General features: G+C 59.5%; 108 protein-coding genes, 2 tRNA genes and 1 pseudogene (1 of these 111 cut by a window edge). 65 read left to right on the top strand and 46 right to left on the bottom strand.

All coding sequences use genetic code 11. The features are described 5' to 3' along the window. From BN1135_RS00615 to BN1135_RS00585, 7 genes are all read left to right on the top strand, one after another. On the top strand, positions 1 to 842 hold the end of the coding sequence (locus tag BN1135_RS00615; protein WP_042018050.1) for a heavy metal translocating P-type ATPase. Its footprint begins 1,588 nt before the window's first position; the window shows 842 of its 2,430 coding nt (coding positions 1,589-2,430); its start codon lies off the left edge, out of view; it ends in the stop codon at positions 840 to 842. Next, positions 843 to 1,232 carry a Cu(I)-responsive transcriptional regulator gene (gene cueR, locus BN1135_RS00610; RefSeq protein WP_042018049.1) on the top strand — a complete coding sequence of 130 codons (390 nt, stop codon included), beginning with the start codon at positions 843 to 845 and terminating at the stop codon, positions 1,230 to 1,232. A gap of 125 nt (positions 1,233 to 1,357) precedes the next feature. Beyond that, positions 1,358 to 2,512 (top strand): GGDEF domain-containing protein, encoded by a 1,155-nt coding sequence (locus BN1135_RS00605; protein ID WP_042018048.1) that lies wholly within the window; start codon positions 1,358 to 1,360, stop codon positions 2,510 to 2,512. 30 nt (positions 2,513 to 2,542) lie between these two features. Continuing rightward, a complete protein-coding gene (locus tag BN1135_RS00600; RefSeq protein ID WP_033135400.1) occupies positions 2,543 to 2,806 on the top strand; it encodes a YihD family protein in 264 nt (87 codons plus the stop codon). Positions 2,807 to 2,961: 155 nt separating this feature from the next. Next, entirely contained in the window at positions 2,962 to 4,413 is a 1,452-nt protein-coding gene (gene ccoG, locus BN1135_RS00595; RefSeq protein ID WP_042018047.1) for a cytochrome c oxidase accessory protein CcoG, read from the top strand. 93 nt (positions 4,414 to 4,506) lie between these two features. Then, positions 4,507 to 5,496 (top strand): serine/threonine protein kinase, encoded by a 990-nt coding sequence (locus BN1135_RS00590; RefSeq protein ID WP_042018046.1) that lies wholly within the window; start codon positions 4,507 to 4,509, stop codon positions 5,494 to 5,496. A gap of 137 nt (positions 5,497 to 5,633) precedes the next feature. After that, entirely contained in the window at positions 5,634 to 6,239 is a 606-nt protein-coding gene (locus tag BN1135_RS00585; RefSeq protein WP_042018045.1) for a thiol:disulfide interchange protein DsbA/DsbL, read from the top strand. A gap of 71 nt (positions 6,240 to 6,310) precedes the next feature. On the opposite strand, the gene pncB is transcribed toward BN1135_RS00585, so the two are convergent. Further along, positions 6,311 to 7,489: a nicotinate phosphoribosyltransferase gene (gene pncB, locus BN1135_RS00580; protein ID WP_042018044.1), complete on the bottom strand. Its 1,179-nt coding sequence runs from the start codon at positions 7,487 to 7,489 to the stop codon at positions 6,311 to 6,313. Between the two features lie 101 nt (positions 7,490 to 7,590). Then, a complete protein-coding gene (locus BN1135_RS00575; protein ID WP_042018043.1) occupies positions 7,591 to 8,226 on the bottom strand; it encodes a nicotinamidase in 636 nt (211 codons plus the stop codon). A 74-nt stretch (positions 8,227 to 8,300) separates the two neighbouring features. Here BN1135_RS00575 and BN1135_RS00570 point away from each other — a divergent pair, with 74 nt between their 5' ends. Next, the gene (locus BN1135_RS00570; RefSeq protein WP_042018042.1) at positions 8,301 to 8,951 is read left to right on the top strand and encodes an NUDIX hydrolase; all 651 of its coding nucleotides are present in this window, start codon (positions 8,301 to 8,303) and stop codon (positions 8,949 to 8,951) included. Further along, positions 8,948 to 9,460 carry a 2-thiouracil desulfurase family protein gene (locus tag BN1135_RS21280; RefSeq protein WP_071287641.1) on the top strand — a complete coding sequence of 171 codons (513 nt, stop codon included), beginning with the start codon at positions 8,948 to 8,950 and terminating at the stop codon, positions 9,458 to 9,460. Before BN1135_RS00570 ends, BN1135_RS21280 begins: the two co-directional genes overlap by 4 nt. Here the strand turns inward: BN1135_RS21280 and BN1135_RS00565 are convergent. From BN1135_RS00565 to BN1135_RS00555, 3 genes are all read right to left on the bottom strand, one after another. Then, entirely contained in the window at positions 9,376 to 10,350 is a 975-nt protein-coding gene (locus tag BN1135_RS00565; RefSeq protein WP_042018040.1) for an acyltransferase, read from the bottom strand. The genes BN1135_RS21280 and BN1135_RS00565 overlap by 85 nt on opposite strands. A 6-nt stretch (positions 10,351 to 10,356) precedes the next feature. Continuing rightward, complete coding sequence (locus BN1135_RS00560) at positions 10,357 to 11,256, bottom strand: acyltransferase (protein WP_042018039.1); 900 nt, start codon at positions 11,254 to 11,256, stop codon at positions 10,357 to 10,359. A 136-nt stretch (positions 11,257 to 11,392) separates the two neighbouring features. Beyond that, a complete protein-coding gene (locus BN1135_RS00555) occupies positions 11,393 to 12,907 on the bottom strand; it encodes a YifB family Mg chelatase-like AAA ATPase (protein ID WP_042018038.1) in 1,515 nt (504 codons plus the stop codon). A 384-nt stretch (positions 12,908 to 13,291) separates the two neighbouring features. Between BN1135_RS00555 and ilvG the strand changes: the two genes are divergently transcribed. From ilvG to ilvA, 5 genes are all read left to right on the top strand, one after another. Continuing rightward, positions 13,292 to 14,938, top strand: a complete 1,647-nt coding sequence (gene ilvG, locus BN1135_RS00550) for an acetolactate synthase 2 catalytic subunit (RefSeq protein WP_042018037.1) — start codon at positions 13,292 to 13,294, stop codon at positions 14,936 to 14,938. Next, on the top strand, positions 14,935 to 15,213 hold the full coding sequence (gene ilvM / locus BN1135_RS00545; protein ID WP_005342011.1) for an acetolactate synthase 2 small subunit: 279 nt from the start codon (positions 14,935 to 14,937) through the stop codon (positions 15,211 to 15,213). Before ilvG ends, ilvM begins: the two co-directional genes overlap by 4 nt. A 12-nt stretch (positions 15,214 to 15,225) precedes the next feature. After that, on the top strand, positions 15,226 to 16,170 hold the full coding sequence (locus tag BN1135_RS00540; protein ID WP_042018036.1) for a branched-chain amino acid transaminase: 945 nt from the start codon (positions 15,226 to 15,228) through the stop codon (positions 16,168 to 16,170). Positions 16,171 to 16,314: 144 nt separating this feature from the next. Then, on the top strand, positions 16,315 to 18,156 hold the full coding sequence (gene ilvD / locus BN1135_RS00535) for a dihydroxy-acid dehydratase (protein WP_042018034.1): 1,842 nt from the start codon (positions 16,315 to 16,317) through the stop codon (positions 18,154 to 18,156). 3 nt (positions 18,157 to 18,159) lie between these two features. After that, the gene (gene ilvA / locus BN1135_RS00530; protein WP_042018033.1) at positions 18,160 to 19,680 is read left to right on the top strand and encodes a threonine ammonia-lyase, biosynthetic; all 1,521 of its coding nucleotides are present in this window, start codon (positions 18,160 to 18,162) and stop codon (positions 19,678 to 19,680) included. Between the two features lie 44 nt (positions 19,681 to 19,724). On the opposite strand, the gene BN1135_RS00525 is transcribed toward ilvA, so the two are convergent. Continuing rightward, a complete protein-coding gene (locus tag BN1135_RS00525) occupies positions 19,725 to 20,177 on the bottom strand; it encodes an HPP family protein (protein WP_042018085.1) in 453 nt (150 codons plus the stop codon). A gap of 76 nt (positions 20,178 to 20,253) precedes the next feature. Between BN1135_RS00525 and BN1135_RS00520 the strand changes: the two genes are divergently transcribed. Continuing rightward, positions 20,254 to 20,820 (top strand): TetR/AcrR family transcriptional regulator, encoded by a 567-nt coding sequence (locus BN1135_RS00520; protein WP_042018032.1) that lies wholly within the window; start codon positions 20,254 to 20,256, stop codon positions 20,818 to 20,820. Positions 20,821 to 20,944: 124 nt separating this feature from the next. Continuing rightward, complete coding sequence (gene ompA, locus BN1135_RS00515; RefSeq protein WP_042018031.1) at positions 20,945 to 22,039, top strand: porin OmpA; 1,095 nt, start codon at positions 20,945 to 20,947, stop codon at positions 22,037 to 22,039. Positions 22,040 to 22,117: 78 nt separating this feature from the next. On the opposite strand, the gene BN1135_RS00510 is transcribed toward ompA, so the two are convergent. The 6 genes from BN1135_RS00510 to BN1135_RS00490 all read right to left on the bottom strand — a co-directional run bounded on the left by BN1135_RS00510 (position 22,118) and on the right by BN1135_RS00490 (position 28,638). Beyond that, positions 22,118 to 23,227, bottom strand: a complete 1,110-nt coding sequence (locus BN1135_RS00510; RefSeq protein ID WP_172954038.1) for a YeeE/YedE thiosulfate transporter family protein — start codon at positions 23,225 to 23,227, stop codon at positions 22,118 to 22,120. A 122-nt stretch (positions 23,228 to 23,349) separates the two neighbouring features. After that, positions 23,350 to 24,969, bottom strand: coding sequence for a methyl-accepting chemotaxis protein (locus tag BN1135_RS00505; protein ID WP_042018030.1), 1,620 nt, complete (start codon positions 24,967 to 24,969; stop codon positions 23,350 to 23,352). Positions 24,970 to 25,156: 187 nt separating this feature from the next. Next, a complete protein-coding gene (gene rarD / locus BN1135_RS00500) occupies positions 25,157 to 26,053 on the bottom strand; it encodes an EamA family transporter RarD (protein ID WP_042018029.1) in 897 nt (298 codons plus the stop codon). A 125-nt stretch (positions 26,054 to 26,178) separates the two neighbouring features. Continuing rightward, positions 26,179 to 26,349 carry a hypothetical protein gene (locus tag BN1135_RS21920; RefSeq protein WP_162850131.1) on the bottom strand — a complete coding sequence of 57 codons (171 nt, stop codon included), beginning with the start codon at positions 26,347 to 26,349 and terminating at the stop codon, positions 26,179 to 26,181. Between the two features lie 125 nt (positions 26,350 to 26,474). Then, complete coding sequence (locus BN1135_RS00495; RefSeq protein WP_042018028.1) at positions 26,475 to 27,971, bottom strand: aldehyde dehydrogenase; 1,497 nt, start codon at positions 27,969 to 27,971, stop codon at positions 26,475 to 26,477. Between the two features lie 124 nt (positions 27,972 to 28,095). Continuing rightward, the gene (locus BN1135_RS00490) at positions 28,096 to 28,638 is read right to left on the bottom strand and encodes a cupin domain-containing protein (RefSeq protein ID WP_042018027.1); all 543 of its coding nucleotides are present in this window, start codon (positions 28,636 to 28,638) and stop codon (positions 28,096 to 28,098) included. 186 nt (positions 28,639 to 28,824) lie between these two features. On the opposite strand from BN1135_RS00490, the gene BN1135_RS00485 reads away from it, so the two are divergent. The 6 genes from BN1135_RS00485 to BN1135_RS00460 all read left to right on the top strand — a co-directional run bounded on the left by BN1135_RS00485 (position 28,825) and on the right by BN1135_RS00460 (position 35,424). Further along, positions 28,825 to 30,156, top strand: coding sequence for an omega-aminotransferase AptA (locus tag BN1135_RS00485; protein ID WP_042018026.1), 1,332 nt, complete (start codon positions 28,825 to 28,827; stop codon positions 30,154 to 30,156). Positions 30,157 to 30,237: 81 nt separating this feature from the next. After that, the gene (locus BN1135_RS00480) at positions 30,238 to 31,734 is read left to right on the top strand and encodes a CoA-acylating methylmalonate-semialdehyde dehydrogenase (protein WP_042018024.1); all 1,497 of its coding nucleotides are present in this window, start codon (positions 30,238 to 30,240) and stop codon (positions 31,732 to 31,734) included. A 79-nt stretch (positions 31,735 to 31,813) separates the two neighbouring features. Further along, complete coding sequence (locus tag BN1135_RS00475) at positions 31,814 to 32,542, top strand: glutamine amidotransferase-related protein (protein ID WP_042018022.1); 729 nt, start codon at positions 31,814 to 31,816, stop codon at positions 32,540 to 32,542. A 181-nt stretch (positions 32,543 to 32,723) separates the two neighbouring features. Continuing rightward, positions 32,724 to 33,695 (top strand): LysR substrate-binding domain-containing protein, encoded by a 972-nt coding sequence (locus BN1135_RS00470; protein ID WP_042018083.1) that lies wholly within the window; start codon positions 32,724 to 32,726, stop codon positions 33,693 to 33,695. Between the two features lie 105 nt (positions 33,696 to 33,800). Further along, positions 33,801 to 34,640 (top strand): PfkB family carbohydrate kinase, encoded by an 840-nt coding sequence (locus tag BN1135_RS00465; RefSeq protein WP_042018021.1) that lies wholly within the window; start codon positions 33,801 to 33,803, stop codon positions 34,638 to 34,640. A gap of 331 nt (positions 34,641 to 34,971) precedes the next feature. Then, positions 34,972 to 35,424, top strand: a complete 453-nt coding sequence (locus BN1135_RS00460) for an Rrf2 family transcriptional regulator (protein ID WP_042018020.1) — start codon at positions 34,972 to 34,974, stop codon at positions 35,422 to 35,424. Positions 35,425 to 35,497: 73 nt separating this feature from the next. Here BN1135_RS00460 and BN1135_RS00455 read toward each other — a convergent pair whose 3' ends face one another. Further along, positions 35,498 to 36,019: a ferredoxin-type protein NapF gene (locus tag BN1135_RS00455; protein WP_042018019.1), complete on the bottom strand. Its 522-nt coding sequence runs from the start codon at positions 36,017 to 36,019 to the stop codon at positions 35,498 to 35,500. Positions 36,020 to 36,159: 140 nt separating this feature from the next. On the opposite strand from BN1135_RS00455, the gene BN1135_RS00450 reads away from it, so the two are divergent. After that, entirely contained in the window at positions 36,160 to 36,375 is a 216-nt protein-coding gene (locus BN1135_RS00450; protein ID WP_005339659.1) for a hypothetical protein, read from the top strand. Then, positions 36,372 to 37,712 (top strand): DNA recombination protein RmuC, encoded by a 1,341-nt coding sequence (gene rmuC, locus BN1135_RS00445; protein ID WP_042018018.1) that lies wholly within the window; start codon positions 36,372 to 36,374, stop codon positions 37,710 to 37,712. The genes BN1135_RS00450 and rmuC overlap by 4 nt, the downstream gene beginning before the upstream one ends. A 147-nt stretch (positions 37,713 to 37,859) precedes the next feature. Here rmuC and add read toward each other — a convergent pair whose 3' ends face one another. From add to glnA, 5 genes are all read right to left on the bottom strand, one after another. Continuing rightward, a complete protein-coding gene (add, locus tag BN1135_RS00440) occupies positions 37,860 to 38,861 on the bottom strand; it encodes an adenosine deaminase (protein ID WP_042018017.1) in 1,002 nt (333 codons plus the stop codon). A 141-nt stretch (positions 38,862 to 39,002) separates the two neighbouring features. After that, a complete protein-coding gene (glnG, locus tag BN1135_RS00435; RefSeq protein ID WP_042018015.1) occupies positions 39,003 to 40,421 on the bottom strand; it encodes a nitrogen regulation protein NR(I) in 1,419 nt (472 codons plus the stop codon). Positions 40,422 to 40,430: 9 nt separating this feature from the next. Then, positions 40,431 to 41,486: a nitrogen regulation protein NR(II) gene (glnL, locus tag BN1135_RS00430; RefSeq protein WP_042018014.1), complete on the bottom strand. Its 1,056-nt coding sequence runs from the start codon at positions 41,484 to 41,486 to the stop codon at positions 40,431 to 40,433. An 86-nt stretch (positions 41,487 to 41,572) separates the two neighbouring features. Further along, complete coding sequence (locus BN1135_RS00425) at positions 41,573 to 42,148, bottom strand: DUF4124 domain-containing protein (protein ID WP_042018013.1); 576 nt, start codon at positions 42,146 to 42,148, stop codon at positions 41,573 to 41,575. Positions 42,149 to 42,263: 115 nt separating this feature from the next. Next, entirely contained in the window at positions 42,264 to 43,673 is a 1,410-nt protein-coding gene (gene glnA, locus BN1135_RS00420; RefSeq protein ID WP_042018012.1) for a glutamate--ammonia ligase, read from the bottom strand. Between the two features lie 351 nt (positions 43,674 to 44,024). Between glnA and typA the strand changes: the two genes are divergently transcribed. Continuing rightward, positions 44,025 to 45,836, top strand: coding sequence for a translational GTPase TypA (typA, locus tag BN1135_RS00415; protein ID WP_042018010.1), 1,812 nt, complete (start codon positions 44,025 to 44,027; stop codon positions 45,834 to 45,836). 231 nt (positions 45,837 to 46,067) lie between these two features. Here typA and BN1135_RS00410 read toward each other — a convergent pair whose 3' ends face one another. The 5 genes from BN1135_RS00410 to def all read right to left on the bottom strand — a co-directional run bounded on the left by BN1135_RS00410 (position 46,068) and on the right by def (position 51,877). Next, positions 46,068 to 47,510, bottom strand: a complete 1,443-nt coding sequence (locus BN1135_RS00410) for a TrkH family potassium uptake protein (RefSeq protein WP_042018009.1) — start codon at positions 47,508 to 47,510, stop codon at positions 46,068 to 46,070. Positions 47,511 to 47,600: 90 nt separating this feature from the next. Then, a complete protein-coding gene (trkA, locus tag BN1135_RS00405; RefSeq protein WP_042018008.1) occupies positions 47,601 to 48,977 on the bottom strand; it encodes a Trk system potassium transporter TrkA in 1,377 nt (458 codons plus the stop codon). Positions 48,978 to 49,064: 87 nt separating this feature from the next. Further along, positions 49,065 to 50,357: a 16S rRNA (cytosine(967)-C(5))-methyltransferase RsmB gene (rsmB, locus tag BN1135_RS00400; protein WP_042018007.1), complete on the bottom strand. Its 1,293-nt coding sequence runs from the start codon at positions 50,355 to 50,357 to the stop codon at positions 49,065 to 49,067. Positions 50,358 to 50,407: 50 nt separating this feature from the next. Then, a complete protein-coding gene (gene fmt / locus BN1135_RS00395) occupies positions 50,408 to 51,352 on the bottom strand; it encodes a methionyl-tRNA formyltransferase (protein ID WP_042018006.1) in 945 nt (314 codons plus the stop codon). Positions 51,353 to 51,364: 12 nt separating this feature from the next. Continuing rightward, the gene (def, locus tag BN1135_RS00390; protein ID WP_042018004.1) at positions 51,365 to 51,877 is read right to left on the bottom strand and encodes a peptide deformylase; all 513 of its coding nucleotides are present in this window, start codon (positions 51,875 to 51,877) and stop codon (positions 51,365 to 51,367) included. Positions 51,878 to 51,986: 109 nt separating this feature from the next. Between def and BN1135_RS00385 the strand changes: the two genes are divergently transcribed. The 9 genes from BN1135_RS00385 to BN1135_RS00345 all read left to right on the top strand — a co-directional run bounded on the left by BN1135_RS00385 (position 51,987) and on the right by BN1135_RS00345 (position 58,748). After that, the gene (locus tag BN1135_RS00385) at positions 51,987 to 53,078 is read left to right on the top strand and encodes a LysM peptidoglycan-binding domain-containing protein (protein WP_042018003.1); all 1,092 of its coding nucleotides are present in this window, start codon (positions 51,987 to 51,989) and stop codon (positions 53,076 to 53,078) included. Between the two features lies 1 nt (position 53,079). Further along, positions 53,080 to 54,195, top strand: coding sequence for a DNA-processing protein DprA (gene dprA / locus BN1135_RS00380; protein WP_042018001.1), 1,116 nt, complete (start codon positions 53,080 to 53,082; stop codon positions 54,193 to 54,195). Next, the gene (locus BN1135_RS00375) at positions 54,188 to 54,661 is read left to right on the top strand and encodes a DUF494 family protein (RefSeq protein WP_042018000.1); all 474 of its coding nucleotides are present in this window, start codon (positions 54,188 to 54,190) and stop codon (positions 54,659 to 54,661) included. The genes dprA and BN1135_RS00375 overlap by 8 nt, the downstream gene beginning before the upstream one ends. Positions 54,662 to 54,716: 55 nt before the next feature. After that, positions 54,717 to 55,274, top strand: coding sequence for a DNA topoisomerase family protein (locus BN1135_RS00370; RefSeq protein WP_042017999.1), 558 nt, complete (start codon positions 54,717 to 54,719; stop codon positions 55,272 to 55,274). 73 nt (positions 55,275 to 55,347) lie between these two features. Further along, positions 55,348 to 55,854: a 5-(carboxyamino)imidazole ribonucleotide mutase gene (purE, locus tag BN1135_RS00365; protein ID WP_042017996.1), complete on the top strand. Its 507-nt coding sequence runs from the start codon at positions 55,348 to 55,350 to the stop codon at positions 55,852 to 55,854. A gap of 140 nt (positions 55,855 to 55,994) precedes the next feature. After that, positions 55,995 to 56,555, top strand: coding sequence for an L-threonylcarbamoyladenylate synthase type 1 TsaC (locus tag BN1135_RS00360; RefSeq protein ID WP_042017995.1), 561 nt, complete (start codon positions 55,995 to 55,997; stop codon positions 56,553 to 56,555). Between the two features lie 102 nt (positions 56,556 to 56,657). Continuing rightward, complete coding sequence (gene hemF / locus BN1135_RS00355; protein ID WP_042017994.1) at positions 56,658 to 57,566, top strand: oxygen-dependent coproporphyrinogen oxidase; 909 nt, start codon at positions 56,658 to 56,660, stop codon at positions 57,564 to 57,566. A 103-nt stretch (positions 57,567 to 57,669) separates the two neighbouring features. Next, positions 57,670 to 58,491, top strand: coding sequence for a shikimate dehydrogenase (gene aroE / locus BN1135_RS00350; RefSeq protein WP_042017993.1), 822 nt, complete (start codon positions 57,670 to 57,672; stop codon positions 58,489 to 58,491). Then, positions 58,488 to 58,748: a DUF1488 family protein gene (locus tag BN1135_RS00345; RefSeq protein ID WP_042017991.1), complete on the top strand. Its 261-nt coding sequence runs from the start codon at positions 58,488 to 58,490 to the stop codon at positions 58,746 to 58,748. The genes aroE and BN1135_RS00345 overlap by 4 nt, the downstream gene beginning before the upstream one ends. Positions 58,749 to 59,522: 774 nt before the next feature. On the opposite strand, the gene yihA is transcribed toward BN1135_RS00345, so the two are convergent. After that, positions 59,523 to 60,179: a ribosome biogenesis GTP-binding protein YihA/YsxC gene (gene yihA, locus BN1135_RS00335; protein WP_042017989.1), complete on the bottom strand. Its 657-nt coding sequence runs from the start codon at positions 60,177 to 60,179 to the stop codon at positions 59,523 to 59,525. A gap of 142 nt (positions 60,180 to 60,321) precedes the next feature. On the opposite strand from yihA, the gene BN1135_RS00330 reads away from it, so the two are divergent. From BN1135_RS00330 to hemN, 4 genes are all read left to right on the top strand, one after another. After that, positions 60,322 to 60,939, top strand: coding sequence for a c-type cytochrome (locus BN1135_RS00330; RefSeq protein WP_042017988.1), 618 nt, complete (start codon positions 60,322 to 60,324; stop codon positions 60,937 to 60,939). 836 nt (positions 60,940 to 61,775) lie between these two features. Beyond that, entirely contained in the window at positions 61,776 to 62,360 is a 585-nt protein-coding gene (gene yihI, locus BN1135_RS00325) for a Der GTPase-activating protein YihI (protein WP_042017986.1), read from the top strand. Between the two features lie 11 nt (positions 62,361 to 62,371). Continuing rightward, entirely contained in the window at positions 62,372 to 62,812 is a 441-nt protein-coding gene (locus BN1135_RS00320; protein WP_042018081.1) for a DUF2489 domain-containing protein, read from the top strand. Positions 62,813 to 62,843: 31 nt separating this feature from the next. After that, on the top strand, positions 62,844 to 64,217 hold the full coding sequence (gene hemN, locus BN1135_RS00315) for an oxygen-independent coproporphyrinogen III oxidase (protein WP_042017985.1): 1,374 nt from the start codon (positions 62,844 to 62,846) through the stop codon (positions 64,215 to 64,217). Positions 64,218 to 64,940: 723 nt separating this feature from the next. Here the strand turns inward: hemN and BN1135_RS00310 are convergent. From BN1135_RS00310 to BN1135_RS21915, 3 genes are all read right to left on the bottom strand, one after another. Further along, the gene (locus tag BN1135_RS00310) at positions 64,941 to 65,309 is read right to left on the bottom strand and encodes a hypothetical protein (RefSeq protein WP_042017982.1); all 369 of its coding nucleotides are present in this window, start codon (positions 65,307 to 65,309) and stop codon (positions 64,941 to 64,943) included. 1 nt (position 65,310) lies between these two features. Continuing rightward, entirely contained in the window at positions 65,311 to 65,958 is a 648-nt protein-coding gene (locus BN1135_RS00305) for an AAA family ATPase (RefSeq protein WP_042012296.1), read from the bottom strand. Positions 65,959 to 66,055: 97 nt separating this feature from the next. Beyond that, positions 66,056 to 66,232, bottom strand: a complete 177-nt coding sequence (locus tag BN1135_RS21915) for a hypothetical protein (RefSeq protein WP_175479118.1) — start codon at positions 66,230 to 66,232, stop codon at positions 66,056 to 66,058. A 748-nt stretch (positions 66,233 to 66,980) separates the two neighbouring features. Here BN1135_RS21915 and arcA point away from each other — a divergent pair. The 4 genes from arcA to BN1135_RS00285 all read left to right on the top strand — a co-directional run bounded on the left by arcA (position 66,981) and on the right by BN1135_RS00285 (position 71,803). Further along, positions 66,981 to 68,201 (top strand): arginine deiminase, encoded by a 1,221-nt coding sequence (gene arcA / locus BN1135_RS00300; protein WP_042017980.1) that lies wholly within the window; start codon positions 66,981 to 66,983, stop codon positions 68,199 to 68,201. Between the two features lie 62 nt (positions 68,202 to 68,263). After that, the gene (gene arcC / locus BN1135_RS00295; RefSeq protein WP_042017979.1) at positions 68,264 to 69,190 is read left to right on the top strand and encodes a carbamate kinase; all 927 of its coding nucleotides are present in this window, start codon (positions 68,264 to 68,266) and stop codon (positions 69,188 to 69,190) included. Between the two features lie 78 nt (positions 69,191 to 69,268). Beyond that, positions 69,269 to 70,273: an ornithine carbamoyltransferase gene (gene argF, locus BN1135_RS00290; RefSeq protein ID WP_042017978.1), complete on the top strand. Its 1,005-nt coding sequence runs from the start codon at positions 69,269 to 69,271 to the stop codon at positions 70,271 to 70,273. 123 nt (positions 70,274 to 70,396) lie between these two features. After that, a complete protein-coding gene (locus BN1135_RS00285; protein WP_042017976.1) occupies positions 70,397 to 71,803 on the top strand; it encodes a YfcC family protein in 1,407 nt (468 codons plus the stop codon). Positions 71,804 to 72,117: 314 nt separating this feature from the next. Here BN1135_RS00285 and clpB read toward each other — a convergent pair whose 3' ends face one another. The 3 genes from clpB to rluD all read right to left on the bottom strand — a co-directional run bounded on the left by clpB (position 72,118) and on the right by rluD (position 76,712). After that, positions 72,118 to 74,691 carry an ATP-dependent chaperone ClpB gene (gene clpB, locus BN1135_RS00280; RefSeq protein ID WP_042017973.1) on the bottom strand — a complete coding sequence of 858 codons (2,574 nt, stop codon included), beginning with the start codon at positions 74,689 to 74,691 and terminating at the stop codon, positions 72,118 to 72,120. A gap of 170 nt (positions 74,692 to 74,861) precedes the next feature. Continuing rightward, positions 74,862 to 75,599, bottom strand: a complete 738-nt coding sequence (gene pgeF, locus BN1135_RS00275; protein WP_042017971.1) for a peptidoglycan editing factor PgeF — start codon at positions 75,597 to 75,599, stop codon at positions 74,862 to 74,864. A gap of 132 nt (positions 75,600 to 75,731) precedes the next feature. Then, positions 75,732 to 76,712, bottom strand: a complete 981-nt coding sequence (rluD, locus tag BN1135_RS00270) for a 23S rRNA pseudouridine(1911/1915/1917) synthase RluD (RefSeq protein WP_042017969.1) — start codon at positions 76,710 to 76,712, stop codon at positions 75,732 to 75,734. A 117-nt stretch (positions 76,713 to 76,829) separates the two neighbouring features. On the opposite strand from rluD, the gene BN1135_RS00265 reads away from it, so the two are divergent. Continuing rightward, complete coding sequence (locus BN1135_RS00265) at positions 76,830 to 77,585, top strand: outer membrane protein assembly factor BamD (protein WP_042017967.1); 756 nt, start codon at positions 76,830 to 76,832, stop codon at positions 77,583 to 77,585. Between the two features lie 137 nt (positions 77,586 to 77,722). On the opposite strand, the gene BN1135_RS00260 is transcribed toward BN1135_RS00265, so the two are convergent. From BN1135_RS00260 to BN1135_RS00240, 5 genes are all read right to left on the bottom strand, one after another. Beyond that, positions 77,723 to 79,051 (bottom strand): CoA-disulfide reductase, encoded by a 1,329-nt coding sequence (locus BN1135_RS00260; protein WP_042017966.1) that lies wholly within the window; start codon positions 79,049 to 79,051, stop codon positions 77,723 to 77,725. A 98-nt stretch (positions 79,052 to 79,149) separates the two neighbouring features. Further along, on the bottom strand, positions 79,150 to 80,550 hold the full coding sequence (locus BN1135_RS00255) for an L-cystine transporter (protein ID WP_042017965.1): 1,401 nt from the start codon (positions 80,548 to 80,550) through the stop codon (positions 79,150 to 79,152). Between the two features lie 137 nt (positions 80,551 to 80,687). Next, a complete protein-coding gene (locus BN1135_RS00250; protein WP_042018079.1) occupies positions 80,688 to 81,989 on the bottom strand; it encodes an L-cysteine desulfidase family protein in 1,302 nt (433 codons plus the stop codon). A 21-nt stretch (positions 81,990 to 82,010) separates the two neighbouring features. After that, positions 82,011 to 82,679 carry a helix-turn-helix transcriptional regulator gene (locus tag BN1135_RS00245; protein WP_042017963.1) on the bottom strand — a complete coding sequence of 223 codons (669 nt, stop codon included), beginning with the start codon at positions 82,677 to 82,679 and terminating at the stop codon, positions 82,011 to 82,013. Positions 82,680 to 82,827: 148 nt separating this feature from the next. Continuing rightward, on the bottom strand, positions 82,828 to 83,616 hold the full coding sequence (locus BN1135_RS00240) for a substrate-binding periplasmic protein (protein ID WP_082186697.1): 789 nt from the start codon (positions 83,614 to 83,616) through the stop codon (positions 82,828 to 82,830). 70 nt (positions 83,617 to 83,686) lie between these two features. Between BN1135_RS00240 and BN1135_RS22645 the strand changes: the two are divergent. After that, a pseudogene (locus tag BN1135_RS22645) lies at positions 83,687 to 83,779 on the top strand (MBL fold metallo-hydrolase); the annotation flags it as partial. A 222-nt stretch (positions 83,780 to 84,001) separates the two neighbouring features. On the opposite strand, the gene asnA reads toward BN1135_RS22645, so the two are convergent. Then, positions 84,002 to 84,994 carry an aspartate--ammonia ligase gene (asnA, locus tag BN1135_RS00235; RefSeq protein WP_042017961.1) on the bottom strand — a complete coding sequence of 331 codons (993 nt, stop codon included), beginning with the start codon at positions 84,992 to 84,994 and terminating at the stop codon, positions 84,002 to 84,004. A gap of 154 nt (positions 84,995 to 85,148) precedes the next feature. On the opposite strand from asnA, the gene asnC reads away from it, so the two are divergent. Next, positions 85,149 to 85,610, top strand: a complete 462-nt coding sequence (asnC, locus tag BN1135_RS00230) for a transcriptional regulator AsnC (protein ID WP_033135290.1) — start codon at positions 85,149 to 85,151, stop codon at positions 85,608 to 85,610. Positions 85,611 to 85,711: 101 nt separating this feature from the next. Here the strand turns inward: asnC and BN1135_RS00225 are convergent, their stop codons facing one another. Further along, complete coding sequence (locus BN1135_RS00225; protein ID WP_042017960.1) at positions 85,712 to 86,476, bottom strand: substrate-binding periplasmic protein; 765 nt, start codon at positions 86,474 to 86,476, stop codon at positions 85,712 to 85,714. Positions 86,477 to 86,563: 87 nt separating this feature from the next. On the opposite strand from BN1135_RS00225, the gene BN1135_RS00220 reads away from it, so the two are divergent. After that, a complete protein-coding gene (locus tag BN1135_RS00220; protein ID WP_042017958.1) occupies positions 86,564 to 87,100 on the top strand; it encodes a DUF2301 domain-containing membrane protein in 537 nt (178 codons plus the stop codon). Here BN1135_RS00220 and BN1135_RS00215 read toward each other — a convergent pair. Beyond that, positions 87,097 to 87,501: a CBS domain-containing protein gene (locus BN1135_RS00215; protein ID WP_042017957.1), complete on the bottom strand. Its 405-nt coding sequence runs from the start codon at positions 87,499 to 87,501 to the stop codon at positions 87,097 to 87,099. The genes BN1135_RS00220 and BN1135_RS00215 overlap by 4 nt on opposite strands. Before the next feature lie 162 nt (positions 87,502 to 87,663). Here BN1135_RS00215 and BN1135_RS00210 point away from each other — a divergent pair, with 162 nt between their 5' ends. Next, positions 87,664 to 88,368 (top strand): SDR family oxidoreductase, encoded by a 705-nt coding sequence (locus BN1135_RS00210; protein WP_042017956.1) that lies wholly within the window; start codon positions 87,664 to 87,666, stop codon positions 88,366 to 88,368. Here the strand turns inward: BN1135_RS00210 and BN1135_RS00205 are convergent. Further along, positions 88,294 to 88,869, bottom strand: a complete 576-nt coding sequence (locus tag BN1135_RS00205; protein ID WP_042017955.1) for a 2-amino-4-hydroxy-6-hydroxymethyldihydropteridine diphosphokinase — start codon at positions 88,867 to 88,869, stop codon at positions 88,294 to 88,296. The two genes, BN1135_RS00210 and BN1135_RS00205, sit on opposite strands and share 75 nt — an antisense overlap. A gap of 124 nt (positions 88,870 to 88,993) precedes the next feature. On the opposite strand from BN1135_RS00205, the gene cydH reads away from it, so the two are divergent. The 4 genes from cydH to BN1135_RS00190 all read left to right on the top strand — a co-directional run bounded on the left by cydH (position 88,994) and on the right by BN1135_RS00190 (position 92,391). Next, entirely contained in the window at positions 88,994 to 89,086 is a 93-nt protein-coding gene (cydH, locus tag BN1135_RS21910) for a cytochrome bd-I oxidase subunit CydH (protein ID WP_005341891.1), read from the top strand. Positions 89,087 to 89,189: 103 nt separating this feature from the next. Further along, positions 89,190 to 90,590 (top strand): sensor histidine kinase, encoded by a 1,401-nt coding sequence (locus tag BN1135_RS00200; RefSeq protein WP_042018077.1) that lies wholly within the window; start codon positions 89,190 to 89,192, stop codon positions 90,588 to 90,590. After that, the gene (locus tag BN1135_RS00195; protein ID WP_396027163.1) at positions 90,587 to 91,114 is read left to right on the top strand and encodes a hypothetical protein; all 528 of its coding nucleotides are present in this window, start codon (positions 90,587 to 90,589) and stop codon (positions 91,112 to 91,114) included. The genes BN1135_RS00200 and BN1135_RS00195 overlap by 4 nt, the downstream gene beginning before the upstream one ends. Further along, positions 91,111 to 92,391 carry a sigma 54-interacting transcriptional regulator gene (locus tag BN1135_RS00190; RefSeq protein WP_042017953.1) on the top strand — a complete coding sequence of 427 codons (1,281 nt, stop codon included), beginning with the start codon at positions 91,111 to 91,113 and terminating at the stop codon, positions 92,389 to 92,391. The genes BN1135_RS00195 and BN1135_RS00190 overlap by 4 nt, the downstream gene beginning before the upstream one ends. Before the next feature lies 1 nt (position 92,392). Here the strand turns inward: BN1135_RS00190 and BN1135_RS00185 are convergent, their stop codons facing one another. Next, entirely contained in the window at positions 92,393 to 92,875 is a 483-nt protein-coding gene (locus BN1135_RS00185) for a DUF1097 domain-containing protein (RefSeq protein WP_042017952.1), read from the bottom strand. A 368-nt stretch (positions 92,876 to 93,243) separates the two neighbouring features. On the opposite strand from BN1135_RS00185, the gene msrP reads away from it, so the two are divergent. Both msrP and msrQ read left to right on the top strand, forming a co-directional pair. Continuing rightward, on the top strand, positions 93,244 to 94,245 hold the full coding sequence (gene msrP / locus BN1135_RS00180; RefSeq protein WP_042017951.1) for a protein-methionine-sulfoxide reductase catalytic subunit MsrP: 1,002 nt from the start codon (positions 93,244 to 93,246) through the stop codon (positions 94,243 to 94,245). Continuing rightward, a complete protein-coding gene (gene msrQ / locus BN1135_RS00175; protein ID WP_042017950.1) occupies positions 94,236 to 94,862 on the top strand; it encodes a protein-methionine-sulfoxide reductase heme-binding subunit MsrQ in 627 nt (208 codons plus the stop codon). Before msrP ends, msrQ begins: the two co-directional genes overlap by 10 nt. On the opposite strand, the gene BN1135_RS00170 is transcribed toward msrQ, so the two are convergent. After that, entirely contained in the window at positions 94,859 to 95,107 is a 249-nt protein-coding gene (locus BN1135_RS00170; RefSeq protein WP_042017949.1) for a PepSY domain-containing protein, read from the bottom strand. The two genes, msrQ and BN1135_RS00170, sit on opposite strands and share 4 nt — an antisense overlap. Before the next feature lie 63 nt (positions 95,108 to 95,170). Here BN1135_RS00170 and BN1135_RS00165 point away from each other — a divergent pair, with 63 nt between their 5' ends. Genes BN1135_RS00165 through BN1135_RS00150 form a run of 4 tightly spaced genes read left to right on the top strand, consistent with a single transcriptional unit; the run spans position 95,171 to position 98,036 of the window. Continuing rightward, positions 95,171 to 95,509 (top strand): PepSY domain-containing protein, encoded by a 339-nt coding sequence (locus tag BN1135_RS00165; RefSeq protein ID WP_042017948.1) that lies wholly within the window; start codon positions 95,171 to 95,173, stop codon positions 95,507 to 95,509. A gap of 21 nt (positions 95,510 to 95,530) precedes the next feature. Further along, positions 95,531 to 96,187: an AHA_4052 family stress response regulator transcription factor gene (locus tag BN1135_RS00160; RefSeq protein WP_042017947.1), complete on the top strand. Its 657-nt coding sequence runs from the start codon at positions 95,531 to 95,533 to the stop codon at positions 96,185 to 96,187. Continuing rightward, a complete protein-coding gene (locus BN1135_RS00155) occupies positions 96,184 to 97,533 on the top strand; it encodes a sensor histidine kinase (protein WP_042017945.1) in 1,350 nt (449 codons plus the stop codon). Before BN1135_RS00160 ends, BN1135_RS00155 begins: the two co-directional genes overlap by 4 nt. A 41-nt stretch (positions 97,534 to 97,574) precedes the next feature. Further along, positions 97,575 to 98,036 (top strand): hypothetical protein, encoded by a 462-nt coding sequence (locus BN1135_RS00150; RefSeq protein WP_033135304.1) that lies wholly within the window; start codon positions 97,575 to 97,577, stop codon positions 98,034 to 98,036. Between the two features lie 90 nt (positions 98,037 to 98,126). On the opposite strand, the gene torA is transcribed toward BN1135_RS00150, so the two are convergent. Together torA and BN1135_RS00140 are read right to left on the bottom strand one after the other, a co-directional pair. Next, on the bottom strand, positions 98,127 to 100,607 hold the full coding sequence (gene torA / locus BN1135_RS00145; RefSeq protein WP_042017944.1) for a trimethylamine-N-oxide reductase TorA: 2,481 nt from the start codon (positions 100,605 to 100,607) through the stop codon (positions 98,127 to 98,129). Positions 100,608 to 100,630: 23 nt separating this feature from the next. After that, positions 100,631 to 101,761 carry a NapC/NirT family cytochrome c gene (locus BN1135_RS00140; RefSeq protein ID WP_042017943.1) on the bottom strand — a complete coding sequence of 377 codons (1,131 nt, stop codon included), beginning with the start codon at positions 101,759 to 101,761 and terminating at the stop codon, positions 100,631 to 100,633. Between the two features lie 276 nt (positions 101,762 to 102,037). On the opposite strand from BN1135_RS00140, the gene BN1135_RS00135 reads away from it, so the two are divergent. The 3 genes from BN1135_RS00135 (at position 102,038) to BN1135_RS00125 (ending at position 106,599) form a co-directional block, all read left to right on the top strand. Continuing rightward, on the top strand, positions 102,038 to 104,002 hold the full coding sequence (locus tag BN1135_RS00135; protein WP_042017942.1) for an ATP-binding protein: 1,965 nt from the start codon (positions 102,038 to 102,040) through the stop codon (positions 104,000 to 104,002). 55 nt (positions 104,003 to 104,057) lie between these two features. Beyond that, entirely contained in the window at positions 104,058 to 104,555 is a 498-nt protein-coding gene (locus BN1135_RS00130) for a response regulator (protein WP_042017938.1), read from the top strand. Positions 104,556 to 104,622: 67 nt separating this feature from the next. Beyond that, positions 104,623 to 106,599 carry a DNA topoisomerase III gene (locus tag BN1135_RS00125; protein ID WP_042017937.1) on the top strand — a complete coding sequence of 659 codons (1,977 nt, stop codon included), beginning with the start codon at positions 104,623 to 104,625 and terminating at the stop codon, positions 106,597 to 106,599. 133 nt (positions 106,600 to 106,732) lie between these two features. On the opposite strand, the gene BN1135_RS00120 is transcribed toward BN1135_RS00125, so the two are convergent. After that, positions 106,733 to 108,088: a TrkH family potassium uptake protein gene (locus tag BN1135_RS00120; RefSeq protein WP_042017936.1), complete on the bottom strand. Its 1,356-nt coding sequence runs from the start codon at positions 108,086 to 108,088 to the stop codon at positions 106,733 to 106,735. Next, positions 108,085 to 108,738: a potassium channel family protein gene (locus BN1135_RS00115; protein ID WP_042017933.1), complete on the bottom strand. Its 654-nt coding sequence runs from the start codon at positions 108,736 to 108,738 to the stop codon at positions 108,085 to 108,087. The genes BN1135_RS00120 and BN1135_RS00115 overlap by 4 nt, the downstream gene beginning before the upstream one ends. A gap of 127 nt (positions 108,739 to 108,865) precedes the next feature. On the opposite strand from BN1135_RS00115, the gene murB reads away from it, so the two are divergent. Both murB and birA read left to right on the top strand, forming a co-directional pair. Next, the gene (murB, locus tag BN1135_RS00110) at positions 108,866 to 109,903 is read left to right on the top strand and encodes a UDP-N-acetylmuramate dehydrogenase (RefSeq protein ID WP_042017932.1); all 1,038 of its coding nucleotides are present in this window, start codon (positions 108,866 to 108,868) and stop codon (positions 109,901 to 109,903) included. Next, on the top strand, positions 109,900 to 110,865 hold the full coding sequence (birA, locus tag BN1135_RS00105; protein ID WP_042017930.1) for a bifunctional biotin--[acetyl-CoA-carboxylase] ligase/biotin operon repressor BirA: 966 nt from the start codon (positions 109,900 to 109,902) through the stop codon (positions 110,863 to 110,865). Before murB ends, birA begins: the two co-directional genes overlap by 4 nt. A gap of 83 nt (positions 110,866 to 110,948) precedes the next feature. Here birA and coaA read toward each other — a convergent pair whose 3' ends face one another. Further along, a complete protein-coding gene (gene coaA / locus BN1135_RS00100) occupies positions 110,949 to 111,887 on the bottom strand; it encodes a type I pantothenate kinase (RefSeq protein ID WP_042017929.1) in 939 nt (312 codons plus the stop codon). 263 nt (positions 111,888 to 112,150) lie between these two features. On the opposite strand from coaA, the gene BN1135_RS00095 reads away from it, so the two are divergent. The 3 genes from BN1135_RS00095 to BN1135_RS00085 form a co-directional block, all read left to right on the top strand. Continuing rightward, positions 112,151 to 112,235, top strand: a tRNA-Tyr gene (locus BN1135_RS00095). A 38-nt stretch (positions 112,236 to 112,273) separates the two neighbouring features. Further along, a tRNA-Gly gene (locus tag BN1135_RS00090) sits at positions 112,274 to 112,348 on the top strand. A 172-nt stretch (positions 112,349 to 112,520) separates the two neighbouring features. Further along, a partial coding sequence (locus BN1135_RS00085) for a GTP-binding protein (protein WP_042017927.1) occupies positions 112,521 to 112,792 on the top strand: 272 nt, incomplete at its 3' end.

Below are 112,792 nucleotides of genomic sequence, written 5' to 3'. Positions count from 1 at the left end.
CGAGCGAACACCCGCTGGCGCTGGCGATGCGCGAGGCGGTCGGCAAAGAGGCGGCACTGCCTCAGCCGGAGGCGGTCGAGGTGCGGGTTGGCGCCGGTATTGTCGGTCAGGTGGCGGGCCACAGAGTCGCCATCGGTAATGGAGTCCTGCTGGCCCAGCTCGGCATTGATCAGCCGCAACAGGACGCACAACCTGCCGATGGGGCAACCCGGGTCTGGGTCGCCATCGACGGCGTGATGGCAGGCATCGCCGCGCTGGCCGATACCTTGCGCCCCGAGAGTGCGGAAGCCATCGCCACCCTGCGCCAGCGCGGCATCGCCAGCTGGCTGGTGAGTGGCGATGCGCCAGCGCCGGTGGCTTACATCGCTGCCCAGCTGGGGTTGGACGGGGCGTTTGACTCCGTGCTGCCGGTCGGCAAGGTGGAAAAGGTCGAGGCGCTGCGGGCGCAAACCCGCGGGCTGGTGGCCATGGTGGGGGACGGGGTGAACGACGCCCCGGCGCTGGCGGCGGCGGATGTCGGCATCGCCATGGGCTCTGGCTCCGATGTAGCGATGGAGACCGCCTCCATCACGCTGATGCGATCTGACCCGCGGCTGGTGGCCGATGCGATCGACATCTCGGCGGCCACCTGGCGCACCATCCAGCAGAATCTGTTCTGGGCCTTCGTATTCAACATCATCGGCATTCCGCTGGCGGCACTGGGCTATCTCAGCCCCGAGCTGGCGGGGGCGGCCATGGCCCTGAGCAGCATCACGGTTTTAAGCAATTCCCTGTTATTGAAACGCTGGCAGCCCAGAGCGGTGCACGGGCCAGCATCCAACCCGATCAGTAAGGAGGCATAAATGAACATCAGCAAGGTTGCCAAGGCCACGGGGCTGACCGCCAAGACCATCCGTTACTACGAGAGTATCGGCCTCATCAAGGCGCCAGTGCGCAGCGACAACGGCTATCGCAGCTATACCGAGGGCTCGCTGCGGGAGCTGCGCTTCGTCAAGCGGGCGCGGGAGACCGGCTTTAATCTGGAGGAGTGTCAGGAGCTACTGGCACTCTATCGCAACGAGCATCGCACCAGCGCTCAGGTGAAGAAGCTGGCACAGGAGAAGATCGTCGATCTGCGGGCCCGAATCAGCGGTCTGCAGGCAATGCTCAGCTCGCTGGAAGGGTTGGTCTGTTGCTGCCATGGGGACGACAATCCGGAATGCCCCATTCTCGACGAGCTGGAGAAGGGCTGAACAAAGACTTGCTAGCCAGCTGAGGGACCCCCCCTTTGATGAGTGACTTCTTAATAAACGGCGCTTTATTGTTGCCTGTCAGGGGCTGATGGTAGACTGCTCGGCTCTTGTACGGGAGTACTCAGTTGACCCAGAGTGTGACACGCCAGGTTAAGCAGGCCATCATGGCCCAGCTCTATACCCACGCATCCTTCAGTCTCCCCTGCTTGGGGGTGTTGGCATTGGGTTGGAGTCTGCTGTTTCATGACTATCTGCCCGCCAGTGAAGCACTTGGCTGGTTAGCAGGGACTTGCCTGTGGCTGCTTGGCCGGGGCTGGCACTTGCGCTGGCGGCAATCCCGCCTGCACCAGACGCCGCTACCGGTGCTGGAGCGCGAGCTCTTTATCGGCGTCACCATCACCTCCATCATCTGGGCCCTCGGGGTACTGCTCTACATGGACAAGCTGCCCGATACCTACCGGGCCGCGATGTTAATGCTCTCCAGCCTCCTTCTTACCGGCAGTGCCATCATGCTGTTTGGTAGCCGTCGTACCCTCTATGGCGCCACCCTGCCGCTGGGGGTAGCCATGCTGTTCGAGTTGGGCAATGGCAACGAGCAGGAGCGGATCGTCTCCTGCATGCTGGCGGGTTATCTGTTCGTTTTTTTGCCAACCCTGTTGCGGAGGATGCGGCGGGATCAGATCGCCTCGCTCCATCACCGTTTTTCCAACGCCGAGCTGGCGGCCGAATTGAAGGTGGTCTCCGAGCATCTGCGCCTTACCTCTCGTCTCGATGGCTTGACCGGCATCGCCAATCGCGCCCACCTCGATGACTGTCTGGAGCTGACCTGGCGTCGCTGCCATCGGGCCAAGGTGCCTTTGTCACTGGTGCTGCTGGATGTGGATTACTTCAAGCAGTTCAATGACCATTATGGCCATCAAGCGGGCGATGACTGTCTGCAGCAGGTGGCCGCCTTGCTGGCCGAGGTGGAGCGGCGGGAGGACGATCTGGCGGCCCGTTACGGTGGTGAGGAGTTCGCTCTGTTGCTGCCCTGTACCGGCATGCAGGGGGCGTTGCAGGTGGCGGATCATGTGCGGCAGGCGCTCAAGGAGCTTGATATTCCTCATCAGAAGTCGCTGGTCTCCGGTCGGGTCACATGTAGTTTTGGTGTTGCCACACTGATACCGGATAACAGCATGAAAATCGCCGATTTGATCCAGAAAGCGGATGCGGCCCTCTATCAGGCCAAGCATAATGGGCGGGATCGAATCGAAGTAGCCTTGATGGGTAAGGTTGCCTGAGTTTAACGTGACAGATTAAAGAGGTTGTCTATGCAATGTCATCGTATCGAAGAGCTGCTGGAGTTGTTGCAGCCTGCCTGGATCAAGGAACAGGATCTCAGCCTGGTGCAGTTTGTAGCCAAACTGGCCAACGAAGCGGGATTTGAAGGTCCTCTGTCCGAGCTGACCGACGACATGCTGATCTATCACCTCAAGATGCGGGAATCCGACAAGCAGGCGATGATCCCCGGTCTGGCCAAGGATCATGTGCCCGATTTCAAAGAGGCACTGCTGAAGGCTCGCGGAATCAAGTGAATCTTTAGTGGAAGCGCATCACCTTGGGGTGATGCGCTTTTTTGTTGCTGAAAATTGCGATCAAACGCCAATGTTAGATACATCTAACCCACACAATTAGCATGCTGTTTAAGATATAATCCGCTCCATAACAAATAAGGGAGCGATGTCTTGCAATGGCCGACCACGAAAAAATCGATATCAAGGACGTTACCGACAAGGGCGTAACCGGGACCTACAATCCCAACACGTTCAAAGCCAGCGACGACAGATTCAACCCTGGCAACCGTATCTATGTGCGGGCCCAGACCGGAACATGGCAGCGGGTGCGCAAGGCCATGGGCTGGTTTTTCGTTGCCTTCTTTGTGCTGCTGCCCTGGCTGCGTTATGACGGCCGCCAGGCGGTGCTGTTCGATCTTGGCCATCAGCAGTTCCATATCTTTGGCGCCACCATCTGGCCGCAGGATCTGACCCTGCTCGCCTGGCTCTTCATGATTGCAGCCTTCGCCCTCTTCTTTGTGACCACCTTCCTCGGCCGGGTCTGGTGCGGCTATCTCTGCCCGCAGACGGTGTGGACCTTCATGTTCATCTGGTTTGAAGAGAAGCTGGAAGGGCCCGCCAACAAGCGGCGCAAGCTGGATGCCGGACCCTGGTCGGCAGAGAAGCTGGCCCGCAAGGGGGTCAAGCATCTGGCCTGGCTGGTCATCTCGCTGGTAACCGGTCTGACCTTCGTCGCCTATTTCCAGGATGTCACTGAACTGGTGCCGGACTTCTTCACCCTGCAGGCCAGCGGATGGGTGCTGTTCTGGGTGCTCTTCTTTACCATCATCACCTACGGCAACGCAGGCTGGATGCGCGCCATCATGTGCATCCATATGTGCCCCTACGCCCGTTTCCAGTCCGCCATGTTCGACAAAGACACCTTCATCGTCGGGTATGACACCAAGCGTGGCGAGACCCGCGGTGCCCGCTCCCGCAAGGCTGACCACAAGGCGCTGGGGCTGGGTGACTGTATCGACTGCGACCTCTGCGTGCAGGTCTGCCCGACCGGCATCGATATCCGCGATGGCCTGCAGTACGAGTGCATCAACTGCGGCGCTTGCGTCGATGCCTGCGACCAGACCATGGAGCGGATGGGCTACCCGAAAGGGCTCATCAGCTACACCACAGAGCACAAGCTGGCCCACGACTCCACCCATGTGGCACGGCCCAAGTTGATTGGCTACGGGCTGGTGATGGCGGTGATGCTGGGGGTGTTTGTCTACAACGCCATGTCCATCATGCCGATGGGGCTCGATATCCTGCGGGATCGCAACCAGCTATTCCGTGAGAACAGCGAGGGGCTGATCGAGAACACTTATACCCTCAAGATCCTCAACAAGACCCTGCAACCCCAGACCTACCAGCTGGATGTGGAGGGCTTGCCCGAGTATCAGTGGTTCGGCCCACGCCAAGTGACTCTGAAGGCGGGCGAGATCTACACCCTGCCGGTCAGTCTGGCGGTTGACCCCTACAACCTGAAACGACCGACTCTGGACATCAAGTTTGTGCTGAAACGGGAAGGGGCGGCGCCTGATGACAGCAAGGGCAACCTGCGTCAGGGCAGCAAGTTTATCAGCCGGTTGTAACTACAGCTTGCGGATAGAGATTAGATGAGGAGGCCAACGGCGGTATTCGTTGGCTATCTCGGATAGAATGGGGCGCAACGGCGCCCCTTTCTTATGGTGGATGACATGCGTTTCAACTATTCCGATCTCACACCCGACCTCATCATGGACGCGCTCGATCTCAGCGGTCTGCGGCTCGACTCCGGCCTAATCGAACTCAACAGCTACGAAAACCGGGTCTACCAGTTTCAGGATGAGGAGCGTCGCCGCTATGTGGTGAAGTTCTACCGTCCTGGTCGCTGGAGCCGGGCCCAGATCCTCGAAGAGCATGAGTATGCTGCCCGGCTCTGTGATGCGGAGATCCCGGTGGCCGCCCCGATCGCCTTCGCGGGCGAAACCCTGCTGGAGCATCAGGGCTATCCGTTCGCCATCTGGCAGAGCGTCGGTGGTCGCCAGTTTGAGGTGGATAACCTCGATCAGCTGGAGTGGGTGGGGCGCTATCTTGGCCGCATCCATCAGATTGGTGCCAGCAAGCCGTTTCATCACCGTGTTCGGCTTGACGTCGAGAGCATGCTGCACGAACCGCGTCAGCTGCTGGCGTCTGGCGAGTGGCTGCCGAGTGGGCTGGCCAAGCAATTTTTCGGGGTGCTCGATGAGCTGATCAAACACGTTTGCGATGCCATGACCCTGGATGTGGCGCAGATCTCGCTGCATGGTGACTGCCACCCGGGCAACATTCTGTGGCGCGACGGCCCCATGTTTGTCGATCTCGATGACTGCCGTACCGGCCCGGCCATTCAGGATCTCTGGATGATGCTGAGCGGCGAGCGCCACGAGCAGCAGATCCAGCTCGATACCCTGCTGGCAGGCTACGAGGAGTTCATGGAGTTTGATTCGCGGGAATTGGCGCTGATTGAGCCGCTGCGGGCGATGCGGATCGTCCACTACATGGCATGGCTGGCGCGACGCTGGGAAGACCCTGCTTTCCCCCGTCACTTCCCCTGGTTCAATACCGATCACTACTGGCGCCAGCAGATTGCGACCCTGCATGATCAGCTGGCGGCACTGAAGGCGCCACCTTTGAGCCTGATGCCAAACTGGTGAAATTGAAGGGATCTTGCGTGGCAAGCGTGACTCGATCTCTGGCCCTGACCATTGACGTCAGCATGGCGAAACAATAGGCTTGGCACTGCTTCGGTTCGCCGGGCGTGCCTCACAGTGATCCCTTAACAGGAAACATCATGAAAAAAGTTTTATTTTTCCTCGCAGCCATGCTGATGGTCCCCATGGTTCACGCCGCCCCCGAATTCAAGGAAGGCGTTAACTACGATGTGGTCAAGCAGACTGCCTCTGCGAAGCCTGAAGTGATGGAGTTTTTCTCTTACTTCTGCCCGCATTGCGCGACGTTTGAACCCATCGTTGAGCAACTGCAGGCTGGTTTGCCAAAAGATGTGCCCCTCAAGAAGAACCCGGTGAACTTCATGGGTGGCGAGATGGGGCCAGAGATGCAGCGTGCCTACGCGGTTGCCACTTTGCTCAATGCAGAGAGCAAGGTCACTCCCGCCATCTTTAGCAAGATGCAACAGCGCCAGTATCCGACCAGCCGTGACGATGTGAAGAAAATCTTTGTCGACAACGGTGTTCCGGCCGAGGAGTTTGACGGTGCCGTCGACAGCTTCGCGGTTTCCGGCATGGTCTCCCAGTTCGATCGCAACATGCAGAGCTACAACATTCGTGGTGTGCCTGCGTTTCTGGTGAACGGCAAGTACATGGTGAAGATTGAATCCATCACCTCTCAAGAGCAGTTCAACAAACTGGTGCAGTTCCTGCTGACCAAGAAAGACTGATATCTCCCTTGAGTCGATAAAAAAGCCCGCCGGTGCGAACCGGCGGGCTTTTTGTTTTCTGGCAGTCTGAATCAAACCCCGACGTGGAACGCCTGCTTGAGGTTACGGATAAACTCCGCATCCCGGCACAGGGTCTTGCCCGGGCTGTCGGAGATCTTGGCGACCGGGCCGCCGTTGCACTCCATCAGCTTGAAGACGATGTTCATCGGGCTGACACCGGGCAGATCGCAGGTGAGCTTGGTGCCGATACCGAAACTGGTATTGATGCGGCCGCGGAAGTGACGCAGCAGCTGTACTGCTTTGTCGAGATTGAGGCCATCGGAGAAGACCAGGGTCTTGTCGGTGGGGTCGATACCGAGGCGCTGGTAGTGGCTAATGGCCTTCTCACCCCACACCACGGGATCGCCAGAGTCATGGCGCAGCCCCTGATAGCGGCTGGCCAGCTCGAAATCGAAATCACGCAGGAAGGCATCCATGGTGATGCAGTCGGTCAGGGCGATGCCAAGATGGTCGGTGAACTCATCCAGCCAGCTGGTGAGGGCGGCACGCTGGCTGTGCTCCAGCGGGAAACCGAGCTGCTGGTGCGCCTGGAACCACTCGTGGGCCTGAGTGCCCACGGCGGATAACTGGTACTTCTGGGCCAGCAGGTAGTTGCTGGTGCCGCGAAACGCTGGCAGCCGCTCCTTGAGCCGGCCTACCACCGCATCTTGCACCCCATGGGAGAAGCGGCGGCGGGTGCCAAAATCGATGAGGTTGAACTCGCTCATCTCTTCCGGACTCAGTTCCCGCTCCAGCTTGTCGAGCTTCTGGTCGAGTCGATCCAGCGCATGGCTGACACCAAACTGGGGGTAGCGGAAGCGGTTACGCATCTCGCTGATGATAGCGAGCACCGGGATCTCCCACAGGATCACATCCTGCCAGGCCCCTTCGACTCGCACATTGATGCGGCCATCCTGCTCGAACACCTTGAGCAGGGAGGCATCGAGCGGCTTGCGGCGCAGGTGGTCGAGGTAGTCCGGGGTGAAGAAGGGGCGTTCGGCCAGAAAATCGAGCTCGGGTTTGGTCAGTCGCAGGGAGCCAGCGAGGCGCAGTTGCTCCTCGATCTGCCCCATCATAGGCAGCAGGTCCTCTTCATTGCGGCTGTGGAATTCGGCCACCACCTCGGCATCCGGATAGCGATGGAACACCGCCTGCTGCATATGCAGCTTGTAGGCATCGGTGTCGAGCAGGCTGGTGAGGATTGGGGGCATATCAGGCTCCTCGCAGACTGGTGAGCACGATGGAGCTCCCCTGCCGCATATGTAACGTGCAGGCATCGGTGTCGAGCAGGCTGGTTAGTATGGGTGGCATATCAGGCGTCCAGCAGGCGTTGTACATCGATCAGGGTCTGAGCCAGTTCGGCGCCAGCCTCGATCATCTGGGTGTGGGCGCTGGCGACCGTCGCGGGAGCGATGCCACGGCAGGCATCGAGATGGACGATCACCCTGAAACCGGCGCGGCGCAGTTGCAGCACGCTGGTTTTGACACAGTAGTCGGTGGCGAGGCCGCCGACCAGTACGGTGTCGACCTTGCGGGCTTGCAGGAATTCGATGAGTCCGGTGCTGCGCCGTTCGGCCAGGTCGTGGAAGCAGGTGCCGTAGGGATGCAGATCCGGCTCGACCCCCTTCCAGACGAAGAAGTCATAGTCGATGGGGGCGGGCAGGCCGTCGAGCAGTTCGAAGCCCTTGCTGCCCGGCACGCAGTGCACCGGCCAGGTGAGGTCGGCGTTGGGCAGATCCAGCGGCAGCAGCATGCCAGAGGGGTCACTGACGGCCCAGTCGGCATTGGCAGGGTGAGCGTCTTTGCTGCCGATCCGCAGCGTGGCGAGGGTGGCCTGAGCGTTGAGCGCGGCCACAATATCATCACCGCCCGCGACGGGCAGTTCGTTCGGGCAGAGAGGGGTAAAGCCCTTCTGCGCATCAATATCCAGGCTGGCGACGGTTCCCATGATTGGCTCCTGCACATACTATTCGTGTGATATTATCTACCAAACATTAATGGAAGGCGAGCAGGGCGATCGGCATGCTGAGAATGAGTCTGGATATGGTGGTGCTGCGGTTGCATGACGAGCGGCTCGAGCTGCTGCTCGAGACCCGTGATCGCCCCCCCTTTGCCCACAGTTGGCAGCTACCCGGCTTGCGCATCGACGAGGCACTGGATCGGGATCTGGATGCCGCCCAGCGCCGCCTGCTGGTGGAGTGGGGGCTTGGTCACTGCTACAGCGAGCAGGTCTGCACCCTCGGCAATCTGGAGCGGGATCCCCGCGGCTGGTCCACGACCTTGGTCTATCTCTGTCTGGTGGATCCGGAAGTGGCAGCGATCCACGGTTGCTGGCATCCGCTCTCCAACCTGCCGGGGCTGAGCCTCGCCTTCGACCATGTCCAGCTCATCGCCAAGGGGCTGGAGCGGCTGCGGATCAAGAGCCGCTACAGCACCTTGCCGCTGCAACTGCTGGGGCCCGAGTTCACCCTCTCCGAGGTGCAGCGCGCCTTCGAAATCATCCTGCAAACCCCCATGAACACGGCGGCGTTTCGCAAGCGGATCCATCGTGCCGACATTCTGGTGGATACCGGTCGCAAGCGTACCGGCAAACAGCGTCCCGCCATCCTCTACCGGCTGGAGAGTCCTTGCTGCGTGATGTTCGATCAGGTGATGCACGGGGTGGAAGCGTGAGTATCAATCCCGTTCGGGTGCTGGTGAGTGCCTGTTTGCTCGGTCAGCCAGTGCGTTACGATGGCCAGAGCAAGGGGATTGTCAGCGACTGGCTGAGTGAACTGGGTGCCGAAGGGCGGGCGCTGGCGTTTTGTCCCGAAGTCGCTGGCGGTTTGCCGACCCCGCGCCCTCCTGCCGAGCGGCAGGGCGAGCGCGTAGTGACGGCGAGCGGGCTGGATGTGACTGAAGAGTTTGATCGCGGCGCCGAGCTGGCCCTCGCGCTCTGTCAGGCGCAGGGCATTCGCTTCGCACTGCTGAAAGAGGGGAGCCCCTCATGTGGCAGCGGCCGTATCTATAACGGCCGCTTTGAAGGGGTCTCTGTGACGGGCGAGGGCAAGACCACCGCCCTGCTGCGCCGCCACGGGATTGCGGTTTTTTCCGAAGATCAGTTGGCCGAGTTGGCTTCGGCGCTCTCTTTGGATGCCTCTTTGCTGGATATCTCTTCGGCAGCAATCGGCAGCGGCGCCTGACCGCGCTGCCACCCCTCCAGCACCTCGTCCTTCTCCTGCCAGCGCTGGTTTAGCCACTCCTGAAAACCCCGCTTGAACTGCTTGTCATTGAAGTAGTCGCCAACCAGCGCCTCATCCACCGGCAGCTCCTCAATTCGCACCTGAATGCGCTTTACCCGTCCCATCAGGAAGTCCTTGAACGGGGTCTCGGCGTTGTCCGGATAGCGGATGGTGACGTTGATCAGGCTGTCAAACTGCTCCCCCATGGCCGCCAGGGTGAAGGCCAGCCCCGCCGCCTTGGGCGGCATCAGATGGCGGTAGCGGGAGCGGGAAGCGTCCCGTTTCTGCTCGGTGAAGCGGGTCCCTTCCACGAAGTTGATGACGGTGGTGGGAATGTGGCGAAACTTCTCGCAGGCATTGCGGGTGGTCTCGATATCCTTGCCGCGCAGGTGCGGGTTGCGCAGCAAGAATTCCCGTGAATAGCGGCGCATAAAGGGCATGTCGAGCCCCCAGCAGGCGAGCCCCAGCAGCGGAATGTAGATCAGCTCGTGCTTCATAAAGAACTTGGGCACCGGCAGTCGATCCCGGAACAGATGACCCAGTACAACGATATCGGTCCAGCTCATGTGGTTGCTGATGATCAGATACCAGCCATCCTTGCGCAGTCGGGTGTTGTCCTCCACCTGCCAGTCGATGCGCATCGTGAGACGGATCACCAGAGCGTTGCAGGCCAGCCACAGGCGCATGAAGCGGTTGTTGAGTCGACTGCAGGCACGGCCAAACGCCGGAACAGGCAGCAGCAGCTTGGCCAGCGACACCAGCAGGATCAGGCTGGCGCACAAGGCGGTGAAAAGGATGGTCAGGCCCGCGCTGATGATCAGCACCAGCGGGCCGGGAAGCAGGGATAGCATGGATGTTTACTGCGCCTTGGTTGCCAGCAGTTGGCTCAGGGTCTGGTCCTTCTCGTGCCAGATCCCGTTCAACCACTGTTGAAACTCTTGTTGGAACTCGGGGTCATTGAAGTAATCCCCCACCAGCTTGCGGTCGATCGGCAAATAGCGGACCTGAACCTTGATTTGGCCGACCCGGCCGCACATGAAGTCCCAGTAGCTGGGAATGCCGTCCGGATAGGCGATGGTGACATCCACCAGTTGCTGCAACTGGTCACCCATGGCCGCCAGTGTGAAGGCAATGCCCCCCGCTTTCGGGAGCAGCAAGTGGCGATAGGGCGAGCCCTGCTTCTGATGCTTGCTGCCGGTGAAACGGGTGCCTTCGACAAAGTTCATCACACTCACCGGAATGTGGCGGAATTTGGCACAGGCCTGGCGCGTTGTTTCTATGTCTTTTCCCTTCAGATGTGGCTTTTTTTCCAGAAATTTACGGGAATATCGTCGCATGAAGGGGAAGTCGAGCGCCCACCATGCCAGCCCGAGAAAAGGTACCCAAATCAGCTCTTTCTTGAGGAAAAACTTCAGGAAGGGGATTTTTTGGTTAAAAACCCGCTGCAATACCAGTATGTCGACCCAGGATTGATGGTTGGCAATCACCATATACCACTCATTCCGGTGCCCTTTGTCCACTCCGACCACCTCGAAAGGGGTCTGGATGATGATTTTCTGGATCAGATTGTTGAAACCGATCCAGCAGCTGGCACAGCCATCCAGCAGGGTGTTGCAGAGGGTTCGCCACCCCTTGAACGGTAGCGGCAGCTTGAGCAAACCCAGCAAGAAGATGGGGACAAACCAGAAGAGGGTATTGAAAAAATAGAGCAGGGTGGAGAGGCTGCCGCGCAGTCGCTCTGTCAGCTTGTTGGGCATGAGTAAGGGTCCGTCTTGCTGTCGATAAAGGGCCATCAAGTGGTCAGATCTGTGGCCATAATATCAGCCGACGGCGCGCTAGACCATGCAGAGGGCGTTTGGCAGCAGGAAACCCTCGTTTCGCCATCTTGCAGATTCAGCCGTTACGTAGCCGCGACAGCAGCCGATCCATGGCGCGATAACCGAGCGCCTCGATAAGATGCTCCTTGCCGATGGCCGGTTGCCCCGCCAGATCGGCGATGGTGCGCGACACCCGCAAAATGCGGTGCCAGGCTCGGATGCTGAGCCCCAGCTTCTGGATCGCATTTTCCAAAAATTCGGCATCTTGCGGTGATAGTCGGCAAATATCCTCTATCTCGCGACTATCCAGCAGATTGTTGAGTTTGCCATTGCGGCCGAGCATGCGCTCCCGCGCCGCCAGCACCCGATCGCGGATCTGCTGGCTCGACTCCCCCCGCTCCGCCTTGCCGGTCAGGCTCCCCTTGGGCAGCAGCGGTACCTCTACTGTGAGGTCGAAGCGATCGAGAAAGGGGCCGGAGAGTTTGCCGAGGTAGCGCAGGATCTGATCCGGGCTGGAGCGGGTCTGGCCATCGCCATAGTGACCGCAGGGGCTGGGGTTCATGGCGCCGATCAGCTGGAAGCGGGCGGGAAAATCCACCTGACGGGCGGCCCGACTGATGGTGATGTGGCCGGTCTCCAGCGGCTCGCGCAGGGAGTCGAGTACCTTGCGCTCGAATTCGGGCAGCTCGTCGAGAAACAGCACGCCGTTATGGGCCAACGAAATTTCGCCGGGGCGCGGGTGGCTGCCACCGCCAACCAGCGCTACAGCCGAGGCGCTGTGGTGGGGTGTGCGATAGGGTCTGTGATGCCAGCGTCCGGCCCGCGGGGTCAGGCCACCGATGGAGTGGATGGCTGCGGTCTGCTGCGCTTCCTGTTCACTCAAGGGCGGCAGAATGCCGGGCAGACGGCTGGCCAGCATGCTCTTGCCGGTGCCGGGCGGGCCGATGAACAGCAGGTTGTGGCTGCCAGCGGCGGCGATCTCCAGCGCCCGCTTGGCCTGTGACTGGCCGATCACATCCTGCAGATCTGGCACATCGGGCAGGCTCTCCGCGCTTTGTGGGTCCGGCAGCGGCAGCTCGTACTGGCCTGCCAGCCAGGCGGTGACGGCCAGCAACTGGTGGGCGGTGCGCACCTCGGCATCCTGAATAAGCGAGGCCTCGGGGCCGTTCTCCCGCGGCACCAGCAGGGTGCGTCCCGCATCGCGGCAGGCCAATACGGCGGGCAGCACCCCGAGCACAGGACGGATCTCGCCGGTCAGGGCCAACTCCCCTAAAAATTCGTGATCGAGCAGGTATTTTGCCGGTATCTGCTTGGAAGCGGCGAGAATTCCGATGGCGATGGCCAGATCGAAACGGCCGCCCTCCTTGGGCAGATCGGCGGGCGCCAGATTGACTGTGATGTGTTTGCTCGGGAATTCGAAATTGCCGTTGAGCAGGGCGCTGCGCACCCGATCCCGCGACTCTTTCACCGAGGTTTCCGGCAGGCCGACCATGTTGAAGGCGGGCAGTCCGTTGGAGAGATGAACTTCCACTGTAACTTGCGGGGCCGCGATCCCGAGGCTGGCACGGCTATAAACCACAGCTAATGACATAAATCCCGTCCTTGAGTTGATATATGTTCTGACTAACTGCTTATTGTTGGTTTTTTATTCCAGAGTTCCGGCTGAGGAATAGCCAAAATCAGTGGGTTGTCACAGAAAAAAGGCTTGCCCAATAAAAATCACCGTGCTAGTTCTAATAGCCATTCGCGGTGCAAACCGCCCCAATTTCACAGGATTTCCGGTTGTAACTATGAACATGGCCTCCCGTTTCGTCAGCATTATTGTGGTCCTAGTGGTGATTATTATCTCACCGCTCGGGGCTCGTTTAGCTGCACGGAACAAGGGATAGACCCACCACCGGACAGAACGAAACAAGCGACCCCCGAGCCTCACAGCTCGGGGGTTTTTTTTCGACCAAAGGACAGGATTCTCCACATGAACGGCGCGCAGTTTTTGGTACAGGCTCTCAAGAAACAGGGTGTGACCCAGGTGTTTGGTTACCCGGGCGGGGCCATCATGCCGGTCTACGATGCCCTGTATGACGGCGGTCTGGCCCATCAGCTCTGCCGCCACGAGCAGGGCGCTGCCATGGCGGCGGTGGGTTATGCCCGCGCCTCCGGTCAGGTGGGGGTCTGTATTGCCACCTCCGGCCCCGGCGCCACCAATCTGGTGACCGGTCTGGCGGAGGCGCTGCTCGACTCGGTGCCGCTGGTGGCCATCAGCGGTCAGGTGCCCTGTTCCGCCATCGGCACCGATGCGTTTCAGGAGGTCGACGTGCTCGGCATGTCCCTCTCCTGCACCAAGCACTCCTTCATGGTGACCGATGCCGCCGATCTGGGGCGGGTGCTAGCAGAAGCCTTCGCCATCGCTACCGAAGGGCGCCCCGGACCTGTGCTGATCGATTTTCCCAAGGATGTGCAACTTGCTGCAGTGCCGCCCCAGAGCCCGCTGTTTGCGGTGGAAGAGCCGGAGGCGCTCAACCCCTCGGAGTTGACCGCAGCCCGCACCCTGCTGGCCGCCGCCGAGCGCCCGGTGCTCTACGTCGGCGGCGGGGTGGGCATGGCTAACGCCGAGCAGCAGCTGCGCGACTTTGCCGCCGTCACCGGCATGCCTGCGGTTACCACCCTCAAGGGGATTGGCGCGCTCGACCCCGACAGCCCCGTTTATCTCGGCATGCTCGGCATGCACGGCACCAAGGCGGCCAACTATGCGGTGCAGCAGTGCGACTTGCTGCTGGTAGTGGGCGCCCGTTTCGATGATCGGGTGACCGGCAAGCTGGAGGAGTTTGCCCCCGAGGCCAAGGTCATCCATCTTGATGTGGACGCTGCCGAGTTCGGCAAGCGCCGCGCTGCCGAGGTGGGTATCACCACGGATCTCAAGCGGGTGTTGCCCGCCCTTGCCATGTCCCTCTCCATCGACCCCTGGCGTGATCACTGCTCCGCCATGGCCCGCGAATATGCGTTTCGCTACGACCACCCGGGGCAGGCCATTTACGCCCCGGCCCTGCTCAAGCAGCTTTCTGCCCAGCTGCCGGAGAGCAGCGTGGTCGCCTGCGACGTGGGTCAGCACCAGATGTGGGTTGCTCAGCACATGCGTTTTACCAGCCCGCGCAACCACCTCTCCAGCGCCGGTCTCGGCACCATGGGCTTCGGTCTGCCCGCTGCCATCGGCGCCAAGATGTCGCGCCCGGAGGATGAAGTGGTGCTGGTGAGCGGTGATGGCTCTTTCATGATGAATGTGCAGGAGCTCGGCACCATCCGCCGCGCCCAGCTCAAGGTGAAGATGGTGCTGCTGGATAACCAGCGTCTCGGCATGGTGCGCCAGTGGCAGGAGCTGTTCTTCGACGGCCGCTACAGCGAGACCATCCTCTCCGACAACCCCGATTTCGTCGCCCTGGCTGCCGCTTTCGGCATTCCGGGCGAGACCATCACATGCAAGGAGCAGATAGCCGGTGCCCTCGACCGCCTGCTGAAGAGCGAGAGCGCCTATCTGCTGCATGTGGCTATTTCAGAGGAAGAAAACGTCTGGCCCCTGGTTCCGCCGGGAGTCGCCAACCACAAGATGATGGAGCAACGCCCATGAACCCGCACACCCTTGCCCAGCCCGCATTTGCACAACACACCCTGCATATCCACGCCCAGCCCAGACCCGAAGTGATGGAGCGGGTGCTGCGGGTGGTGCGTCACCGCGGTTTCAATCTCTGCGCCCTTAATATGGAGCAGGATTGCCAACAGCTGCGGATCACGGTTACTGTCGAGTCGGTGCGTCCCATCCAGCAGTTGTGGAGCCAGCTGGTGAAGCTGGTGGACGTCTCCCGGGTCGATGCACTGGAACAGCAACCCCGGATCAGAGCTTAAGGAGCCAAGCCAATGTCACAGCCTTCCCAATCCACCACTCACCCCCAATACATCTGGTTCAACGGCAAACTGGTGCCCTGGCAGGATGCTCAGGTGCACGTGATGAGCCACGCCCTGCACTACGGCTCCTCGGTGTTTGAGGGTGTGCGCGCCTACGACACCCCCAAGGGTACCTGCATCTTCCGTCTGCAGGAGCACACCCGCCGCCTGTTCGATTCTGCCAAGATCTACTGGATGGACGTCCCCTACAGCGAGGCTGAAGTGAATGAAGCCTGCCGCACCGTGGTGCGCGAGAACGGCCTGAAGAGCGGCTACCTGCGCCCGCTGGCCTTTGTCGGCAACGTGGGGCTGGGGCTGCATCCGCCGCTGGATGCCAAGGCTGACCTGATGGTGGCCGCGCTGCCGTGGGGCGCCTATCTGGGGGAAGAGGGGCTGAAAAACGGGGTGGATGTGTGCGTCACCTCCTGGAACCGGCTCGCGCCCAACACCATTCCCACCGGTGCCAAGGCGGGTGGCAACTATTTGTCATCCCAGCTGATCAGCCGCGAAGCCAAACGCAACGGCTATGCCGAAGGGCTGGCACTGGATGTGAACGGCTACCTGAGCGAAGGGGCGGGGGAGAACCTGTTCCTGGTGAAGAACGGTGTGCTGTTCACCCCGCCTGCCACCGCCGCCATCCTGCCGGGCATCACCCGTGACACCATCATGACGCTGGCGCGTGACTTGGGTTACGAGGTGCGCGAGCAGGCGCTGCCCCGTGAGGCGCTCTATGTGGCAGACGAAATCTTCATGACTGGCACCGCCGCCGAGGTGACGCCGGTGCGCTCCGTTGATCGGATGAAGGTGGGCGCTGGCAGCCGTGGCCCGGTGACCGAGCAGTTGCAGAACGCCTTCTTCGGCCTGTTTAACGGCCAGACCGAGGACAAGTGGGGCTGGCTGACGCCCGTCAACGACTGATGAGAGAGGGGAGGCGCCATGCCTCCTCGAGTCGCTTCCGGTGAGGGCTGCCCAGTAGAGCCTTCACCAGGATAGATTCCGATCCACTTTTATCATCATCGAATAATGCAGCGAGCCCACATGGGCAATCAGGGAGTAGAGACAATGCCGAAGTTGAGATCCGCCACCACCACCCACGGACGTAACATGGCCGGGGCCCGCGCCCTGTGGCGTGCCACCGGAATGACCGATCAGGATTTCGGCAAACCCATTATCGCCGTGGTCAACTCCTTCACCCAGTTCGTGCCGGGTCACGTCCACCTCAAGGATCTGGGCCAGCTGGTGGCGCGGGAGATCGAAGCCGCGGGCGGCGTTGCCAAGGAGTTCAACACCATCGCCGTGGATGACGGTATCGCCATGGGCCACGGCGGCATGCTTTATTCCCTGCCATCGCGGGAGCTGATCGCCGACTCGGTGGAGTACATGGTCAACGCCCACTGCGCCGACGCCATGGTCTGCATCTCCAACTGCGACAAGATCACCCCGGGGATGCTGATGGCGGCCCTGCGCATCAACATCCCGGTCATTTTCGTCTCCGGCGGCCCGATGGAAGCGGGCAAGACCAAGCTGTCGGATCAGATCATCAAGCTAGATCTGGTGGATGCCATGATCCAGGGCGCCGACCCCAAGGTCTCCGATGCCCAGAGCGATCAGATCGAGCGCAGCGCCTGCCCCACCTGCGGCTCCTGCTCCGGCATGTTTACCGCCAACTCCATGAACTGTCTGACCGAGGCGCTCGGTCTCTCCCAGCCAGGCAACGGCTCCATGCTGGCGACCCACAGCGACCGCGAGCAGCTGTTCAAGCTGGCGGGTCAGCGCATCGTGACGCTGGCCAAGCGCTGGTATGAGCAGGATGACGAGACCGCCCTGCCGCGCAATATCGCCACCAAGGCGGCGTTCGAGAACGCCATGGCGCTCGACATAGCCATGGGCGGCTCCACCAATACCGTGCTGCACCTGCTGGCGGCGGCGCAGGAGGCCGGGGTCGACTTCACCATGGCCGATATCGACCGCATGTCCCGCAAGGTGCCACAGCTCTGCAAGGTGGCGCCCTCCACCCAGAAGTACCATATGGAAGATGTGCACCGCGCCGGCGGCGTGGTAGCGATTCTGGGTCAGCTGGAAAAAGCGGGTCTGGTGCATGGCGATACCCGTACCGTGCTGGGTTGCTCCCTCGTCGAACAGCTCAATGAATATGATGTCAGCCGCCAGCCGAGTCAGGAGGTAGTGGACTTCTACCGCGCCGGGCCAGCCGGTATTCGCACCACCAAGGCCTTCAGTCAGGATTGCCGCTGGCCGGAGCTGGATCTGGACCGCGCCGAGGGCTGCATCCGCTCGCTGGAGCACGCTTACAGCCTGGAAGGGGGCCTTGCGGTACTTTCCGGCAATCTGGCGCTTGATGGTGCCATCGTCAAGACCGCCGGGGTGGATGACGAGAACCTCACCTTCCGCGGCCCGGCCCGAGTGTTCGAGAGTCAGGACACCGCGGTCGCTGGCATTCTGGACGGCACCGTCAAGGCCGGTGAAGTGGTGGTGATCCGCTACGAAGGGCCGAAAGGGGGCCCAGGTATGCAGGAGATGCTCTACCCCACTACCTATCTGAAATCTATGGGATTGGGCAAGCAGTGCGCCTTGATCACCGATGGCCGCTTCTCCGGTGGTACCTCGGGTCTCTCCATCGGCCACGTCTCGCCGGAGGCTGCCTCCGGCGGCACCATAGGTCTGGTGGAGGATGGCGACATCATCAACATCAACATCCCGGCCCGCAGCATGGTGCTGGAGGTGGCTGACAGCGTGCTGGCTGCCCGCCGTGTTGCCGTGGAAGCCCGTGGCTGGAAGCCGCTCGATCGTCAGCGTCAGGTCTCCTTTGCCCTGCGCGCTTACGCCATGCTCGCCACCAGCGCTGACAAGGGCGCTGTGCGTGACCGCAGCAAGTTGGAGGAGTAAACCATGGTCTCTGCGGCTGATTATCTGCGCAAGGTGTTGCTCTCCCCCGTCTATGAGGCGGCGCGGGTGACACCATTGCAGACCCTTAAAAAATTGTCCGAGCGGCTCGGCAACCATGTCAGTTTGAAGCGGGAGGATCTGCAACCGGTCCACTCCTTCAAGCTGCGCGGTGCCTATCACAAGATCGCCACCCTGACCCAGGAGCAGAAGGATCACGGCGTCATCGCCGCCTCTGCGGGTAACCACGCGCAAGGGGTCGCCCTGTCTGCCGCCAAGCTCGGTATCAAGGCGATCATTGTGATGCCCAAGACCACGCCGGACATCAAGATCGACGCGGTGCGCCGTCAGGGCGGTAACGTCATGCTGTTTGGCAACAGCTTCGACGAGGCCTATGCCGAGAGCCGCCGCCTTGCCGAGCTGGAGGGTTACACCCTGATCCCGCCGTTTGATGACGTCGAGGTGATCGCTGGGCAGGGCACCATCGGCAAGGAGCTGCTGGATCAGGACATCCACCTCACCCATGTCTTCGTGCCGGTAGGTGGCGGCGGTCTGGCCGCCGGGGTGGCGGTCTACATCAAGCAGCTGCTGCCGGATGTGAAGGTGATCGGGGTGGAGGCGGAGGGGTCTGCCTGTCTCAAGGCTGCCATGGCGGCGGGCGAGCCGGTCAATCTGGAGCGGGTCTCGCTGTTTGCCGACGGGGTGGCGGTCAGGCGCATCGGCGAGGAGACCTTCCGCCTGTGCAACCAGTATCTGGACGAGGTGGTGACCGTCTCCAACGATCAGATCTGCGCCGCGCTGAAAGATATCTTCGACGACTGCCGCGCCATCGCCGAGCCGTCGGGAGCGCTGTCGCTGGCCGGCCTCAAGGCCTACAGCGAGCGGGCGCAGGTGAAGGGCGGGCGGATGGCGGCCATTCTGTCGGGTGCCAACGTCAACTTCCACAGCCTGCGTTATGTGTCGGAGCGCTGCGAGATTGGCGAGAAGCGCGAAGGCATGCTGGCGGTGACCATTCCCGAGCGCAAAGGGGCCTTCCTCGACTTCTGCCGTCAGCTCGGCCCGCGCATGGTGACCGAGTTCAACTACCGCTACGCCGATGCGGTGCAGGCCTCGCTGTTCGTTTCGGTGCGCCTCACCGGCGGTGACGAGGAGCTCGGCCAGATCATCGATCAGCTCGGCGGTAACGGCTATCCGGTGGTCAATATGACCGAGAGCGAGCTGGCCAAGAACCACGTGCGCTACATGATTGGCGGCCGCCCGGCCCGGCCTTTGGGCGAGCGTCTCTACAGCTTCAAGTTTCCGGAGCAGCCGGGTGCCCTGATGCGCTTTCTCGAGACCCTCGGCTGTCGCTGGAACATCAGTCTGTTCCACTACCGCAACCATGGCGCCGACTACGGCCGGGTGCTCTGTGCCTTCGAGCTGCCGGACGAGGACGTTGTCGCCTTCCACGACTACCTGCGGGAGATTGGCTACCGTTGGAAAGAGGTGAGTGACGACCCCGCCTACCGGCTGTTTCTGGCCAGTTGATGGCGCGATGAAGAGAGAGGGAGGCGTTGGCCTCCCTCTGTTTTTCAGGCTGTTGCTAGCCACCTTCGTCTGAGCCATTGAAATCCGTAGGCCAGCGCCATCAGCAGCAGAGTACCGGGCAGTACCGTCTGCCACAGGAACGCCTGCTCTTGTCCTGTCATCAGGATCAGCAAGGGATTGGCGCCTGCCGGAGGGTGGATGACATTCAGTCCCTGCATCAGGGCGATGGCCAGCCCGGTTGCCAGGGCCATCTGCACTTCAGCGGGGAGGGGAAGCAAGCCGATGAGCAGCCCGATGCTGGCCGTCAGTAGGTGACCACCCAGCACGTTTTTGGGACGCGCCAGCGGACTATCGGGCAGGGAAAACAGTAACACGCAGCTGGCTCCGAAAGGTGCCATTATCAGCGCCACCTGCCAGCTCAGATTGAGCCATTCCAATATGCCGATGGTGAGTGCAGCGCCCACGCCTGCCCATAATGGGCCATACCATTTCGTCATCATGTTTTCCTCTTGGTTTGCCAGCACTGATTAGGCACATTAGGTAGACAGATCGGTGTACTTCAAGAGGCAAATGATGAGCGAGAAGCGTCAACAACTGGTGGCGACGGCCTACCGTCTGTTCAACCGTCATGGCTTCCATGCCACCGGCATAGATCGCATCTGGGCCGAGGCGGGCAGTACCAAGCGCACCCTCTATCGCCACTTCCCGACCAAGGACGCCTTGATTGAGGCGGTGCTGCTCGCGCGTGACCGGGAGTTCTTCGCCCTGCTTGACCAGCGGCTGGCCGGCGTGACCGGACGCGAGGCTCGCCTGCAGGGGCTGTTCGATGGGTTCGCAGAGTGGTTTGGCCGCACTGATTTCTATGGCTGCAACTTCATCAACGCCTGCGCCGAGTTTGCCGAGCCGCGCCATCCGGTGCGCAAGCTGGTGATGGCGCACAAGCAGGCGTTGCTGAGCTGGGTGATGAACCAGCTCGAATGCTCTCTGGTTCAGGCGACCGCGCTTTGCTTGCTGCTGGAGGGGGCGATTGTGATGGCTCACAGCTATCAGCAGCCGCTGGCTCTGGAGCAGGCCAGAACGCTGGCAAAGAGCATTTTGGCCGACGATGGCGCGATAATGCTGGCCGCTTCACACTCCTGAGCTGCTGGTCATTTGAGGCTGCGTTCGGATGGGATACTCTGGAATGCGGGAAGCTGCCTGACGGCTTCACACAGGGAGAGTGCGCACTCAGGCGCCCATAACGACTTATTGCAGAGGCGAAAATATGAATAAATCCATGCTTGCCGTATTGGTCAGTGGTTTGCTGGCGGCCGGAGCCGTGCAGGCTGCCGCGCAGGACAACACCTGGTATGTCGGTGGCAAGGCCGGTTGGTCCAATTACTATGGCGTTGACCACAACCAGTATGCCGAGTCGATTGCCCAGACGTTGGGTAATACCAGCGAGAACACGGATGATCTGGGTCTGGGCCTGTTCGCCGGTTACCAGCTCAACCCCAACCTGGGTTTCGAGCTGGGTTATGACTGGCTTGGCAAATACGACACCACTTCGGGCACTGGCACCAATACTCTCAATACCGAAGCCAAGAGCCAGATGATTCAGGCCACCATGAAGATCAGCTTCCCGGCAACGAGCGTGCTGGATCTCTATGGCCGACTGGGCGGCGCCTATGCCTGGACGGATAGCGAGATCAGCTTCGCCAATAGCAGCGAGACTGGCAAAAAGCACGGCGCCGCATTTGTTGGTGCACTGGGTGCCGAATACGCCATCGATCGTGACTGGGCCGCCCGTCTGGAGTACCAGTACACCACGCCGCTCGGCGATGCGTCTCTCGATCGCTCCGGTATCGAGCTGGATAACGGTCTGATTTCGTTCGGGATGCTCTATCGCTTCGGCCAGCAAGGTGGCGAGGTTGCCGCACCTGCGCCGGCACCAGCAGTTGAACCAGCTCCGGTAGCGGTGGTTGAGCCCAAGACCTTCAGTCTGAGCTCCGATGTGCTGTTCGAGTTCAACAAGGCGACCCTGAAGCCTTCGGCCAATCAGGCGCTCGACGCCCTGTTCAGCCAGATTGTGGCGGCCAATCCGAAGGATGGCGTCGCGACTGTCATCGGTTATACCGACCGCATCGGCTCCGACAACTACAACCTGGCCCTCTCCGAAAAACGGGCCCAGAGCGTGGCCAGCTATCTGGTCTCCAAAGGCTTGTATGCCGACAAGGTGCGGGTCGAGGGTCGTGGCAAGGCCAATCCGGTCACTGGTAGCAACTGCGCCAGCCGATCCAAGCAGGAGCTGATCGCCTGTCTGGCACCAGATCGTCGGGTGGAGATCAATCTGGAAGGGGTCTCCCAGCCACTCCAATAAGCCGAGCGACGGGATCGATGAACGAAAAACGGGAGGCCAGGCCTCCCGTTTTCTATGATGTGCTGGCGATGTCGCGTGTCACAGCCCGAACAGCGGGCGCAGGCGAATGCCGATCAGGCTGCCTGCCAGTGCCATCAACATCCAGACCCAGCCGTGCAGGCTGCCAGACGCTGTGCCATCAAAGAAGCCGCCGAGGTTGCAGGCGGCGTACATGGCCCCCATCCCCATCAGCAGGCCGCCAATGATGGATGCCAGACTGTTGCCGAGCCGCATCGGGGCGAAGTTGCCGCCACCGCTCAGGCAGCGCGCCAGCATGGCCCCCAGAATGCCGAGCCAGAACATGCCGACCATGGGGTTGATAAAGAGCGGCTGGGCCAGTTTCGGGTTCCCCTCGAACAGGCCAAACAGGGAGGCGCCGCGCAGCGCCATGTCATAGACGGCGCCGGTGATGGTCCAGGCCGAGCCGTGCAGGGCGACCACTGCCGAGTTGAGCAGGGCGATGATGATGCCGCCGGTCAGCACGGTGAAGCGGCCATCGCGCCAGAACAGATTGCCACCGCTGAAGAGAGGCTTGAGCTCGCCGGTGCGCTTGAGTTCGCTGTTGCGAAACAGCATGAACAGCACGGCGACCAGCGCCAGGTTGAGCAGCATGCCGCTCCAGATATTGCCGGTCAGGTCTTTGGCCAATACCACATGACTGGAGAAGGTGGCGGTCAGTTCAGGCCGGAACTGGTTGCTGATGAGGGTGCCGATGCCGTAGCAGATCAGCACCAGCCAGAAGCGGGGTTGCCCCTCGCCACAGCAGTAGAGAGTACCGGTGGCGCAGACGCCTGCCAGCTGCATGCCGATGCCGAACAGGAAGGCTCCGACGATGAAAGGAATGCCGATAGCCATCACGTTGCCCACCATGGCATCGCCAAACAGGGCGTGACTAAAGGAGAGGAAACAGGTGAACAGCAGAATTTCGATGGCGATGGTGAGCAGGTGAACCCGCACATAGTAACTGTTGCGCTTGGTCAGCATTTCGCGCCAACCGAAGACGATGCCGAAGCGGCTGAAGGAGAGGGTGAAGCCGAAGCCGAATCCGATCAGGGCCATCAGAGCCCATTTCATACCAAAGGTGTTGCCAAGCCAGAGTAACGCTCCCCCCGCGAGTGCCACGATGGGGAGCGACCATTTTCGATTCATGTCAGTTGATCCTTGTAGTTGGTTTTTTAGAGGGGCGGATCCTATTCCCTCATGGAGTCCAATGCTACCCATTTTGCCAACGCAGAGGAAAATGGGGCGCTGACTCCCGTCAGCGCCGGGGATCAATGGTGGGTGGTGTCGAGATGGAAGTGGCGAGTCTGCTTGGTCAGGATACGGGCGTGCTGGGCGACCATGGTCGCCTCTTCGGCGGCGTGACTGGCACTCTGGTTGACCTCGGCCGCCAGCCGGGACATCTCGCTGACCTGATGATTAATCCCCTGAATGAGACGGGTCTCATCGCTCATCAGCTGATCGACCTGGGCAATGCGCTGGTTGATCGCCTCGCAGCTCTGTCCGATCCGGGCGACGCTCTGGCGCGCCGTCATCGCGTGGGTGACCGCCTGTTCGACCCGAGCCAGCTCGGCATCCATCTCGCTGGCGGCGCGCAGGCTGACATCCTGGATCTTGCCGATGATGGTGTTGATCTCGGTGGTGGCGCTGCCGGTGCGGGTCGCCAGCGAGCGCACCTCATCGGCAACCACGGCAAAACCACGCCCTTGTTCGCCAGCCCGCGCCGCTTCGATGGCGGCATTGAGCGCCAGTAGATTGGTCTGTTCCGCAATGCCGTGGATAGCGCCAGCCAGCCCGGCAATTTGCTGCGAGAGCCCGGTCAGATCCGAAATGGTGCGAGATACCCGTTTCACCCCCGCCGCTTGTTCCTCGATCACCTGTTCAACGGTGTGAATAGCGTGCGTGGCTTCTTGTGCGCGGGTGGCGGACTGGAGGGTCTGCTCCCCCACTTGATGCAGTTGGCTACCTGCCTGCTCGATGGCGTGGGTGAGCTGTTCGATGGCCTGCTCGATATGTTGGGCCGCCCCAACCTGTGCCTCACTGTCATCTGCGTGGCGCTGTGCCATGGCTGTCAGGTTGGTGGCGCGATCATCCAGCGTGCTGGCGCTGCGCTGCAGCGACGCCACCAGAGTGGCCAGCTGGTCGCGCATTGCCCCGATCTGGCGGATCAGTTCACCGATGGCATCAAGACCCGGCTCCGGCATGGGGCTGTTCAGCTCCCCTTTGGCGATTGCGGCGGTGGCTTTGCCGGCGGCCAGCAGTCGCTGTTGGGTCGGCCGTCCCAGCCAGAAGATGAGCCCGGCACCCAGCAGTGCGGCGCACAGCAACAGGCCGTAACAGAGTTGGGTGGTGCTGGCGAGATGGGCCATCTGCTCGGCGGCATACTGGTTGCCGCTGATGACGGTGGCATCCACTCCCAGCCGGTGGGCGTTATAGAGGGTGTGCAGGCGCGCGGCAATCGCTCCCGCCTGCGTCAGATCCCCCGCCTTGATGGCGGGGACAAACTGGGCGTTGAGCAGTTGCCAGAACAGCTCCCCCTGCACTTTTTGCTCCCCCAACAGCAGCTCCCTGAGGGGCTCGTTCAGTTTGCTATCTTGCCAGAAGCGGTTGCGGCTCTCGAACTCTTGCTGCAGCCGGGTGAGGGTTTGCAGCAACGCCTCCCGCTCCTCCGGTTTGGCATGGAGCAGGGTGTAGACCTGCAATTGGGATTCGATGAGGTAGAGGGGCGGCGGCAGAATATCGGCCACCACGTCCTTCCCCTGTCCCATCTGGTCGGCTGCGCTCCGGACCGAGTAAAGCCCGAAAAAGCTGATGGAGATCAGCGTGATAATGACCATGATCCCCAGAACCTGGCCAAAAAGCAGGGATCTGTCGTGAATGTGCTTGAGCATGTTGCCTCCATTCGGCTCCGTTCATGGATAGCATAGCTCTCTGTGAGGAGGATATGACTCGGATGTGGCCTTTGGATCGTCAGGTAGCCGGCTGTCGGCGCTGGTGCGCGGGAGGTAGTTGTCAGTAGGGGGCGGGTGGTGCAAAAAAGAACCCCGGCTGATGAGCCGGGGCAGAGGGTAGGTGGCGTTATGCCTGTTTTGGCACAGCTCTGCCTCGACGCAGGCCATCAAGGCTAAACAGTACCAGCGCGCTCCAGATGCAGGCGAAGGTGAGCTGCTTGTCTATCGCCAACTCTTCCCCGTAGAGGGTGACCGCGAGAATGAACATCAAACTGGGGCCTATGTACTGAAAGAAGCCCAAGGTGGAGAGTTTGAGCCGGGTTGCCGCAGCGGTAAAGCAGAGCAGAGGGGCCGTGGTGACGGCGCCAGCGGCGATCAGCAGCAGGTTGAGGTGCCAATCATTTTCTGTGAGATGGCTGGTGGGACTGTCGGCGAAACCCCACAGATAGATGGCCGCTGGCGGCAGCATGATCATGGTTTCGATCAGCAGACCGGTGAGGGCATCGAGGGCCAGTTTTTTGCGCACCAGACCATAGATGGCGAAGCTCGACGCCAGCACCAGCGCAATCCAGGGCAGGGAACCAAAGGCGATGAGCTGGATCGCAACCCCGGCAAAGGCCAGTGCGACCGCCCACCACTGCAGGCGGCGCAGCTTTTCGCTCAGAAACACCATCCCCAGCAGCACGTTGAACAGCGGGTTGATGTAGTAGCCGAGGCTGGCATCCAGCATGTGGCCGTTGTTGATGGCCCAGATAAACAGCAGCCAGTTGCCACCGACGGTGACCGAGGTAAACGCCAGTGTCAGCAACACTTTTGGCTGGCGCAGCACTGCCTGCACCTTGTGCCACTGGCGACCGAGCAGGGTCAGCACCATCAGCAAGGCGCAGGACCAGATCATCCGGTGGGTCAGGATCTCAGCGGCCGGGACGGCAGAGAGGGTCTTGAAATAGATGGGGGCTATGCCCCAAAGGGTATAGGCGCACATGGCGTAGATGACGCCCTGACGCTGGATCTGTTGCGGCATGGGGATGACCTTTACTGAAGCGTTGGATGCGGGAAAACATCGCAAAAAATCAGTGTAGCGATCCTTTTGCGGGGAAAGAAGCGAATAAACGAAGTTTGAGGGGAAGGGAGCTCGTGGCTGGCCGGTCAGCCTTTACCGCGGCGGATCTTGTCGACATCCATCAACAGCCACAGCATCAGGGCGATGGCGGAGATCCAGGGGCCCCAGGTCACGTAGGCCTCGCCGTGCCCCAGCACGAAGAACAGCAGGGGCAAACCGATCACCAGAAAAACGACGCTTCCCAGAAAAAATAGCATTTTTGTCTTTATATTTAACATGTTGGCTATTTGTCATTATAAGGATTGAGCTCTGTGATGGAAGGCCAAAAATGCAAAAGGGGGATATTTCCCCCTTTTTGATCCGATAGTGTTGTTTGGTGGGGTTATTCCAGCTGAATCCAGGTGCTTTTCAGCTCGGTGTACTTCTCCAGTGCATGGAGCGACTTGTCGCGGCCATTGCCGGACTGTTTGAATCCACCGAACGGCATGGTCATGTCGCCGCCATCCCAGTTGTTGACGAACACGGTGCCGGCGCGCAGGGCGCGGGAGCCTTTCACCGCCTTGTTGAGATCCGCCGTCCAGATTGCCGCCGCCAGCCCGTAGTCGCTGTCGTTGCCCAGTGCAATGGCCTCTTCGAGGGTATCGAAACCGGTCACTGCCAGCACAGGGCCGAAGATCTCCTCACGGAAGATGCGCATCTGCGGGGTCACGTCGTCGAAGATGGTGGGCTCGATGTAGAAGCCGCCGCTCGCGCTGTTGGTGCGGTTGCCGCCGAGAATCAGTTTGGCTCCTTCCTGCTGGCCAATCTCGATATAGCGCAGCACCTGCTCCATCTGGATGTGGTCCACCATGGCGCCGATGCGGGTGGCAGGATCGAGCGGGTCGGCCGCAATCCACTCCTTGGCATGGGCCAGCAGCCGCTCCATAAATTGCGGTTTGATGCTGTTTTGCACCAGCAGGCGAGAGGCGGCGGTACACACCTCGCCCTGGTTGTAGAAGATGGCGCCAGCGGCGCTCTTGGCCGCGGCGTCCAGATCTGGTGCATCCGCCAGTATGATGTTGGGGCTCTTGCCGCCGCACTCCATAAAGGCGCGCTTGAGGTTGGATTTGCCGGAGCACTGCACCAGATGTTTGCCAATCTTGGTGGAGCCGGTGAAGGTGATGCAGTCCACATCCATGTGCATGGCCAGCGCCTCACCCACGGTATGGCCAAAGCCCGGCAGCACGTTGAACACCCCGTCCGGAATGCCCGCCTCCTTGGCCAGACCTGCGATGCGCAGGGCGGTCAGCGGGGATTTTTCGGAAGGCTTGAGGATCACCGAGTTGCCGGTGGCGAGCGCCGGCCCCAGCTTCCAGCAGGCCATCACCAGCGGGAAGTTCCACGGCACTATGGCGGCGACCACCCCGAGCGCTTCGCGGGTCACCAGCGCCAGGGCCGACTCCTCCACCGGGGCTACCTGATCGTAGATCTTGTCGATCGCTTCGGCATTCCAGGCGATGCAGTTGGCGGCGGCGGGGGCGTCATAGCCCATGGCATCGCCGATGGGTTTGCCCATATCCAGCGATTCCAGCAGTGCCAGCTCCACCTTGTTGAGGCGCATCAGCTCGGCGAAGCGCTGCATGATCAGTTTGCGCTGTTTCGGCGGCAGGCCGCTCCAGCGCTTGTCGTTGAAGGCATCACGGGCGGCCTGCACCGCCAGTTCGGCATCGGCGACATCGCAGGCAGCCACCTTGGTCAGCAGCTTGCCGTTGGCCGGGTTGATGCAATCGAAGGTGGCGCCATTGACGGCATCCCGATAGCTGCCGTTGATAAAGGCTTGCGAGGGCAGGGTCAGATGGGCGGCCTTGTGTTGCCACTGGGCCAGGGTCAGGTCACTCATGTTCACTCCTTGAACCGGCAAAAGTCAGTTTCCGCGTATCAATATGCTAAACATCCTGCCGCTTGTAAATCCATCTTGTAACAATTCATTAAACATTGGCTCCCTGCCGACGCACGTCTGGATGTCAGAAACTGGCGGGTGTGTTGGCCGAAATCAGCATGCACTCCTGCTCGCCACTATTGCGAAAACGGTGGGGGGTGCGGCTGTCGAAGTAGTAGCCGTCTCCTGCGCCCAGCAGGTAGATCTGCTCGCCCACTGTCACTTCAACTTCGCCCTTGATGACGATGCCGCACTCTTCACCCTCGTGGCTCAGCATGTCGTCGCCGGTGTCGGCGCCCGGTGGCAGCACCTCCTGCAACATGCCGATGGCGCGGTTGGCACGGCTATGCCCGACCAGCCGGTAGCTGATGGGGTGGGTGCCGAGATCCGGCATATCGGCGGCGCGGAAGACCACTTCTGTGCTCATTTCGGTCTCTTCGGTGAAGAAGCTGGCCAGCGACATGGGGATGCCTTCCAGCACCTTGCGCAGGGAGGAGACAGAGGGGCTCACCTGATTTTTCTCGATCTGGGAGATAAATCCGTTGGTCACACCGGAGCGCTTGGCCAGCTCGCGCTGGGATAGGGCTGCCGTGGTGCGAACCGCCTTGAGGCGGTGACCGATATCCATCTATAGACACTCCTTGACTGTTTACTATTATTAAAATTGTGTTAAATATCTTATACCACCCTGTTGATGCGTCTAGCTAGGGGTGGCACCAGACAGGGCGATAATGGGCCCTTTTTTATGGATTCAGGTGTTTAATTTAATAGGCATTGGCCGACAGTTGCTAAACACCTTAAGGATGAGGTGACCATGAAACCGATCAGCGACATCAATACGCCCTCCGACATGTCCGCCTTCTGGATGCCGTTCACCGCCAACCAGCAGTTCAAGGCGGCGCCGCGCATCCTGAAGTCGGCAGAGGGGATGTATTATCACTCAGAGGATGGCCGCAAGATACTGGATGGCACAGCCGGACTCTGGTGTTGCAACGCGGGCCATGGTCGGCGCGAGATTGCCGAGGCGGTCTCCCAGCAGATTTCCCACCTCGATTTCGCTCCCACATTCCAGATGGGCCACCCCCTGCCGTTTGAACTGGCCAACCGGCTGGTGGAGATTGCCCCCAAGGGGTTTGGCCACGTTTTCTATACCAACTCCGGCTCCGAATCGGTCGATACCGCGCTGAAAATCGCGCTGGCTTGGCAGCGGGCTCGCGGTCAGGGCACTCGCACCCGGCTGATTGGTCGCGAGCGTGGCTATCACGGGGTCGGCTTTGGTGGCATCTCGGTGGGGGGGATTCCCGGCAACCGCAAGTGGTTCGGCTCCCTGCTGACCGGGGTGGATCATCTGCCGCATACCCTCAACATCGCCAAAAACGCCTTCACCAAAGGGCTGCCCGAGGAGGATGTGGCGCTGGCCGACGAGCTGGAGAAGATCGTCTTCCTGCACGATGCCAGCAATATCGCGGCGGTGATCGTCGAGCCCATCGCTGGCAGTACCGGCGTGTTGATGCCGCCCAAAGGCTACCTCAAGCGGTTGCGGGAGATCTGTACCAAACACGGCATCCTGCTGATTTTTGACGAGGTGATCACCGGTTTCGGTCGCCTCGGTTCCCCCTTCGCCGCCCAGGAGTTCGATGTCATCCCCGACATGATCACCTGCGCCAAGGGGCTCACCAACGGCGCCATTCCCATGGGAGCGGTGCTGGTGCAGAAGCACATTTATGACGACATGATGGCGGCGGGCAAGGGGGCCATCGAGCTGTTCCACGGCTACACCTACTCCGGCCATCCGGTGGCTGCGGCCGCCGGGCTGGCGACCCTCGAGATCTATCGCAACGAGAACTTGCTCTGCCGCGCCGCCGATCTGGCGGGCTACTGGGAGGAGGCGGCCCATTCGCTGAAGGGCTGCAAGCATGTGAAGGATGTGCGCAACTACGGGCTGGTGGCGGGCATCGAGCTGGAATCCATGCCGGATGCGCCGGGCAAGCGCGCTTATGAAGTGTTTGTGCGCTGCTTCGAGAAGGGGGCGCTTGTCCGCGTCACCGGCGACATCATCGCCCTGTCGCCGCCCCTCATCATCGAGCGCAGCCAGATCGACGATCTCTTCACCCTGCTGCAGGATGTCCTGCAGGCACAACCCTAATCCATTTGATGGCCCCGCACGGGCGGGGCCTTGCGTTGTCTTGCTCAGCGCAATTACCACATCAGTTATCACGGAGGATACATGACATACAGGGTCAGCAACTTCATCAACGGCCAGTTGCAGGAGAGTCGCAGCGAGCGCCAGGGTGCCATCTTCAATCCCGCCTGCGGCAAGCAGCAGGGGATCGTCGGGCTGTCGAGCGCCGCCGAGTGTCAGGAGGCGATTGCCATCGCCGAGCGCGCCTTTGCCGAGTGGTCGCAAACCCCGCCGCTGGTGCGGGCTCGGGTCTTTTTCCGCTTCAAGGAGTTGATGGAGCAGCACAGGGATGAGCTGGCCCAACTCATCAGTCGCGAGCATGGCAAGGTCTTTTCCGACGCGCAGGGTGAGCTGACCCGCGGGCTGGAGGTGGTGGAGTTTGCCTGCGGCATTCCCCATCTGCTCAAGGGGGAACACTCCCTCAACGTCGGTCGCGGGGTAGACAGCTACTCCATGATGCAGCCGGTGGGGGTCTGCGCAGGGATCACCCCGTTCAACTTCCCGGCCATGGTGCCGCTCTGGATGTTCCCGGTCGCCATCGCTTGTGGCAACACCTTCATTCTGAAGCCCTCCGAGAAGGATCCCTCCCTCTCCCTGCGGATGGCCGAGCTGCTCAAGGAGGCCGGTCTGCCTGACGGCGTGCTCAACGTGGTCAACGGTGACAAGGAGGTGGTGGATGTGCTGCTGACCGATCCGCGGGTCGGTGCCGTGTCGTTTGTTGGCTCCACCCCCATCGCCCAGTACATCTATGCCACCGCCTCGGCCCACGGCAAACGGGTACAGGCGTTGGGTGGCGCCAAGAACCACATGGTGGTGATGCCGGATGCGGATCTCGATCAGGCGGTTTCCGCCCTGATGGGGGCCGCTTATGGGGCGGCGGGCGAGCGCTGCATGGCCATTTCTGTAGCGGTGGTAGTCGGTGACGAGACCGCCGATGCGCTGGTGGCCAAGCTGACGCCGCTGGTGGAACAGCTGCGGGTTGGCCCGGGGCTGGGCCAGAGCCCGGAGAGCGAAATGGGGCCGCTCATCAGCAAGGAGCATCTGGCCAAGGTGCGCGGTTACGTGGATCAGGGGGTGGCCGAAGGGGCTATGCTGCGGGTCGATGGTCGTACGCTGAACCACGAGGAGGGGTACTTTATCGGTGGTTGCCTGTTTGACGAGGTGACGCCAGAGATGCGGATCTACCGCGAGGAGATTTTCGGCCCGGTGCTCTCCATCGTGCGGGCGCCGGACTATGAGACGGCACTTCGCCTCATCAACGAACATGAGTACGGCAACGGCACCGCCATCTTTACCTGTGATGGCGACACCGCGCGGGACTTCACGGCGCGGGTGCAGGTCGGTATGGTAGGGGTGAACGTTCCCATTCCGGTGCCGATGGCGTTTCACAGCTTTGGCGGCTGGAAGCGCTCCATCTTCGGGCCGCTCAATATGCACGGGCCGGACGGGGTTCGCTTCTATACCCGGATGAAGACGGTGACGGCGCGCTGGCCCCAGAGCCTGCGCAGTGGTGCCGAGTTCTCCATGCCGACCATGAAGTGATGCGCTGGCGCGTACTCATGGCCCTCTTGCCCCCGCTGGTCGTTGATTGGCGGGGGCGAACTCTGTAAAGGAACAACAGATGCGATTGGGAATTCTCGATTGTGACCGGCTCGATCCCGATCTGGCGGATCGTTTTGGCCCCGTTTACTCCGAGATGTTTATCAGGGGCTTCGCGGCCCTGGCCCCCGAACTGGAATTTCGGGTCTGGTCGGCTCTCGATGGTGAGCTGCCGGAGGATCTGCACGAGTGTGATGCCTGGCTCATCACAGGTTCGCGCCACGATGCCTATAGCGACATCCCCTGGATTCAGGCGCTGCGGGCGTGGATCCGCCAGGCGCACGATGCCGACGTCAAGCTGGCCGGTGTTTGCTTCGGTCATCAGGTGATCGCCCAGGCGCTGGGTGGCGAGGTGGTGAAGTCCACCAAGGGGTGGGGGCTGGGGGTGTCGGTGCATCCCATGCTGGCGGATGAACCCTGGATGGCGCCGTCGCGGGATCAGATCCGCATTCTGGCCAGCCATCAGGATCAGGTTGCCCTGCTGCCGCCGGGGGCGACCCGGCTGGCGGGCAACGATTTTTGCCCCAACTTCATGTTTTTGCAGGGGGATCACATCGTCGCTATTCAGGGGCATCCGGAATTCTCGGTGGAGTACAACCGGGCGCTGATCGAGCGGCGCCGTGGCCTGTTGCCCGACGAGCGCTACCAGAGCAGCCTCTCTTCGCTGGAGGGGGAGGTGGATTCCGCCACCATGATGCAGTGGCTGCTGCAGTTTCTGGGGATTTTGTCGCTGCAGGCTGGCGCGGCCTGAACCCGGTTTGTGGTTTGTCAGTCCCCTCTTCGGGTGCTAGATTCTGTAGCAAAATGAAGGACCAAGCGCTGCGATGTCGGGATCGGGTGATACACTGGCCGCCCTTTGTGGCGGCCAGTTTGTCTGGCTTGATCGCCGCACCAGTCTGAGCCAACCCCGCCTGAGCACAGAGAGTGAAGCCGTGAAACTACAGCAGTTAAAGTATTTGATCGCGATCCGGGATCACAACCTCAATGTATCAGTGGCATCTGATGCGCTCTATACCAGTCAGCCCGGGGTTAGCAAACAGATTGGCCTGCTGGAGAGTGAGCTGGGGGTGCGGATCTTCGAGCGCCGTGGCAAGCACCTGCACCGCATTACGCCGGTGGGGGAAGAGATCATCAAGTGTGCCGAGGCGATGCTCAATATCGAGAGCAAGATCAAGGCGATCTCCCGCGAGTATCTGGACCCGACCGTGGGTACCCTCAATATTCACACCACCCACACCATCGCCCGCTACCTGTTGCCCAAATCGGTCACCTACTTCACCAAGAAGTACCCCAAGATCTCGTTCCACCTCCATCCGGTGATGTCGGCGAGCAAGGAGCAGATCAGCAAGGGTTACTCCGATTTCTCCATCGTTGCCCACGAGATTGGCTGTGACAAGGAGCTGATAGCGCTGCCTGCCTACCTCTGGACCCTCTCGCTGGTGGTGCCGCAGGATCACCCGCTGGCCAAGGTGAAGAAGCCGACGCTGGAGCAGCTCTGCCACTACCCGATCCTCAGCTACGAGAGCGGGGCCACTGGCCGTCAGGTGCAGGACGAGGTGTTCCATGCCGCCGGTCTCGCCCCGAGTTACTACATGACGGTGATGGATGCTGGGGTGATCAAGCGTTACGTGGAGCTGGGCTTTGGCATCGGCATCATTTCATCCCTGGTAGCCAATGACACCGATGCCCCGGGGTTGGTCTCCATCAATCTGGAGCACCTGTTCAAGCCCTGTCCGGCGCAGATCTGTTTCAGCAAGAGCATACTGCTGCAGAACTACATGTATGACTTCATCAGCTCCTTCTCGCCTCACCTCACCAAGGAGGTGATTCAGAGCGTGATGCAGCAGCCGACTCAGGCGCGCATCGACGAGCTGCTGGCCGGGGTGGAGCTGCCCATCTATTGATCCCGATCGGATTCCCGATCGCTGCCGGTTGTCTCTTCTGTCAGGCTGGGCTCTACTCGGGGTTCAGCCTTCTTTTCTGGGCTATCTCCATCGTCCGAGGTCTCTATGTCCCGCATTCTGCTGCTTGCCAATCTCAACTGTGATCATGTGCTCTCCCTCTCCGAACCGCTGGTGGCGGGGGCCCGGCTGCAATATGTGGATCAGGGTCGCAGGCTGGGGGGCGGCGCCGCCAACACCGGCATCGGGCTGGTGTGGGCCGGCCACGAGGTGACTATTGCCTCTCGCATCGGACTGGATGAGGCTGGTGACTGGCTGCTGGAGCAGGCGGCCGGTTACGGGCTGGATTGCAGCCATGTGGAGCGTTTTGGCGGCGAGACCGGCGAACTGCTCATTCTGGTGGACTCCACCGGCGAGCGCACCATACTGCGCCGTCCTCGGCGTCCCGATTTGCCCGGCGAGCTGCCGCTGGAGGGGGTGGATTGCCTCTATGTGAACTATCCCGGCACCGCCATCATCAGCTACATGCGCCAGATGCTCGGCAAGAGCTTCGTGGTGGCCCAGTATCCCAAAGGGGGGCAGGCACGCCGCCCTTGCCATGTGCTGGTGGCCTCCCGCTCCGATCTCGGGGAGGTGAGCGACCCCTGGCAACATGCCCGCCAGCTGGCGGGGGAGCAGCTCGAATGGCTGGTGCTGACCGAGGGCAAGGCGGGGGCCGTGGCCATCCACGGTGACGAGCAGATCCGGGTCGCCGCCCGGCCGGTTTCGGTGGTCGATACCACGGGGGCGGGGGATGCCTTCGCCGGTGGCTTGATTCACGGGTTGGCGCGGGGCATGGCGATCAAGGATGCGCTGCAGTGCGCGGTGGATTGGGGGGCATTCGCCGTCGCCTCCGAGAGCTCCATCCCCTCGGTCGCCCTCAAAAACTGGCTGAAACAGCCCCACTGAACCACCTCTCTGGCGGTCGATTCAGGATCGGAACGCGGGCCATATGGCTACTCGTAGAGGGGGCTTGGTGAGGGGGACTGTTCGGGAGATTTACCCGCAATAAAGCGGGCAAACGCCGGGGTAACCCGGCAAGTTTGCGATCAATCAAAGAAAGTGTCGATTTATGTGCATCTTCATCGACACCCGCTGGTGCTGCTCTTAACCTGTCACTCCGCAACTCAGATTAAGAGACAGGTCCCCCTGGTGAACAGGGACAAACCGGTTGTCTCCTGCCTCTTAGCTCAATGTTGTCGTCCTGATTCCTGGCTTGTAGTAAGAGGCAAGTGAGACCATGCAACTGACACGATTTACCGACTACGCCCTGCGTACCCTGACCTTTCTGGCGATTCAGCCAGGGGATCGCCTGTCGACAATTACCGAAGTGGCCGACACCTTTGCGATCTCGCGCAACCATGTGGTCAAAATTGTGCACCAGCTTGGCATCAAGGGGTATATCGAGACGGTACGTGGCAAGCACGGTGGAATCCGCTTGGGTCGCTCTGCGGTCTCCATCAATCTGCGGGATGTGGTGATGGACATGGAGCACGTGCTCTGCCCGGTCGACTGTAAGCGCGAGAACTGCCGTCTCTCCGGTGGCTGTCGTATTCAGGGCATTCTGCGCCGCGCCATGAATGCTTTCCTCGAAGTGCTGGGTGAATACACCTTGGCCGATGCGGTGCGTGATCCTAATCGTCTCTGCCACCTGCTGGGTATCGAGCAGGATCCCGTCGTGACCATGGCCTGACAGGGCGCGAAATAACGAATACGCGATAAAGGGACCTTGATTGGTCCCTTTTGCTTTTGTGCGCAGGTGGTTTTTAACGACTGCCCGGCTGGCGGATCAGGGTGATGGCGCCGTGCAGGCAGGCGAGGCCGCAGGCACCGCAGCCGTTGCAGGCATCCATGTTGACGTTGATGCCATCGGCGCTGGCCTTGATCGCCAGCTGGGGGCAGGCATCTTCACAGAGCAGGCAGTAGAAGCCCTGTCTGGCCTGACAGCTCTCCTCGATCTGGACCCGGGTCTGCACCTGACGACCCAGTTGCAGGTCGAGGGCGCCAGTGGGACAGGCTCTGGCGCAACTGCCGCAGTAGCTGCACTGGCCGCAGGCGAGATCGAGCACCGGCGTGCCCGCAATGGGGCTCCCCTCGTACTCCTCCTGGGTGGCCGGTTTGAGCAGGCCGCGCGGGCAGGCCTTGAAGCACTCGCCGCAACGGTTGCACAGAGAGAGGTACTGGGACTCCTCGATGGCCCACGGCGGGCGCGCTTCATGGCAAACCACGGCGGGCTTGCGGGAAGCTTGCCAGCCTTGCGTCAGCCAACGGAGGAAATAGTGAGTCATGCGCGCCCCTGATACCTATTAGGGGTTAATTTTATCGAAGTTTCGGCAAGCAGGCCAGAGAATAGCGGCCACCAGGATCGCAAGCGCAGTTGCCCTTGTGTAAGCTAGGCGGGTCTTTTTGTCTGGTTGAATGAAAACATATGTGGTTATTTCTCTGGCGTGCGTCCCTGCTCTACGTCTTTCCCCTGCTGATGTGGGCCTATTGCCGCATCAAGGATATCGAGTTCGCCGAGCTCGACACCGGCGTCAACACCCACAAGTGGGTGGTGCTGGCCGCCTACCTGATCTACGTGGTGCTCTGGATTTTGGTTAACCGCTATCTCGAGCTCTTCTTGCGTCAACGGAGTCGCAAATGATCGACCCCGGGCTCTGGGGGATCTTGCTGCCTGCGGCCGTGCTGGCCCTCGGGCTTGGTTGGCTGATCGGGCGGCGAGCGGCCACGGCGCAGGCTCAGGAACTGATGCTGGTGCAGGAGCGCCATCAGGCGCTGCAAGATCGCTTCGACGAGTTGCAGGATGAGCGGATGCAGGGCCAGCAGAAGCTGGATCAGCAGCAGACCCTACTGATCAAGCTCACCGCCCGCCTCAAGGATGCGGAAGCAACCCTGCGCAGCGAGCGGCTGGCCGCCGCCGAGAAGCTGCAACTGCAACAGGAGGCGGAACAGCGTCTCAGCCAGCAGTTCGAGAACCTCGCCAACCGGATCTTCGAGCAAAACTCCGGTAACTTCCGCGAATTGAACCAGAACAGCCTGGATCTGCTGCTCACGCCGCTCAAAGAGCAGCTGGAGGGCTTTCGCCGTCAGGTGGGGGAGACCCACGCCCAGGAGACGGCCCAGCGCCACAGCCTCAAGTTCGAGCTGGAGCGCCTCGCCGAGCTCAATGCCCGCATGACCGAAGAGGCAGCGGCGCTGACCCGCGCCCTCAAGGGCGACAGCAAGCAGCAGGGCAACTGGGGCGAAGTGGTGCTGGCGCGGATCCTCAGCGAATGCGGCCTGCGCGAGGGCCACGAGTACCACACCCAGGTCAATATCGAGGTGGAGAAGGGCAAGCGCTACCAGCCCGATGTGATCGTCCACCTGCCGCAGGAAAAAGACATCATCATCGACGCCAAGGTATCGCTGACCGCCTACGAGCGCTGGTACAACAGCGATGACGAGCTGGAGAAGGCGGTGGCGCTCAAGGAGCACGTCGCCTCGGTGCGCAACCATATCCGCGAGCTGGGCCGCAAGGATTACCAGCAACTGCCCGGGGTGCGTACCCTCGACTATGTGCTGATGTTCGTGGCGGTGGAGCCTGCCTTTTTTACCGCGCTGGAGGCCGATCCCTCGCTGGTGCGCTACGGCCTCGACCACAACATCCTGCTGGTGAGCCCTACCAACCTGATGGTGGCGCTGCGCACCATCGAGAACCTGTGGCGCTACGAGCGGCAGAACCAGAATGCCCGCCAGATTGCCGAGCGGGCCGGTCGTCTATACGAAAAGCTGCGGCTGTTTGTGGAGGAGATGCAGCAGATGGGTGGCAGCCTGCACAAGGCGCAGGAGAGTTACGACAAGGCGATGGGACGGCTGGTCAACGGCCGTGGCAACCTGATTGCGCAGGTCGAGCGTTTCCGCGAGTTGGGGGTGGAGGTGACCAAGAGCCTGCCCGAGCCTTTGGTGGAGCGGGCGCTGGAACGCGACAACGAGCGTGAGTAGTTTTCCCCTGCGCCGCCATCAGCCAAGGCCCAAACCCGGTTTGGACCTTGGCTGGTGGCGGCGGGCCCGTGCTCACTTGTCATCAGAAATCCGAAAAGCAAACGGCCCACCGAAGTGGGCCGTTTTTATTTGCAGTGCCGGTGTGGATCAGCGGCTGGCGGCGCGGGCGCTCAGCGCTGCTTTATCGCTATCACTCAGGAAGGCCAGGGTCAGGCCGTTCTGCTGGGCGGTGCGGATCTCGCTGGCGGTCATGCCAGCGGCCGGAGCGGCCACCTCATATTCGTGGGGCAGATCGATGCCCTCTACCGCCGGGTCGTCGGTGTTGAGGCAGGCCAGTACCCCGGCAGCCAGGAACTGGCGGATCGGGTGTTCGGTTAGGCTCGCTACCGTGGTGGTCTGGATATTGGAGGTGAGGCAGGATTCGATGCCGATGCGGTGTTCGGCCAGATAGGCCATCAGGGCCGGATCCTGAATCGCTTTGACGCCGTGGCCGATACGCTCGGCGCCCAGCTCGCGAATGGCTTGCCACATGCTCTCGGGGCCAGCAGCTTCACCAGCGTGTACGGTGACGTGCATGCCCGCATCGCGCACCTTGCGGAAGTGGTCGGTAAAGAGGGTGCCCGGGAAGCCCAGTTCGTCACCGGCCAGATCGATGGCGACCAGCTTGTCGCGGTGGGCCAGACAGGCGGCCAGCTCCTGATTGCACTGCTCGGTGCCGAAGGTGCGGCTCATGATGCCGATCAGGTTGGCCTTGATACCGAAGTCGCGGCTGCCAGCGGCCACGCCGTCGATGATGGCTTCCACTACGCCCTGCGGGTGCAGCTTGTGGGCCATCGCCATGTAGGCCGGGCTGAAACGCAACTCGGCATAGTCGATACCGGCCCGCAGCAGATCTTCCACGTTCTCGTAGGCGACCCGGCGGCAGGCATCGTAATCGGCCAGCACGGCAACGCCCCAGTCCAGCTTCTTCAGGAAGGCAACCAGGCTCGGCTCGTTTTCAACGATCTGCACGTGGGGGCGCAGCGCTTCCAGCTCGAAGGCTGGCAGCTGGATATTGTGTTGGCGACCCAGCTCGAGGATGGTTTGCGGGCGGATGTTGCCGTCCAGATGGCGGTGCAGGTCGGTCAGGGGGAGAGATCTGTCAATCATGGGGGCGCCCTCGTCGAGTCAGGTTTGAAAGCCTGCCATTCTAGGCGGGGCTTTCAAAAAAGATACCCCGTTTACGGCTAAACGGGGTTCTGGCGGGCGGTGATTTGTCAGGGCGTGATGGGAATCGTTTTTCCCCGGGACTCAGGAGAGATCGAGTTCCTTCAGCTTGCGGGTCAGGGTGTTGCGACCCCAACCGAGCAGGCGCGCCGCCTCCTGCTTGTGGCCGTGGGTGTGCTCCAGCGCTGTCTCCAGCATGATCCGCTCGAACTGGGGCATGGCATCGGCCAGGATGTCGGTCTCCCCCAGCGCCAGCTTGGCGGCAATCCACTCCTGCAACTGCTGTTGCCAGCAGCCGGGCATCGCCGGTTGACCCGGCTCAGCACTATTGCTGATCGGGGTCAGCAGTTCGGCAGGTAGGTCGCCGACCAGCACCTCCTGACCAGAGGCCATCACGGTGAGCCAGCGGCAGACGTTCTCCAGCTGGCGCACGTTGCCCGGCCAGGGCAGACGGCTGATATAGGCCTGGGTGTCCGGGTGCAGGCTCTTGGCCTCCACATTCAGCTCCTTGGCCGCTCGCAGCAGGAAGTGATGGGCCAGCTGGGGAATATCCTCACGGCGCTCCTTGAGGGCGGGGATGTGGATGCGGATGACGTTGAGGCGGTGGAACAGATCCTCGCGAAACTCGCCATCGGCGACCCGTTTCTCCAGATTCTGGTGGGTAGCGGCGATGATCCGCACATCCACCTGCACCGGCTGGTGACCGCCGACCCGGTAGAACTGACCATCGGCCAATACCCGCAGCAGCCGGGTCTGCACATCCAGCGGCATGTCGCCGATCTCGTCGAGGAACAGGGTGCCGCCGTCGGCCTGCTCGAAGCGGCCGTGGCGGATGTTGTTGGCGCCGGTGAAGGCCCCCTTTTCGTGACCGAACAGCTCCGATTCGATGAGATCTTTCGGAATAGCCGCCATGTTGAGGGCGATGAAGTTCTTGTGGGCGCGCGGGCTGTGCTTGTGCAGCGCATGGGCGACCAGCTCTTTGCCGGTACCGCTCTGGCCGTTGATCAGCACCGAGATGCTGGAGCGTGAAAGGCGGCCGATGGCGCGGAACACCTCCTGCATCGCCGGCGCTTCGCCGATGATCTCCGGTGTGGCGGTGGTCTCCTGCTGGCGCACCTTGCGCTTGGTGCGCTGCTCTTTGAGGTGATTCTCGGCGCGGCGCACCAGGGTCACTGCTTCGTCGATGTCGAACGGTTTGGGCAGGTACTCGAAGGCACCACGCTGGTAGGCGTTGACCGCGCTGTCGAGATCCGAGTGGGCAGTCATGATGATGATGGGCAGATCGGCCTGACGGCGGTGGATCTGCTCCAACAGGCTGAGGCCGTCGATGCCGGGCATCCGGATGTCGGAGAGGATCACATCGGGCGAGCGCAGCTCAAGGGCGTGCAGTAGGGCTTCGCCATCGGCAAAGCTCTCGCAGCTGAAGCCTTCGCTGCCGAGAGTGCGCTCCAGCACCCAGCGGATAGAGCTGTCGTCATCGACGATCCACACTTTGGCGGTCATGGGGTTCCCTTACTTGCGAAGCGGTAGAAAGATGGTGAATTCGGTGTGACCCGGCCAGCTGATGCAGTCAATCCGCCCCTTGTGCTGGTCGATCAGGTTCTGGGCGATGGAGAGGCCGAGCCCGGTGCCCCCCTCCTTGCCGGTGATCATCGGATAGAACAGGGTGTCGCGGATGGCATCGGGAATGCCGGGGCCGTTGTCGATGATCTTGATCTCCGCCGCCAGCCTGTAGCGCTGGCCGTGGATGGTGATCTGAAACGCGGTGCGAGTCTTGATGCGGATAAGCCCGGTCTGATCGCCGAGCGCTTCGGCGGCGTTGCGCACTATGTTGAGAAACGCCTGCTGCAGCTGATCCGGTTCCATCTCGAATTCCGGGATGCTGGGGTCGTAATCCCGCTCGATGCGTACCGTAGGTGGTAATTCCAGCTCGACCAGTCGGCGCACCTGCTCGAGTACCGAATGGACATTGTGCATCTGGTGACGGCCGGGGCGCTGGGGGCCGAGCAACCGATCGACCAGTACCCGCAGCCGGTCGGCCTGTTCGATGATGATGCCGGTGTATTCACGCAAGGCCGGGTCCGGCAGCTCTTTTTGCAGCAGTTGGGCTGCGCCGCGCAGGCCGCCGAGGGGATTCTTGATCTCGTGGGCCAGGCCGCGCACCAGCTCCTTGGCGGCCAGTTGCTGGGCATGCTGTTGCTGCTCCTGGCTGATCTTCTTCTGCTGGTCGATCTTGCGCAGCTCCACCACCATCAGTCGCTGCTCATGGTCGGCGAGCGGGCTGACGCTGATCTCCACCAGTCTGGGTTCTCCCTCCACTACCAGAGTCACTTCGCTGTCGGTAAAGCCTTGCCCTGAAACGAGGCAATGCTTGAGCCGCTGCAAGTCGAGGGAGATATGTTCCAGCAGATGGGGCAGTTCAATGCCGATCAACCGGCGTTCACTGAGGGAAAGTAGCTGTTCCGCCGCCGGGTTGACGAATTGAATGCAGAGCCGCTCATCCATCAGGATCACGGCGGTAAATAAATTATCCAATAGGGTCTTGGCATTATCCGAGCGGGTTGGCACAGGTTTCTCCCTAAAACGGTGCAATGCACCTGTAATGCACCGACATGGTGCATTGAGTTTACCCGCATCGGTGCGCTATATCACCCCTAGTCGGCCTTGGGGGTGGGTGTGGGAGCCGGAGTCACGCTTGCTCTATGCAGGTAAAAGGTGACTGAGCTGGATTTAGCAAGGATCGTACCGTCTTTGGCGAGCAGCTCGAGCCGCGCCTCGTGGGCACCGCGATCGACGTTTTCTACCCGGATCGACAGGCTGTTGCTGACGATGGGGGCGGCTTTGCCATCCAGGGTCAGGCGCACATCATACTGGGTCGGTGGTTTGGGGCTGATGGTGCCCTGAAAGACGATGTTGCCGGTGTTGTCGCGCAGCGTACTGCCCTGCTCGGGGGAGAGCAGTTCAATGGCCAGCTTGGCCGCCTCTTTTTCCTTCTTGGCATCGGCGCCGGTCAGGCTGTTGAAGTTGTCCACCTGTACCGAACGGGGCGAGCTGCCGATGAGGGGGGCGACCCGCAGATCGACCTCTTTGGCGCTCTTGCCCGGTGGTGGAGCATCTGTGTAGTGGGTGACGCCGCTGCCATCGACCCAGGAGTAAACCTTGGCCGCATCTGCAGCGAACGAGGTCAGCAACAGGAGGGCGAGAGTCCCTATGCCATGTTTGTTGTTCATCCATCTCTCCTTGACGGTATCTTGCTTAATCCTATCAGAGAAAAAACCCGCCAGATGGCGGGTTTTGTCACGATTAAGCAAGCTGGCCGGATTTAAACGGGCAGACTGTTCTGACTTAGACGGAGTAGTACAGTTCGAACTCCAGCGGGTGCGGGGTCATGCGCACACGGTCAACGTCATGCTGTTTCAGCTCCAGATAGGAGTTGATGAAGTCATCGCTGAACACGCCACCACGGGTCAGGAACTCGCGATCTGCATTCAAGGCTGACAGCGCTTCGTCCAGAGAGCCAGCAACGGTCGGCACTTCTGCGGCTTCTTCCGGCGGCAGGTCATACAAGTTCTTGTCCATGGCATCGCCCGGATGGATCTTGTTGATGATACCGTCCAGACCGGCCATCAGCTGGGCTGCGAAGGCCAGGTACGGGTTGGCGGCCGGATCCGGGAAGCGCACTTCGATACGACGGGCTTTCGGGCTCGGCACCACCGGGATACGGATGGAGGCAGAGCGGTTGCGGGCAGAGTAGGCCAGCATGACCGGTGCTTCATAACCCGGCACCAGACGCTTGTAGGAGTTGGTGGTCGGGTTGGCGAAGGCGTTGATAGCCTTGGCGTGCTTGATGATGCCGCCGATGTAGTGCAGTGCCATCTCGGACAGGCCGCCGTACAGGTCGCCCGCGAACAGGTTGACACCGTTCTTGGCCAGCGACTGGTGGCAGTGCATGCCGGAGCCGTTATCGCCGAACATGGGTTTCGGCATGAAGGTGACGGTCTTGTTGTAGGCGTGGGCCACGTTGTGGATCACGTACTTCAGTACCTGTACTTCATCAGCCTTCAGGGTAAGGGTGTTGAAGCGGGTAGCGATCTCGTTCTGACCGGCAGTGGCCACTTCGTGGTGGTGAGCTTCAACGACCTGGCCCATCTCTTCCAGCACCAGACACATGGCGGCGCGGATATCCTGGGAGGAGTCGACCGGTGCAACCGGGAAGTAGCCGCCTTTTACGAACGGACGGTGGCCCTTGTTGCCGTGCTCATACTCGGTGCCGGAGTTCCATGCAGCCTCTTCAGATTCGATTTTCACGAAGCTGTGGCCCATGGTGTTGGAGAAGGTGATGTTGTCGAACATGAAGAATTCCGGCTCCGGCCCGAACAGCACGGTGTCTGCGATGCCGCTGGACTTCAGGAAATCTTCGGCACGCTTGGCGATGGAGCGCGGGTCGCGGTCGTAGCCCTGCATGGTGGCAGGCTCGAGCACGTCACAAACGATGTTCAGGGTGGTCTCTTCAGTGAAGGGATCCAGCTTGGCGGAGGCTGCGTCCGGCATCAGTACCATGTCGGATTCGTTGATACCTTTCCAGCCGCCGATGGAGGAACCATCGAACATCTTGCCGTCTTCAAAGAAATCTTCGTTGACCTGATGAGAAGGGATGGATACGTGCTGCTCTTTACCCTTGGTGTCGGTAAAGCGCAGATCAACAAACTTGACTTCGTGTTCCTGGATCAGGGCCAAAACGTTCTGGGCTGACATGCTAAGTAACCTCCGGTGTTAAAAATCTTTGGGTGAATGCGTCATCGTATTCACATAAGCCAGTATCGTGCCAAGTTTGTGGCAGCTTGATTTCAGCGTCATCCCGCAGGAGATGCGCCCCAAAATCAGGCGGTCATGACTGGTCACGCATCAAATTAGTGCAACGATGGATCGTTTTGGTGCTCTAAAGTGGTGCATATCATACGGTCACTTCCCATCTAAGCAGGGTTTGTCGGGGCGGTCTATGATCCAGATCTGTAGTTGTGCGTGAATGGGCTGCAATTCTGCTAGGCAGATCACAAAGGCGAGAGTACAATTAGCGCCCAATTTTACCCGGTGATTGAGGCGAGAATGTTAGAGAATTTACGCAATATTGCGATTATTGCGCACGTAGACCACGGCAAAACTACCCTGGTTGATAAGCTGCTGCAGCAGTCTGGAACCCTGGACCGTACCACTGATGGTCAAGAGCGTCTGATGGATTCCAACGACCTGGAAAAGGAACGTGGTATTACCATTCTCGCCAAGAACACCGCGATCCGCTGGAATGACTACCGCATCAACATCGTTGATACCCCGGGTCACGCCGACTTCGGTGGTGAGGTTGAGCGTGTTCTGTCCATGGTTGACTCCGTGCTGCTGCTGGTTGATGCCGTTGACGGCCCGATGCCACAGACCCGTTTCGTGACCCAGAAAGCCTTTGCCAAGGGTCTGAAGCCGATCGTGGTTATCAACAAGGTTGACCGTCCGGGCGCTCGTCCTGATTGGGTTATGGATCAGGTATTTGATCTGTTTGACAACCTGGGTGCCACTGATGAGCAGCTGGACTTTAAAGTTGTTTACGCCTCTGCGCTGAACGGCTGGGCCTCCATGGATCAGGACGTTGAGTCTGACAGCATGGAGCCGCTGTTCCAGGCTATCGTTGATAACGTAAAAGCACCGAATGCCGATCCTGAAGGCGGCTTCCAGATGCAGATCTCCCAGATCGATTACAACTCCTACGTGGGTGTTATCGGTATCGGCCGTATCAGCCGTGGTCGCGTCAAGAGCAACCAGCAGGTTACTGTTGTTGGTGCTGATGGCAAGACTCGTACTGGTAAGGTCGGTCAGGTACTGGGTTACCTGGGCCTGGCTCGTACTGAAGTTGCAAGCGCGCAAGCGGGCGACATCATCGCTATCACCGGTCTGGGTGAGCTGAAAATCTCCGACACCATCTGTGATAACAACGCAGTTGAAGCCTTGCCGGCTCTGTCTGTTGATGAGCCAACCGTGAACATGACCTTCCAGGTCAACACCTCACCGTTTGCCGGTAAAGAAGGTAAGTTCGTTACTTCCCGTAACATCCGTGAGCGTCTTGACCAGGAACTGGTTCATAACGTGGCGTTGCGTGTGGAAGACACTGATGACCAGGACAAGTTCCGTGTATCCGGTCGTGGTGAACTGCACCTCTCCATCCTGATCGAAAACATGCGTCGCGAAGGCTACGAACTGGCGGTATCCCGTCCAGAAGTTATCCTGCGCACCATCGATGGCGTGCTTCACGAACCGTATGAGACAGTCACTGTCGATGTGGAAGAAGCGAACCAGGGTTCCGTGATGGAGCAACTCGGCCTGCGTAAGGGTGAGATGACCAACATGACTCCGGATGGCAAGGGCCGTGTGCGTCTTGACTTCATGATCCCGAGCCGTGGCTTGATCGGTTTCCAGACCGAGTTCCTGACCATGACCTCCGGTACCGGTCTGCTGTATCACAGCTTCGACCATTACGGTCCGCACAAGGGTGGCAGCATCGGCGAGCGTCAGAATGGCGTGCTGATCTCCAACGCAACCGGTAAGGCTCTGACTTTCGCCCTGTTCGGTCTGCAAGACCGCGGTCGTCTGTTTATCGGTCACGCTACCGAAGTATACGAAGGCCAGGTGATCGGTATTCACTCCCGCTCCAACGACCTGACAGTTAACTGCCTGAAGGGCAAGCAGCTGACCAACATGCGTGCCTCCGGTACCGATGAAGCTCAAGTGCTGACTCCGCCGATCCGCATGACCCTGGAACAGGCTCTCGAGTTCATCGACAACGATGAACTGGTAGAAGTTACTCCTAAGGCAGTCCGCATTCGTAAGAAGCTGCTGACTGAAATGGATCGTAAGCGTTCTGGCCGTGGCTAATGCCATGTGCTGAGTCGCTCAGGCGCTTTCGTAGCAGCTGACGATTCACCGATAAACGGGCCCAAACCTTTGGTTTGGGCTCGTTTTTTATGTCTGTGATTCACTCTGGTCGGTTTGCTGCTATCGAGCAGGCCATCAGGAACGGATGAGTGATGGGCAAAACGGGGCGCTTGAGATTAAAAAGCCGCAGCGGGTGAACGCTGCGGCTTTTTGCTGGTATGCAGAGAGGAGTTACTGGCGCCAGAAGGAGGGGAAGAACAGCACGGCGACCGTCAGGATCTCCAGTCGGCCCAGCAGCATGCCGAACGACAGCAGCCATTTTGCCGAGTCGGGCAGGCTGGCGAAGTTGGTGCTGGGGCCGACCACGGGGCCCATACCCGGACCTACGTTGGCGACGGCGGTGATGGAGCTGGAGATGGAGGTGAGTGGGTCAAGTCCGATGGCCGCCAGCAGCGCCGCAATCACCAGAATGATGGCGAAGTAGGCCAGCACGAAGGAGATCATCGAGCGGATGATGGCGTCATTGACCGTCCGGCCGTTGTATTTTTGCGGGAACACCGCAGAGGGGTGCATCAGCTGGCGCATCTGTTTTCTGAACAGGGCAAACGCCACCTGTACCCGGAAGATCTTGAGGCCGCCAGCGGTGGATCCTGAGCAGGCGCCCAGCGCCAGCAGCACGATGAAGACGATGCTGGCCAGCGGCCCCCAGGTGCCGAAATCGCCGAGGCCATAGCCAGTAGTGGTGAGCACCGAGACGATGTTGAAGCAGCTGATGCGCAAGGCATCCATAAAACTGAACAGGTCCCGCTGCCACAAATAGAAGGTCATGATGGCCGTCACCCAGACTACCAGCCAGAAAAAGCCGCGTACCTGGGCATCTTGGAACAGGCTGTAATCCTTGTGGTTGAGGCTCTGTACGTAGAGCAGGAAGGGCAGGCCGCCGAGGAACATGAACAGGGTACCAATCCAGTGTGCCGAGTTGGAGAAGTGGGACATGGATTGATCGGAGGTAGAGTATCCACCGGTACTCAAGGTGGTCATCGAGTGGTTGATGGCCTCGAACATGTTCATGCCGCTGGCCCAGTAAGCCATGAAGCAGAGCATGGAGAGCACCAGATACACCACTACTATGTTGTTGGCCACCGTCTTGGCTCGTGGCGCGCTCTTGTCAGACCAATCCGAGCTCTCGGTCTGGAACAGCTTCATACCACCGACGTTGAGGTAAGGCAGGATGGCGACCGCCATGACGATAAAGCCAACGCCTCCCAGCCACTGCAGGATAGATCGCCACAACAGGATGCTGTGGGCCATATTGTCGAGCCCGGAGAGCACCGTAGACCCGGTGGTGGTCACCCCTGACATGGTCTCGAAATAGGCATCCGCAAAGCCGATGTGATTGATGAAGACAAAAGGCAGGGCGCCAAAGATACAGGCCACTACCCAGACGGAGGTGGTGAGCAGGAACATCTCCCGCACCCCCAGATGAAATTCTGCCTTGCGGCCATAGTGCAGGCAGAGCAGCGCAGCACCATGAGTGATCAGCACCGATTTGAGAAATTCGATGAATCCTTCAGAACCGGTTAGCAGCGCCAGCAAGGTGGGTAGCCACATGAAGAGCGCCAGCTTGGAGAGCACCAACCCGAGGGTGAAGATAATGGGACGCAGCTTGATCATGTTCGATAACCTGGTCGTTGATTAAAAAAGACCCGGACAATTCCCTTCAGGGAGCCGGGTCTGGTTTGACAGCCTGTGCGCATCAATACGTTACAGGAAGAAAGGACTTGGCTGAAACAGCCGTTCCACTTCAGGGATGTACTTCTTGTCCACCAGGAACATGACTACGTGGTCATCCTGCTGGATTTTGGTGCGATCGTGGGCGATCAGCACCTCATCTCCCCGAACGATAGCACCAATGGTGGTGCCTGGTGGCAGCCTAAGTTCACCCACAGTCTTGCCGACCACCTTGGAGGTATTCTCGTCGCCATGGGCGATCGCCTCAATGGCCTCGGCAGCGCCGCGGCGCAAACTGTAGACGTTGGCGATGTCTGCCCGACGCACGTGAGTCAGCAGGGCCGAGATGGTGGCCTGCTGGGGTGAGATGGCGATATCGATCGGGCCACCTTGCACCAAATCCACGTAGGCACCGCGCTGGATCAGCACCATGGTCTTCTTGGCACCCATCTTCTTGGCGAGCAGTGCCGACATGATGTTGGCCTCGTCCTCGTTGGTCACCGCGATAAAGACGTCGATCTGATCGATATGCTCCTCGGCCAGCAGTTCCTGGTCTGACGCATCGCCACAGAAGACGATGGTGTTTTCCAGCAGCTCGGAAAGCTGCTCTGCCCGCTTCTGGTTGCGCTCAATGAGTTTGACGCTGTAACGCTTCTCCAGCTGGCGCGCCAGACCGGCCCCGATATTGCCACCGCCGACGATCATGATGCGGCGGTAGGGGCTCTCGAGGCGCTGTAACTCCGACATCACTGCGCGGATATGGCCTGCCGCCGCCACAAAGAACACCTCGTCATCTGCTTCGATGATGGTGGTGCCTTGCGGACGGATCGGGCGTCCCTGACGGAAAATGGCCGCTACCCGGGTCTCGATGTTGGGCATATGCTCGCGCAGGGTGGAGAGGGCATTGCCCACAAGCGGACCGCCGTAGTAAGCCTTTACTGCCACTAAGCCCACTCTACCACCGGCAAAATCAACCACTTGCAGGGCACCCGGATATTCGATCAGGCGACGGACATAGTCGGTGACCAGTTGCTCGGGGGCGATCAGGTGATCGACCGGCACAGATTCAGGCAGGAACAGGCGGTCCCGCTCGCTGAGATAGGCAGGGGAGCGGATCCGCGCCACCTTGTTCGGGGTGTTGAACAGGGTGTAGGCCACCTGACAGGCAATCATATTGGTTTCGTCACTGTTGGTGACGGCTACCAGCATGTCAGCATCTTGCGCTCCCGCTTCGCGCAGTACCTTAGGGTGAGCACCGTGGCCGTTGACCACCCGCAGGTCAAACTTGTCCTGCAGCTCGCGCAGGCGTTCGCTGTCGGTATCGACGATGGTGATGTCGTTGTTCTCCCCGGCCAGGTTCTCGGCCAGGGTGCCGCCGACTTGGCCGGCTCCCAAAATGATAATTTTCATAGGGAACGTCTACTCACATTGGTGCAGTAAAAGGGGCAGCCAGCGGATGTCTGGCTGTTTTCCTGAACGAGGGACGTCATCTCAGGTTCAGAGCTTGATCAGTTTGGCGTAGTAGAAGCCATCCATCTCTGCTTCACCCGGCAGGAACTGGCGCCCCGGGCACTCCGGGGTGTCTTGCGGGTGCAGCGGTACCAATTTGGCACCTTTGGTGGCCGCAAGGAAGGCGCGGATCTGCTCGCGGTTCTCTTCCGGCAGTACGGAGCAGGTGGCATAAAGCAAGGTGCCGCCGCTTTTCAGCTTGCCCCAGAGGGCATTGAGAATGCGGCGCTGCAGTTCGGCCAGCTCCCGAATGTCCTGATCCCGGCGCAGCCACTTGATGTCGGGATGACGACGGATCACGCCAGTGGCGGAGCAGGGAGCATCCAGCAGAATGCGATCGAACTGGCCCTCTGGCCACCACTGATCCGGGGTGCTGGCATCGCCATGGATCACCTGAGCGGTGAGGCCGATGCGAACCAGGTTCTCTTGCACCCGTTTGAGGCGGTTTTCGTCAGCATCGACGGCCACCACGCCGGCAAGCTTGGGCTGACGCTCCAGCAGGTGGGCGGTTTTGCCACCGGGGGCGGCGCAGGCGTCGAGTACCCACTCACCCGGTTGTGGGTCGAGCAGTGTCGCAGCCTGTTGTGCGGCACCATCCTGTACCGAGCAGTCACCTGCCTCGAAGCCGGGCAGCTTGGTCACATCGCAAGGACGCTCCAGCAGGATGCAATCTTCCCCTTCCTCACCGGCTACCGCATTGATGTCCACTTCGGCCATGCGGGCCAGCATCTGCTCGCGGCTCTGGCGCTGGCTGTTGTTGCGGATCCACATTGGCGGACGCTGGTTGTTGGCCTCCATGATCAATTCCCACTGATCAGGGTAAGCCTGGCGCAGCCGTTTGGTGAGCCACTCTGGATGACCGAGGCGAATGTTGGGGACCCGGTCGATGCGCAGCAGGATGACTTCAGCGCTGCGCTGGAAGTTGCGCAGCACGCCGTTGATCAGGCCACGCAGGGAGGTACCCTTGAGCAGTTTGACGGCATTGACCGTCTCGGCCACCGCGGCGTGGGCCGGAATGCGGGTATAGATGAGCTGATAGAGGCCGACCAGAATGAGGTAATGAAAGATGCGGCTCTTGTTCTTGAGAGGCTTGTCCATCATCTCGCTCACCGCCGCATCGAGGCGGGGTAGCCAGCGCAGGGTGCCATAGCAAAGTTCTTGCAGGAGGGCGCGGTCGCGAGGCGCAACCTTCTCCTGGGCAGCAGGCAGAACAGCGGAGAGAGATTGACCCTGATCCAGCACCTGTTGAATAACGAGAGCAGCCTGTGCGCGTGTTTTCATAATGTTACCTTAGATGCGCAAGTCGGGGCCTTGGCCCCGCTTGTGTCAATTCAGTTCAATTGCGTGCCGGGTTCAAACCAGTCGCGGCGAGAGTTCAGCAGATCTGCAACCGACATGGCTTTTTTACCGGGTGGCTGCAGGGTCAGCAGGCGCAAGATGCCTTGGCCGGTGGCGATGTCGATCCCCTGTTTGTCTGCGTTGAGCAGGGTGCCGGGTTGCTGACCGTGCTCGCTGGCGATGACCTTTGCTTGCCATACTTTGATGGTTTGGTCAGCCACTTCAAACCAGCTGATAGGCCAGGGGTTGAAGGCACGGATACAACGCTCAATCGTTACTGCGTCCATTGACCAGTCGATGCGAGCCTCCTCTTTGGAGAGCTTCTCGGCGTAGTTGGCCAGCGCATCATCTTGCGCGTCGGCAGCGGTTTCACCGGCAGCTATGGCATTGATGGTATCGACCAGCGCCTGCGGGCCCAGTTCCGCCAGCTTGTCGTAAAGGCTGGCGGAGGTGTCGTCTGCCGAGATGGGGCAGTTTACTTTACGGATCATGGCGCCGGTATCGAGCCCCACATCCATCTGCATAATAGTGACACCGGTTTCGTCATCGCCCGCCCAGATAGCGCGCTGGATCGGCGCAGCACCGCGCCAGCGTGGCAGCAGCGAGCCGTGGACGTTGATACAGCCCAGCGGGGGGGTATCGAGCACAGCTTTGGGCAGGATCAGGCCATAGGCCACCACCACCATCAGATCGGCACCCAAGGCGGCCAACTCGGCTTGCGCCTCTTCTGTGCGCAGGGAGGCTGGTTGGTAAACCGGCAGATTGTGGGTCAGTGCCAGCTCTTTGACCGAGCTGGCGGTGAGCTTCTGACCGCGACCTGCAGGCTTGTCAGGCTGGGTATAAACGGCAACGACCTCGTGGTCGGAAGACAACAACGCCGCCAAGTGACGGGCGGCGAAGTCGGGAGTACCGGCAAAAATCAGTTTCAGTTTCTTCAATGCAACAGGTCCTCAGAGGGCTTTGCGATCTTCACGGGCCATTTTTTCCAGCTTCTGACGAATGCGCTGGCGCTTGAGTGGGGACAAGTAATCCACAAACAGCTTGCCGACCAGATGATCCATCTCATGCTGGATGCAGATAGCGAGCAGATCGTCCGCTGCCAGTTCGAATGGCTTGCCGTGACGATCCAGTGCCCTGATGGTGAGCTGTTCGGCGCGAGGCACCAAGGCACGATGTTCCGGGACGGAGAGGCAACCCTCTTCAATGCCGGTGCTGCCGCTCTGCTCGAGGATCTCCGGATTGATCAATACCAGAGGATCTTCACGGTTTTCAGAGACATCGATCACTATGATGCGCTGATGAATGTTGACTTGAGTTGCGGCCAGGCCAATGCCTTCCTCCGCATACATTGTTTCGAACATATCATCTACAATGTGTTGTAACTCGGGTGTAAAGGTCTCGACAGGGGCTGCTACAGTGCGCAGACGTTCATCGGGAAAGCGCAATACATCTAGAATGGCCATAGTTTTTTCTTTCGTTTCGTATAAATGCAGTCAAATATTGGCGTAATTCTAGTCATTTACGCCGACAAAAAACAGCAACACTTTGCGTGCAGAAGTAACAGGGAGTGTTATGTATCTGAAGCAAACCATCTTAGCCTGTTTGTTGGTGACCGTGGGCCAGTCTGCCCTGGCCGACCAGTTGAAGCTGAAGCAGGGTTATCCCGACAGTTATGTGGTGCAAAAAGGCGACACCTTGTGGGATATCTCCGGCCAGTATCTGGCAGAGCCCTGGCTGTGGCCGCGCCTCTGGAACATTAATCCGCAGATTGCCAACCCGCACTGGATCTATCCCGGCGATGTGCTGCACCTGACCTGGGTCAACGGGGAGCCCCGTCTTGGCAAGGAGATACAGGGGGGCAAGCAAGTTATTCGCCTTAGCCCCAAAAACCGCTATGAGAACAAAGCCAACCCTATTCCAACCTTGCCCATCAGCGAGATCGGCCCTTTCTTGCAAACCGACCATATTCTGGCAGATAGCCAGCAGCAGAAGACTCTGCCTTATCTGCTGGGATCGGACCAGAAACATATAGGCATGCTGGAGGGGGATACCCTCTATGTGCAGGGTTCACTGACGCCGGGGCAGGTCTATGGCGTCTATCACCCCGGAGTGATCTACAAGGATCGTGAAACCGGTGAACTGCTGGGCCAAGAGGCAATCTTTGCTGGTGTGGTGCGGGCTATAGCGCGTCTTGATGGCGACCGGACCAAAGTAACCTTGACCCATAACCAGCGCGAAGTGCTGCAGGGTGACAAGGTGATGCCATTACCCGCTCAGGAGAACATGCCTGCTGTATTTATGCCCCGAGCCGCGCCTGCTATTACCCCCGGTTACATTATCGGCCTGCCAAACAAGACCCGTGGGGGGGGCAAGTTTGATGTAGTGCTGATCAATAGGGGTGCCCGTGATCAACTGGTCGCTGGGGATGTGCTGGATGTCAAACGCCCTGGGGCCGCTTTGGTAACCAAAAATGGCAATGTGCAGTACAAGGAGTTGTCGTCGGTCTTTAACCGGGTGTTTTACAGCAGTAATAACAAGGCACCACTGCCTTCCGAAGCGATTGCCCGGGTCATGTTGTTTAAGGTCTATGACAAGCTGAGCTACGGTCTCATCATGCAGAGTAATGACATGGTGAGCTCGGGTTATCAGGTCACTCATTTCTGACGTGACTTATCCAGATGAGCGTCTGGCGCTCTGGCTGACCCTGGATGCCGTCGCCGGTATTGGCCCGGTGACGGCTGCCCGCTTGCTGGAGCGGGTTGGGGGTGACATTCATACCCTGTTCCAGAGTGATGAAGTGCAACTGCATGGCATAGGCTTGTCGTCAGAGCAGATTAAGCAACTGCGCTGGCCATCGCCGGTTGTTGAGCAGAGCCTGGCTTGGACCGCGTTGCCCGGCCACTTCCTTATCCCGCAAGACCATCCGGTTTATCCATCCTTGTTGCGGGAAATTCCCGCTGCCCCTTTGCTGCTCTACTGTCGCGGCGATCTCACTGCACTGTCACTGCCTCAGTTGGCGATGGTCGGGACGCGCCATCCCACCTATGCCGGCAAAGACAATGCCTCTCGTCTCAGTGGTGAGCTGGTTGCCTGTGGGTTGGCTATTACCTCCGGGCTGGCGCTGGGCATTGATGGTGTTTGCCATCAGCAAGCGCTGGCTTGTGGAGGCATCACCCTTGCAGTGTTGGGCTCGGGTCTCGACAGCCTCTATCCCAAACGCCATCAAGGGCTGGCAGGTCAGATTCTGGAGAATGGTGGTTTGCTTATCTCCGAGCTGGCGCCGGATAAGGGGCCGCTCGCTGAACATTTTCCTCGGCGCAACCGTATTATCAGTGGACTCTCTCTGGGCACCCTAGTGGTGGAGGCGACCGAACAGAGCGGTTCATTGATCACCGCCCGTTATGCATTGGAACAGGGGCGCGAGGTGTTTGCGGTGCCCGGCGCGCCGCAAAATGCCCAAGCCATAGGGTGCAACAGATTAATTCAGCAGGGGGCCAAACTTGTGCTGAGTGCGGCCGATATAGTGGAAGAGCTGCCTGAGTGGAGCGTTCGGCCGCAGTGGCCGGCTGCATCATCTGAGCAACAGCATAATAGCGAATTGCCTTATGCCGATTTGTTGGATAACGTAGATTATGAGACCACGAGCGTGGATACCGTTGCCGAGCGGGCCCAGCTTCCTGTTGAAGTGGTATTAGGCAGGTTGGTAGAGCTGGAGCTGGCCGGTGCAGTGATGGCGGTAGCCGGTGGATACGTCAGAGCGAGGAGGGCGAATCATGTTTGATGTATTGATGTACCTTTTCGAGACCTACATCCACAGCGATGCAGATGTGATGGTCGAGCAGGATGAGCTAAGCGATGAGTTGACTCGGGCCGGTTTCGATAAAGATGAAATCGACAAGGCACTGAATTGGCTGGAGCGACTGGCCAACTTGCACGATAGCGAGCGGGAGATCTATGTCACCGCCAGCGCGCAAGGCTCGATGCGTATCTATGCCCCGCAGGAGCTGGCTCGCCTCGGCACCGAGTGCCGTGGTTTCCTGCTTTTCCTGGAGCAGGCTCAAGTCTTGAATGCCGAAACCCGCGAGATCTGTATCGAGCGCCTGCTCGAACTGGATAAACCGGATATCGAGCTGGATGACCTGAAGTGGGTCGTTATGATGGTGCTGTTCAACGTACCGGGCAGTGAAAATGCCTACCAGCAGATGGAAGAGCTGGTGTTTGATGAGTCAGACGGCGTCATTCACTGACAGTCCGGTGCCGCGCTGGTAGAATTCAGGCCATCTGGATTTCAAGGCGCGGCCCATGTCAAAAATTGATCATCACCTCTTTTCAGCCCACGAACATGCCTTCGAGCGCGAGCCGTGCCCGCAGTGCGGGGCCGAACTGGTGATGCGCCAGGGCAAGCATGGCCTGTTTCTTGGCTGCTCCACGTACCCTTCCTGTGATTATATCCGCTCCCTGACACCATCCGGCCGCGACATCGAAAAGGTGCTCGAAGGCTCTGCTTGTCCCGATTGTGGACAGCCGCTGGCGATCAAGAAGGGGCGTTACGGTCTGTTTGTTGGCTGCACCCACTATCCGGCCTGTCAGCACATCGCATCCTTGCAGGAGAGTGACGATACCCAGATCCTCTGTCCCGCGTGTGGCAAGGATCATCTGGTGAGCCGAACCTCCCGCTACGGCAAGCAATTTTACTCCTGTGATGGCTATCCCCATTGTAAATATGTGGTGAACGACAAGCCGATCCCCATGCCGTGCCCAGCGTGTGGTTGGGGCATTATGGTCGAGAAAAAAGTGCGGGGAAATCTGCGCTGGGTCTGTCCGCAAAAGAAATGCGGCCACCAAAGTGAGCAGGTATAATCGCGCCGCCGCAAGCAGATAAAAACGTTTTCGGTGAACATCATCCCCCACTTGGAGTAAGGACATCTTCACCATGAGTAAACCCTTTGTTGCCGTCTTGATGGGCTCTGATTCTGACTTTCCGGTGATGCAAACCACTCTTGAGGTGCTCAAGTCGTTTGATATCACCGTAGAAGTTAAAGTGACCTCTGCGCACCGTACTCCGGCAGCAACCCATCAGTATGTGACCGATGCCGAGGCCCGTGGCTGCAAGGTCTTTATCTGTGCTGCCGGTTTGGCTGCTCATCTGGCTGGTGCCGTTGCTGGCATCACCACTCGCCCGGTGATCGGCGTGCCTATCGATGGCGGCCCGCTCAAGGGGCTGGATGCGTTGCTCTCTACCGTGCAGATGCCGGGCGGTGTACCAGTGGCGACGGTGGCAATCGGCAAGGCCGGTGCCAAAAACGCAGGTTACCTGGCCGCGCAGATGCTGGCGGTGGCTGATGATGAACTGGCGGTCAAGGTTCGCGTCGAACGGCAGAAGAATGCCGAAGAGGTAATGGCCAAGGATGCCGCTCTGCAGGCTCTACTACTCAAATAAGTCGGTCGGTCGCGATCTGAAGTGAAGATGACGTATTTTGCCTGCGCTCCAGCCAGCACGTCTATCCGCCATGATCGCTGCCACCTCGATTCAATTTGCAACCAAGTGATGAGGCGGCAGCCAGACTGCCGCATTTTTATATGCCAAACAAATTTGAACTCGCAGTTACTGCTCTCCAGCAGGATGGGGTGATTGCCTACGCAACCGAGGCCGTGTTTGGCCTGGGTTGTGATCCTGATTCTGAGGTTGCGGTGCAGCGGCTGCTGACCATCAAGCAACGCCCGGTGGAGAAGGGGCTGATCCTGATTGCGGCGGATCTGGAACAATTGCAGGATTATATCGATCTGAGCCAGCTCACCAGCGAACAGCTGGCACGGGTTGAGGCCAGCTGGCCCGGCCCTTTCACCTGGATCATGCCGGCCCGTGCGACGACACCGGCCTGGCTGACCGGACAGTTCGACACCCTGGCGGTGCGCGTCACTGCCCATCCTCAGGTACAGGCGTTGTGCCGCGCCTTTGGCAAGCCGCTGGTCTCCACCAGTGCTAACCTGACCGGTGAGGAGCCTGCCCGTCGGGTGGCCGATATCGGTGAGCTGCTGGCAAGTAAGCTGGCCTATATCCTGCCCGGCGAAGTCGGAGGGAATGCCAATCCGTCCGAAATCAAGGATGCTCGCACTGGCTCCATTATTCGCCCCTCCTGAGGGGGCGGGCATGCTGATTTACCGTCATGGTGATGAGATCATGGCGTGATACCACAACAAAAATGGACAGGACGTTCAAGATCCTGCCTGACTGGAGACAAGATGAGCAAACCGGATGTGGCCCAGGTCAAGGCCTTCCTGTTGCAGTTGCAGGATGAGATCTGCCGTGGTCTGGAGCAGGCTGACGGCGGTGGACACTTTGTGGAAGATAGTTGGAGCCGTGAGGGTGGTGGTGGCGGCCGCACCCGGGTGCTGCGCCACGGTGTGGTGATCGAACAAGGGGGCGTCAATTTCTCCCATGTCTATGGCGATGCCATGCCTGCCTCTGCGACGGTGCATAGGCCCGAACTGGCCGGTCGCAAGTTCGAGGCGATGGGCGTGTCGTTGGTGATCCATCCGCACAACCCCTATGTGCCGACCAGCCACGCTAACGTCCGTTTCTTCATTGCCGAGAAGGAAGGCGAAGAGCCGATCTGGTGGTTTGGCGGTGGTTTCGATTTGACGCCTTTCTACCCGTTTGCCGAAGATGTACAGCACTGGCATCAGATCTCCCGTGATCTTTGCCTGCCTTTTGGTGATGAGATCTACCCCGAGTTCAAATCCTGGTGCGATCGCTACTTCTTCCTCAAGCATCGCAACGAGACACGGGGGGTGGGTGGTCTCTTCTTCGACGATCTGAATCGCTGGCCCTTTGCTGACTGCTTCGCCTTTATGCAGGCGGTAGGTCGGGGTTATCTCGATGCCTACCTGCCGATCATCGAGCGACGCAAGGCGCTGCCCTATGGCGAGCGGGAGCGGGAGTTCCAGCTCTATCGCCGCGGTCGTTATGTGGAGTTCAATCTGGTATACGATCGGGGCACCCTGTTCGGGTTGCAGACCGGTGGACGTACCGAGTCGATCCTGATGTCGATGCCACCGCTGGCCCGCTGGGAGTATGACTGGCAGCCGGAAGCGGGCAGCCCGGAAGCCTTGCTCTACACCGACTATCTCACGCCGCGAGAGTGGCTGTGACCCGAGGGGCCATGATGGCCCCTTTTTACTAGCCGATATTCGGCTTGTTCCGGAGTGGGAAAACCCGTTAAATCGGAATATTGCCCTCTGATGGAACTCTTTGATGGATCGTTATCTGGTTTTTGGCCACCCGGTGCGCCACAGCAAGTCCCCCTTCATTCATACCCTGTTTGCCAGACAAACCCAGCAAGAGCTGGAGTATGGGCTGGCCGAGCCCGCTGTCGACGAGTTTGCTGACACCCTGCACAGCTTCTTTGCCGAGGGGGGGAAGGGGTGCAATGTCACCGTGCCCTTCAAGGAGCAGGCATTCGCGCTAGTCGATCAGTTGAGCCCGAGGGCCAAGCGGGCGGGCGCAGTCAATACCATCAAGCTGACCGATGATGGCGTACTGCTGGGCGACAATACTGATGGCGCAGGACTGGTAGCGGATCTTAAAGCTCATGGTGTGACGTTGGCGGGCAGCCGGATCTTGCTGCTGGGGGCTGGTGGGGCGGCCCGCGGTGCGTTGGCGCCGCTGCTGGCCGAGAAGCCGAGTGAGCTGGTGATTGCCAACCGCACGCACGGAAAAGCTCAACAACTGGCTGCCGAATTTCACGATCTGGGTACGGTCACTGCCGAGGTCTTTGAGTTATTGACTGGGCGGTTCGATCTCATCATCAACTCCACTTCTGCCAGTTTGCAGGGTGAGCTGCCGCCGTTGGCCCCTGCCATTATCCATGCGGATATTGCCATCTACGACATGATGTACGGCGCAACGCAGACCCCTTTTATTCGCTGGGCCAAACAGCATGGTGCCCGGCTGACCATGGATGGACTCGGCATGCTGGTGGAGCAGGCTGCTGAAGCCTTTACCGTGTGGCGTGGAATCCGTCCAGGGACTAAACAGGTATTGAGAGAGTTGAAACGTAACCTGGGGATCCTATGAACCAAAGTATTTTGTTTCCTGACCTGATGGAGTGGCAGGCTAGCGAACAGCGGGTGCGTTTTCCCGCCCAGCAAATGGGAGCGCTGATAGATTGTTACATCAGCCAGCGGCGACTGGAGAAAATGACAGGTCTGGTGCTGACCAGGGAAGATGACATCGTCAGAGCCTTCGAAAGTGTGCGCTTTGACATCGAGGATGCTGCAGAGAAACTCATTGAAGAACAAGAGTTTGCTGAGGATGGCGCCATCTATCTCTGATTATTCGAAGTTTTTTTGTCTTGTAGCGGAACTACTTTGAAATTGTGCTGACTAACTAGATAGTTGAGGTAGTGCTAGCTAGTCACCTTTATAACTCCCCGGTATTCGTACTGGGGATTTTTTATCTGCATGAAAATAAAAGATTTTTTCTTAACCTATGAGTTGTGAAACTAAATTACAGAAATTACTTTCACTTTCTGCTGCTTTGTCGTACAGTTCTCTGCGTAGGGTACAGAGGTAAGATGTTCTATCTTTCAGACCTTTTATTTCACGTAATTGAATGTAGCTGAATAGCTGCCCCGGTGAGGTTCTCGTCGGGGTATTTTTTTATGGGTGGCGTTTAGAGTAAATGCTTTAAAATACTGGTGCGTTTGATAGAATAAGGCTGCTGCTTGAGGGATACCTGTCGTCTGGTACTCAAAATTCAGCTTCTTCTCAATTTTTGAACTTATTGTTTCAGGCTGGATGACATCACTGTCGTCCGGCCTCATTTTTATCCATCGCTTTAAATTGTGTAATTTAATTTCATATCTTCAGCTTTTTTGTTATTTAGCGTGGTGTTAAAAGAACAAAATTGAAAACGGTATCAGCATCAAGTTATGTTAATTCTCGATGCGAAGTTTAAGTATAACCATATGAAAAATATGAATTAATTTGTTTTTTATTGGGTTTTTGAATTGAGATGATGCCGCAATGACAATGAAAGCGGCAATCTGAAACCCTTTCAATCAGCGGAGGAGTACTCCGCCAATTGCAAGGATGGCGAGGAGTAGATTATTCCCCGGCAGGTTCGTGTTGATCGGCGTCTGCGAGTTGTTGATCATCACCGCTGAGATACCATTCGGTGAGAGTTTGTTCCAACTTGTCCAAACCAATGTTGGTAGTAGACGAGAAGGCGGCCACCTGGATCTGTGAGCCCAGATTGGCAACGGCTTGGCGCACCTTGATCACCTGATTATTGCGCGGACCCGGACTCAGTTTATCGGCCTTGGTCAGCAGCAGCATTACAGGTAGATCACGGTGGGAGCTCCACTCCAGCATGTTCATGTCGGTATCTTTGAGTGGGTGGCGAATATCCATCAGGATCACCAGACCTTTCAATGATTCACGGCACTGCAGATACTCTGCCAGTGACTTTTGCCACTTGAGCTTCATTTCTAGCGGAACTTGCGCATAACCGTAACCCGGCAGGTCGACCAGGCGCTTGCCAGGCTCCAGTTCAAACAGGTTGATTAGCTGGGTTCGACCGGGTGTTTTACTGGTACGAGCCAGGTTCTTGTGTTTAGTTAAGGTGTTCAATGCAGATGACTTACCGGCGTTGGAACGGCCGGCAAACGCGATCTCGACACCCCCATCATTTGGCAGGTGGCGGATGTCGGGTGCGCTGGTCACAAAATGCACCTTATTGAAATTCAGAGTTTGTGTATCCAACGTAAATTCCCCATGGAGATAGAGGGTTATAGAGTTACTTTTTTGTAAAATGGTGTAAAATAGCGTCGCTTAAACGCGTTTATTTTAACATGCCTTCAGCGGCATGGGATCTGGAAGCCTAATAACGAAAAGTTGGAACGCCATGAAGAACCTAGTCATTACTCTTGCTCTGATGGTTGGCGTAACGGGGATGGCACAAGCCAAGGGCGATGCCGCTGCGGGACAGACCAAGGCTGCCGTTTGTGCGGCGTGTCATGGACCGGACGGAAACAGCCTGATTGATATGTACCCCAAAATTGCTGGTCAGCATGCATCATATATCAAAAAGCAGTTAGTTGAACTGAAGGCTGCCGCTTCTGGTCAAATTGGCCGGGTTGCACCTGTGATGGGGCCCATGGCATTGCCCTTGTCGGAACAGGACATGGACGACCTGGCGGCTTACTTCTCCAGCTTGAAAGTCACCCCGATAGCCGTGCCTGACGACGTGGCCGAAGCCGGCAAGGCACTCTATATGGGCGGTGACATGAGCCGTGGTTTGGCTGCCTGTACGGCTTGTCATGGCCCCCGAGGCTCGGGTGTCGAACAGGCCAAGTATCCAAGCCTGTCCGGCCAGCACCCTGCTTATATCAAAGCTCAGCTCACCGCATTTCGTGCAGCTGCGCGGGATAACGACCCCAATGGTATGATGCGGGACGTTGCCAAGAAGCTGACTGATCAGGATATCGAAGTTCTGTCTAAATATGTGGCGGGCCTGCACTGATACCGCCGATATGGTCGATTTGAGTTGAAACGGGGAGCCTTGGCTCCCTGTTTTTTATGGTTTTGCGATAATGCTCGGTTTAATCCCCCCGTTCTGTAAGAGATCTTCCATTCTCGCGGCAGGCCAAGGCTCATTAAATTGCATACAATTTTAAATATTTATTATTTATCAATTGATTATGTGCGCTTGGTATTTTTCGGCATATTGAGAATGTTTTGAGTGGATTGAGCCACCTTATAGAGTTGATACAGTAGGCTCAATGGATTCACCCACGGATTGGGTGGCGGTTTTCACAACGGGATGTTGTGAGCAGAGGATGGCAGGCGTGGCGGGATGCCATGAGCTCGCATGAGCTGGCAAGGGATTGAAGGATCAGGATGGTGGCCATCTCCGGAGCGGGATGGGTTGCGGGATGCAAACTCCCCGACACGATAGCAGGATGCGGTCGAGGCGGGTCAAACAGGCACACGCACATTCAGGAACGACTTAACATAAGGTCAGGATGACCACACCAAGATATGACGTGATGAGAAGTCTTAAGCAGAAAGGGTAAAGCGTACTGTTTTGCCTTTCACGATGTACTCGCATAAACATATCAAGGCAGCTTCGGCTGCCTTTTTTCGTTGGGGTCATTAACCCGATTAGCCATTCTGTGTCAAAATACCAGCAACATGCCCAGAGGATACCGATCCTGCGGTGTTCAGTGGTCACTTTTGGCCGAGTTGGGGCGAGATCCTGTTCTTGTTCCATCCTTACTGTTCCTCGCATCGTATCCCACCGGGTCAGATCATCCCGGGTTCGGGTTCAATCCAGTTATTTTTCGGAGTTAGCCATTCATGTCTGCTAAACAACCCACTCGCAAGCCTACCGGTAAGCGCCAAGAATCTGATGTCAGTGCTCAGGAAGGTCGTGAGCGTAAGCGGGCTGCCAAGCGCAAGGGCCTGAAGGCAGGTTCTCGTCAGCAAGCCGAGCAACAAAACAATAACTCGAATAAGCAGCCCAAAGACCCACGGATCGGTTCACGCAAGCCGGTTGTATTGGTGCTGGATGAAAAGCAGAAAAAGCCGACGACGACCAAGCCGGTAAAAGAGAAGAAACTGGCGATGACGCCTGAGCAGGAGCTGGCCTCTATCGAAAATGATGATCGCCTGAATGATCTGCTGGATCGTCTTGATGCCGGTGAAACGCTGGAAGCTGCCGAGCAGGCCTGGGTTGATCAGCGCGTTGACCGCTATCAGGTGCTGATGGATGAGCTGGGTATCATCGATAACGATGAAGACGAAGATGACCTCCCGTTCGATGGTGATGATGATGCCGGGTTCGACGAACCACAACAGCCTGCTTCTGAAGAGGAGCTGTGGGATCGTTTCACTCAGGTTGATTACAAGCCTGAGCCAAAACCTGAGCCGAAGAAAAAGTGATGAGTGAGTGGATGCTGGCCGCCCTGTTGGGCGGCCTGATTTTGTCAGGCTTGGCCATCTATGCCGGTATGCTGCTAGCCAGGCTCAAACGACAGCAAGGGATGCAGTCGCAGGCGATTGCTGCCCGCAATGAGCTAATTCTGGATAGTGTGCGAGTCATTGCCCATGCGGTGCAGGAGGGACAGTGTGACTATTCCGAAGGCGCCATTCGACTGACCAACCTGTTAGATGCGTTGCAGATCAAGGGTGGGCGCGTGTTTGCAACCGAGTTCCCGGGTCTGTACGGATTGTATGAGAAGGTGAAAGATATGCCGACTCATGAGGCTAGGCGAGCCCTCAAGCGCAACCAAGTGATGAGAATGGATCTCGACCGCAGTGGCTACGAGGCTGAGCTGGAGGCTCAGATCCTCAAGGATGTGGCCCAACTGAAGGATTTTCAGTTAGGCCGATGAGCCGTCAATAACAACAAGAGAGGAAGCGAGCGTGCAAGCAGAACAGATTGTGTGGGATCAGGCCCTGATCGAAAAATATAACTACAGTGGCCCGCGATACACCTCTTATCCCACTGCGCTGGAGTTCAACGAGAGCTTCGGCTATCCGGATTTTGTCCGCGCTGCCGGCCAGTATCCCGAGCGCAATCTGTCGCTCTACGTGCATATCCCTTTCTGTCACAAGCTCTGCTATTACTGCGGCTGCAACAAGGTCATTACCCGCCATCAGCACAAGGCTGACGAGTACCTCGACTACCTGGAGCAGGAGATCAAGGCGCAGGCTCCGCTTTTCAAACATCGGCTGGTTACCCAGCTGCACTGGGGCGGCGGTACGCCCACCTATCTGGATGAAGCACAGACGCGCCGTCTGATGGGCATGCTGCGTGAGCATTTCCACTTCGCCGAAGAGGGGGAGTTTAGCATCGAGGTCGATCCGCGCGAGATCGCCATTACCATGTTGGATGTGCTGCGAGAAGTCGGCTTCAACCGCATCAGCCTTGGGGTGCAGGATTTCAACAAGGCTGTACAGGTCGCGGTCAATCGCGAGCAGGACAACGACTTTATTAAAGCCATGTTGGAACGGGCACGTGAACTTGGTTTCCGCTCGACCAACCTCGACCTTATCTATGGCCTGCCGCATCAGGATCGTGCCAGTTTCCACCATACGCTGGAAGAGGTGCTCAAAACCGATCCGGCGCGCCTATCCATCTTCAACTATGCCCATCTGCCGAGTCGCTTTGCCGCCCAGCGCAAGCTGAAAGAAGACGACATGCCTGCTCCGCAGGAGAAACTGGCCATGTTGCAGGATACTATCTCCTTCCTCACCGGTCAGGGTTACCAGTTTATCGGCATGGACCATTTTGCCAAACCTGATGACGAGCTGGCGGTGGCGCAGCGCGAGGGCAAGCTGCACCGCAACTTCCAGGGCTATACCACCCAGGGTGATTGCGATCTGCTGGGGCTGGGGGTCTCCTCCATCAGCATGATCGGTGATGCCTATTCCCAGAACCAGAAAGAGCTCAAGGCTTATTACGCACAGGTTGCAGAGCTGGGCCATGCTCAGTGGAAAGGTTGCTCGCTCAATCAGGATGACCTGATCCGCCGCGAGGTGATCAAGCGGCTCATCTGTGATTTTCGCCTTAACTTTGCTGTTGTCGAGCAGATGTTCGGTCTGAACTTCAAGGAGTATTTCGCTGAAGATCTCAAGCTGCTGCAGACCTTCATTGACGATGGTTTGGTGCGCATGGCAGATGCTGGGCTGGAGGTTTCGTCAACGGGGCAGCTGTTGATCCGCAATATCTGCATGTGTTTCGATGTCTATCTGCGCAACAAGGCGCGCCAGCAGCAGTTCTCCCGCGTGATATAAGTTGTGTTTGTCGATCAGAAAACAGAAAGGGGCGTCATCGTGGCGCCCCTTTCATATGTATTTTTGCTTAAGCAGCGGGTCTGGAAGGTTCTGGCAAGAAGGCACTGTGCTGAGGCAAGCAATGGGGCGGTGAAACGCAGACAAAAAGATGGGGGCGACTTGCGTCGCCCCCGGTAGTCGTATCGCTCATATCCTTGAACGAAGTTGCTCCCTGCAATCCCTGACTGTTTACCTCTTCCTTTAGGTTTCCCCTTCCCAATCCTTTGGGGTGTCCTTTAGCCATCTTGGCCTGACGAGTCATCCTGTCCCGTCGCACTTTCTCCATCCTGGGAGGTGTCCTTTACCACATCCTGTGGCGAGTCCATTTGCCTAACCCTGGCAGCCAGTCTTCCTGACCGACTTCATTGCGTCCGTGCATGAGTAACTATAAGGATTTTCTTACCGGCTACAACGTCAGATTGGAAAACGTTTTTGTCATTAGCTGTTTAGAAAGCAGGGCGTTTCTATTTATTCATTTATAAACATGATGTTAAGTGTTCTGTTGTCATGTTTTAATATCCCATCTTCCGATTATCTCGGGGATCTTTTCGGCGGTTGGCTTACATATTGAATGGCTGATCTCTTACGCGGCTTTTTGGTTACTTTGGAAACAGATTTTGCGGTCTGATGATGGTCATTCTGAGTCGATTGGTGAGGCACAAAAAGATCGGTTTAATGGGGAAATTATGAGCGCTGGTTGAGCCGCTCATAGATGGTCTGACGCTCTTCCGGAGTGAGTGAAGAGAAGTAGTGAGTGAAAAGGCGCAGCAGCAGGGATTTGTTCATACCATCTTGCTGGGTCAGGTTGCCCAGTTCATCAATGGCCACCGCGCTCATCGAGAAGGTGGCCTTCTTATAGCTGGGTTTAAGGTGCTCACCACTCTCGATAAAGGCCAGTGCGGACAAGGCTTCATCCCTATGCTGGTTCAGTTCCAGGCTGACCACCTTGGGGGTGCCTTTTGCGTAGAACTCCGCATCTTCGATAAACTCGTCAACGGTGAACTTCTTTTGATGATGTAACTGGTGCTTTTTTTTCAGATCAGCCAGGCCCATCTCATACCCCCACTTGCAGGAACTCTTTGGCGATGGTCCTGATCTCTTCGGCAGATTTGCCGTCAGGCTCGATCTCCATCACTGATAACCCCTTTTCCTCGCTGTCATCGTAAACATTGCGGCCGTAGGTGATGGCATTCAGCACGTCGACACCGAATGAGGAGCAGACCTCCTTCGCTTCCAGAATGCGCTTTACCTGATTGGGCAGGGCCGGGCACTGGGTTAGCACCACGGCTGCATTGAGCGTTGGATTGACCATCTTGCAGGTGGTGATGAGATCTTCCATATGGGGCAGGGTCTTGAGGTCGCGACGCTTGGGGCGCAGGGGGATCAGGGCGTGAGTGGCGACAGCCATGGTGGATCGCAGCGCCCGGTTGTCTTGCCCGCCGCAATCGACGATGACGTAGTCGTAGCGGTTCTTCAGGCTGAGCAGGTCGTTGCGAATATTGCCATAGAGCTGAACGCAGTTGATTTGTGGCAGCTCCGGGTTGTCATTGCGCTCCTGAATCCAGTCAGAGGTGGTGCGCTGCGGGTCGCAATCGACCAGCAATACCTCCCCCTGAAATTGGGATCTGAGGTAGACCGCCAGATTTTGTGCCAGGCAGCTCTTGCCACTCCCCCCCTTCTCTCCACCGACCAACAAGATCATGACTTTCCCCTATCCATGAGAAAACTGCTGATTTCAGTATAGGAGGAGCCTGCCTCATCACAAGGCGAGAGGAGTGATGCTCCTCTCGCTGTTTCGACTAGTAATGAACCTTACCTCCATGCCAGCGACAGACATATTCAGGTACCAGCATTTGGGGGGCTTGATCGACATGGCAGACCACCATGGGCATGGCGGGAGCTCCTTCGGCCTGGCTGAGGCCTGGTAGAGCAGTCAGGAACAAAGTGGCGAGCAGCAGCATGGGTTTCATCTTCATAACAACTCCTTGGTTGAACCATCCGTATGTGATCTGGATCACTGTCTGAGTTAAGTCGAGGTTGGTGGCAGTGCAAGGTGAGACCAATAAATTCAACTAATGAAAAAAGTATCAAAAGGCGTTGTGATGATTCACCGGGATAGTTAGCTGCCTGGATGCGTACTTTGTGCATATTGAGTTGAATCGGATCGGGAAGAGTATTGCGTGCAGGGCAGGGCGCTAAGGGGATTGCATCAATGCCATGATCTGGGACAAGAAAAGTTTTATGCAATGAAGTGTGGGGATATGAGTTTTTATTTCTCCTCCGATCCGGTGGTCATGCTGATGTATTCAATAGCGAGACGGCAATATTCATCTCTCCTATTTAAATATTTACATTTCATTGATTTTAAAGGTTTTTTTGTTTTCTTGTTTAATCCGGCCATTGACCATGAATGAATAAAAAACGAATCAAACTGAAATATAGCAGGGTGGTTGTGCATGGCTATTCAGCATGCAGTGTTTGGAAAATGTGCGATTTGCTACCGGGGTCATAGATTGAGCGGTGAATATATTCAGTTCTGAGTGAATGTGATCAATGTCTAAGTTTGCGTTGGTTCGCAGGTCTAACCTCGGTCTCGAAAGGCAAGGGCAGGATAGAACATAAGCCGAGTACCCTACATAAAGAATATCCCGCCTTAGCCACGAGCATGAATAGAAGGAATCTATTCAATCACTCGCAGGGACCACTGCTAGACGGAATTTAATCATGAGCAAATTTAATGTAGGTTCTGAAGTTGGCCAATTGCGCCGAGTCATGTTGCACCGCCCCAACCTCAGTCTGAAGCGTCTGACCCCTTCCAACTGCCAGGACCTGCTGTTCGATGATGTCTTGTCTGTTGAGCGTGCCGGTCAGGAGCACGACAAATTCGCTCAGGTACTGCGCGATCAGAATGTCGAAGTTTTCCTGCTGACTAATATGTTGGCCGAAACCCTGGATGTGCCGGAAGCCAAAACCTGGCTGCTGCAACATCAGGTCTCCGATTATCGCCTCGGCTCTTCTCTGGCCAACGACGTGCGTTGCTTCCTGGCTGATATGCCGCATCGTGAACTGGCCCGTATTCTGACGGGTGGCCTGACCTACTCCGAGATGCCCCACCGCGGCGTCAACATGGTTGTTGGCATGCACACCCCAACCGATTTCATCATTGAGCCGCTGCCTAACCACCTCTTTACCCGTGATACCTCCTGCTGGGTCTACGGTGGCGTCTCCATCAACCCGATGGCCAAACCGGCCCGTCGCCGCGAGACCAACCATGTGAAGGCCATCTACCGCTGGCACCCGATGTTTGCCGGGCAGGACTTCATCAAGTACTTCGGTGACGAAGACCATGACTACGACAACGCCACCATCGAGGGGGGGGACGTACTTGTCATCGGTCGTGGTGCTGTGCTCATCGGTATGTCCGAGCGTACTACGCCACAAGGGGTCGAGCATCTGGCTCGCAGCCTGTTCAAACATGGTCAGGCCAAACAGGTCATCGCCATGGAGCTGCCGAAACACCGTAGCTGCATGCACCTGGATACCGTCATGACTCACATGGATATAGATACCTTCTCCGTTTATCCAGAAGTGGTTCGCAAAGATCTGCAGTGCTGGAGTCTGACTCCGGGCGGCGCCACCGGCATGAACATCAAGGAGGAGGGTTACTTCGTTACTGCCATCGAGAAGGCGCTGGGTGTGGATCAGCTCAAGCTCATCACGACTGGCGGTGACAGCTTCGAAGCCGAACGCGAGCAGTGGAACGATGCCAACAACGTACTGACCGTACGTCCCGGCGTGGTGGTGGGTTATGAGCGCAACACCTACACCAACGAGAAATATGACAAGGCCGGCATCACAGTTCTCTCCATTCCGGGTGATGAACTGGGTCGTGGCCGCGGCGGCGCCCGCTGCATGAGCTGCCCGATGGAACGCGACAGCATCTGATGAGACGGCGTGGCGCCGGCAGAGGCTGGCGCCACACAGACCCAAAATCGAGATTAACCACTATGAAAAAACCAACTGTCGTCGTCGCTCTGGGTGGTAATGCACTGCTCCGTCGTGGTGAGCCCCTTGAAGCGGATATCCAGCGCAAGAACATCGCCACGGCCGCCAAGACCATCGCCCTGATTGCTCAGGAGTACAACGTGGTGCTGGTGCATGGCAACGGCCCGCAAGTCGGCCTGCTGGCCCTGCAAAACAGTGCTTACACCAAGGTCTCTCCTTATCCGCTGGATGTGCTGGGTGCCGAGTCTCAGGGCATGATCGGCTACATGCTGATCCAGGAGCTGAAAAATCTGATGCCGAGCCGCAACGTTACCGCGTTGCTGACTCAGGTGCAGGTTGATCCCAAGGATCCGGCGTTTGCCAATCCGACCAAATTTATCGGCCCCGTCTATGAAGAAGCCGAAGCCCGCGCTCTGGCAGAAGAGAAACACTGGGTGGTCAAGGCTGATGGCAAGTTCTTCCGCCGCGTGGTGCCGTCCCCACTGCCCCAGCGCATCATCGAAGGTGATGCCATCGAAACCCTGATCGCTCAGGGCCACCTCATCATCTGTACCGGTGGTGGTGGCATTCCGGTGACCTGGGATGGCCAGAGCCTGACCGGTATCGAAGCTGTGATCGACAAAGACATGTCTGCTGCCTATCTGGCCAAGCAGATCAAGGCCGACGCCCTGCTGATCCTGACCGACGCCGATGCCGTCTATCTGGATTGGGGCAAGCCGACCCAGCACCCGCTGCGGGTCACCAGCCCGGATGAGCTGGCCGGGGTCAAATTCGATGCAGGCTCCATGGGACCGAAAGTCGAAGCCTCTTGTGAATTTGTCAAAGCGACCGGCGGCATGGTCGGGATCGGTTCTCTGGAAGATGGCCTCGCCATCCTCAAGGGCGAAGCCGGTACCAATATCGTCGCCACTCGCACTGAACATGCCTAGTTACTGAATCTGTACTGAGAATGCGTAGTCAACACTACTGCCCGAATTGGTCTGAAACAAATATAGAGAGAACTCATCATGGCTTTTAATCTGCGTAACCGTAACTTCCTGAAACTGCTGGACTTCACCCCACGCGAAATCCAATACATGATCGACTTGGCCATCGACCTGAAAAAAGCCAAATACGGTGGCTATGAGCGTAAACACCTGACCGGCAAGAACATCGCCCTGATCTTCGAGAAGACCTCTACCCGCACCCGCTGTGCGTTTGAAGTGGCGGCCTTCGACCAGGGTGCACAGGTCTCCTACCTCGGCCCAAGCGGTTCCCAGATCGGTCACAAGGAGTCCATGAAGGACACCGCCCGTGTATTGGGCCGCATGTATGACGGCATCGAATACCGCGGCTACGGCCAGGAGATCGTGGAAGAGCTGGGTGCTTACGCCGGTGTCCCGGTTTGGAACGGCCTGACCAACGAATTCCACCCGACCCAGATCCTGGCCGACTTCATGACCATGCTGGAGCACGGCAAGGGCAAACGTCTGGATCAAATCAAGTTCGCCTACCTGGGTGATGCCCGCAACAACATGGGTAACTCCCTGATGGTCGGTGCCGCCAAGATGGGCATGGACATTCGTCTGGTCGCGCCGAAAGCCTTCTGGCCGGAAGAGGATCTGGTCGCCAAGTGCCGCCTGATCGCCGAAGAGACCGGCGCGCGCATCACCCTGACCGAAGATGTGAAAGAGGGTGTACTGGGCACCGATTTCCTCTACACCGACGTCTGGGTATCCATGGGTGAAGCGAAAGAAGCCTGGGATCAGCGGGTGAAACTGATGACCCCCTATCAGATCAATATGGATGTCATCAACGCCACCAAGAACCCTGACGTGAAGTTCATGCACTGCCTGCCGGCGTTCCATAACGACGAGACCACCATGGGCAAGGAAGTGGCTGAAAAATATGGCATGAAAGGCCTGGAAGTGACCGAGGAGGTGTTCGAATCCGAGCACAGCATCGTGTTCGACGAGGCCGAAAACCGGATGCACACCATCAAGGCAGTGATGGTTGCTACGCTGGGCGACTAAGGTCGCAGTAGTGGTGCCGGGGGGCAACCCCCGGCTTTTCGACCATGTGACAGCGGCATAATACCTCTAACCCTACAACCCGCAGCCTGCATGGATACCACACCCACAGAAGGAAGCTGGACCATGACCAAATTCAAGTTCCCGTCAGCCTACACGATACTGTTTGTGCTGATCGCCCTGGTGGCCGCCCTGAGCTGGATAGTGCCGGCCGGCAAATACGAGATGACCATGAACGAAGCCCTCGGCAAAGAAGTGCCGGTGGCGGGTACCTACAAGCTGGTGGAGGGGAATCCCCAGGGGATCGTTGACGTGCTGCTGGCACCTATCGATGGCCTCTACAACCACGAAACGTATGAGGCAGGCGCCATCGACGTCTCCCTCTTTATCCTGATCATCGGTGGTTTTCTTGGCATTGTGACCAAGACCGGTGCCATTGATGCCGGTATTGAACGTGTTACTGACCGCCTGCGCGGCCGTGAAGAGTGGATGATCCCGATCCTGATGGCGCTGTTCGCCGCAGGCGGCACCATTTACGGCATGGCCGAAGAGTCGCTGCCCTTCTACACCCTGCTGGTGCCGGTGATGATGGCTGCCCGTTTCGACCCGGTCGTCGCTGCGGCAACCGTGTTGCTGGGGGCCGGTATCGGTACCTTGGGCTCTACCATCAACCCGTTTGCGACTGTGATTGCCGCCAACGCGGCCGGTATATCCTTTACCGACGGTATCTGGCTGCGTGTCGCCATGCTGATAGCTGGCTGGCTGCTCTGTGTTGCCTACGTCATGCGTTATGCCAAGATGGTGCGCAGCGATCCCAGCAAATCCCTGGTGGCTGACAAGTGGGAAGAGAACCGTGCCCACTTCCTCGGCAACAAGAGCGACCAGATGCTGGAGTTCACCCTGACCCGTAAAATCGTGCTGGGTATCTTCGTTGCCGCCTTTGCCGTGATGATCTACGGTGTGGCCGTGCTGGGCTGGTGGATGGCGCAGATCTCCGGTGTGTTCCTGGCCGCAGCCATCATAGTCGGTGTCATCTCCCGCATGAGCGAAGAGGAGCTGACCACCAACTTTATCGACGGTGCCCGCGACCTGCTGGGTGTGGCGCTGATCATCGGTATCGCCCGCGGTATCGTGGTGGTGATGGACAACGGCATGATCACCCACACCATTTTGCACAGTGCAGAAGGGATCGTGACCGGTCTTTCTACCGTGGTGTTCATCAACGTGATGTTCGTGCTGGAATTGGTGCTCTCCTTCCTGGTGCCGTCCTCATCCGGTCTGGCCGTACTGACCATGCCGATCATGGCGCCGCTGGCCGACTTCGCCAACGTGGGCCGCGATCTGGTGGTGACTGCTTACCAGTCTGCCTCCGGTCTGGTGAACCTGGTCACCCCGACCTCTGCCGTAGTAATGGGTGGTCTGGCCATCGCCAAGGTGCCCTATGTGCGCTGGCTGAAATGGGTGGCTCCGCTGCTCGGTATCCTGACCGTGCTGATTGTGGTCTGCCTGAGCCTGGGGGCGCTGCTCTCCTAAGATGACTCGCAAGATGTAACAACGGCCCGCGAGCGTGAATGCCAGTCAGTTAGCCTGACTGGCATTGTTTTTTGAATATCCCTGCTGCGCGGTAATCCAGCCGCCACTCTCTGCGCAGAGGGGGGGGGAGCGCGAGAGTAAGCGAAGAGGGGATAGTCCGAAGTGCGGCAGGATGAATGAAGTCACGAACGACTGTGATGGCGATAAAAACCCCGAAACCATTCCCATGGTTTCGGGGTTTTTTACCTCTTGCACACCGAGTGATGGCGTCTTGTCAGCAGCAAGGCGTGACGGGGGGGCCTTTCATCACCCGATTACTGGGTCATGGTCAAGCCGTTGCTGTCGGCCCCGAGTACCAGCGTCTTGCCGGGCACGATGCGGCCGGAGAGCAGGGCCTGCGCCAGCGGGTTCTCCACTTTTTGCTGGATTGCCCGTTTGAGCGGGCGTGCTCCGTAGACAGGATCGAACCCGGCGTGCACCAGCTTGTCGAGCAGCGCTTCACTCACCGTCACCTCGTAACCCTGTGCCTCCAGTCGGCCCATCAGGCTCTTGAGCTGGATCCGGGCGATGGATTTGATGTGATCCTCGCCAAGGGGATGGAACACCACTGTCTCGTCGATCCGGTTGATAAATTCCGGCCGGAAGCTGCGGGTCAGCACCTCCATCAGCAGGGCCTTCATCTCCTCGTAATCCTTCTCCGAGTGGTGCTCCTGGATCAGATCAGAACCCAGATTCGAGGTCATGATCACCACAGTGTTGCGAAAATCGACGGTGCGGCCCTGACCATCGGTCAGGCGGCCATCATCGAGTACCTGCAACAGGATGTTGAACACATCCGGGTGGGCTTTCTCCACTTCGTCGAGCAGGATCACCGAGTAGGGGCGACGGCGTACCGCTTCGGTCAGATAACCGCCCTCTTCGTAGCCCACATATCCGGGAGGCGCCCCCACCAGACGGGCCACGCTGTGTTTCTCCATGAACTCGGACATATCGATCCGCACCATGGCATCCTGGGTGTCAAACAGGAACTCCGCCAGCGCCTTGCACAGCTCGGTCTTGCCCACCCCGGTGGGCCCCAAAAACAGGAAGGAGCCGATAGGGCGGTTCGGATCCGACAGTCCGGCACGGGAGCGGCGAATGGCGTTGGAAACGGCTTCAACCGCCTCTTCCTGCCCGATTACCCGGCCATGCAGTTGCTCTTCCATCCGCAGCAGCTTGTCGCGCTCCCCTTCCAGCATCCGCGCCACCGGAATGCCGGTGGCACGGGCCAGCACGTCGGCGATCTCCACATCGGTGACCCGGTTACGCAGCAGGCTGGTCTCCTGCATCTCGGCCTGAGTGGCGAGATCCAGCTGTTTCTCCAGCTCTGGAATGCGGCCATATTGCAGCTCGGACATCCGGCCCAAATCGCCAGCACGGCGCGCAACTTCAAGATCCTGACGGGCTTGCTCCAGTGCCGCCTTGATATGCTGGGTACCGGCAAGGGCGGCCTTCTCGGCCTTCCATACTTCGTCCAGTTCGTTGTATTCCCGATCTTTTTCGCCAATCTCCTGATTGATCAGATCCAGCCGTTTGCGACTGGCGTCATCGTCCTCCTTCATCAGCGCCTGCTGTTCGAGTTTCAGCTGGATGATGCGACGCTCGAGGCGATCGAGGGCTTCCGGCTTGGAGTCGATCTGCAGCCGGATGCTGGCCGCCGCCTCGTCAATCAGGTCGATGGCCTTGTCCGGCAGTTGGCGATCCGCAATGTAGCGGTGGGACAGCTGGGCTGCCGCCACAATGGCGGGGTCGGTGATCTGCACATGGTGGTGCAGCTCGTAACGCTCTTTGAGGCCGCGCAGGATGGCGATGGTGTCCTCCACGCTCGGCTCTTCCACCAGCACCTTCTGGAAACGGCGCTCGAGAGCGGCATCTTTCTCGATGTACTGACGGTACTCATCCAGCGTAGTGGCGCCGACGCAGTGCAGGTCGCCACGGGCCAGTGCCGGTTTCAGCATATTGCCGGCATCCATGGCCCCTTCGCCCTTGCCGGCGCCGACCATGGTGTGCAGTTCGTCGATAAAAAGGATGACGTTGCCTTCCTCTTTGGCCAGATCGCTCAGCACCGCTTTGAGCCGCTCTTCAAATTCGCCACGATACTTGGCACCGGCCACCAGTGCCCCCATGTCGAGGGATAGCACCCGCTTGTTCTTCAGCCCTTCCGGCACTTCGCCGTTGATGATGCGTTGAGCCAGCCCTTCCACGATGGCGGTCTTGCCGACCCCGGGAGCACCGATCAATACGGGGTTGTTCTTGGTGCGGCGCTGCAGCACCTGAATGGTACGGCGGATCTCATCATCACGACCGATCACCGGGTCGAGTTTGCCGAGTTCGGCTCGCTCGGTCAGATCTATGGTGTACTTCTCCAGCGCCTGACGGTTCTCTTCGGCATTGGCATCTTCAATTTTTCTGCCACCTCGCACCTTGTCGATGGCAGTTTCAAGCTTCTCTTTACTCAGGCCCTGAGCGCGCAACAGCTCACCCAGATTGCCTTTCTCGTCGAGGGCCGCCAGCACGAACAGTTCGGATGAGATAAACTGATCCTTGCGCTGTTGGGCCAGTTTGTCGCAGACGTTGAGCAGGCGGCCGAGGCCGCTGGAGAGCTGAACGTCCCCCTCTACCCCGCTTACCTTGGGCAGTCGATCCAGCTCTTCGCCAAGGCGCGAGCGCAGGGTATTGATGTCCATTCCAGTCAGGGTAAGCAGTGGACGGATTGATCCGCCGTTCTGATTGACCAGTGCGGTCATCAAGTGGACGGGTTCGATAAATTGGTGATCACGACCCAGTGCAAGTGACTGGGCATCGGAAATAGCAACCTGGAATTTGCTGGTCAGGCGATCGAGACGCATCGCACTCCCCCTTTGAGGCAGACGCCGCTTGCGCGGCAAACAACATAACTTTCTGACAAGAAAGATGCGGCCCGTACGGGTTATTTCAAGGGGCAGGGCTGGTTATTTTTTCTGCAAAACAGGGGGGGGCGGGATCCCCGTCCTTTTGAGCCAAAGGACGGGGAGCGCAATCAGGCCGTCAGCCAGATGAGGGAGGCCATCCGGCCGGTCTGGCCATCGCGGCGATAGGAGTAAAACTGCTCGCCATCGCTGAAAGTGCAGTGCTCACCGCCGTACACTGCGTTCACCCCAGCGCGGGCCAGCCGCAACCGCGCTAGCTGGTAGATATCCGCCAGCCACTTGCCCTCGTTGGGGGAGGGCACAAAGGCTGCCGCTGCCTCGGCCTGCTCTGCCATAAAGGCATCGCGTACCTCACCACCCACTTCGAACGCGGTGGGGCCAATGGCCGGGCCAAGCCAGGCCAGGATATCGACAGGATCGCAAGCCATGGCGGCAATACTCGCCTCCAGCACGCCCTCTTTCAGTCCACGCCAGCCAGCATGGGCGGCGGCGACCACAGTGCCAGCCCGATCGCAAAACAGCACCGGCAGGCAGTCGGCGGTCATCACGATACAGGCCTGCTCCACTTCATGGGCGCACGCCGCGTCGGCGTCCGGTGCCTGCTCATAATGACAACTGACCGGATGAACGACGGTGCCGTGTACCTGATTAAGCCAGTTGAGGGGGGCCGGAATGGCCGCTACCCGTTGCAGGTGGCCACGATTGGCCTCGACCAGCGCCTGCTCATCCCCTACATGGGCACCCAGATTCAGCCCGGCGAAAACCCCCTCGCTTATCCCGCCATCCCGAGTGGTTGACAGGGCTCTGACGTTGGCCGGAGCAGGCCAGTCAGGTTCGATCCATTTCATCTGTGACTCCTTCAATTCACCGATATAAAAACGGGGCGCCTTAGCTGTCATCAGTTAAGGCGCCCCGTTTGGGGTGTCAGACATGCTTGATGGCGGGTTACGGCAAGATCGGTCGCATACCCGCCTTGCTCATCAACTCCAGACGATGTCATCCGGATTAACGAGGGTATCGGCACGCAGCACTTCCATTAGCTCCACCATGTCTTGCGGGGTTGGGGAGTGCCACTGCATCACTTCACCCGTGATGGGGTGAGCCAGTTGCAGCATGGTGGCATGCAGCGCCTGACGGTTGAAGCTACGCAGCATCTGGGTCAGTTCAGGGGTCGCGTTGCGCAGCAGGCGCAAACGGCCACCGTATGCCGGGTCACCCACCAGCGGGTGCTTGATATGTGCCATGTGGACACGGATCTGGTGGGTACGGCCGGTTTCCAGGCGCAGACGCAGACGGGTGTGACCACGGAACTTCTCATGTACCCGATAGTGAGTCACGGAAGGTCGGCCATTGGGCACGACATCCATGTGGGTACGCTGGGTCGGGTGACGCCCAATCGGCGCATCCACAGTGCCGCCTGCGGTCATGTGACCGATGGCGATTGCTTCATACTCACGGGTGATCTGGCGCGCCTGCAGTGCTTCCACCAGATGAGTCTGGGCTGGCACCGTCTTGGCAACTACCATCAGACCTGTGGTGTCTTTATCCAGACGGTGCACGATGCCGGCACGGGGCACTTCGGCAATGCTGGGGTAACGGTGCAGCAGGGCATTGAGGATGGTGCCATCCGGTGTACCTGCACCCGGGTGAACCACCAGTCCAGCCGGTTTGTCGATCACCAGAATATGCTCATCTTCATAAACGATGTTGAGCGCGATATCCTGGGCATCCCAGCGGGTGTCATCTTCCAGCTCGACATCCACATGCACCTGTTGCCCGGCAATCACTTTCTCGCGCGGGGTGTTGGCAACCTGACCATCCAGGGTCACTCTGTCCTGTAAAATCCACTCCTTGATGCGGGTGCGGGAGTAGTCTGGAAACAATTCGGCCAGGGCCTGGTCGAGTCGCTGCCCGAATTGGTGATCCTGGAATTCGCCTGTCAGTTCAATATGCTGGCTCATGTATGGTCTCTTGAGCGGGGGGTATCAATTCGAAATAATCAGGGTATTCTAGCTTTTCTTTTAGCCAAGCATAACGGATACTTTGCCAATTTCGTGGAAATGGACCGGATGTTGTTGATGGGAAAGAAGTCTCACCTGCTGATGTCGCTCGCCTTGGTCGCTACCTTGATCACGGGCTGTTCCAGCACCAAACCCAAGGTACCCGACGAACCGCCGGAGACCCTGTACCAGAAAGCACGCCTCAAACTGGATGTTGGTAATTACGTGCAAGCTACTGAATTACTTGAGGCTTTGGACTCTCGCTATCCGTTCGGTGCTTACTCGAACCAGGTTCAGCTTGACCTTATCTATGCCTACTACAAGCAGGATGACACCGCTCAGGCGATTGCCAATATCGACCGTTTTATCCGCCTTAATCCGGCGCATAAAAATATCGATTACGTCTTCTATATGCGCGGCCTGACCAACATGGCGGCGGATTATAATTTCTTCCAGGACTTGTTCGGAATCGATCGGGACGACAAAGACCCGGCTTATGCCCGTCAGGCCTTCCAGGATTTCAAGACCCTGCTGCAGAATTATCCCAACAGTGTCTATGCCGCCGATGCGCGCGCTCGCATGACTGGCTTGAAGAATCGCTTGGCCAGATATGACCTGAGCGTGGCCAAGTACTACGTCAAGCGTGATGCATTGGTCGCAGCGGCCAACCGGGCCAAGCTGATTGTCGAGACTTATCCAGACACCGCTGAAACCGAGGCGGCGCTGGAGATCATGGTCGAGTCCTACGAGACCCTGAAAATGCCGCAGCTGGCCAAGAATGCCCGTGAAGTGCTGGCTAAAAACTACCCGGACAATCGCCTCGGCCGTGGCTGAGTAATGTGAATGAACCGGTAACAAAAAACCGATGCCAAGGCATCGGTTTTTTTATGCCTACAATTTATCCGCGGGCCACCGTGGTCTGCGGATAAATTGGCTGACGGCGCAGCTGATGCGCCGTCATTACTGTTCGGTTACTTGGCTACATTGCCTGCCACGTTCAGGGCATCCCAGGTGCGGGAGAAGGGCGGGGAATAAGCGAAGTCCAGCATGCCGAGCTGCTCGGTGGTCACTCCCATGGTGATGGCCACCGCCAGCGCGTCGATGCGGTGTACCGCCCCCTTGCGACCGAGGATCTGGCCGCCCAGCAGCCGCTTGCTGCCCGCCTCATAGACCAGCTTGATGTGGATGTCGGACTGGCCCGGGCAGTAGTTGGTGTGGCACTTGTCCTTGATCACCACGGTGCGATAGTCGATACCCATCGCCTTGGCTTCCTGCTCGGAAAGACCGGTACGGCCCGCCTCCAGCCCCAGCACTTTGAGCGCTGCAGAGCCGAGGGTGCCCGGGAACTCCTGCTCGGCCCCGGCCAGGTTCTCACCCACCATGCGGCCCAGCTTGTTGGCGATGGTGGCGAGCGGTACATAGACCTGCTGCTGCTTCACGCTGTGCCAGACGCTGGCACAGTCACCGGCCGACCAGACGTTGGCCAGCGAGCTGCGCCCCTGACGGTCCACCTTGATGGCGCCGTTGCCGAGGCGCTCGATGCCGGTGTCGGCCAGAAACTCGGTGTTGGGCTTGACCCCGGTGCAAACCACCACGATATCGGCCTCGTACTCGCCCTGGTTGGTTCGTACGCCGGTGACCCGGCCATCCCCCAGCAGCGCTTCAACTCGCTCACCCAGATGGAGAGAGACCCCTTGCTCGCGCAGTTCGGTTTCGATGTGTTGGGTGATCTCGCCATCAAACGCATCAGGGATGACCCGATCCGCCAGCTCGATCAGGCGCACCTCTTTGCCCTGATGGACCAGCGCCTCGACCACTTCCAGCCCGATAAAGCCGGAGCCAATCACCACTGCGCGGCGATTGTTCTTGTCTTGCACCGCGGCCTTCAGCGCCAGCCCGTCGGCCATCCGGCGCAGACCGAATACCCCTTGCTGCTGCAAGCCGGGGATGGGGGGCATCACCTCGCGGGCACCGGTGGCGATCATCAGCCGATCGTAGCGATCGGTGAAGGTGTCGCCGTTGTGCTCCACTTGCAGGGTCTGGGCAGTTGCGTCAACGCTCAGCACCCGATGGCCAATCTTGACCTCGATCCCCTTGGCGGCGAACTGCTCGGGGGTGAACTCGGCCATGTAGCCGGGCTCCTGAAACTCGTCGCCGACGAAGTAAGGTAGGCCGCAGGCACCGAAGGAGATCACTTCGGAGGCCTCATACACCACGATTTCGGCCTCTTTGGCCATCCGGCGCGCCTTGGCCGCAGCACTCATACCGGCAGCTTCGCCACCGATGATCAGAATTCTCATTGTTTTTCCTCTCAATGGCGCAGGGAGGGCATGCCCTCCCTGCGGTCTATGGCGGGAAAGGGTCGCCCCTTTCCACGCGCAGATCAACCTGCAGCAAATCAGACGGTGGACTCTTCGCCGTCCAGACTCACTTCGTGATCGCTGTTGAACACATGCATGTCGGTTTCGCCCATCAGGCGGCTGGTGACCGTCCCTGCGGTGATGGAGCCGGAAACGTTGAGCGCGGTACGGCCCATGTCGATCAGCGGCTCGATGGAGATCAGCAAGCCTGCCAGCGCCACCGGGAAGTCCAGCGCGGAGAGCACGATCAGCGCGGCAAAGGTAGCACCGCCGCCAATCCCGGCCACCCCGAAGGAGCTGACGGTGATAATGGCGATCAGGGTCATGATGAAGCCGGGATCCATCGGGTTGACCCCGACTGTCGGAGCAATCATCACCGCCAGCATCGCCGGATAGATACCGGCACAACCGTTCTGGCCGATGGTGGAACCGAAGGAGGCGGCGAAGTTGGCGATCCCTTCCGGAATACCCAGTGACTTGGTCTGGGTCTGCACGTTCATCGGGATGGAGCCCGCGCTGGTGCGCGAGGTGAAGGCAAAGGCCAGCACCGGGGTGATCTTCTTGAGGAAACGCAGCGGGTTGATGCCGACCATGCTCACCAGCAGCAGGTGTACCGCGAACATGATAGCGATGGCACCGTAAGAGGCCATGACGAAGCTAAGCAAGTTGATGATGTCGGTGTAGTTGGAGCCAGAGACCACCTTGGTCATCAGCGCCAGCACGCCAAACGGAGTCAGGCGCAGCACCAGGGTCACCATTCGCATCACGATGGCGTGAGCCACGGCGATGAAGTGACCGAAACTGGCGAAGATCTCCGGCTTTTTGCGAGCGATGCCGGTGGCAGAGATGCCGATGAAGATGGAGAAGATCACCACGGCGATGGTGGAGGTCTTGCGCGCCCCTGTCATGTCGAGGAAGGGATTGGCAGGGATGAACTCCAGCATCATCTTGGCAAAAGACATGCTCTCGACGCTACCAAGGGAGCTTTGCAGCGCGGCACCACGGGCGCTCTCGGCTGCGCCGGAGGTCAGCCCCTCGGCGGTCAGGCCGAACAGGTTGGACATCAGGATGCCCGCACCAGCGGCAATGGCGGTGGTGAAGATCAGTACGCCTATGGTCATGGCGCTGATCTTGCCAAGGGCGGTACCGCCATTGAGCTTCAAGATGGCGCTGATGATGGAGACCATGATCAGCGGGATGATGATCATCTGCAGCAGCTTAACATAGCCACCACCCACGATATCCAGATAGTCGATGGTCTGGACTATGACCGGTGAACCGGCGCCATAGAGCAGCTGCAGAGCGGCACCGAACAGGATGCCGAGGCCCAGACCGGCAAACACCCGGCGGGTGAAGCTCACATGTTTTTGCTGTAACCGGTAGAGAAAGAACAGCAACATGGCCAGGATGGCCAGATTACCGATAACGCTGAATGTCATGGTATGACTCCCCAAAAAGCGGGCTTACGCCCGAGAAATAAGAACAAGCGCCATGCTTGTCCTGGCAACCGTAGTGTCAGACGGCCTGACCCGTCATGACATGAACCAGGGGGTCTGTTGCCCCCCTTAGCGCGAACTCAACGCTTCTGCTGTTTCGCTCGCATGATGTTGATGATCTCGATATCGGTATCCAGCATCCCCTTTTTGGAGAGGCGGCCCAGATTGGCGATGGTCTCGTCCACGTCATCGGAGACTATCCCTTCGCTTTGGGGCACATGCAGGTTGTTGATAGCCATCAGCGAGGACTTCACCGCCGCCGAGGTGGAGGTGGAGACCTTCATGGAGCAGGCGCTGCCCGCGCCATCGCAGATGATGCCGGAGACATCGCCAATCATGTTGTTGATGCAGTGGCTGATCTGTTGATACTGACCGCCCAGCAGCCAGGTGATGGCCGCACCGGAGCCCATGGCGGCGGTACTGGCGGCGCAGAGGGCCGACAGCTTGTTCTGATAGGTCTTGATGTAGATGGCCACCAGATGGCTCATCACCAGCGCCCGGGTCAGTTGCTCGTCGCTCGCCTTGAGGAAGCGGGCGGCAGCGACCACCGGCATGGTGGCAGCGATGCCCTGATTACCGGAGCCAGAGTTGGACATGGCGGGCAGCATGGCGCCATCCATCCGTGCATCGGAAGCGGCGGAGGAGAGGCGCATCGCCAGGGTCATCAGGTCGTCGGAGAGCAGCTTGCGCTCTACCTGTTCGGTGAGGATCTTGCCGATCTGCAGGCCGTAACCGTGCAGCCCTTCATCTGCCAGTGCCTGATTCATGGTGGCTGCCGCCTTGATGAAGTCGATTTCGGCCAGCGGCACTTCTAGGGCAAACTCCACGATCTGTTGCAAGGTCATGGTTGGCTTGGCGGATTTGGCGGGCTGGATCTGCACCCCGGGCGCGCTGTCTTGCTCCATCAGCACCTCGCCATCCTTTTCCATCAGAATGATGCGAGTGTGGTCGGTACAGATCACCACCCGGGCGCTGTGGCCTTCGACCTCGGCCAGTACCTCGGCATAGAGCACGTCCGGCACATCCTTCACATCCACCGCAATGCAGGGCAACAGCCGTTTGGCCGCTTCGACCTGCTCTGGCGTCAAGGTGTTGAGCACCTCCAGCCCGGCATCGGGATTACCGCCGGTGATACCGACTGCCGCCGCCACCGGCAGGCCGATCATGCCGGTGCCCGGCACCCCGACGCCCATGCCGTTCTTGAACAGGTTGCCACTGACCCAGACGCTGATGCGGGTCGGAGTTTCCCCCAGCAGCTTGCGACAATTGGCCGCCGCCAGCGCGACCGACATTGGCTCGGTACAGCCCAGGGCCGGTACCACTTCCCGCTTGAGCAGGGTAATAAAGTCGGTCCATTGTGCTTTCATTGCAGTGTTTCTCATGTTCATGGCGCCCGCAGGCCGTTATGGCTTGTTCAGGTCCGCCTTGTGATTGCGGATGTGCAAATAGACGGTATGACGGGAGATGCCGAGCATCCGGGCGACCAGCTGGGCCGCCTCCTTGATCTCGAAGATCCCCATGTCGTAGAGCCGGGTCACTATCTCCTTATTGCGCACCGTGCTGGCGAGTGAACTGTCCTGATCCACCTTCTCAATCACCTGGGTCACCAGATCGTCCACCGAGCTGGCAAAGGTTTCGTTATTGAGCTGCGCCGGTGCGGCAGGCTGCGCAAAGGTATCGAGCAGGCTACCGAGGGAGGTATTCAGACTGAAGTTCACGCAGAGCATACCGATAGGCTTGCCCAGCCGGTTGCTGATGGTGATGGAGGAGGACTTCATCAAAGCCCCCTCGCGGGTGCGGCTGAAGTAGCTGCTCCACTGGCTACCGGCCTCTCCTTGCAAGCGGTTGAGGGCAAAGTCGGTGACGGGGGCCCCCGCGCCACGGCCAGTGACATGGCCGTTGGCAATCTTGATGACTGAGGCATCCAGATTATCGAAGGCATGCAGCACTACCTCGCAGCCGGCACCAAACAGGGCTGCCAACGCCTCGACGGCCGGTTCGAAACTGGCGATCAGATGGCGTTCTTCATCCGTTAACGCATTGATGTGGTCAGTGGTGGCTGCTGTGGACATATATGAGTAACGTTGAGTAAACCGCAGTTGATTCTACTATCAACAATCTCAACTAATGTTGAGCGGCATCCCCTTTTTGCACGCCATTATGCCCGCCTTTTAACAAAGTGCGAAAAATTGTGACGCCACGCACAGACGCTGTGGCCAATCAGAGGTGATAGCGGGCCAGCAGCGCTTGATAGGTGGGGGTCTGCTTGAACAGTTTGAGTGCCTCCGAGAAGCGGATAGCCAGCTGATCGTGGCCGAGCTTGTGGGTAAATGCGAGGAAGTTGCGGTTATCATCCGTCAGTGGAAACAGGTGATGGCGCACCTGATCCTGCAGCCCCTGCGTATGCAGCAGATAGCGCCCGACCCGCTCGTTGAGTACCACCCCATCCAGTCGGCCAGCCATCATCAGATGCAGCTGTTTAACGGCATTCCCCTCACCGGTCATCGGCATCCGGATCACTCCGGGATCGGTCAGAAATGCCTTGCTGTAGGCGTAGTCGGCCTGAATGCCGATCCTCAGCCCCTTGAGGTCGGAGATCTGCTCGAGATCCACCGGGCGAGCCGCCGGATAGAAGAGCACTTCGCCGCTGTAAGAGAGCGGCTCTTCGGGATAGTGGAGCCACTGCTGGCGGGAGGATTCGAAGAAAATGTCGAGCACCGCATCCCCCTGCTGGAGGTGGGCCTGCTGCAGTACCCGCTTCCAGGGCAGCACCTTCACCTCTGTGCGGTAACCGAGCTGGAGCAGTACGGCGCGGGCCAGATCGAGATCGGCACCCACCGGCTCGCCCCTGTCATCCAGCATCATATAGGGGGGCCACACTTCTGCCAGCAGTGTCAGGGTTGGAGGTTCATCTGCCCGCGATCCACTGGTCAAACACACAGACAGGATTACCCCGCAATAGAGCCATGCTCGTTGCCACGTTTTTCGCCAAGACTGTTGCCACACCATGGGACTATCTCCACATCGATATGATTTGAGCATATACAAAGCCCGGCAATAGACAGGACAAAAAGGCGGCGAGTGCTTGTTTGCTTGTCACTGCACCGGCAAAGCTGGCTTACCACGGCAGACCCAGATTGGCGCAGGATTCGAATACCGGTTTCCTGCATAAAAAAACGGCAATCCGAAGATTGCCGGGAGGAATGTAGTGATGCGACCTTGCGTGGGTTGAGCGGGTCGCAGGGGCAAGCCCCGGTTTCGCCTCGGGTCATCAGGGATGGCCACACGGCTTACAGCATGTCCGGACTGCGCTCGTTCAGTCCGCACCGCCACACACCTTCAGGGCTGACCCGCGTGACACAGCTTGCGGGCCAGACCGATGAAATCAACGCGTTTACAGCATGCCTGGGATGGCGGCTTTCATTTCGGATGGCCACACACCGACCTGCACCTGACCGATGTGCTCTTTTTGCAGCAGCAGCATGGCCAGACGGGATTGGCCGATGCCGCCGCCGATGGTTTGCGGCATCCGTGCTGCCAGCAGATCCTGATGCCAGTCGTATTGCAGGCGATCTTCATCGCCGGTGATGGCGAGCTGACGGCGCAGTGCTTCGGCGTCGACCCGGATCCCCATGGAGGAGATCTCGAAGCTGTCTTGCAGCACCGGGTTCCACACCAGAATGTCACCGTTCAGACCCGCCAGACCCAGCTCGCTGTGGCTGCTCCAGTCGTCATAGTCCGGGGCGCGCACATCGTGGCGTTCGCCGTGGGAGAGGGCGCCACCAATACCGATCAGGAACACGGCTCCCAGCTCTTTGGCGATAGCGCGCTCGCGCCCCTTGGCATCGAGGTCTGGGTAGCGGGTCAGCAGCTCTTCGCTGTGCAGGAACTGGATCTCGGCCGGCAGGAAGGGGGTCAGCTCATGCTCGGCACAGACCGCGCGCTCGGTGGCCTTGATGGCGGCCCAGATGCCGCTGACTGTCTCCTGCAGATAGGCCAGATCGCGGCGCTCGCACGGCATCACCTTCTCCCAGTCCCACTGATCCACGTAGACGGAGTGGATGGGGGTGAGCTTGTCTTCGTCCGGACGCAGTGCCTTCATGTGGGTGTAGATCCCTTCACCTGGGCCGAACCCGAAGCGACCCAACGTCTGGCGCTTCCATTTGGCCAGTGAATGCACCACTTCGTAGCTGTGCTCCGGCAGGGTTTTCACTTTGACCTGCACTGCATTCTCGTGGCCAGAAAGGTTGTCCTGAGTGCCATCACCGACCCGGCTCAGAATGGGGGCTTGCACCTCCATCAGGCCCAGTTGCTGGGCGAGTTGGCGGGAGAACATCTCTTTGACGAAGCAGATCTGTTGTTGGCTGCGAATGTAGTGCTGTTTCATGCTGAATTCCTGTTTCAAACCCCGTTGGATGTGGTGATTCTTCAACGGAATGACTACTAAATTCAATATTCGATAATAGAAATAGGCTTTGTGTGTTTTTTTCTTCAAAATAAGCCGTTATTTAATGAGGTATCGTCAACGGGAGTGCAAAAAAATGCCGGAAAATTACCGGATCGATAATCTCGATCAGGCCATCCTCACCGCTCTGATGGAGAATGCGCGGATCCCTTACGCCGAACTGGCGAAACAACTGGCTGTCAGCCCGGGCACCATCCATGTGCGGGTGGAGAAGATGAAGCAGGCGGGGATCATCGAGGGGACCCGGGTGCAGGTGAACGCGAAGAAGCTCGGTTACGACGTCTGCTGCTTTATCGGGATCAATCTGAAGAGCGCCAAGGATTACCCCTCGGCGCTGGCCAAGTTGCAGGCGCTGGACGAGGTGGTGGAGGCTTACTACACCACGGGTCACTACAGCATCTTCATGAAGGTGATGACCCGCTCCATCGATGAGTTGCAGATTGTGCTGATCAACAAGATCCAGACCATCGACGAGATCCAGTCCACTGAAACCCTGATCTCGCTGCAAAACCCGATCCTGCGGGACGTGAAACCTTGAGTCGGGCTGCATAAGAGTGGCCTAGAGATCCATCTCCCGTGCGAAACCCTGATCTCACTGCAGAACCCGATCCTGCGGGATGTGAAGCCCTGACCGGTTGATCAGGGTTCGATATAGGGGATGGCGTACTTGTCGTAGAGGGCTTTGAGGCTGCCGTTGCGCTTCATGCGCAGCAGCTCGGCATCGTAGGCGGCCATCTGGGCCGGGGTGTTCTTGTCCGCGTTAGCGCGGGCCCAGGTGTTGAAGTAGGGGCTGCTCTTGAGCGGTTTGGGCAGGTAGTCGACCTTGCCCTCCATCCCCTCTTCCCTGATCTGGGTGAAGGCGGTGACCAGCGGCATGGGCACGGTATCGATGCGCCCAGCCAGCAGCTTGCGCAGTTGCAGCTGGTTCATGGTGATCTCCTGAAACTGATAGGTCGGGTCAGTCATCGCCGCCGTCAGCTCAGGGGTGTAGGAGAAATCCTTGGTCACCCCGATGCGCCAGGGTTTGAGGTCGGCCAGCGTCTCGTAGCGGATCTTCAACAGGTCCGCCTTGCGCACGAAGAAGTGCCAGCTGTGGCGAAGATGGGCCTGCTGGGGATAGATGAGATAACTCTCCCGCTCTGCCTTGTAGGAGTGGGTCATCACCAGGTCGCAGGCGCCGGTTTCGGCGTTGCGGGTGAGGCGGGCGCCGGAGTCGGCCAGCTCGATCCTAAAAGGCGTCTCCAGCTTGTCGAAGATGGCGGTGACGATGTCGATATCGAGTCCACGGGGTTTCTGATCGGCATCGAGAAACTTGAGCGGGGGCTCCATGGTGCCGCAGATCACCAGCTCTTTGGCGGGCAATCCGAGTGGAAACAGCAACCAAAACAGGGGGATCACACGCAAACTACGTCTCCTGAGCCCGTTTGAAGATATTCCAAGACCTGATTCCAGTATATTGGATGGCACCTGATCCGTTAGAAGCGACTGTTTATGGCAAATCCTGAAATCGAGAGCCCGCTGGACGGGATCGACAAGTTGACCGTCTCGCTCTACCGCCTTGGCTTGAGTGCGGCAGCCTTGTTGCTGCTTTGCCGCGGTGCGGCGCTGCTGAGCGGGATGGCACTGCTTCCGTCGGCACAATGGTTGATGTCGCTGGCAGTGGCAAGCGCTATCTGCGGCTTCTCGCTGCATATCTACGACAAGCGGATTCGCCTGATCCTGCAGGGATTTGGTTGGGGGGCGCTGGTGCTGGCGGCGGTAGGGGCGCCGGATGCGCTGGTGCTGGGGGCTGCGTTGGCGACCCTCTCCGGGCTGGCGTTCAAGGAGCAGTTTTGCTTTGCCATTCCCGGTATCAAGCTAGTGCCCGTGCTGCTGCCGCTGTTGTGGCTGCTGGAGTGGTTGCAAGTGGAGTGGGCCGCCGCGCTGGTAGCGCTGGTCTGCGGGGCCTTGCTGACTTTGTTGGCGCTGGCCAAGTGGCGGATGCCCCTGCACTTCGATATTGGTGACAAGGGGCGTTACCAGATCTAGGTCTGCTGGCACACCTTCATCTGCTGGTTGAGGGCCTGCATCACCTGACGGCGGCTGATGATGCCGATCACCTTGCCCTGTTGCAGCACCGGGTAGATTTTGGGCTTGGCATCGGCCATCTGGCGGGCCAGCTCCAGAATGCTGTCATCCGGCCCGACCGAGAGGGGCGTGCGGTTCATCATGTCTTCCACCTGGGTGCGGGTATCGCAGTGGTAGCTGCCGGTGAGCAGGCTGGGAATGCAGTCTTGTTCGGAAAGAAAGCCGATCAGCCGTTTCTGCTCATCCAGCACCGGCAGGCCGCCAAGGCCGGATTGATGCAGGCGATCCAGCGCCTCGGCCAGGCCGAGTCCGGCCGTGAGGGAGTGGGTCAGGCGACCCATGTGGTGGTGCACTTTCAGCATGGTGGTAACTCCGCAAGAGGGGGATGCCGCCACTATGACGCGGCCGGGTGGCCCGCGACCAATGGCTTGTGCCACAGGGATTGATAGGCACTGGACATCGGCGGTGATCCGCTGGCAGGCGGGCTTCGTTCATGCAAGACCATGAAAGGGAAAGGAGATCGTATGCGTGCATTGGTAACGGGCTGCGGCCGTCGACTCGGATTTTATCTCTGTGAACAGCTGGTGGCGGCGGGCTGGCAGGTGACCGGCAGTTATCGCAGCGAGCGGCCGGAGCTCGCCACGCTGGCGGCGCTGGGGGTCGAGCTGGTGCAGGCGGATTTTGCCTGCGAGGCGGAGGTCGGCAAGCTGATCGGCGTGCTGGCGGCCCATCAGGATCTGGCGCTGGTGATCCACAACGCCTCGGCCTTCGAGCCGCAGGCGGCCGATCCGGCGGCGCAACTGGCCCAGTTCGAGCAGTTCTACCGGGTGCACATGGCGGCCCCCTTCCAGCTCAACCGGGCGCTGGCGCCCCAGCTGGCAAGCAATGCCAACGCCAGCATCATTCACATCACCGATATCTATATCCATGCCCCGGCCCCCCGTTTTGCCAGCTATGTGGCGACCAAGGCGGGCGCCCATTCGCTGGCCATGAGCTTTGCCCGCGAGCTGGCGCCCACGGTGCGGGTCAACACCATAGAGCCGGGGCCGATCCTGTTTCTCGACGAGCATGACGAGAGCTGGCGCCAGCAGGTGTTGGCGAAAACACCGCTGGCGCGGGAGGGGGGGCTGGAGCCCATCTGGCAGGCGGTGCAGCTACTGGTGGGGAACAGTTATATGACGGGAGCCAGCATCAAGGTGGATGGCGGGCGCGCTCTGGCCACCCTCTGAAGGCTCGCCGAGCACCAGCGGCCCCAGCCCGACCAGCCGGGTCAGCAAGCCCTTGCCGGTTTTGAGCTTGCCCGACGGGCCGGGGATTGCCACCTGCAGCGCCACCTTGGGGTCGTGCACCTCGCCATGGCCGTACAGCTCGGCCAGCAGTTCCGCCAGATAGGAATCGACCTCTGCCGTGGCAAAGTCACCGCTCCTGTTGCTGGCCAGAATATCGATGTCGAGCGGCCGATCGTGCACCTTGCAGAGCGGATCGCTGCGATCCCGGCCGTGAGCCACCTCGAGGGCGACAAAGTGCTGCTTGAGACGGGCGGTATCGAGCGGGCTCTCCACCACCAGCAGGCAGTTGAGAAAGTCGTGGCTGGAGTGCATTCCCACCGGCTTGGTGCGGATCACCGAACTCAGCCGCAGGGGGCCGACCTGCGCAAGCAGCTCTGCCAGCACGCAGCTGACATGGGTGTGTGGGTCGAGATTGGAACCAATGCTACACAGATAGAACATGCTCACCTTCCTGGGGTTGGGCTCATCTGAAATGTATACGCAGCTCACGGTTATCGGATTAACTATGGCGTAACATTATCTTATCTATTGTGATCCGGCACTGATTGGCAGAAAGGAGGTTTGCATGAGTGTGGAGCTGAAATGGGCGCTGTTGACCGCCTCGGGAGCGTTGGCGATGATCCTGACCATCTGTCTGGCTTCTGTCGCGTTGGCGTGAATCACCACAATCCAGATAATCCAAACCGGCCCGTTGGCCGGTTTTGTTTTTTGGGGCGGTGCGGCTATGCTGGCGCACCGGTGAGAATGCAAGAGAATAGATGATGACCAAGGTTCGCCCACGCTCCCTGCTGCAGGTGGTATTGATGGGATTCGTGCTGGTATTGATGCCGCTGGGCGGCATGATCTGGCACAACAGCACTGCCCTTGCCAACCTCAGCCAGCTCACCAGTGACGAGATGGAGCGGGCGGTCAAGGATACCCGCCGCGCCACCCTGCTGACGGCGCAAGCCATCGATATCGAACGCACCTTGCGCCGCTTCGCGGTGCTGGGGGATCGCCGCAGTCTCACCAGTTATCAGCAGCAACTTGACGGGTATCGGGTGTTGCTGGCAGAACACCGCAACTCCATCTCTGACGGTCAGCTCTACAGCGGGCTCGATCAGGGGCTTGCCTGGCTCGACAGCCTGCAGGATGCCGCGCTGGCCCGGGTGGCGGTAGCGGGCGACAAGCTCGAGCAGTTCAACGATGCCAACAAGCAGCTTGAAATGGTCACCCGCAGCCGGGTTGATGAACACATGGATTGGGTGCAGGTGACCATCAACGGGCTGACCAGGGAGCTCTGGTGGGTGAGCGGTTTTGTGGCGGTGATCAGCCTGCTGCTGGTCTTTATCTTCACTTACCTCATCATCCACCCGGTACGACAGATTGAGTCGCGCATTTTGAGCCTGGGGGCCGGGGTCGAGCCCGATCCTGACCCAGTTGATGGCCCCGCCGAGCTGGTGGTGCTGGGGGAGCGGATCCTCTGGCTGCACGACAAACTCAAGGCGCTGGAGCTGCAGAAGTACCAGTTCCTGCGCCATGTTTCTCACGAGCTCAAGACCCCGCTGGCCGTGCTGCGGGAGGGGTCGGATCTGCTCTGCGAGCAGCTGGTCGGGCCGCTGGCGCCGGATCAGCTGGAGATCTGCCAGATGCTCGATGAGAACAGTCGCCGTCTGCAGACCCTGATCGAGCGGCTGCTCGACTTCAACCGACTCAGCCAGCAGGAGGCCTTCGAACTGGAGCCCGTCCCCCTGTTGCCGATGTTGTCGGAACTTTCTGCAGAGTACCGGCTGGCATTGGAGTCCAAGCAGATCTGTGTACACTTGCCGACCAGCGCAGTGACACTGTTGGCGGAGCCCTATCGGCTGCGACTGATCCTCGATAACCTCTTCTCCAATGCGGTCAGTTACGGCGCCAGCGAGGGTAATATCTGGATCAGGGCAGGGCAGGACGAACAGATGAGCTGGCTGGAAGTGGCCAACGAGGGGCCAAAGATCCCCGAGGCTGAGCAGCAACGCATTTTTGAACCCTTCGAGCAGGGCAGCACAGTGCGGCAAGGGGTTTTGAAAGGCTCAGGCATGGGCCTCTCCATCGCCCGCGAGTCTGCCCATAGTCTGGGGGGGGAACTGGTTCTGGTACAGGATGAGCAGGCGGATGTCTGCTTCAGGTTGACGTTGAAATGAGGTCTATGAAGATACAACGGGTATTTCCAGCCCTGATGGCAGGATTGCTTGCGGGTTGCACCTTGCTGCCGCAACAGGAGCCGCGGGATTCCTCCGATATCGCTTTTTCCAAGCGCATGGAGTTTGCCAACAAAGAGATGCAGGTACGCCTGCAATACTCTGACTGGCTGCTGGCCAGCCACCCCCAGCAGCGGGTGCAGGAGCGTCAGCGGCTGAAAGGGGCCGACGATCTGGAGAGTCGGGTCAGTCTGGCGATGGTGGACTCCCACCCCGCCGAATCGGTGGCCAATCGTACCGCCGGTCTGGCGCGCCTGAAGAAGATGCTGCCCGAGCTGGGTCTCGATGCGCAGGCCTTTTTGCGCAGCTGGATCGCCCTTGGCGAGCAGTTGCTGGTGCGCGACAGCCGTCGGGATGATCAGCGGCAGGAGGTTCAGCGACTGCGTCGTCAGATCGAACAGCTGACCGCCATCGACGATCAGCTCAACCAGCGCAAGTTGAACGAGAGCCGTGAGGTCATTCCATGAGCCGGATCTTGTTGGTGGATGACGATGTCAGTCTGCTCAAACTGATGAGTTTGCGACTGCGCAGTCAGGGTTATGAAGTGGATACCGCCGACAGTGCAGAAGGGGCCCTCGACCGGCTGCGTCAGCAACGGGCGGATCTGGTGCTGAGCGACTTGCGGATGGCCGGTATGGACGGGCTGGCGCTGTTCGAGCGGATCCAGGCCCAGTGGCTGGGGTTGCCGGTGATCATCATGACCGCCCACGGCACCATTCCCGATGCCATTCAGGCAACCCGTTCCGGGGTTTTCAGCTTTTTGACCAAACCCATCAACAAGGATGAGTTGTTCGCCACCATTGAACATGCTCTGAGCCTGACGCGGCCGAAACAGCAGCAGGAGTGGCAGTCGCTGATCCTGACCCGCAATCCCCAACTGGAACAGTTGCTGATCCAGGCTCACAGCATCGCCACCATGGAGGTGCCGGTACTGATCATGGGGCCATCCGGTTCCGGCAAGGGGGCGATGGCGCTGGCACTGCACCAGGCCAGTCATCGTCGCAACCAGCCGATCCATACCATCAACTGTGCCGCCATTCCGTGGGCCTCACTCGACTTGCAGCTGTTTGGCGAAGATGGCCACTCCGGCCTGTTCGAGCAGGCCAAGGGAGCGACCCTGTTTCTCGACGAGATCGGCAGCCTCTCCGAATCCCTGCAGGCCAAATTACTGCAGGTGATGGAGGAGTATGGTCAGGGCACGCCTGAGGTGCGGGTGCTCAGCTCCAGCCATCAGGATCTGGTCAAGGCGATGGAGGAGGGGCGCTTTCGGGAAGATCTCTTCTACCGCCTCAACGTCGCCAACATCACCCTGCCGTCCCTCAGTGCCCGCAGCGAGGATATTCCCCTGCTGGCCCGTCAGGCCCTCGATGATTACCGCAGCCGTCACAGCGACTGTGCGGCTATGGGCTTCTCACCGGAGTCGCTGGCGATGCTGGCTGCCGCCGCCTGGCCCGGTAACGTGCGCCAGCTTTGCAACGTGGTGGAGCAGCTTGCCAGCCTCTGCTGCAGTCCGGTGATCGGGGTCTCCATGGTGGAGTCAGCCCTGAGTGGCGGCGGCGGCGGCATGCTCTCGTTCAACGAGGCGCGGGCCGAGTTCGAGAAGGAGTATCTGATCCGCCTGCTGCGCACCACAGAGGGCAACGTGACCCTGGCGGCCAACATGGCGGGCAGAAACCGTACCGATTTTTACAAGTTATTGAATCGGCACGGTATCGAAGCTGCAAACTTCAAATCGAAGGGATAAATCAGGCGGGATCAACCACAGCCGGAGCGGCGTCAGCTTTCTGGGTTTTATGGGAGAGCCAGAGGCCGCTCGCCTTCATCAGATAGCCGAACAAGGCGCCAATAATGAGGGAGGGCAGGATCAGCCGCCACTCGCCAGCCGCCCCGAAGGTGGCACAGCAACCGGCAAAGGTGCCGGGAATGTAGCCGAGCCACTGCTGCTTGGCCTGCACGCACATCAGGGTTGCGACCACACCCGTCATCACATAACCCGCCACGCCCGCCCCCCACAGGCTGTCGCCATGGATCAGTAACAGCGCCCATAGCATGCCGCTGGTGTTGCAGAAGATGGTCTGCAGCAGCGCCTTGTAGCCGCCGCTTGAAGCGAAATAGCTGGTGCAGCCGAGAAAACCGACCCAGGAGATAAGGCCGAACGCGACGGCAATCCAGCCCCAGATGGCAGAGAGAATTCCAGTGGTGATGGCGATGGCGATCAGTGGGCTCATGGGGCGACTCTTTAGTTGGCTTCGCAAAAAGGGCAGCCTACCTCCGGCAATCGGGGCGGCAAGCGGGGGGCGAATTGTGTGTGATCTTCATCACCCCTTTCAACTCGGGAATACGCTTGCGCTCGCGAAAAAAATTCATTGGTGACCGGTCAGACGGTCGACCATAGTTAGAGGCCCTGTCCTGCTCATGGAGTGAGTCTGATGGTGCCCAATGTGATCGTCCCCCTGCTGGTGTTCGTACTCCTGTTTCTGGTCGGCACCATGGCCAAGGCACTGCCCCTGCACCACATGATGTAAATTTGTGTGAAATTAAAATCTGCCGGGGCGGGTCTTATCCATATCGCCTTACTTAGCCCCGGGAGTTTTTCATGTTGATCAAGCGTCGTGCCGCTCACCCCCTCACCGAACAGGATGTCACCCCGGAAGCCGTCTATCAGGATCGCCGCCTTATTCTCAAGGGGCTGGGTCTGGGCGCTGCCACCCTGGCCTTCCCCACTCAGGCCGGTGTGCTCGATCTGCTGCGTGGCGACCAGAGTGCTGCCAAGCCCGTGACCAAGCCGCTCAACAGCAAGCCAGCGGAGCGCCCGGCCAATCTGGTGCTGACACCGGAAGAGAAGGCCACCAGTTACAACAACTTCTATGAGCTGGGCACCGACAAGTCCGACCCGGCTCGCAACGCCCATTACCTCAAACCCGAACCCTGGACCCTCAAGGTGGAAGGGGAGGTGGCCAAGCCCTTTATCCTCGACGTGTGGGATCTCATCAACAAAACCGAGCTGGAGGAGCGGATCTACCGGCTGCGCTGCGTCGAAGCCTGGTCCATGGTGCTGCCCTGGAACGGCATCTCGCTGGCGGAGCTCATTCGCCGCGCCGAGCCTACCAGCCGCGCCAAGTTTGTTGCCTTCGAGACTCTGTTTGATCCGAAACAGTTGCCGGGGCAGGCCTCGAGTCTGGGGGGCGGTATTGAGTATCCCTACGTGGAGGGGCTGCGCATCGACGAGGCAATGAATCCGCTCTCTTTCCTGGCGATGGGGCTCTACGGCAAGACTCTGCCCGCCCAGAATGGCGCGCCGATCCGCTTGGTCGTGCCGTGGAAGTACGGCTTCAAGAGCATCAAGAGCATCGTCTCGATCCGGTTGGTGGAGGAGATGCCCCCCACCACCTGGAACCTGTTGGCCTCCAACGAATATGGCTTCTACGCCAACGTCAATCCGCAGGTGGATCATCCGCGCTGGAGTCAGGCGAGCGAGCGCTTTATCGGCGAGGGCGGGCTGTTTGGCGCCAAGCGTCAGCCGACCCTGATGTTCAACGGCTATGGCGATGAAGTCGCCTCGCTCTATCAGGGGATGGATCTGCGCCAATGGTACTGAGATTGAAACCGGCCCATATCAGCGGCTTGCGGGCGCTGGTGCATCTGGGCTCCCTCGGCTTTCTGCTCTGGCTGGGGTTTGCCATTCCGGCGGGCCTGCTGGGGGGCGATCCGGTGCCCGAGCTTATCCACTACCTCGGCAAGGGGGCGCTCAACCTGCTGCTGCTCACCCTGCTGGTGTCGCCGCTGGCCAAGCGCTGGCGGCAGGGGCAGCTTATCAAGCTGCGCCGCCCCCTCGGGCTCTGGTGTTTTGCCTGGGCGCTGCTCCACTTCATGGCGTGGCTGGGGCTGGATCTGCAGTTTGACTGGGGCCTGATTGGCGGTGAGCTGGTCAAGCGCAGCTACATAGTGGTGGGGATGGTGGCACTGCTGCTGCTGGCCGCCCTCAGCATCACCTCGCTGCCCGCATTGCAGCGCAGAATGGGGGCCGTGTGGCAGAAGTTGCACAACTGGGTCTATGCCATCGCCCTGCTGGTGCCGGTCCACTACTGGTGGTCGCTCAAGAGCGGTTGGGGGGAGCCTCTTGTCTACCTATTGCTGGCGTGTGCCCTGCTGTGGCCGAGGCGAGAGAAGCTGCTGCGCCCATGGCGGGGACGCTGGAATACAAAAGAGGCCTAATCGGCCTCTTGTTGTTTGATCTCGCCAGTGTAGGCATCGATGATGAGATGCACCTTCTGATCCTGGCGATTGAGGGTTTTGACCTCGAATTTGTCCCCTTCCAGCTCCACTTCCCGAATGTCGTGATACCCTTGCGCCAGCAGGAGTTTGACCAGTCCGGCCATGTCGAGACGGCTCTGGGCCGCCCAGCTTGTGGTACTCAACAGGCAAAGGATCAGCAGGAAACTGCGCGGGATCATATTCATTCCGGATTCATGGCTGGCAGACTATAAACGCCATTATGTTAGGTTTTTGGAGATGAATCATCCATGAATAGAGCGCTCCCTCTGCTCGGGTTATTGCTGCCGGTGCTGGCACAGGCGGTCACGCCTGATGAAGCCCAGCTGCAGCAAGCTGTCCATGAGGGACGGGTTCGGCCATTCCATGAAATGATGGAGGTGGCAGCCAGATTGCCGGTGCGGGTGTTGCGGGTAGATCTGGGGGAAGAGGATGGTATCTGGCTCTATGAACTACGAGTTATCGATCGGGCAAATAGCGTGATCAAGGTTGCCTATCGGGCAGATAACCTTGAGCTGGTGTGGGCCAAGGGCCACCATCTGGAGCGGCTGTTCGAGCCGCCCAAGCCATCGGTCGAGGGTGATGAATAACCTCTGTTTGGAAGCCTGTTGATGCGAATTCTGATTGTTGAAGACGAAAAAACGCTGGCGGGGCAGTTGGCTGAACAGCTGCGCCTCTCCGGCTTTGTCACCGACCTTTGCCACAATGGCAACGACGCCGGTTTTCTCGGTGAGACCGAGCCCTATGATGCCATTATTCTCGATCTCGGCTTGCCGGGGCGCGATGGCCTGAGCGTGCTGAAAGAGTGGCGCAGCAAGGGTATCGATACCCCTGTGCTGGTACTGACCGCCCGTGGCCAGTTGCACGAGAAGATCGAGGGGCTCAATGCCGGTGCTGATGACTACCTGACCAAGCCGTTCCAGGTAGCCGAGCTGGTGGCGCGGGTGCAGGCACTGGTGCGCCGGGCGGCAGGCAACGCCAGCTCCATTCTGGAGATTGGCGGGGTGCGGCTCGATATGGCGGCATCGCAGGTGTGGTACGAAGGCACCCCCATCAAGCTGACCGCTCACGAGTTCCGGGTGCTGGGTTACCTGATGCAGCACAGAGGCAAGGTGGTGTCGCGCAGCGAGCTGATCGACCACATCTACGCTCAGGATTTTGACCGCGACTCCAACACCGTCGAGGTGTTCATCGGCCGGATCCGCAAGAAGACCCATGCCGATTTGATCGAAACGGTGCGCGGCCTCGGGTACCGGATCAACGAATGAGGCTGGTCAGAACCCTGCGGGGGCGACTGCTTGCCATTGCGCTGGTGTGGTGCGGGCTGTTTCTGTTCGCCACCGGCTTCAGTCTGCAGACCATGATGCGCAACTACTGGCAGGAGGCGGAAGCCGACGGCCTGCGTTTGCAGGTTTATGATCTGCTCGCCCGGATCGAGGTGCAGCATGATGGCTTGCCCGTAGTCACCGAGGCGATGACGGACCCTCGCTTTAACCAGCCCTATTCAGGCTACTACTGGCAGCTGGAGCTGGGCCACGATGTGGTGGGACGCTCTCGCTCCCTGTGGGATACCAATTTGAAAACCGAGGGGCTCAAGTCCGCCTTCGGCGATCCGGATTTGTTTGTCGGCAAGGGGCCCAATCGCGAGCCCTTGCTGGTGATGACCCGTACTGTGCTGCTGCCTGGTTCCGATCGGGTGTTCACCCTGGTGATGGCCAAGGACAGCAGTGCCCTGACGTTGACCCTTAGCAAAACCCGTATCAGCCTGTTCCTTGGCCTCGGCTTTGCTGCCGCCGGTCTGGTGCTCGGCTTTATGTTCCAGATCCTCTATGGCTTGCGGCCATTACATCTGCTGCGTCGCGAGCTGGGCTATGTCCATCAGGGCCATCAGGAGGGATTCCGGCTGCGCTATCCGCTGGAGATCCAGCCGCTGGTGGAGGATATCAACCGGCTGCTGCACCATTACGGCGAGCTGCTGCAACGGGCGCGATCCCACACCGGTAATCTGGCCCACGCCCTCAAGACACCGCTCAGCATCATGCGCAATCAGGTGGCCCAGTTGCCGCCGGAAGATCAGGCCGCCATCGGCGAGCAGCTCGACCAGATCCAGCGCCACATCGATTACCACCTTGGCAAGGCGCGGGTGACCGGCGCTGCCAAAATCCTCGGGGTCTCGACGCCGGTGCGGGCGCGGGTGGAGTACATCTGCCGCGCCTTCTCCCGCCTCTATCCGGGCAAGTTGGTGGATCTGCAGGTGCCCGCCAATCTGGCGGTCGGGGTGGAGGAGCAGGACTTCGACGAGATGGTGGGTAACGTGCTGGAAAATGCCTTCAAATGGTCGGCTACTCAGCTGCGCATCTCCAGCGCCGAGCTGGGGGGCTGGATCACCTTGCGTATCGAGGATGATGGCCCCGGCATGAGCGAGGATCAGATCGCCAAGGCGGTACTGCGCGGAGTACGCCTCGACGAGAAGGTGCCGGGCTCCGGGCTGGGTCTTAATATTGTCTCCGATCTGGCAGAAGCCTATCGGGGCAGTTTCATCATGGGCCGCGCCGAACTGGGCGGTCTGGCTGCCTCCCTCTCGTTGCCCAAGGTGGCAAGAGTCGAGAGCTAGGCATAACATATGGCATTTGTTTTAGCCTGAAGAAGAGAAGCATGACCGACGATCCGTGGGCACTGTGTCACCTTGACGATTCATTTGACGCCTCTGTGCTGGGGGTCAAGGGCGCCCAGATCCAGTGGTTTGAAGACAGGGATGGCCTGATCGCGTTCCTGCTGGAAGATTTTGTCGACCTGCTGGCCGATGTGGGCGAGCTGGAGGAAGATCAGACCGAGCAGGCGCGCGAGCGCTTCACCCTGCTGGTGGAGCAGAGCTTTGACGATCGCACCCTGATGGATGCCATCAACGATCTCGCCTCCGGCCTGCGCCGCATCGCCTGGCTGGGGCCGCTCTCGGAGCTGGCCGAGATCAGCGACGAGTTTGCCTCTGGCCTGCGCCGCTACTTCTGGAGCCAATACGACGGGGATGAAGATGACCCGGACGCCTGGGTGCCGGAAGAGCTGTGGCCGCAGCTGGTGGAGTGCGCGCAGGAGTATATGGAAGAGGGGGATTTTTAAATCCTTCCCGACCATGTCTGCGCTTTGGCAGACAGATACAGATAAGAAAACGGCGCCTTCAGGCGCCGTTTTTATTGGGTTGCAACCAGCTTAGCCGTTGGCTGGCACCGCATGGGCGGTGTTGGCCAGCACAGGGCCTGTGTACTTCTCGATCTGCAGCTGGGCCATGTGGCCGCAGTTGCCCTGCGCTAGGCTGGATGAGCCTTCGTCGAAGGTGAGGCAGTTGACGTTGCCGTTCTTGCAGATGCTACCTGCTTCGCCCGGCTTGGCCGGGTCATACCAGGCCCCTTCGCAGATCCGTACTACCCCCTGACGCACATCTTCAGAGAGCAGGGCACCCACCAAAATCTGGCCCCGTTCGTTGAAGGCGCGCACCAGATCCCCCTGGGCGATGCCACGGGCCTTGGCGTCGGCTGGATGGATCATGATCGCCTCGCGGTCGGCGATGGCGAACTTGTCCCGCAGCGGGGTGTTGTCGAGCTGGGAGTGCAGCCGCTGGGTCGGGTGGGCGGTGTTGAGGGACAGCGGATAGCGCGCCGCCACCTCGCTCTTCACCCACTCCTTGGGCTCATACCACTTGGGATGGCCGGCGCAGTCGGCATAACCCATCCCCGCTACCGTGTTGGAGAAGATCTCGATCTTGCCGGACGGGGTACCGAGCGGGTTGAGCAGCGGGTTCTCGCGAAAATCAGCGTGACGGATCCACTGGCGGTTGGCCTCGGGGATCGGGAAGCGGATGTAGTTGTTGGATTCCCAGAACATGTTGAACGGTGGCAGCGCCACCCGGGCACCACGGGCTTGCGCCGCCATGCCGTCGTACATCTGCTTGAGCCACAGCATCTCGTCCTTCCCTTCGGTGTACTGCTCCTGCACACCCAGCTTGGCGGCGATGGCGCTGAAGATATCGAAGTCGTTGCGGGACTCGTGCTGGGGCGGCACGCACTGGTGCATCGGGAACACATAGCGCTGGGAGTAGTCGCCGCCCATCTCAAGATCGTTGCGTTCGTAGCTGGTGGTGACCGGCAGCACGATGTCGGCGTGCTTGGCGGTGGCGGTCCAGTAAGGCTCGTGAACGATCACGGTCTGCGGCTTGCGCCACGCCTGCAGCAGGTTGTTGGTGTCCTGATGGTGGTGGAAGGGGTTGCCGCCCGCCACGTAGACCAGCTTGATGTCCGGATAGGTCACCTTGCGGCCGTTGAAGTCGATGGTCTTGCCCGGGTTGGCGAGACAGTCGGCGATGCGGGCCACCGGGATCGGTGCCGGGCTGTTCTTCGGTGCGTTACCGGCGGAGATACCGGCCAGAATCCCCCCCTTGGCGGTGGGGCTGCCACCGGAGGAGTAGTGGTAGCTGAAGCCGTAGCCGCCGCCCGGCAGGCCGATCTGGCCCAGCATGGAAGCCAGAGTGACCAGCATCCAGTTCGGTTGTTCGCCATGCTGCTGACGCTGCATGCCCCAACCGGCCATGATCATGGTGCGCTTGGCGGCCATGTCGAGGGCCAGCTGGCGAATTACCTTGGCATCGACGCCGCAGACGGTGCTTGCCCACTCGGCGCTCTTCGGCTGACCATCATCCTTGCCCAGCAGGTAGGTGAGGAATTTGTCGAAGCCGACGCTGTAGCGATCGAGGAAGGCCTGATCGTGTTTCTGTTCGGTATAGAGGGTGTGGGCCACACCCAGCATCATGGCCACGTCGGTGTAAGCGTTCGGGGCAATCCACTCGGCGCCGACCAGCTTGGCGGTCTCGTTGTAGATGGGGTCGATGCTGATGATGCGGGTGCCCTTCTCCTTGAGGGCCATAAAGCCAGCCTGCCCTTCGTGGTCCGGAATATTCCAGCTGTTTTTCAGGGTGACCTGAGCGTTGACCCCCCACAGCACCACCAGTTCGGCGTTCTCCACCACGTTTGGCCAAGCGGTCTGCTGCTCGTACACCTCGATGGAGCCCATCACGTGGGACATGATCACCTGAGCCGCGCCGGTGGAGTAGTCACCGGCATAACCGGTGAAACCGCCGGAGAGGTTCATCAGGCGGTGCAGCAGGGTGCGGCTGTTGTGGAACATGCCGACGCTCTTCCAGCCGTAGGAACCGGCGTGGATTGCCTGCGGGCCGAAGTCGTTCTGGACCCGCTGGATTTCACCGGCCACCAGTTCAATCGCCTTGTCCCAGCTCACCCGCACCCACTCGTCGGCGCCGCGTAGCTCGGGTTTGGCCCCCGGGCCGTGTTCCAGCCAGCTCTTGCGTACCATGGGGTACTTGATGCGGTTCTTGGCGTGCACCTGGAACGGCGCCATGTCGATGAGATCGTTCTGTGCCGGATCATCGGCCACCGGCTGGACGCGCACCATGCGGCCATCCTCGACGATTGCTTCAAACGCACCCCAGTGGGCGCCGGTCAGAATGCCCTTCTGGGCGGGCACCAGGGTCGGGAACTGGCTCAATGCGGTGCTGATGGCTTGCGCCAGCGCACTCTTGGGAAAAATACCGCCGAGTAGAGGCAGGGCTGCGCAGGCGCCGAGGCCCTTGAGCAGGTTGCGGCGGGACAGATTGGTCTTGTTGTCGTTGAAAAAAGTCATAACGGTTTTCCTCTGTTCCAGCCTTAGTGGGCCGCGCTCATGTCACTGGCATGTTTCTGGACATACTGGGTCAGCATGCGAGCCTGTTCCGGGGTCAGGGAGGTACGAGATTCCATCCCCTTGATGACGCCGATCCACTGGTTGGCATTGAAGTGATCCAGCGCGGTGAGGCCGTGGCAGCCGGTACAGTTGTTGGACATCAGGGTGGAGGCGTATTGCCACAGCTTGCCCTGATCGCCGATGAGCTGGGTCTGGTCGACCCAGGCGGTCAGCTTGACCTGATGCCAGGTGAGGTTGGTGGCGCTGTCGGTTTCGCTCTGGCCGGTGACCAGCGCTTTCTTGGCGGTATCGCCGACCAGTACGCTGAGGATCCGCTTGCCCGGTGCGGCGTAGAACACTTCGCTCACGCCATCCTGTTGCCAGCCTTCGATCTGTACCTTGGCGCGGCCGTTTTCGTTGGCCAGCACATCCACCCTGGTGGAGGGCATCAGGGTGCCTTCGTCAGTCTTGGCGGCGGCATCGAGGAACAGCGGGGTGGTGGCGATGGCGTAACGGGTGGTGACGTTGGTCGGAGTCTGGGCCGCAGCCTGCGCCAGCTCGCTGGCACCGGCGGCAGCCAGGCCGCTCATGTCAGGCATGATGTGGGCGACACCGCGGTGGCAGTCGATACAGGTCTGACCCTCCTTGATGGCGACCGGGTGTTCGGCACGGGCATTGGGGCGCTGGGCCAGAATGTCCATCGCCGCATAGCTGTGGCAGCTGCGGCAGGTGGCTGAGTCGTTGGCCTTCAGTTCATCCCAGACGGATTGGGCCATCCGCAGCTTGTGGGCTTCATATTTTTCCGGGGTATCCAGGGTGCCGATCGCTTCGTGATAGATATCCTTCACGGCGCGGACTTTGGTCCACAGGTAGGAGGTGGGGTCGCCCGGGATGTGGCAGTCGGCGCACTCGGCGCGGATCCCCTTGGGATTCTGGAAGTGGATGCTGCCCTGATACTCGGCGAGCGGAGTCTGCATGGAGTGGCAGGAGACGCAGAATTCGGTGGAGCTGGTCTTGTGCAGCACGGTTACGGTGACACCCAGTGCTGCGACACCCAGCAGGGCCCCGAGCAGCAGGAGCCAGAACCAGGTTTTTCTTATCAGTTTTCCAATCATGGTGGCGTTTTCCTGTGGTCAATTTTTACCAACATAGTACTAGCCCAATAGTAGTAGTAATGACAGGGATAAGGCGTTGACCTCCATCATGGTTTATATTTTTGACTGTCGTCACATCTTGTCTTTTATTTCTATATTGACTAATAACTCGAATTTAATTCAATAAATCGCCGATTGAGCGATTTGTACACTTTCCACGCCAGCTGTTAGCCTCCTCGCAAAACCCCACAAGATTTGTTGATATAGTGAGCAGTGAGCCACAACGGAGTGTCGCTGATGAGCCCTTTCTCGCTGCTGTGTGTCGCCGCCAACGTGCAACTGCTGGCCGAATTTGAACAGGAGCTGGCCCCGCTGCTCGGCCATTTTGCGCTGGTGGTGGTGGTCGGGCAGGAGTCGGCGGAGCTGGCCCTCGACGAGCTGGATCGCAAGGGGCAACCACCCGCCGTGGTGGTATGTGACAGCGATCTGGGGGATGGGCGAGGGGCCGATTTTCTGATCCGCCTCGGCAACCGCCACGAGGCGTGCCGCAAGATCCTTTTGGGCAGCCAGCCGGAGATGAAATCGATCATCGAGGCGGTCAACCTCGGTCGTCTCGACTACTACCTGCAGCGCCCATGGCGCGATGGCAGCATGCGCCGGGCGGTGATCGAGCAGGCCAGCCACTTTGTGCTGCTCCAGCCCGAGGCTGACCTGCTGAGCTATGCCGCCGTGCTCGATAACCAGAAGCTGCTGCGGGCCCACGTCGATCGCCAGCTGGCGGCCTATCGGCAGGGCTTTATGGATTACACCCGTTGCAGCGATGAAGAGCTGTCGCGGGTGGTGATCGACGGCCTCTATCAGTTTTTCGATGGTAACGACGAGGGGCAGGTCTGCCGCCACTACAGTCCGGGGCATGTGCTGACCCGCGAGGGGGAGCCCAACAGCTTCCTCTGGTTTATCGCCAAGGGGGAGGTGGTGCTGCGCAAGCGGGACGAGCAGGGGATCGATCAGGAGGTGGTGCACTACCGTACCGGCTCGCTGGTGGGGGGCATGTCCTTCGTGACTGGCGAACCCGCCTTTACCACCGCAGTGACCCTGACTGGCGCGGAGGTGATCAAGCTCGACAAGCTGCAATTCTCCCGGGTGATGCAGGCGCGCAGCGAACTGCTCCCCTCCTTTACCAATCTGCTGCTGCGCCACTTCAACCGCCGCCTGCAAAACAGCATCCGCACCGAGATGCGGTTGCAACAGACCCTCAACTCCCTCGATGCCGCTCACGCCCAGCTGGTGGAGAGCGAAAAGATGGCGATGCTGGGTCAGCTGGTGGCCGGTGTCGCCCACGAGTTGAACAACCCGGTGGCAGCCATTATCCGTGGCAGCGAGACTCTGCGCGCCGCCATCCCCGATCTGGTTAATCTCGAGCTGCCTGCCCCCATCAAGACGCTGGGCAATCAGACCCTCTGTCAGGCGCTGACCACCCAGCCGGTCTCGACCAGCGAGATCCGTGACAAGACCCGCCAGGCGGAGGGGCGCTTTGGCGATCGCCAGCAGGCGCGGCTGGCGGTGCAGATGAATCTGGATGACGAGCTGAACTGGCAGCGCTGGTTTGCCAGCCGCACCGCCGCCGAGCGGGCGGCGCTGCTCTCCCGGCTGGAGCTGTTCCAGCAGACCGGCAGCTTCCTGCGCAATATCGAGGTGTGTGCCCGTCGCATCGGCGATCTGGTCAAGAGCCTCAAGCAGTATGCTCGGCAGGATCGGGCTGAACCCTCGCTGGTGGACCTGCACGAGGGGCTGGAAGATACCCTGATGATTTTCGAAAACCGCCTCAAGCATCATGAGCTCTGCAAGGAGTACCAGCCGCTGCCGCTGGTGCGCTGCCATCCCGTTGCCCTGCAGCAGGTGTGGACCAACCTGATCGCCAACAGTCTGGATGCCATGAGCGGCCCGGGGCGGCTCACCATCCGCACCGGATTGCTGGATCCCGAGTGGGCCATAGTGGAGATCGAGGATAGCGGCTGCGGCATCGAGCCTGAGCTGTGGCAGCGGATCTTCGATCTCAACTTCACCACCAAGCGGGAGGGGCACTTTGGTCTCGGCATTGGCTTGAGCGTCTCGCTGCAGATCGTGCAGCAGCACCACGGCCGTATCGAGGTGGCCTCCGAGCTGGGCCGCTACACCCGGATGCGGGTCTGTCTGCCGCTGGACGGCATGGGGCAGGCCGGTTACGGGGGCGATCCCCGCCACAAGGAGCATGCGGCCTGAGCCGCCGCCAGCATCAATCGCGCGGCGTGCCGAGTCATGCCGCCAAGGAGGGGCAATGAACAAACACTATCTGATCCTGTGTGTGGACGATGAGCGGGAGGTGCTGGATGCGGTGATCCACGATCTCGCCCCGTTCCGTTCCCACTTCGAACTGGAAGCCGCCGAGAGCGTCGATGAGGCGCGAGCGGTGGTGGAGGAGTGGGAGAGTGACGGCAACAAGCTGGCACTGATCCTCTGTGACCACATCATGCCGGGGACCCTGGGGGTCGATTTTCTGATCGAACTGAATCAGCGCGCCGCGACCAGAGCCAGCCGCAAGTTGCTGCTGACCGGGCAAGCGGGGCTGGAGGCGACCGTCGAGGCAGTCAATCGCGGCGGGCTGCACTACTACCTTGCCAAGCCGTGGAAGCTGGAGATGCTGCAAGAGGCGGTGCGCGAACAGCTGACCGACTACCTGCTGGCGGAAGATGGCGACAATGCCTTCCACTATGCGCCGCTGCTTAATCAGGTGCGGCTGTTTGCCGCCATCCACGATCACCCGTTCGACCAATAGGGGCAGTTGGGCTTTCGCGGCGGCAGTTGTATACTGTCTACATATACAGTATTGCAGGTAGCCACCGATGCGACTCTTTATCGCCGAGAAGCCCACCCTGGGCCGCGCCATTGCCGATGCCCTGCCCAAGCCCCACAAGAAGGGCGACGGTTTTATCGAAACAGCCCAGGGCGATGTGGTCACCTGGTGCATCGGCCATCTGCTGGAGCAGGCCGAACCCGATGCCTATGACGCCGCCTTCAAACAGTGGCGGATGGAGCATCTCCCCATCATCCCCGCCCAGTGGCAGCTGGTGGCCAAACCCAAGACCAAAACCCAGCTCACCGTCATCAAGCGGCTGATCAAGCAGGCCGACTGCGTGGTCAACGCCGGTGACCCGGACAGGGAAGGGCAGCTGCTGGTGGACGAGGTGATCGATTTTCTCGGCTATCCGAAAACCAAACCGGTGCAGCGCTGCCTCATCAGCGATCTCAACCCGCCCGCGGTGCGCCGTGCCCTCGAGAAGCTGAGGGACAACAAGGAGTTCGTGCCGCTGGCGGTCTCCGCGCTGGCCCGCAGTCGGGCCGACTGGCTCTATGGCATCAACATGACCCGTGCCTACACCCTGCTCGGGCGCAAGGCCGGTTGCAGCGAGCTGCTCTCGGTCGGCCGGGTGCAGACCCCGCTGCTGGGGCTGGTGGTGCGGCGGGATCTCGAAATTGAGGCCTTCGTGCCCAAACCCTTCTACGAGGTGCTGGCCCATCTGCTGACCGGCGGCAACGAACGCTTCACCGCCAAGTGGCTGCCGTCCGAAGCTTGCCTGCCGTGGCAGGATGAGGAGGGGCGGGTGCTCAACCGGGCGCTGGCCGACAAGGTGGTGAGCCGGATCAACGGCCAGCCTGCGCAAGTCGAGTTGGTGGAGGAGCAGGCCCGCAAGCAGGCGGCGCCGCTGCCCTACAACCTCTCCAGCCTGCAGATCGATGCCGCCAAGCGGTTCGGCATGGATGCCAAGCGGGTGCTCGACATCTGCCAGAGCCTCTACGAGCGCCACAAGCTCATCACCTATCCGCGCTCCGACAGCCGCTATCTGCCGACCGACCACTTCAAGCGAGCCGAGCAGGTGCGCGGCGCCATCGCCGCCACTGCGCCTGCGCTGGCCAAGGCGGTCGCCGAGGCGGACGGCAAGATCCGCAGCAAGGCGTGGAACGACAGCAAGGTGGATGCTCACCACGCCATCATCCCCACCGAGAAGCAGGGCAACCCCGCCACGCTGGGGGCTGACGAGGCGAAGATCTATAGCCTGGTAGCCCGCCAGTACTTGCTGCAGTTCTATCCGCCGTTCGAATATAACGACAGCAAGGTGCTGCTGCGCATCGCCGGTGGTCTGTTTCAGGCCAAGGCTCGGCGCATTCTCAAAGCGGGCTGGAAGGCACTGCTCGGGGTGGAAGAGGATGACGACGAAGAGAAAGCGGGCACGCTGCCCGCCCTGAAAGAGGGGGAGCAACTGCTGTGCGAGCGGGGCGAGCTGCTGGAGAAGATGACCCAGCCGCCCAAGTCGTTCACCGATGCCACCCTGCTGGCGGCCATGACCGGCATCGCCCGCTATGTGCAGGATCCCGAGATCCGCAAAACCCTGCGCGATACCGACGGTCTTGGCACCGAAGCGACCCGGGCGGGCATTATCGACCTGCTGTTCAGGCGCAGTTTTCTGGTGCGTCAGGGTAAGAGCATCAAGGCGACCCCGACCGGGCGGGCGCTGGTGCAGGCGCTACCCGCGACGGCCACCACGCCGGATATGACGGCGCTGTGGGAGCAGCACCTCGGCCAGATCGCCGAGCGTCACGGCAGCTATCAGCAGTTTATGGGGCCGCTCACCGAGCAGCTCAACGGTCTGATTGAGGGGGCGCGGCAGGACTCCGGCGCCAGCTTCAGCGCCCTGCCCAAGGAGGCGCTGGGTGCCAGCAAGCGGCGCTTTACCAAGCGCAAGAGTCCGGCGACCAGCGGCGCTGGTGGGGCTCCTCGCAAAAGCACGGGCAAGCGGCCCGCCAGAAGCAAGGCGGCCTGACCGTTTGAAGGTGAGTGCTGGCTGATTAGTTTATGAGCTGATTGGCTGATACGCAGTCGCCGCCAGCTGAAAAAAGAGAGAGGGGCCATGAGCCCCTCTCTCTTTTTTTATCGTGGTAATGGCCTGTCACCACTTAGCCGGTGTAGACGTTCTCTTCCGGATAACGGATGCGGGTCTCGACCGGGCGGGCCAGCATAAAGGCCAGAGTCAGCGGGCCTAGACGGCCGCAGATCATCACCAGCACCAGAATCAGCTTGCCCGGCTCGCTCAGGGAGGCGGTAATGCCGGTCGAGAGGCCAACGGTGGCAAATGCCGAGATGGTCTCGAACATGATTTTGTCGAACGGCAGATCCTCGGTCACCATCAGCAGGAACATCGCCAGCATCAGTACCATGGTGCTGACGATGATGATGGCCAGCGAGCGGGTCACGATCTGGGGCGACAGGGTGCGGCCAAAGGCGGTGACATGGGGCCGCTTGGTCAGAAACGCCTTGGTTGCCAGCAGCACTACCGCGAAGGTGGTCACCTTGATACCACCTCCGGTTGAGGTGGCGCCGGCACCGATAAACATCAGCATCATCAGGAACAGCAGGGCCGCCGGGGTCATCAGCCCGATATCTATGGTATTGAAACCGGCGGTACGGGCGCTGGCAGACTGGAAGAAGGCCGCCAGCAGCTGGTCACCGATACTGGCGTTGCCGAGGGTGCCCGGGTTGTTGTGCTCCAGCAGCCAGAACATCAGGGTACCGACCAGCAGCAGGGCCGGGGTCATCAGTAGCATCAGCTTGCTGTGCAGCTTCAGCTTGCGCCAACTGCGGTTGCGCACCAGATCGACGATGACGGTGAAACCAATCCCCCCCAGGATCAGCAGACCGGCGATGGTCAAACTGATGATGGGGTCGTCTCTATAGTCGATGAGATTGTTGGCAAACAGCGAAAAACCGGCGTTGTTGAAGGCCGATACCGCATGGAAGAAGCTGACATAGAGGCCGTGCACCCAGCCCAGCTCCGGCACCCAGCGGATCGCCATGATGCCGGTGCCGATCAGCTGGGCAATAAAGGCAAACAGCACGATGCGTTTGACCAGCTGGATGATGTTGACCGAGCCTTCCTGTCCCAGCGCCTCCTTGGCCAGTACCTGCTGGCGCAGGCCGACCCGCTTGCTGAAGATGGCGATCAGCAACAGGGTCATGGTCATCTGACCCAGCCCGCCGATCTCCATCAGCATCAGCAGGAAAATCTGCCCCTGCAGGGTGAAGGCTGTGCCGGTGTCCACCACGCCAAGACCAGTCACGCTGATGGCCGAGGTGGCAGTGAACAGGGCGTTGACGAAGGTGACCTCGCCATTGTGGCTGGAGGGTTGCACCAGAAAGATGGTGCCAACCAGCAGAATGATCAGGAAGCTGCCGAGGATCAGCCGAGCCTCGCTCCAGCGGGAGTCGCGCTCCCGATGAAGGGCAAAGGCGTAGCTGCTGCGCCAGTTGATCATAGGGTTTCGAGCCAGCGGTCGATGGCGTGTTTGTTGCCCGCCAGGATCAGGATGTCACCCAGTTGCAGTGCCATCTTGCCGGTCAGTACGTTGTGCAGCACCTCACCGCGCTTGATGGCGAGCAGTTGGAAGTCGCTCTGCTGCAACAGGTGGAGGTCACCGAGCGCCTTGCCATTTTGCGGCAGGCCGATGACGAACTCGGTCAGTACCATGTCGTGACCCAGCTCCAGATAGTCGAACAGCCGGTTATCCAGCATGCTCTGGGCGACCCGGCGCCCCATATCCCACTCGGGATTGATCACCTTGTCGGCACCGACTTTCTGCAAAATTTTGGCGTGGAACTTGTCGCGCGCCTTGACCCACACCTTCTTTACCCCCGCTTCCTTCAGAACGAGCGTGGTGAGGATGCTGGTCTCCAGGTTGTCACCGATGGCGACGAAGACGATGTCGAAATTGGCCAGTCCCAGCTCGGCAACGGTTGCCTCGTCGGTGGCATCCGCTACGATCACATGGTTGCAGAGGGCGGCGATTTGCCGGGTTTTGCTCTCGTCGATGTCGATAGCCAACACTTCGGCATCCTGCCGCTGCAGCTCTTCGCATAGCGCACTGCCAAACAGACCCAGGCCGATGACGGCAAACTGGTTGTTCATGAGTTCATCCTCAATAGTTGAAGCGGTCTACTCTAACCCACTGTTATTCGCGAGAAAAGATCTCGGGTTTTTCGTCACCGACCAACTTGAGGTAGACTGCGCCCTTGCACCAAGCCGGGATAGACCGATGAAACTGAATGCCAACGCCTCCTTGTTGAAGCTCAACACCCTTGCCCTCGATGCGCACTGCCTCTGGCTGGCCGAGGTGGAGCAGGTTACCGATCTGGTTACCCTGCGTAGCGATCCCGAGCTGAGTCTGCTCCCCCGTCTGAATCTTGGCGGTGGCAGCAATGTGCTCTTCACCAGCGATTTTCTCGGTCTGGTGGTGCTCAACCGACTCAAGGGAATTGCCGCAGAGGAGCGGGGCGATCACTGGTTGCTTCATGTGACGGCGGGTGAGGATTGGCATCAGCTGGTGCGCCATACCTTGCAGCAGGGCTGGTATGGGCTGGAGAATCTGGCGCTTATTCCCGGTACGGTCGGTGCGGCGCCGGTGCAGAACATCGGTGCCTATGGGGTCGAGCTGGCTGACTTCTGCTCCTATGTCGAGGCATTCAACTGGCACAGTGGCGAGGTCGAGCGGATTGAGGCTGCCCAGTGCCGTTTCGGTTATCGCGACAGCATCTTCAAGCACGAGTATCAGGATTCCCACCTGATCACCGCCGTCGGGCTCGCGCTGCCCAAGGCGTGGCAGCCGGTGTTGGGCTATGGCCCGCTGGCGGCACTCGGTGACACACCTTCGGCGCAGGCCATCTTCGATACCGTCTGTGCCACCCGCATGGCCAAGCTGCCAGATCCCGCCGTGCTCGGCAACGCTGGCAGTTTCTTCAAAAATCCGCTGGTGCCCGCCGCGCTGGCGGAGAATCTCAAGTCGCGCTATCCGCAGATGCCTTGCTATCCGGCGAGCGAGGGGCAGGCCAAGCTGGCCGCTGGCTGGCTCATCGATCAGTGCGGTCTGAAAGGGTTCGCCATCGGCCGCGCCGCTGTTCATCAGGAGCAGGCACTGGTGCTGGTCAATCTGGGCGGCGCCAGTGCCATGGAGCTGATCGCGCTGGCGGCTCATGTCCGCGATAGTGTGGAACAGAAGTTCGGCGTGGTGCTGGAGCACGAGGTGCGCTTCATGGGGCCACAGGGTGAAACCTGGCTCGATGAGGTGCTCTCATGACTTTGACCCCCATCAGGCAGACCCTGATCACCTTGCTCAGCGACGGTCAGTTTCACTCCGGTGAGCAGCTGGGTGAACAACTGGGTATCAGTCGGGCGGCAGTGAGCAAGCACATGGCGGCGCTCAAGGAACTTGGGCTGGATCTGTTCAGTCTGACCGGCAAGGGCTACCGGCTAGCGGTGCCGATGGCACTCTATGAGCAGGGAACATTACAGGCGCTGGCTCCCATGGCACCGGTGCACTGCTTCCCGGTGATCGACTCTACCAACCAGTATTTGCTGGAACGGGTAAGCCGGTTGCAATCCGGCGAGAGCTGCCTGGCCGAGTGCCAGACTGCCGGTCGTGGTCGTCGTGGCAAGCCATGGGTTTCCCCCTTTGGTTGCCAGCTGATCCTTAGCATGTACTGGCGCTTGGAGCAGGGAATGGCGGCGGCCATGGGGCTGAGTCTGGCGGTCGGGGTGGCTGTGGTTCAGGCATTGGAATCCCTTGGTTATCAAGGTGTCGAGCTCAAATGGCCGAACGACCTCTATTACCAGGGGCGCAAGCTGGCCGGTATATTGGTGGAGATGAGCGGCAGTGCTGGTGCCAGCTGTCATCTGGTGATTGGGATTGGCCTCAATCTGGCGATGCCAGCCCGCGAGGGGGAGAAAATCGATCAGGTCTGGTCCGAGCTACGTCATATTCAGTCGGAGCTGGTGGACCGCAATCAGCTTGCTGCCCGAATGCTCTGCTACCTGCAGCAAGCCTTGGTGGCCTTCGAGCAACACGGGTTGTCGCACTTTGTCGAGGACTGGAACCGGCTCGATCACTTTGCCGGTCGCCCTGTGCGCTTGCTGATGGGGGAGCAGGAGATCCGCGGCATCGCCCGTGGTATCGACGATCGCGGTGCCCTGCGGCTGGAGACAGAGGAGGGGATCAAGTTCTATCTGGGGGGGGAGATTTCCCTGCGCCGGGGCGACTGACCGTTATTGAGGCGGTTTGATGATGGCAAATGTCGAAGAGGGGGCCTGCGGGCCCCCTCTTCGTTATCCGGTAAACGCTGTCATCATTTGCGCAGTTTGATCTGCTCGATGGCGTGCTCTTGTCCCTTGGTCAGGATCAGGTTGGCCCGCTCGCGGGTTGGCAGGATATTTTCCTGCAAGTTCAGATAGTTGATATCTTTCCAGAGGTTGTTGGCGATCTGGGTTGCCTCACTTTCGGCCAGCTTGGCATAGTGATGAAAGTAAGAGTCGGGATCCGAGAAGGCACCGCTGCGGAACTTGAGGAATCGCTCGATATACCAGGTGCGCAGCAGTTCGGCTTCGGCATCCACATAGATGGAGAAGTCGACAAAATCTGACACAAAGACCCGATGGGGCTCTTGTGGATAATCCATGCCACTTTGCAGCACGTTCAGCCCCTCAAGGATCAGGATATCCGGCTGCTCCACCACCTTCTTCTCATCGGGAATGATGTCGTAGATCAGGTGAGAGTAAACCGGCGCCTCGACCTTCTCGTGACCGGCGCGCAGGTCGGTGACAAACTCCACCAGATGACGGATGTCATAGGACTCCGGGAACCCCTTGCGGCGCATCAGGCCGCGCGCTTCCAGCACCTTGTTGGGGTAGAGGAAGCCGTCGGTGGTCACCAGTTCCACCCTTGGGTGCTCCGGCCAGCGCTCCAGCAGGGCCTGCAAGATGCGGGCTGTGGTGCTCTTGCCCCCCGCCACGCTGCCGGCAATGCTGATGATATAGGTGCCCTTGCCACGGGACTGGCCGAGGAACTGCTCCAGCACCCGACTGCGGCGCTGTTTGGCTTTGACATAGAGATTGAGCAGGCGGGAGAGGGGCAGGTAGATCTCTTCCACTTCCCGCAATGACACCTTCTCGTTGATCCCGCGCAGGGTCTGCAGATCGTGTTCGGTCAGGGTCAGGGGAACCGAATCGCGCAATAACGCCCATTGTTCACGGGTAAATTGCAGATAGGGGTTATGCTCTTTCGTCATGGTGTCATCACTGTTTCTTGGGCACGGCGACCATACACCAAGGGGGGGGGAGCGACAAGGGACGTGGCAGGATTGGCGGGGTTGCCGCCATTTTTTTGTTATTTTCCCGGCAATAAAGCATATTTTGCCCAGCTCAGTGGTTGCATCCCCCAAATCCTTACAATAAAATGCGCTCCGCTTGAATGTCTGTCGTCTATTTGCCCTGCAAAAGCGATAAAAACAACGGGTGCAAGCAGAATTACCGTTGTGACAATCTGGCATCTGGAGGGGTTCCCGAGCGGCCAAAGGGATCAGACTGTAAATCTGACGGCTCTGCCTTCGAAGGTTCGAATCCTTCTCCCTCCACCATATTTCTCTGCGGTTTGAGTTCTTTGGGTTAGAGAAATGCGGGCATCGTATAATGGCTATTACCTCAGCCTTCCAAGCTGATGATGCGGGTTCGATTCCCGCTGCCCGCTCCAAGATGCTGATATGGCTCAAACGATATCATTGACCACGCCTTCGGGTGAGGTCGGCAGTTGAATCTGCCTGTCAGCTCCAGTCTCTCTTCCTCATCAGATTCAAACCCATCTTATCAACTGTTCTGTGGTTAGCTTGCCACCGCGTACTCAGCGTTAGTTTAGAGGGACGATCATGTCTAAAGAAAAATTTGAGCGTAACAAACCGCACGTAAACGTGGGTACCATCGGCCACGTTGACCACGGTAAAACCACCCTGACTGCAGCTATCACCAGCGTACTGGCCAAGGCCTACGGTGGTAAAGCTTTCGCCTTCGACCAGATCGACAAGGCACCGGAAGAGCGTGAGCGTGGTATCACCATCAACACCTCCCACGTAGAATACGACACCCCGATCCGCCACTACGCACACGTAGATTGCCCGGGTCACGCCGACTACGTTAAGAA

This window comes from Aeromonas sobria (assembly GCF_000820145.1).
GTDB classification, from domain to species: Bacteria; Pseudomonadota; Gammaproteobacteria; order Enterobacterales; family Aeromonadaceae; genus Aeromonas; species Aeromonas sobria.
This window is presented reverse-complemented; position numbering and strand designations above follow the sequence as displayed.

Excerpts from the sequence above, each read along its gene's own strand:
- cueR (WP_042018049.1), top strand. The coding sequence starts at position 843 with ATGAACATCAGCAAGGTTGCCAAGGCCACGGGGCTGACCGCCAAGACC.
- BN1135_RS00600 (WP_033135400.1), top strand. The coding sequence starts at position 2,543 with ATGCAATGTCATCGTATCGAAGAGCTGCTGGAGTTGTTGCAGCCTGCC.
- ccoG (WP_042018047.1), top strand. The coding sequence starts at position 2,962 with ATGGCCGACCACGAAAAAATCGATATCAAGGACGTTACCGACAAGGGC.
- BN1135_RS00590 (WP_042018046.1), top strand. The coding sequence starts at position 4,507 with ATGGTGGATGACATGCGTTTCAACTATTCCGATCTCACACCCGACCTC.
- BN1135_RS00585 (WP_042018045.1), top strand. The coding sequence starts at position 5,634 with ATGAAAAAAGTTTTATTTTTCCTCGCAGCCATGCTGATGGTCCCCATG.
- pncB (WP_042018044.1), bottom strand. The coding sequence starts at position 7,489 with ATGCCCCCAATCCTCACCAGCCTGCTCGACACCGATGCCTACAAGCTG.
- BN1135_RS00575 (WP_042018043.1), bottom strand. The coding sequence starts at position 8,226 with ATGGGAACCGTCGCCAGCCTGGATATTGATGCGCAGAAGGGCTTTACC.
- BN1135_RS00570 (WP_042018042.1), top strand. The coding sequence starts at position 8,301 with ATGCTGAGAATGAGTCTGGATATGGTGGTGCTGCGGTTGCATGACGAG.
- BN1135_RS00565 (WP_042018040.1), bottom strand. The coding sequence starts at position 10,350 with ATGCTATCCCTGCTTCCCGGCCCGCTGGTGCTGATCATCAGCGCGGGC.
- BN1135_RS00560 (WP_042018039.1), bottom strand. The coding sequence starts at position 11,256 with ATGCCCAACAAGCTGACAGAGCGACTGCGCGGCAGCCTCTCCACCCTG.
- BN1135_RS00555 (WP_042018038.1), bottom strand. The coding sequence starts at position 12,907 with ATGTCATTAGCTGTGGTTTATAGCCGTGCCAGCCTCGGGATCGCGGCC.
- ilvG (WP_042018037.1), top strand. The coding sequence starts at position 13,292 with ATGAACGGCGCGCAGTTTTTGGTACAGGCTCTCAAGAAACAGGGTGTG.
- ilvM (WP_005342011.1), top strand. The coding sequence starts at position 14,935 with ATGAACCCGCACACCCTTGCCCAGCCCGCATTTGCACAACACACCCTG.
- BN1135_RS00540 (WP_042018036.1), top strand. The coding sequence starts at position 15,226 with ATGTCACAGCCTTCCCAATCCACCACTCACCCCCAATACATCTGGTTC.
- ilvD (WP_042018034.1), top strand. The coding sequence starts at position 16,315 with ATGCCGAAGTTGAGATCCGCCACCACCACCCACGGACGTAACATGGCC.
- ilvA (WP_042018033.1), top strand. The coding sequence starts at position 18,160 with ATGGTCTCTGCGGCTGATTATCTGCGCAAGGTGTTGCTCTCCCCCGTC.
- BN1135_RS00525 (WP_042018085.1), bottom strand. The coding sequence starts at position 20,177 with ATGACGAAATGGTATGGCCCATTATGGGCAGGCGTGGGCGCTGCACTC.
- BN1135_RS00520 (WP_042018032.1), top strand. The coding sequence starts at position 20,254 with ATGAGCGAGAAGCGTCAACAACTGGTGGCGACGGCCTACCGTCTGTTC.
- ompA (WP_042018031.1), top strand. The coding sequence starts at position 20,945 with ATGAATAAATCCATGCTTGCCGTATTGGTCAGTGGTTTGCTGGCGGCC.
- BN1135_RS00510 (WP_172954038.1), bottom strand. The coding sequence starts at position 23,227 with ATGAATCGAAAATGGTCGCTCCCCATCGTGGCACTCGCGGGGGGAGCG.
- BN1135_RS00505 (WP_042018030.1), bottom strand. The coding sequence starts at position 24,969 with ATGCTCAAGCACATTCACGACAGATCCCTGCTTTTTGGCCAGGTTCTG.
- rarD (WP_042018029.1), bottom strand. The coding sequence starts at position 26,053 with ATGCCGCAACAGATCCAGCGTCAGGGCGTCATCTACGCCATGTGCGCC.
- BN1135_RS21920 (WP_162850131.1), bottom strand. The coding sequence starts at position 26,349 with ATGCTATTTTTTCTGGGAAGCGTCGTTTTTCTGGTGATCGGTTTGCCC.
- BN1135_RS00495 (WP_042018028.1), bottom strand. The coding sequence starts at position 27,971 with ATGAGTGACCTGACCCTGGCCCAGTGGCAACACAAGGCCGCCCATCTG.
- BN1135_RS00490 (WP_042018027.1), bottom strand. The coding sequence starts at position 28,638 with ATGGATATCGGTCACCGCCTCAAGGCGGTTCGCACCACGGCAGCCCTA.
- BN1135_RS00485 (WP_042018026.1), top strand. The coding sequence starts at position 28,825 with ATGAAACCGATCAGCGACATCAATACGCCCTCCGACATGTCCGCCTTC.
- BN1135_RS00480 (WP_042018024.1), top strand. The coding sequence starts at position 30,238 with ATGACATACAGGGTCAGCAACTTCATCAACGGCCAGTTGCAGGAGAGT.
- BN1135_RS00475 (WP_042018022.1), top strand. The coding sequence starts at position 31,814 with ATGCGATTGGGAATTCTCGATTGTGACCGGCTCGATCCCGATCTGGCG.
- BN1135_RS00465 (WP_042018021.1), top strand. The coding sequence starts at position 33,801 with ATGTCCCGCATTCTGCTGCTTGCCAATCTCAACTGTGATCATGTGCTC.
- BN1135_RS00460 (WP_042018020.1), top strand. The coding sequence starts at position 34,972 with ATGCAACTGACACGATTTACCGACTACGCCCTGCGTACCCTGACCTTT.
- BN1135_RS00455 (WP_042018019.1), bottom strand. The coding sequence starts at position 36,019 with ATGACTCACTATTTCCTCCGTTGGCTGACGCAAGGCTGGCAAGCTTCC.
- BN1135_RS00450 (WP_005339659.1), top strand. The coding sequence starts at position 36,160 with ATGTGGTTATTTCTCTGGCGTGCGTCCCTGCTCTACGTCTTTCCCCTG.
- rmuC (WP_042018018.1), top strand. The coding sequence starts at position 36,372 with ATGATCGACCCCGGGCTCTGGGGGATCTTGCTGCCTGCGGCCGTGCTG.
- add (WP_042018017.1), bottom strand. The coding sequence starts at position 38,861 with ATGATTGACAGATCTCTCCCCCTGACCGACCTGCACCGCCATCTGGAC.
- glnG (WP_042018015.1), bottom strand. The coding sequence starts at position 40,421 with ATGACCGCCAAAGTGTGGATCGTCGATGACGACAGCTCTATCCGCTGG.
- BN1135_RS00425 (WP_042018013.1), bottom strand. The coding sequence starts at position 42,148 with ATGAACAACAAACATGGCATAGGGACTCTCGCCCTCCTGTTGCTGACC.
- glnA (WP_042018012.1), bottom strand. The coding sequence starts at position 43,673 with ATGTCAGCCCAGAACGTTTTGGCCCTGATCCAGGAACACGAAGTCAAG.
- typA (WP_042018010.1), top strand. The coding sequence starts at position 44,025 with ATGTTAGAGAATTTACGCAATATTGCGATTATTGCGCACGTAGACCAC.
- BN1135_RS00410 (WP_042018009.1), bottom strand. The coding sequence starts at position 47,510 with ATGATCAAGCTGCGTCCCATTATCTTCACCCTCGGGTTGGTGCTCTCC.
- trkA (WP_042018008.1), bottom strand. The coding sequence starts at position 48,977 with ATGAAAATTATCATTTTGGGAGCCGGCCAAGTCGGCGGCACCCTGGCC.
- rsmB (WP_042018007.1), bottom strand. The coding sequence starts at position 50,357 with ATGAAAACACGCGCACAGGCTGCTCTCGTTATTCAACAGGTGCTGGAT.
- def (WP_042018004.1), bottom strand. The coding sequence starts at position 51,877 with ATGGCCATTCTAGATGTATTGCGCTTTCCCGATGAACGTCTGCGCACT.
- BN1135_RS00385 (WP_042018003.1), top strand. The coding sequence starts at position 51,987 with ATGTATCTGAAGCAAACCATCTTAGCCTGTTTGTTGGTGACCGTGGGC.
- BN1135_RS00375 (WP_042018000.1), top strand. The coding sequence starts at position 54,188 with ATGTTTGATGTATTGATGTACCTTTTCGAGACCTACATCCACAGCGAT.
- BN1135_RS00370 (WP_042017999.1), top strand. The coding sequence starts at position 54,717 with ATGTCAAAAATTGATCATCACCTCTTTTCAGCCCACGAACATGCCTTC.
- purE (WP_042017996.1), top strand. The coding sequence starts at position 55,348 with ATGAGTAAACCCTTTGTTGCCGTCTTGATGGGCTCTGATTCTGACTTT.
- BN1135_RS00360 (WP_042017995.1), top strand. The coding sequence starts at position 55,995 with ATGCCAAACAAATTTGAACTCGCAGTTACTGCTCTCCAGCAGGATGGG.
- hemF (WP_042017994.1), top strand. The coding sequence starts at position 56,658 with ATGAGCAAACCGGATGTGGCCCAGGTCAAGGCCTTCCTGTTGCAGTTG.
- aroE (WP_042017993.1), top strand. The coding sequence starts at position 57,670 with ATGGATCGTTATCTGGTTTTTGGCCACCCGGTGCGCCACAGCAAGTCC.
- BN1135_RS00345 (WP_042017991.1), top strand. The coding sequence starts at position 58,488 with ATGAACCAAAGTATTTTGTTTCCTGACCTGATGGAGTGGCAGGCTAGC.
- BN1135_RS00330 (WP_042017988.1), top strand. The coding sequence starts at position 60,322 with ATGAAGAACCTAGTCATTACTCTTGCTCTGATGGTTGGCGTAACGGGG.
- yihI (WP_042017986.1), top strand. The coding sequence starts at position 61,776 with ATGTCTGCTAAACAACCCACTCGCAAGCCTACCGGTAAGCGCCAAGAA.
- BN1135_RS00320 (WP_042018081.1), top strand. The coding sequence starts at position 62,372 with ATGCTGGCCGCCCTGTTGGGCGGCCTGATTTTGTCAGGCTTGGCCATC.
- BN1135_RS00310 (WP_042017982.1), bottom strand. The coding sequence starts at position 65,309 with ATGGGCCTGGCTGATCTGAAAAAAAAGCACCAGTTACATCATCAAAAG.
- BN1135_RS00305 (WP_042012296.1), bottom strand. The coding sequence starts at position 65,958 with ATGATCTTGTTGGTCGGTGGAGAGAAGGGGGGGAGTGGCAAGAGCTGC.
- BN1135_RS21915 (WP_175479118.1), bottom strand. The coding sequence starts at position 66,232 with ATGAAGATGAAACCCATGCTGCTGCTCGCCACTTTGTTCCTGACTGCT.
- arcA (WP_042017980.1), top strand. The coding sequence starts at position 66,981 with ATGAGCAAATTTAATGTAGGTTCTGAAGTTGGCCAATTGCGCCGAGTC.
- arcC (WP_042017979.1), top strand. The coding sequence starts at position 68,264 with ATGAAAAAACCAACTGTCGTCGTCGCTCTGGGTGGTAATGCACTGCTC.
- argF (WP_042017978.1), top strand. The coding sequence starts at position 69,269 with ATGGCTTTTAATCTGCGTAACCGTAACTTCCTGAAACTGCTGGACTTC.
- BN1135_RS00285 (WP_042017976.1), top strand. The coding sequence starts at position 70,397 with ATGACCAAATTCAAGTTCCCGTCAGCCTACACGATACTGTTTGTGCTG.
- clpB (WP_042017973.1), bottom strand. The coding sequence starts at position 74,691 with ATGCGTCTCGATCGCCTGACCAGCAAATTCCAGGTTGCTATTTCCGAT.
- pgeF (WP_042017971.1), bottom strand. The coding sequence starts at position 75,599 with ATGAAATGGATCGAACCTGACTGGCCTGCTCCGGCCAACGTCAGAGCC.
- rluD (WP_042017969.1), bottom strand. The coding sequence starts at position 76,712 with ATGAGCCAGCATATTGAACTGACAGGCGAATTCCAGGATCACCAATTC.
- BN1135_RS00265 (WP_042017967.1), top strand. The coding sequence starts at position 76,830 with ATGGGAAAGAAGTCTCACCTGCTGATGTCGCTCGCCTTGGTCGCTACC.
- BN1135_RS00260 (WP_042017966.1), bottom strand. The coding sequence starts at position 79,051 with ATGAGAATTCTGATCATCGGTGGCGAAGCTGCCGGTATGAGTGCTGCG.
- BN1135_RS00255 (WP_042017965.1), bottom strand. The coding sequence starts at position 80,550 with ATGACATTCAGCGTTATCGGTAATCTGGCCATCCTGGCCATGTTGCTG.
- BN1135_RS00250 (WP_042018079.1), bottom strand. The coding sequence starts at position 81,989 with ATGAGAAACACTGCAATGAAAGCACAATGGACCGACTTTATTACCCTG.
- BN1135_RS00245 (WP_042017963.1), bottom strand. The coding sequence starts at position 82,679 with ATGTCCACAGCAGCCACCACTGACCACATCAATGCGTTAACGGATGAA.
- BN1135_RS00240 (WP_082186697.1), bottom strand. The coding sequence starts at position 83,616 with ATGGTGTGGCAACAGTCTTGGCGAAAAACGTGGCAACGAGCATGGCTC.
- asnA (WP_042017961.1), bottom strand. The coding sequence starts at position 84,994 with ATGAAACAGCACTACATTCGCAGCCAACAACAGATCTGCTTCGTCAAA.
- asnC (WP_033135290.1), top strand. The coding sequence starts at position 85,149 with ATGCCGGAAAATTACCGGATCGATAATCTCGATCAGGCCATCCTCACC.
- BN1135_RS00220 (WP_042017958.1), top strand. The coding sequence starts at position 86,564 with ATGGCAAATCCTGAAATCGAGAGCCCGCTGGACGGGATCGACAAGTTG.
- BN1135_RS00215 (WP_042017957.1), bottom strand. The coding sequence starts at position 87,501 with ATGCTGAAAGTGCACCACCACATGGGTCGCCTGACCCACTCCCTCACG.
- BN1135_RS00210 (WP_042017956.1), top strand. The coding sequence starts at position 87,664 with ATGCGTGCATTGGTAACGGGCTGCGGCCGTCGACTCGGATTTTATCTC.
- BN1135_RS00205 (WP_042017955.1), bottom strand. The coding sequence starts at position 88,869 with ATGTTCTATCTGTGTAGCATTGGTTCCAATCTCGACCCACACACCCAT.
- cydH (WP_005341891.1), top strand. The coding sequence starts at position 88,994 with ATGAGTGTGGAGCTGAAATGGGCGCTGTTGACCGCCTCGGGAGCGTTG.
- BN1135_RS00200 (WP_042018077.1), top strand. The coding sequence starts at position 89,190 with ATGACCAAGGTTCGCCCACGCTCCCTGCTGCAGGTGGTATTGATGGGA.
- BN1135_RS00195 (WP_396027163.1), top strand. The coding sequence starts at position 90,587 with ATGAGGTCTATGAAGATACAACGGGTATTTCCAGCCCTGATGGCAGGA.
- BN1135_RS00190 (WP_042017953.1), top strand. The coding sequence starts at position 91,111 with ATGAGCCGGATCTTGTTGGTGGATGACGATGTCAGTCTGCTCAAACTG.
- BN1135_RS00185 (WP_042017952.1), bottom strand. The coding sequence starts at position 92,875 with ATGAGCCCACTGATCGCCATCGCCATCACCACTGGAATTCTCTCTGCC.
- msrP (WP_042017951.1), top strand. The coding sequence starts at position 93,244 with ATGTTGATCAAGCGTCGTGCCGCTCACCCCCTCACCGAACAGGATGTC.
- msrQ (WP_042017950.1), top strand. The coding sequence starts at position 94,236 with ATGGTACTGAGATTGAAACCGGCCCATATCAGCGGCTTGCGGGCGCTG.
- BN1135_RS00170 (WP_042017949.1), bottom strand. The coding sequence starts at position 95,107 with ATGAATATGATCCCGCGCAGTTTCCTGCTGATCCTTTGCCTGTTGAGT.
- BN1135_RS00165 (WP_042017948.1), top strand. The coding sequence starts at position 95,171 with ATGAATAGAGCGCTCCCTCTGCTCGGGTTATTGCTGCCGGTGCTGGCA.
- BN1135_RS00160 (WP_042017947.1), top strand. The coding sequence starts at position 95,531 with ATGCGAATTCTGATTGTTGAAGACGAAAAAACGCTGGCGGGGCAGTTG.
- BN1135_RS00155 (WP_042017945.1), top strand. The coding sequence starts at position 96,184 with ATGAGGCTGGTCAGAACCCTGCGGGGGCGACTGCTTGCCATTGCGCTG.
- BN1135_RS00150 (WP_033135304.1), top strand. The coding sequence starts at position 97,575 with ATGACCGACGATCCGTGGGCACTGTGTCACCTTGACGATTCATTTGAC.
- torA (WP_042017944.1), bottom strand. The coding sequence starts at position 100,607 with ATGACTTTTTTCAACGACAACAAGACCAATCTGTCCCGCCGCAACCTG.
- BN1135_RS00140 (WP_042017943.1), bottom strand. The coding sequence starts at position 101,761 with ATGATTGGAAAACTGATAAGAAAAACCTGGTTCTGGCTCCTGCTGCTC.
- BN1135_RS00135 (WP_042017942.1), top strand. The coding sequence starts at position 102,038 with ATGAGCCCTTTCTCGCTGCTGTGTGTCGCCGCCAACGTGCAACTGCTG.
- BN1135_RS00130 (WP_042017938.1), top strand. The coding sequence starts at position 104,058 with ATGAACAAACACTATCTGATCCTGTGTGTGGACGATGAGCGGGAGGTG.
- BN1135_RS00125 (WP_042017937.1), top strand. The coding sequence starts at position 104,623 with ATGCGACTCTTTATCGCCGAGAAGCCCACCCTGGGCCGCGCCATTGCC.
- BN1135_RS00120 (WP_042017936.1), bottom strand. The coding sequence starts at position 108,088 with ATGATCAACTGGCGCAGCAGCTACGCCTTTGCCCTTCATCGGGAGCGC.
- BN1135_RS00115 (WP_042017933.1), bottom strand. The coding sequence starts at position 108,738 with ATGAACAACCAGTTTGCCGTCATCGGCCTGGGTCTGTTTGGCAGTGCG.
- murB (WP_042017932.1), top strand. The coding sequence starts at position 108,866 with ATGAAACTGAATGCCAACGCCTCCTTGTTGAAGCTCAACACCCTTGCC.
- birA (WP_042017930.1), top strand. The coding sequence starts at position 109,900 with ATGACTTTGACCCCCATCAGGCAGACCCTGATCACCTTGCTCAGCGAC.
- coaA (WP_042017929.1), bottom strand. The coding sequence starts at position 111,887 with ATGACGAAAGAGCATAACCCCTATCTGCAATTTACCCGTGAACAATGG.